102 protein-coding genes and 1 riboswitch (2 of these 103 running past the window's edge) are annotated in these 115343 nt (G+C 72.2%); of the genes, 31 read left to right on the top strand and 71 right to left on the bottom strand.

The window, feature by feature from the left end:
• On the bottom strand, positions 1-503 hold the 5' portion of the coding sequence (locus SROS_RS13960) for a signal peptidase II (protein WP_245564634.1). Its footprint begins 145 nt before the window's first position; the window shows 503 of its 648 coding nt (coding positions 1-503); the start codon lies at positions 501-503; its stop codon lies beyond the left edge, outside the window.
• Entirely contained in the window at positions 467-886 is a 420-nt protein-coding gene (locus tag SROS_RS13955) for a TraR/DksA family transcriptional regulator (protein WP_043651988.1), read from the bottom strand. Before SROS_RS13955 ends, SROS_RS13960 begins: the two co-directional genes overlap by 37 nt.
• 453 nt (positions 887-1339) lie before the next feature.
• Between SROS_RS13955 and ileS the strand changes: the two genes are divergently transcribed.
• Positions 1340-4504 carry an isoleucine--tRNA ligase gene (gene ileS / locus SROS_RS13950; protein ID WP_012889582.1) on the top strand — a complete coding sequence of 1055 codons (3165 nt, stop codon included), beginning with the start codon at positions 1340-1342 and terminating at the stop codon, positions 4502-4504.
• 469 nt (positions 4505-4973) lie between these two features.
• Here the strand turns inward: ileS and SROS_RS13945 are convergent, their stop codons facing one another.
• The 18 genes from SROS_RS13945 to mraZ form a co-directional block, all read right to left on the bottom strand.
• A complete protein-coding gene (locus SROS_RS13945; RefSeq protein ID WP_012889581.1) occupies positions 4974-6872 on the bottom strand; it encodes a hypothetical protein in 1899 nt (632 codons plus the stop codon).
• 42 nt (positions 6873-6914) lie between these two features.
• Positions 6915-7772 carry a DivIVA domain-containing protein gene (locus SROS_RS13940; RefSeq protein WP_012889580.1) on the bottom strand — a complete coding sequence of 286 codons (858 nt, stop codon included), beginning with the start codon at positions 7770-7772 and terminating at the stop codon, positions 6915-6917.
• A gap of 49 nt (positions 7773-7821) precedes the next feature.
• A complete protein-coding gene (locus SROS_RS13935; protein WP_012889579.1) occupies positions 7822-8109 on the bottom strand; it encodes a YggT family protein in 288 nt (95 codons plus the stop codon).
• 82 nt (positions 8110-8191) lie between these two features.
• A complete protein-coding gene (locus SROS_RS13930; RefSeq protein WP_012889578.1) occupies positions 8192-8695 on the bottom strand; it encodes a cell division protein SepF in 504 nt (167 codons plus the stop codon).
• 120 nt (positions 8696-8815) lie between these two features.
• Complete coding sequence (locus SROS_RS13925) at positions 8816-9520, bottom strand: YggS family pyridoxal phosphate-dependent enzyme (RefSeq protein WP_012889577.1); 705 nt, start codon at positions 9518-9520, stop codon at positions 8816-8818.
• A 90-nt stretch (positions 9521-9610) separates the two neighbouring features.
• Complete coding sequence (gene ftsZ, locus SROS_RS13920; RefSeq protein WP_012889576.1) at positions 9611-11017, bottom strand: cell division protein FtsZ; 1407 nt, start codon at positions 11015-11017, stop codon at positions 9611-9613.
• A 225-nt stretch (positions 11018-11242) separates the two neighbouring features.
• Positions 11243-11911 (bottom strand): cell division protein FtsQ/DivIB, encoded by a 669-nt coding sequence (locus SROS_RS13915; RefSeq protein WP_012889575.1) that lies wholly within the window; start codon positions 11909-11911, stop codon positions 11243-11245.
• A gap of 52 nt (positions 11912-11963) precedes the next feature.
• The gene (murC, locus tag SROS_RS13910; protein WP_012889574.1) at positions 11964-13370 is read right to left on the bottom strand and encodes a UDP-N-acetylmuramate--L-alanine ligase; all 1407 of its coding nucleotides are present in this window, start codon (positions 13368-13370) and stop codon (positions 11964-11966) included.
• Positions 13371-13505: 135 nt separating this feature from the next.
• Entirely contained in the window at positions 13506-14597 is a 1092-nt protein-coding gene (gene murG / locus SROS_RS13905) for an undecaprenyldiphospho-muramoylpentapeptide beta-N-acetylglucosaminyltransferase (RefSeq protein ID WP_012889572.1), read from the bottom strand.
• A 19-nt stretch (positions 14598-14616) separates the two neighbouring features.
• A complete protein-coding gene (gene ftsW, locus SROS_RS13900) occupies positions 14617-15942 on the bottom strand; it encodes a putative lipid II flippase FtsW (protein ID WP_012889571.1) in 1326 nt (441 codons plus the stop codon).
• Positions 15943-15997: 55 nt separating this feature from the next.
• Entirely contained in the window at positions 15998-17395 is a 1398-nt protein-coding gene (gene murD / locus SROS_RS13895) for a UDP-N-acetylmuramoyl-L-alanine--D-glutamate ligase (RefSeq protein ID WP_012889570.1), read from the bottom strand.
• A 40-nt stretch (positions 17396-17435) separates the two neighbouring features.
• Complete coding sequence (mraY, locus tag SROS_RS13890; protein ID WP_012889569.1) at positions 17436-18494, bottom strand: phospho-N-acetylmuramoyl-pentapeptide-transferase; 1059 nt, start codon at positions 18492-18494, stop codon at positions 17436-17438.
• Positions 18491-19888 carry a UDP-N-acetylmuramoyl-tripeptide--D-alanyl-D-alanine ligase gene (locus SROS_RS13885; protein ID WP_012889568.1) on the bottom strand — a complete coding sequence of 466 codons (1398 nt, stop codon included), beginning with the start codon at positions 19886-19888 and terminating at the stop codon, positions 18491-18493. Before SROS_RS13885 ends, mraY begins: the two co-directional genes overlap by 4 nt.
• Before the next feature lie 12 nt (positions 19889-19900).
• Positions 19901-21445 carry a UDP-N-acetylmuramoyl-L-alanyl-D-glutamate--2,6-diaminopimelate ligase gene (locus SROS_RS13880; RefSeq protein ID WP_012889567.1) on the bottom strand — a complete coding sequence of 515 codons (1545 nt, stop codon included), beginning with the start codon at positions 21443-21445 and terminating at the stop codon, positions 19901-19903.
• 40 nt (positions 21446-21485) lie between these two features.
• On the bottom strand, positions 21486-23237 hold the full coding sequence (locus tag SROS_RS13875; RefSeq protein ID WP_012889566.1) for a peptidoglycan D,D-transpeptidase FtsI family protein: 1752 nt from the start codon (positions 23235-23237) through the stop codon (positions 21486-21488).
• A 959-nt stretch (positions 23238-24196) separates the two neighbouring features.
• On the bottom strand, positions 24197-24709 hold the full coding sequence (gene ftsL, locus SROS_RS49520) for a cell division protein FtsL (RefSeq protein ID WP_148269078.1): 513 nt from the start codon (positions 24707-24709) through the stop codon (positions 24197-24199).
• Positions 24687-25679 (bottom strand): 16S rRNA (cytosine(1402)-N(4))-methyltransferase RsmH, encoded by a 993-nt coding sequence (rsmH, locus tag SROS_RS13865; protein ID WP_012889564.1) that lies wholly within the window; start codon positions 25677-25679, stop codon positions 24687-24689. The genes ftsL and rsmH overlap by 23 nt, the downstream gene beginning before the upstream one ends.
• Before the next feature lie 222 nt (positions 25680-25901).
• Positions 25902-26333: a division/cell wall cluster transcriptional repressor MraZ gene (mraZ, locus tag SROS_RS13860; RefSeq protein WP_012889563.1), complete on the bottom strand. Its 432-nt coding sequence runs from the start codon at positions 26331-26333 to the stop codon at positions 25902-25904.
• 495 nt (positions 26334-26828) lie between these two features.
• Here mraZ and SROS_RS13855 point away from each other — a divergent pair, with 495 nt between their 5' ends.
• From SROS_RS13855 to SROS_RS13845, 3 genes are read left to right on the top strand one after another with little or no spacing between them, the layout of a single operon-like run.
• On the top strand, positions 26829-27806 hold the full coding sequence (locus SROS_RS13855; protein WP_012889562.1) for an AAA family ATPase: 978 nt from the start codon (positions 26829-26831) through the stop codon (positions 27804-27806).
• A complete protein-coding gene (locus SROS_RS13850; protein WP_012889561.1) occupies positions 27803-29059 on the top strand; it encodes a DUF58 domain-containing protein in 1257 nt (418 codons plus the stop codon). Before SROS_RS13855 ends, SROS_RS13850 begins: the two co-directional genes overlap by 4 nt.
• Entirely contained in the window at positions 29056-31494 is a 2439-nt protein-coding gene (locus SROS_RS13845; protein WP_012889560.1) for a transglutaminase TgpA family protein, read from the top strand. Before SROS_RS13850 ends, SROS_RS13845 begins: the two co-directional genes overlap by 4 nt.
• 263 nt (positions 31495-31757) lie before the next feature.
• On the opposite strand, the gene SROS_RS13840 is transcribed toward SROS_RS13845, so the two are convergent.
• The 6 genes from SROS_RS13840 to SROS_RS13815 form a co-directional block, all read right to left on the bottom strand.
• The gene (locus SROS_RS13840; RefSeq protein ID WP_012889559.1) at positions 31758-32156 is read right to left on the bottom strand and encodes a DUF3040 domain-containing protein; all 399 of its coding nucleotides are present in this window, start codon (positions 32154-32156) and stop codon (positions 31758-31760) included.
• 147 nt (positions 32157-32303) lie between these two features.
• Positions 32304-33524 (bottom strand): DNA polymerase IV, encoded by a 1221-nt coding sequence (gene dinB, locus SROS_RS13835; protein ID WP_012889558.1) that lies wholly within the window; start codon positions 33522-33524, stop codon positions 32304-32306.
• 55 nt (positions 33525-33579) lie between these two features.
• On the bottom strand, positions 33580-34338 hold the full coding sequence (locus SROS_RS13830) for a methyltransferase domain-containing protein (RefSeq protein WP_012889557.1): 759 nt from the start codon (positions 34336-34338) through the stop codon (positions 33580-33582).
• A gap of 199 nt (positions 34339-34537) precedes the next feature.
• Positions 34538-34948: a transcription antitermination factor NusB gene (nusB, locus tag SROS_RS13825; RefSeq protein ID WP_012889556.1), complete on the bottom strand. Its 411-nt coding sequence runs from the start codon at positions 34946-34948 to the stop codon at positions 34538-34540.
• Positions 34948-35508: an elongation factor P gene (gene efp, locus SROS_RS13820; RefSeq protein WP_012889555.1), complete on the bottom strand. Its 561-nt coding sequence runs from the start codon at positions 35506-35508 to the stop codon at positions 34948-34950. Before efp ends, nusB begins: the two co-directional genes overlap by 1 nt.
• A 25-nt stretch (positions 35509-35533) precedes the next feature.
• The gene (locus SROS_RS13815) at positions 35534-36601 is read right to left on the bottom strand and encodes a M24 family metallopeptidase (protein WP_043655543.1); all 1068 of its coding nucleotides are present in this window, start codon (positions 36599-36601) and stop codon (positions 35534-35536) included.
• Positions 36602-36708: 107 nt separating this feature from the next.
• Between SROS_RS13815 and SROS_RS13810 the strand changes: the two genes are divergently transcribed.
• Positions 36709-38580: a glycoside hydrolase family 9 protein gene (locus tag SROS_RS13810; protein WP_012889553.1), complete on the top strand. Its 1872-nt coding sequence runs from the start codon at positions 36709-36711 to the stop codon at positions 38578-38580.
• A gap of 193 nt (positions 38581-38773) precedes the next feature.
• Here SROS_RS13810 and SROS_RS13805 read toward each other — a convergent pair whose 3' ends face one another.
• The 3 genes from SROS_RS13805 to SROS_RS13800 form a co-directional block, all read right to left on the bottom strand.
• The gene (locus tag SROS_RS13805) at positions 38774-40069 is read right to left on the bottom strand and encodes a dicarboxylate/amino acid:cation symporter (protein WP_148269076.1); all 1296 of its coding nucleotides are present in this window, start codon (positions 40067-40069) and stop codon (positions 38774-38776) included.
• A 76-nt stretch (positions 40070-40145) separates the two neighbouring features.
• On the bottom strand, positions 40146-40244 hold the full coding sequence (locus SROS_RS54205; protein ID WP_012889551.1) for a putative leader peptide: 99 nt from the start codon (positions 40242-40244) through the stop codon (positions 40146-40148).
• A gap of 143 nt (positions 40245-40387) precedes the next feature.
• A complete protein-coding gene (locus tag SROS_RS13800; protein WP_012889550.1) occupies positions 40388-41428 on the bottom strand; it encodes an LLM class F420-dependent oxidoreductase in 1041 nt (346 codons plus the stop codon).
• A 176-nt stretch (positions 41429-41604) separates the two neighbouring features.
• On the opposite strand from SROS_RS13800, the gene SROS_RS13795 reads away from it, so the two are divergent.
• Positions 41605-42504: an endonuclease/exonuclease/phosphatase family protein gene (locus tag SROS_RS13795; protein WP_012889549.1), complete on the top strand. Its 900-nt coding sequence runs from the start codon at positions 41605-41607 to the stop codon at positions 42502-42504.
• A gap of 64 nt (positions 42505-42568) precedes the next feature.
• Here the strand turns inward: SROS_RS13795 and SROS_RS13790 are convergent, their stop codons facing one another.
• From SROS_RS13790 to SROS_RS13775, 4 genes are read right to left on the bottom strand one after another with little or no spacing between them, the layout of a single operon-like run.
• Positions 42569-43150 carry a nucleotidyltransferase family protein gene (locus SROS_RS13790; RefSeq protein ID WP_012889548.1) on the bottom strand — a complete coding sequence of 194 codons (582 nt, stop codon included), beginning with the start codon at positions 43148-43150 and terminating at the stop codon, positions 42569-42571.
• Positions 43147-44253, bottom strand: coding sequence for an XdhC family protein (locus SROS_RS13785; protein ID WP_012889547.1), 1107 nt, complete (start codon positions 44251-44253; stop codon positions 43147-43149). The genes SROS_RS13790 and SROS_RS13785 overlap by 4 nt, the downstream gene beginning before the upstream one ends.
• Positions 44246-45415: a vWA domain-containing protein gene (locus tag SROS_RS13780; RefSeq protein ID WP_012889546.1), complete on the bottom strand. Its 1170-nt coding sequence runs from the start codon at positions 45413-45415 to the stop codon at positions 44246-44248. Before SROS_RS13780 ends, SROS_RS13785 begins: the two co-directional genes overlap by 8 nt.
• The gene (locus tag SROS_RS13775; protein WP_148269074.1) at positions 45399-46295 is read right to left on the bottom strand and encodes an AAA family ATPase; all 897 of its coding nucleotides are present in this window, start codon (positions 46293-46295) and stop codon (positions 45399-45401) included. The genes SROS_RS13780 and SROS_RS13775 overlap by 17 nt, the downstream gene beginning before the upstream one ends.
• Positions 46296-46344: 49 nt before the next feature.
• On the opposite strand from SROS_RS13775, the gene SROS_RS13770 reads away from it, so the two are divergent.
• Positions 46345-47685: a TrkH family potassium uptake protein gene (locus tag SROS_RS13770; RefSeq protein ID WP_012889544.1), complete on the top strand. Its 1341-nt coding sequence runs from the start codon at positions 46345-46347 to the stop codon at positions 47683-47685.
• Positions 47678-48346 carry a potassium channel family protein gene (locus SROS_RS13765; RefSeq protein ID WP_012889543.1) on the top strand — a complete coding sequence of 223 codons (669 nt, stop codon included), beginning with the start codon at positions 47678-47680 and terminating at the stop codon, positions 48344-48346. The genes SROS_RS13770 and SROS_RS13765 overlap by 8 nt, the downstream gene beginning before the upstream one ends.
• Before the next feature lie 17 nt (positions 48347-48363).
• Here SROS_RS13765 and SROS_RS13760 read toward each other — a convergent pair whose 3' ends face one another.
• Positions 48364-48825 (bottom strand): hypothetical protein, encoded by a 462-nt coding sequence (locus SROS_RS13760; protein WP_012889542.1) that lies wholly within the window; start codon positions 48823-48825, stop codon positions 48364-48366.
• 98 nt (positions 48826-48923) lie between these two features.
• Here SROS_RS13760 and SROS_RS13755 point away from each other — a divergent pair, with 98 nt between their 5' ends.
• Complete coding sequence (locus tag SROS_RS13755) at positions 48924-49610, top strand: response regulator transcription factor (RefSeq protein ID WP_012889541.1); 687 nt, start codon at positions 48924-48926, stop codon at positions 49608-49610.
• 9 nt (positions 49611-49619) lie between these two features.
• Positions 49620-50759: a sensor histidine kinase gene (locus tag SROS_RS13750; RefSeq protein ID WP_245564632.1), complete on the top strand. Its 1140-nt coding sequence runs from the start codon at positions 49620-49622 to the stop codon at positions 50757-50759.
• Positions 50760-51254: 495 nt separating this feature from the next.
• Here the strand turns inward: SROS_RS13750 and SROS_RS13745 are convergent, their stop codons facing one another.
• The 8 genes from SROS_RS13745 to rpe form a co-directional block, all read right to left on the bottom strand.
• On the bottom strand, positions 51255-51713 hold the full coding sequence (locus tag SROS_RS13745) for a PH domain-containing protein (RefSeq protein ID WP_012889540.1): 459 nt from the start codon (positions 51711-51713) through the stop codon (positions 51255-51257).
• Positions 51714-51941: 228 nt separating this feature from the next.
• Complete coding sequence (gene ribH, locus SROS_RS13740) at positions 51942-52412, bottom strand: 6,7-dimethyl-8-ribityllumazine synthase (RefSeq protein WP_012889539.1); 471 nt, start codon at positions 52410-52412, stop codon at positions 51942-51944.
• A gap of 55 nt (positions 52413-52467) precedes the next feature.
• Positions 52468-53682, bottom strand: coding sequence for a bifunctional 3,4-dihydroxy-2-butanone-4-phosphate synthase/GTP cyclohydrolase II (locus SROS_RS13735; RefSeq protein WP_012889538.1), 1215 nt, complete (start codon positions 53680-53682; stop codon positions 52468-52470).
• Entirely contained in the window at positions 53679-54341 is a 663-nt protein-coding gene (locus SROS_RS13730; protein WP_012889537.1) for a nicotinamide mononucleotide transporter family protein, read from the bottom strand. Before SROS_RS13730 ends, SROS_RS13735 begins: the two co-directional genes overlap by 4 nt.
• The gene (locus SROS_RS13725; protein WP_012889536.1) at positions 54338-54946 is read right to left on the bottom strand and encodes a riboflavin synthase; all 609 of its coding nucleotides are present in this window, start codon (positions 54944-54946) and stop codon (positions 54338-54340) included. The genes SROS_RS13730 and SROS_RS13725 overlap by 4 nt, the downstream gene beginning before the upstream one ends.
• Positions 54947-56113, bottom strand: a complete 1167-nt coding sequence (ribD, locus tag SROS_RS13720; RefSeq protein ID WP_012889535.1) for a bifunctional diaminohydroxyphosphoribosylaminopyrimidine deaminase/5-amino-6-(5-phosphoribosylamino)uracil reductase RibD — start codon at positions 56111-56113, stop codon at positions 54947-54949.
• A 103-nt stretch (positions 56114-56216) separates the two neighbouring features.
• Positions 56217-56347, bottom strand: a riboswitch (FMN riboswitch).
• Positions 56348-56785: 438 nt separating this feature from the next.
• Entirely contained in the window at positions 56786-57613 is an 828-nt protein-coding gene (locus SROS_RS13715) for an oxygenase MpaB family protein (protein WP_043651980.1), read from the bottom strand.
• A gap of 187 nt (positions 57614-57800) precedes the next feature.
• Positions 57801-58457, bottom strand: a complete 657-nt coding sequence (gene rpe / locus SROS_RS13710; protein ID WP_012889533.1) for a ribulose-phosphate 3-epimerase — start codon at positions 58455-58457, stop codon at positions 57801-57803.
• Positions 58458-58783: 326 nt separating this feature from the next.
• Between rpe and SROS_RS13705 the strand changes: the two genes are divergently transcribed.
• From SROS_RS13705 to SROS_RS13695, 3 genes are read left to right on the top strand one after another with little or no spacing between them, the layout of a single operon-like run.
• Entirely contained in the window at positions 58784-60493 is a 1710-nt protein-coding gene (locus SROS_RS13705) for an outer membrane protein assembly factor BamB family protein (RefSeq protein ID WP_012889532.1), read from the top strand.
• Entirely contained in the window at positions 60490-61302 is an 813-nt protein-coding gene (locus tag SROS_RS13700; protein WP_012889531.1) for a hypothetical protein, read from the top strand. Before SROS_RS13705 ends, SROS_RS13700 begins: the two co-directional genes overlap by 4 nt.
• Positions 61296-63860 carry an outer membrane protein assembly factor BamB family protein gene (locus SROS_RS13695; RefSeq protein ID WP_012889530.1) on the top strand — a complete coding sequence of 855 codons (2565 nt, stop codon included), beginning with the start codon at positions 61296-61298 and terminating at the stop codon, positions 63858-63860. Before SROS_RS13700 ends, SROS_RS13695 begins: the two co-directional genes overlap by 7 nt.
• Here SROS_RS13695 and SROS_RS13690 read toward each other — a convergent pair.
• From SROS_RS13690 to pyrR, 23 genes are all read right to left on the bottom strand, one after another.
• Entirely contained in the window at positions 63846-65393 is a 1548-nt protein-coding gene (locus SROS_RS13690) for an RsmB/NOP family class I SAM-dependent RNA methyltransferase (RefSeq protein WP_012889529.1), read from the bottom strand. The genes SROS_RS13695 and SROS_RS13690 overlap by 15 nt on opposite strands.
• Positions 65394-65398: 5 nt before the next feature.
• Positions 65399-66328: a methionyl-tRNA formyltransferase gene (gene fmt / locus SROS_RS13685; protein WP_012889528.1), complete on the bottom strand. Its 930-nt coding sequence runs from the start codon at positions 66326-66328 to the stop codon at positions 65399-65401.
• Positions 66329-66333: 5 nt separating this feature from the next.
• Positions 66334-66882, bottom strand: coding sequence for a peptide deformylase (def, locus tag SROS_RS13680; RefSeq protein WP_012889527.1), 549 nt, complete (start codon positions 66880-66882; stop codon positions 66334-66336).
• A gap of 186 nt (positions 66883-67068) precedes the next feature.
• On the bottom strand, positions 67069-68451 hold the full coding sequence (locus SROS_RS13675; RefSeq protein WP_012889526.1) for a hypothetical protein: 1383 nt from the start codon (positions 68449-68451) through the stop codon (positions 67069-67071).
• A gap of 39 nt (positions 68452-68490) precedes the next feature.
• A complete protein-coding gene (locus SROS_RS13670) occupies positions 68491-70134 on the bottom strand; it encodes a hypothetical protein (protein WP_043651977.1) in 1644 nt (547 codons plus the stop codon).
• A gap of 49 nt (positions 70135-70183) precedes the next feature.
• Entirely contained in the window at positions 70184-72271 is a 2088-nt protein-coding gene (locus SROS_RS13665) for a primosomal protein N' (protein WP_012889524.1), read from the bottom strand.
• 275 nt (positions 72272-72546) lie between these two features.
• On the bottom strand, positions 72547-73776 hold the full coding sequence (locus SROS_RS13660; protein WP_052316933.1) for a LuxR C-terminal-related transcriptional regulator: 1230 nt from the start codon (positions 73774-73776) through the stop codon (positions 72547-72549).
• Positions 73777-73843: 67 nt separating this feature from the next.
• Complete coding sequence (locus SROS_RS13655) at positions 73844-76174, bottom strand: ATP-binding protein (protein ID WP_012889522.1); 2331 nt, start codon at positions 76172-76174, stop codon at positions 73844-73846.
• Positions 76175-76321: 147 nt separating this feature from the next.
• Entirely contained in the window at positions 76322-77509 is a 1188-nt protein-coding gene (gene metK, locus SROS_RS13650; RefSeq protein WP_012889521.1) for a methionine adenosyltransferase, read from the bottom strand.
• Positions 77510-77653: 144 nt separating this feature from the next.
• Entirely contained in the window at positions 77654-78229 is a 576-nt protein-coding gene (locus tag SROS_RS13645; RefSeq protein ID WP_169369298.1) for a TPM domain-containing protein, read from the bottom strand.
• Between the two features lie 114 nt (positions 78230-78343).
• Positions 78344-78712 (bottom strand): hypothetical protein, encoded by a 369-nt coding sequence (locus tag SROS_RS13640; protein ID WP_012889519.1) that lies wholly within the window; start codon positions 78710-78712, stop codon positions 78344-78346.
• Positions 78713-78791: 79 nt separating this feature from the next.
• Complete coding sequence (coaBC, locus tag SROS_RS13635) at positions 78792-80033, bottom strand: bifunctional phosphopantothenoylcysteine decarboxylase/phosphopantothenate--cysteine ligase CoaBC (RefSeq protein WP_012889518.1); 1242 nt, start codon at positions 80031-80033, stop codon at positions 78792-78794.
• A 179-nt stretch (positions 80034-80212) separates the two neighbouring features.
• On the bottom strand, positions 80213-80476 hold the full coding sequence (gene rpoZ / locus SROS_RS13630; protein WP_012889517.1) for a DNA-directed RNA polymerase subunit omega: 264 nt from the start codon (positions 80474-80476) through the stop codon (positions 80213-80215).
• Between the two features lie 13 nt (positions 80477-80489).
• Positions 80490-81104 carry a guanylate kinase gene (gene gmk / locus SROS_RS13625; RefSeq protein ID WP_043655522.1) on the bottom strand — a complete coding sequence of 205 codons (615 nt, stop codon included), beginning with the start codon at positions 81102-81104 and terminating at the stop codon, positions 80490-80492.
• A 152-nt stretch (positions 81105-81256) separates the two neighbouring features.
• Positions 81257-81580: an integration host factor, actinobacterial type gene (gene mihF, locus SROS_RS13620; RefSeq protein WP_012889515.1), complete on the bottom strand. Its 324-nt coding sequence runs from the start codon at positions 81578-81580 to the stop codon at positions 81257-81259.
• A gap of 186 nt (positions 81581-81766) precedes the next feature.
• Positions 81767-82480 carry an orotidine-5'-phosphate decarboxylase gene (gene pyrF / locus SROS_RS13615; protein WP_012889514.1) on the bottom strand — a complete coding sequence of 238 codons (714 nt, stop codon included), beginning with the start codon at positions 82478-82480 and terminating at the stop codon, positions 81767-81769.
• Positions 82477-83451, bottom strand: a complete 975-nt coding sequence (locus tag SROS_RS13610) for a dihydroorotate dehydrogenase (protein ID WP_012889513.1) — start codon at positions 83449-83451, stop codon at positions 82477-82479. Before SROS_RS13610 ends, pyrF begins: the two co-directional genes overlap by 4 nt.
• Positions 83441-84316 (bottom strand): dihydroorotate dehydrogenase electron transfer subunit, encoded by an 876-nt coding sequence (locus SROS_RS13605; protein ID WP_012889512.1) that lies wholly within the window; start codon positions 84314-84316, stop codon positions 83441-83443. The genes SROS_RS13610 and SROS_RS13605 overlap by 11 nt, the downstream gene beginning before the upstream one ends.
• A gap of 104 nt (positions 84317-84420) precedes the next feature.
• On the bottom strand, positions 84421-87714 hold the full coding sequence (gene carB / locus SROS_RS13600; RefSeq protein ID WP_012889511.1) for a carbamoyl-phosphate synthase large subunit: 3294 nt from the start codon (positions 87712-87714) through the stop codon (positions 84421-84423).
• Positions 87707-88909, bottom strand: coding sequence for a glutamine-hydrolyzing carbamoyl-phosphate synthase small subunit (carA, locus tag SROS_RS13595; RefSeq protein ID WP_012889510.1), 1203 nt, complete (start codon positions 88907-88909; stop codon positions 87707-87709). The genes carB and carA overlap by 8 nt, the downstream gene beginning before the upstream one ends.
• 127 nt (positions 88910-89036) lie before the next feature.
• Complete coding sequence (locus SROS_RS13590) at positions 89037-90332, bottom strand: dihydroorotase (protein WP_012889509.1); 1296 nt, start codon at positions 90330-90332, stop codon at positions 89037-89039.
• Positions 90329-91261, bottom strand: a complete 933-nt coding sequence (locus tag SROS_RS13585) for an aspartate carbamoyltransferase catalytic subunit (protein WP_012889508.1) — start codon at positions 91259-91261, stop codon at positions 90329-90331. Before SROS_RS13585 ends, SROS_RS13590 begins: the two co-directional genes overlap by 4 nt.
• Complete coding sequence (gene pyrR, locus SROS_RS13580) at positions 91258-91827, bottom strand: bifunctional pyr operon transcriptional regulator/uracil phosphoribosyltransferase PyrR (protein ID WP_245564630.1); 570 nt, start codon at positions 91825-91827, stop codon at positions 91258-91260. The genes SROS_RS13585 and pyrR overlap by 4 nt, the downstream gene beginning before the upstream one ends.
• A gap of 265 nt (positions 91828-92092) precedes the next feature.
• Between pyrR and SROS_RS13575 the strand changes: the two genes are divergently transcribed.
• The 10 genes from SROS_RS13575 to SROS_RS13530 all read left to right on the top strand — a co-directional run bounded on the left by SROS_RS13575 (position 92093) and on the right by SROS_RS13530 (position 102985).
• The gene (locus tag SROS_RS13575) at positions 92093-93013 is read left to right on the top strand and encodes a F0F1 ATP synthase subunit gamma (RefSeq protein ID WP_012889506.1); all 921 of its coding nucleotides are present in this window, start codon (positions 92093-92095) and stop codon (positions 93011-93013) included.
• A 106-nt stretch (positions 93014-93119) separates the two neighbouring features.
• Positions 93120-93392: a DUF3040 domain-containing protein gene (locus SROS_RS13570; RefSeq protein ID WP_012889505.1), complete on the top strand. Its 273-nt coding sequence runs from the start codon at positions 93120-93122 to the stop codon at positions 93390-93392.
• A 269-nt stretch (positions 93393-93661) separates the two neighbouring features.
• The gene (locus SROS_RS13565) at positions 93662-95038 is read left to right on the top strand and encodes an amino acid permease (RefSeq protein WP_245564629.1); all 1377 of its coding nucleotides are present in this window, start codon (positions 93662-93664) and stop codon (positions 95036-95038) included.
• A 22-nt stretch (positions 95039-95060) separates the two neighbouring features.
• A complete protein-coding gene (locus SROS_RS13560; RefSeq protein ID WP_012889503.1) occupies positions 95061-96305 on the top strand; it encodes an arginine deiminase in 1245 nt (414 codons plus the stop codon).
• A 27-nt stretch (positions 96306-96332) separates the two neighbouring features.
• Positions 96333-97337, top strand: coding sequence for an ornithine carbamoyltransferase (gene argF / locus SROS_RS13555; RefSeq protein ID WP_012889502.1), 1005 nt, complete (start codon positions 96333-96335; stop codon positions 97335-97337).
• Positions 97338-97505: 168 nt separating this feature from the next.
• Entirely contained in the window at positions 97506-98441 is a 936-nt protein-coding gene (gene arcC / locus SROS_RS13550; RefSeq protein ID WP_012889501.1) for a carbamate kinase, read from the top strand.
• Between the two features lie 99 nt (positions 98442-98540).
• A complete protein-coding gene (locus SROS_RS13545; RefSeq protein WP_012889500.1) occupies positions 98541-99965 on the top strand; it encodes an amino acid permease in 1425 nt (474 codons plus the stop codon).
• A complete protein-coding gene (locus tag SROS_RS13540; protein WP_012889499.1) occupies positions 99962-100870 on the top strand; it encodes a universal stress protein in 909 nt (302 codons plus the stop codon). The genes SROS_RS13545 and SROS_RS13540 overlap by 4 nt, the downstream gene beginning before the upstream one ends.
• Positions 100871-101141: 271 nt before the next feature.
• Entirely contained in the window at positions 101142-101636 is a 495-nt protein-coding gene (bldD, locus tag SROS_RS13535) for a transcriptional regulator BldD (protein ID WP_012889498.1), read from the top strand.
• Positions 101637-101854: 218 nt separating this feature from the next.
• On the top strand, positions 101855-102985 hold the full coding sequence (locus tag SROS_RS13530; RefSeq protein ID WP_012889497.1) for a PP2C family protein-serine/threonine phosphatase: 1131 nt from the start codon (positions 101855-101857) through the stop codon (positions 102983-102985).
• A gap of 243 nt (positions 102986-103228) precedes the next feature.
• Here SROS_RS13530 and SROS_RS13525 read toward each other — a convergent pair whose 3' ends face one another.
• Positions 103229-103675, bottom strand: a complete 447-nt coding sequence (locus SROS_RS13525) for an SAV_6107 family HEPN domain-containing protein (protein ID WP_012889496.1) — start codon at positions 103673-103675, stop codon at positions 103229-103231.
• Between the two features lie 322 nt (positions 103676-103997).
• The gene (locus tag SROS_RS13520) at positions 103998-104792 is read right to left on the bottom strand and encodes a L,D-transpeptidase family protein (RefSeq protein WP_012889495.1); all 795 of its coding nucleotides are present in this window, start codon (positions 104790-104792) and stop codon (positions 103998-104000) included.
• A 119-nt stretch (positions 104793-104911) separates the two neighbouring features.
• On the opposite strand from SROS_RS13520, the gene SROS_RS13515 reads away from it, so the two are divergent.
• From SROS_RS13515 to SROS_RS13505, 3 genes are all read left to right on the top strand, one after another.
• Positions 104912-105391 (top strand): YbaK/EbsC family protein, encoded by a 480-nt coding sequence (locus SROS_RS13515; RefSeq protein ID WP_012889494.1) that lies wholly within the window; start codon positions 104912-104914, stop codon positions 105389-105391.
• A 64-nt stretch (positions 105392-105455) separates the two neighbouring features.
• Positions 105456-105803, top strand: coding sequence for an arsenate reductase family protein (locus SROS_RS13510; RefSeq protein ID WP_012889493.1), 348 nt, complete (start codon positions 105456-105458; stop codon positions 105801-105803).
• 221 nt (positions 105804-106024) lie between these two features.
• Positions 106025-106642 (top strand): GNAT family N-acetyltransferase, encoded by a 618-nt coding sequence (locus SROS_RS13505; RefSeq protein WP_012889492.1) that lies wholly within the window; start codon positions 106025-106027, stop codon positions 106640-106642.
• A gap of 57 nt (positions 106643-106699) precedes the next feature.
• Here SROS_RS13505 and metF read toward each other — a convergent pair whose 3' ends face one another.
• Positions 106700-107632: a methylenetetrahydrofolate reductase [NAD(P)H] gene (metF, locus tag SROS_RS13500; protein WP_012889491.1), complete on the bottom strand. Its 933-nt coding sequence runs from the start codon at positions 107630-107632 to the stop codon at positions 106700-106702.
• A gap of 107 nt (positions 107633-107739) precedes the next feature.
• On the opposite strand from metF, the gene SROS_RS13495 reads away from it, so the two are divergent.
• Positions 107740-108807, top strand: coding sequence for a polyprenyl synthetase family protein (locus SROS_RS13495; protein ID WP_012889490.1), 1068 nt, complete (start codon positions 107740-107742; stop codon positions 108805-108807).
• Positions 108808-109022: 215 nt separating this feature from the next.
• On the opposite strand, the gene thiE is transcribed toward SROS_RS13495, so the two are convergent.
• Genes thiE through SROS_RS13480 form a run of 3 tightly spaced genes read right to left on the bottom strand, consistent with a single transcriptional unit; the run spans position 109023 to position 111239 of the window.
• Positions 109023-109664 (bottom strand): thiamine phosphate synthase, encoded by a 642-nt coding sequence (gene thiE, locus SROS_RS13490; protein ID WP_012889489.1) that lies wholly within the window; start codon positions 109662-109664, stop codon positions 109023-109025.
• Positions 109642-110016: an Rv2175c family DNA-binding protein gene (locus tag SROS_RS13485; RefSeq protein WP_012889488.1), complete on the bottom strand. Its 375-nt coding sequence runs from the start codon at positions 110014-110016 to the stop codon at positions 109642-109644. Before SROS_RS13485 ends, thiE begins: the two co-directional genes overlap by 23 nt.
• Before the next feature lie 50 nt (positions 110017-110066).
• Positions 110067-111239 carry an NAD(P)/FAD-dependent oxidoreductase gene (locus tag SROS_RS13480; RefSeq protein ID WP_012889487.1) on the bottom strand — a complete coding sequence of 391 codons (1173 nt, stop codon included), beginning with the start codon at positions 111237-111239 and terminating at the stop codon, positions 110067-110069.
• A gap of 331 nt (positions 111240-111570) precedes the next feature.
• On the opposite strand from SROS_RS13480, the gene thiO reads away from it, so the two are divergent.
• The 4 genes from thiO to pknB all read left to right on the top strand — a co-directional run.
• Positions 111571-112689: a glycine oxidase ThiO gene (gene thiO, locus SROS_RS13475; RefSeq protein ID WP_012889486.1), complete on the top strand. Its 1119-nt coding sequence runs from the start codon at positions 111571-111573 to the stop codon at positions 112687-112689.
• Complete coding sequence (gene thiS / locus SROS_RS13470; protein ID WP_012889485.1) at positions 112689-112889, top strand: sulfur carrier protein ThiS; 201 nt, start codon at positions 112689-112691, stop codon at positions 112887-112889. Before thiO ends, thiS begins: the two co-directional genes overlap by 1 nt.
• Before the next feature lie 5 nt (positions 112890-112894).
• Positions 112895-113653 carry a thiazole synthase gene (locus tag SROS_RS13465; protein WP_012889484.1) on the top strand — a complete coding sequence of 253 codons (759 nt, stop codon included), beginning with the start codon at positions 112895-112897 and terminating at the stop codon, positions 113651-113653.
• Positions 113654-113729: 76 nt separating this feature from the next.
• Positions 113730-115343, top strand: partial view of a Stk1 family PASTA domain-containing Ser/Thr kinase gene (gene pknB, locus SROS_RS13460; RefSeq protein ID WP_012889483.1) — the 5' portion only. 315 nt of this gene lie beyond the right edge of the window; 1614 of the gene's 1929 nt are visible here — the first part of the coding sequence; its start codon is at positions 113730-113732; the stop codon falls past the right edge of the window.

Raw genomic sequence — 115343 nt, 5'->3', positions numbered from 1 at the left:
ATGAAGTCGACGACGTGCCCCTGGAAGGGCGAGGGCCGGCCGAAGCCCGAGGGCCAGCGCAGGAGCCGGTCGGTCAGGTTGCCGAGCGCCCCGCCGAGCATCAGCCCCAGCGTGATGGCCCAGGGCAGGCTGCGCAGGTGCCGCGCGGTGCGCAGGATGGCGATCACCACGCCGGCCGCGACGAACGTGAAGACGATCGTCATGCCGGTGCCGATGCTGAACGCCGCCCCGGAGTTGAAGATCACCCGGAACTGGAGCAGGCCGGGGATGACGACGAGCGGCTCCCTGCCCTCAAGGGTCCTCAGCACGACCGTCTTCGTGATCAGGTCAAGAATGTAAACAATCGGTACAATCGTCGCGAGCACGGCGATCCGCCGCACTCCGGACGGGGCGACCGGAGCCACCCCGTCAACGGTGTCGCCGGTCAGCGGGGCGACCGGAGCCGCCCCGTCGACGGTGTCGCCGGTCAGCGGCGCTCCTCCCGCTGCTTGCAGGCCACGCACAGCGTCGCCCTCGGGAACGCCTGAAGACGTTCCTTGCCGATCGGCTTGTGGCACGATTCGCACACTCCGTAGGTTCCCGCGTCGATCCGGGCGATCGCCCGCTCGTTCTGCGCGACCAGGTCGCGCGAATTCAGGGTAAGGGCGATCTCGCGTTCCCGTTCATAGGTGCGGGCCCCGGCGTCCGCCTGGTCGTCTCCCGCACCGTCCGTAACATCGCTCGACGCGATCTCGGTCTCGGCCTTGGCGATCTCCTGGTTCAGCTCCGCGATCTCCGTGGCCAGCCGCTTGCGGACTTCCGCCAGCTCCGTGGCCGACCAGGTGACGACGGTACCGTCCTGTGACGGCGCCACAGCGCCCTCGTCTGCGCGTACAGTCGCGGCCATGTCGGCCTCCTTGCTCGATCGGACCGTAACCAATGCGGTAAACGGTGCGGGCAGCTTAGGTCTCCCATAACAGAACGGCAAACGACCCGCCGTGATGTTTACCACTCCCGTAACATCCGGCCCCTTCCTCCCGATTCCCTCGTCCCTCCGATATCGGGAAGCTTTGAGCAGGCCAGTGCGTTATCGTTTGAGCCTGCAAGGCGTTGATGGGGACAATCACCTCCGCTCCCCCTCGCACGAGCGACCCGGGGACGGTGTGAGCCCGGGGCGAGGACCGGAGGGAAAATCACCCCGGAGCCGCCGGAAGAACAGCCGCCTCGGCCCAGTAGACCCGGCAGCAGACCGAAGGAAGAGGGCCTTCCCATGTGAAGGTCAAGGAGGGTGGTACCGCGGGGCCCGAGGGTCTCGTCCCTCCACGCCACTGCCAGCACCAGCGTGGAGGTCCCGCCCGTCATGTCCGCCTATTTCCGCTCTCTTCCCGCGCAGGTCGATCTACCCGCGCTCGAACATGAGGTGCTCGACCGCTGGCGTGACGGAAAGGTCTTCGAGCGCTCGGTCGAGCAGAACACCGACGGTCCCAACTGGGTCTTCTACGAGGGCCCGCCCACCGCCAACGGCATGCCCGGCGTCCACCACGTCGAGGCCCGGGTGTTCAAGGACGTCTTCCCCCGCTACAAGTCGATGCAGGGCTACAACGTGCCCCGCAAGGCCGGCTGGGACTGCCACGGCCTGCCGGTCGAGGTCGCCGTCGAGAAGGAACTCGGCCTGTCCGGCAAGAAGGACATCGAGGAGTACGGCGTCGCCGAGTTCAACGCCAGGTGCCGCGAGTCGGTGCTGCGGCACGTGGACGCCTTCGAAGAGATGACCGAGCGGATGGGCTACTGGATCGACCTGTCCCAGGCCTACCGCACGATGGACCCGAGCTACGTGGAGTCCGTCTGGTGGTCGCTCAAGGTCGTCTTCGACAAGGACCTGCTGTTCCGCGACTTCCGGATCACCCCCTACTGCCCGCGCTGCGGCACCGGCCTGTCCGACCACGAGCTGGGCCAGCCCGGCGGCTACGAGACCGTCTCCAGCCCGTCGGTCTACGTCCGCATGCCCGCCACGTCGGGCCCGCTGGCCGACCTCGGCGCCTCGCTGCTGATCTGGACCACCACCCCGTGGACGCTGGTCTCCAACACCGCCGTGGCCGTGCACCCCGACGTGACCTACGTCGCGGCCCGCCCCGCCGGGTCCGACGAGGTGCTGGTGGTCGCCGAGCCGCTGCTGGTCTCCGCGCTGGGCGAGGGCGCCGAGGTGCTGGCCTCCTTCCAGGGCGCCGACCTGGAGCACACCACCTACTCCCGCCCCTTCGAGCTGGTCGACATCCCCGGCGCGCACTACGTGGTGCTCGGCTACTACGTCACCACCGAGGACGGCACCGGCCTGGTCCACCAGGCCCCCGCCTTCGGCGCCGACGACCTGACGACCTGCAAGCGGTACGGCCTGCCGGTGGTCAACCCCATCGGCCCCGACGGGCGCTTCCTCGACAGCGTCCCCCAGGTCGGCGGGCAGTTCTTCAAGGACGCCGACGAGGACCTCACCGAGGACCTCAGGGCGCGCGGCCTGCTCTACCGGGGCGGCCACTTCGAGCACAGCTACCCGCACTGCTGGCGCTGCCACACCGCCCTGCTCTACTACGCGCTCCCCGCCTGGTACATCCGCACCACGGCGATCAAGGAGCAGCTCCTCGCCGAGAACGAGCAGACCAACTGGTACCCCGAGACGATCAAGTGGGGCCGCTTCGGCGAGTGGCTGCGCAACAACGTCGACTGGTCGCTGTCCCGGTCGCGTTACTGGGGCACGCCGCTGCCGCTGTGGGTCTGCTCCGCCGACGAGTCGCACATCACCTGCGTCGGCTCGCTGGAGGAGCTGAGCCGGCTCTCCGGCCAGGACGTGTCCGCCCTCGACCCGCACCGTCCCTACGTGGACGACATCACGCTGCCCTGCCCCACCTGCGGGGCCGAGGCGCGCCGGGTGCCGGACGTGATCGACGCCTGGTACGACTCGGGGTCGATGCCGTTCGCCCAGTGGGGCGCGCCGTACCAGAACGCGGACATGCTGGAGAAGGCCTACCCGGCGCAGTTCATCTGCGAGGCCACCGACCAGACGCGCGGCTGGTTCTACTCGCTGATGGCGGTCGGCACGCTGGTCTTCGGCAGGTCCTCGTACGAGAACGTGCTCTGCCTCGGCCTGATCCTCGCCGAGGACGGCCGCAAGATGAGCAAGCACCTGGGCAACGTGCTGCAGCCGATCCCGCTGATGGACCAGCACGGCGCCGACGCGCTGCGCTGGTACATGGCCTGCGCCGGCTCGCCGTGGGCGGCCCGCCGGGTCGGGCACGGCGCCCTGGAGGAGATCGTCCGCAAGGTCCTGCTGACCTACTGGAACACCGCGTCGTTCTTCACCCTCTACGCCAACGCCGAATCGTGGTCGCCGTCCAGGCTCTCCGAGGCCCCCCCGCACGCCGAGCGCCCGCTGATCGACCGCTGGGTGCTGGCCGAGCTGCACCGGACGGTGGCCGAGGTCACCGCGTCGATGGACGAGTTCGACACCGCCCGGGTCGGGCGGCGGCTGGCGGAGTTCCTCGACGACCTGTCCAACTGGTACGTGCGGCGCTCCCGCCGCCGCTTCTGGTCCGGTGACGCCTCGGCGTTCGCCACGCTGTACGAGTGCCTGGAGACCGTCACCCGGCTGATGTCACCGGTGGTGCCGTTCATCACCGACTACGTCTGGGACGTGCTGCGCGCCACCGAGGCCCCCTCCTCCGTTCACCTGGCCGCCTGGCCCTCGGTGACCGAGGAGCTGCTGGACCCCGCGCTGTCGGAGCAGATGGCGCTGGTCCGCCGCCTGGTGGAGCTGGGCCGCTCGGCCCGCGCCTCCAGCGGGGTCAAGACCCGCCAGCCGCTCGGCCGGGCACTGGTCGGCGCCCGCGGCTGGGCCGCGCTCTCCCCCGAGCTGCGCGATCTGATCGCCGACGAGCTCAACGTCCAGGGTCTGGAGGACCTGTCGGGCATCGAGGCCGACCTGGTCTCCTTCACCGTCAAGCCCAACTTCCGGGCGCTGGGCAAGAGGTTCGGCTCGCAGACCAAGCTGGTCGCCGCGGCCGTCGCCGCCGCCGACGCCGGGGAGCTCGCACGCGCCCTCCGCTCGGGTTCGGCGGTCGCGGTGGACGCCGGCGAGCTGGGCACGGTGGAGCTGAGCGGCGAGGAGGTGATCGTCACCGAGCAGCCGAAGTCCGGGTGGGCGGTGGAGACCGGGGCCGTCGACACCGGCACCGGCGAGACGGTCGCCCTCGACCTGACCATCACCGACGAGCTGCGCCGCTCCGGGCTGGTCCGCGACGTCATCCGCCTGCTCCAGGACGCCCGCAAGTCGACCGGCCTGTCCATCTCCGACCGGATCGACGTGTGGTGGTCCACCACCGACGCCGACCTGGCCGAGGCTCTGCGCACCCAGGGTGGCACGGTGGCCGGCGAGGTCCTCGCCGTCTCCCTCAGCGAGGGCTCCGGAGGCGACCTCCCGGCCCACCACGACGCCGACCTCGACCTGACCTTCCAGCTCCGCCGTACCGTCTGAGCCCCCTGGCCGGTGCCGCCCCACGGGGAGCGGCACCGGCCATCGGGAGGCGGACATCGCAAAGGGCTCCGGGGATCTTCCCCGGAGCCCTTTGCGATGCGCCGGCAGGGGTCTCCCCGCGCCCTTTCCCCGGTACGGCCGACGGGGTCCCTGCCCCGCGCCCTTTCCCGGTGCAGCTGACAGGGCCCGTGTCCCGTGGCCTTTTCCGCTGCGGCCGGCGGAGCCCGTGCCCGGTGAACCTTCCGATGAGTTCAAGGGGTCTGCGCCCCGCGGCCTCTTCCACTGCGGCCGGCGGGATCCGTACCCCATGAATCTTCCGCTGCGGCCGGCGGGGTCCGTGCCCCAGGAGCCTTCCGATGAGTTTAGGGGATCTGCGCCCCGCGGCCTCTTCCGATGCGGCCGGCGGGGCCCATGCCCGGTGAACCTTCCGATGGGTTCAGGGGCCCATGCCCTGTGATCCGGCGAGGGGCTAGCCCTGGTCGCGGCAGACCGAGCAGCTGCTCAGGCCGGCCTCCTCGGCCTCGGCCCGGGTCATGGTCTCGATGCCGCTGCCGTCCGTGCCCTTGATGAGCGGGCAGGCGGAGCTGTGGAAGCGGCGGGTGCCGACGATGACCTTGACCGCTCCGGAGCCGCCGAGGGCGGGCTCCGGGCTGTCCTTGACGGCGGGGATGCCGTGGGGGGCGGTGTCTCCGTCGTCCGCGCCGGATGCCTCTTCCGGCGCCGTCTCCGGCACCGCCTCAGGGGCCTTCTCCCCGGCCGCCGGGACCTGCGGCTCCGCCGGCTCGGAGGGGCTGTCCGGCTCCGCGGAGGCGGACCGGTCGGCGGCCTTCCGCGCCGCCGGGGAGGGCTCCTCGGGAGCCTCCTGCGCGGCGGAGGCGGACGTGGCGGGGCTGCCGGGCCCGGCCGTGCCCTCGGCCCCGGAAGGCTCGGGATCGGCCTTGGAGGACTCGGAGGACGCGGGATCGGCCTTGGAAGGCTCGGGATCGGCCTTGGAAGGCTCGGAGGACGCGGGATCGGACGCGGAGGACGCGACAGGAGCCTCGCCCCTGACCGGGCTCCCGGCACCGGCGGGCGCGGAGGACGTGGCCGGACTCCCGGCGGCGGGCGCGGAGGGTGCGGCAGGAGCCTCGCCACCTACCGGGGTGCCGGCACCGGCGGGCCGGGAGCCGGCCGGGGCGCCGCCCCGGGGCTCGGACCCGCCTTCGGACTCTGCGGATTCCTCCACCTCGGAGGGCGCGGACCCGCCGGAAGGCAGGGACCGGGAGGGGATGATCGAGGTCTCGGCCCCGGTGGGGTCGGGCTCCGCCGGGCCGCCGGCTTCGGCGGGGGCCTCCGCCCCGGTGGAGGCGGGCGTGACGGGCTCCGGCTCGGCCGGGGTGCCGTCCTCCGGTTCGGAGGGTGCGGAAGACTTGGAGGGCTCGGAGGGCTCGGGTTCTGCCGGGGTCTCCGGCTGGGCGGCGGCCGACGCGACCATGTCCCGGCTGAACCAGCTGGTGGCCTCGGCGTCGGCGGACGTCTCCGGCTCGGGCTCCGGGGACTGGATCGGGAAGGTCCGGGCGGCGGTCTCCGCGGCGCGGAGCGGCGGGCTCGCCGGTTCCTGCGGCCGTGCCTGCTCCCGGGGAGCCGCCGGGCCCTGGATGTAGGGGCGGGTCACCGGAGCCGCGGCCTCCTGCGGGGTGGCCGTGGTGACGGGCCCGTACGGCGGGCTGAAGCGGGCGGTGGGCTCGTGGACGTCCGGCCCGCGGGTGTCGCCGGAGGGGCCGGGCTCCGGGGAGGGGGCCGGGTGCGCGACCGGTTTCTGAGCGCCGATGGGGGCGTCCTGCGGCTGGATCCCGCCGGTGAACTCGGGCAGGCACGTGGTGCAGGGCGTGAAGCCCTCCTCGCGCGCCTCCTCGTGAGTGAGCTCCTCATGATCCCTGCCGGCCAGCTGCCGACAGCCGGCGACGTGATACCGCTTGCGCCCGGGGATCACCAGGACGATCGCCTCGGCGTCCAGCAGGCCCTGCCTCGCGGCGGGAGCCGGCCCGGCCACCGGGCGCGGCCGGGGCTGAGACGCGACGGTCGCCGCCGGCGGCATGCCGTGCGGCGCCCTCGGGTGCGGAGCCGAGGGGACGCGCTGATCCGGCCTCATGTGCGGCGCGGGCATCGGCCCGGCCGGAACCGGTCCCTCGGGAGGGAGCGGAGCCGCCCCGGCGCGCCCGCCGGGGAACAGCTCGTGGCGGCGCAACAGCGCCCCGATCACCAGGAAGACCGCGGACAGAACGCTGACCGCGATCGACCACATGACCAGAAATGGCTTGGCCAGCACGAACCCCGCGATGAGCAGGACGATGGCGGTGACCACCAAGCCGGCGCTGATAAGGATCACAGAGGGACTCCCGGATACGGGTCAGAGGGATGACCCGACACCCTAGCGGCGGTCGTTGTGCGGACCGTCAACGCCCTGGAAGGCGCCCGAATGCTGCGACGGCTCACCACCGAACGGGTTGGGGGCACCCTGAATGGTCGGCTGTCCACCCTGAGCCACGGCGTGGGACATGGCCGGAGGGCCGCCCACGATCGGGAATCCGCCACTGCCCTCGGCAGCCACGGTCAGCTCGGCGAGCTGGTTCTCAAGATACAGCTTCAGACGGCTGCGGTACTCCCGCTCGAAGCTGCGCAGCTCCTCGACCTTGCGCTCAAGCTCGTCGCGGGTCTGCACCAGCGAACCCATGGCCTGGCGGTGCCGCTCCTGCGCGTCGCGTTCCAGCGTCTCAGCGCGGGCGCGGGCGTCACCGATGACCTGCTCGGCCTGGCGACGCGCCTTGCCGAGGATGTCGTCGGCCTCGCGGCGGGCCCGGGTCACCGTCTCGTCCGCCTCCCGGCGGGCATCGGCGATCGCCTGGTCGGCCGTCTGCTGGGCCAGCGCGAGCACGCGGGCGGCGGTGTCCATGTTGTCCTCGGCCGGGGGCATTCCCATGCCGACGGGAACAGGCTGCTGGTGCTGCACCGGCTCGGGGGCACGCATCGGCTCCGGCTGCGGCATCATCATCTCGGGCTTGGGCTCGGCCACGGGGGCGGGCGCCATGGCCATTCCCATTCCGCCGGGCACCTTGCCCCGCAGGCACTCCGCCAGCTTGGCGCGGAGCTCCTCGTTCTCTTGGATGAGACGGTCCAGCTCGGACTCGACCTCATCAAGGAAGGCGTCTACCTCTTCCTCGTCATAGCCCGGCCTGAGCCGGGTCGTACTGAATTGCTTGTTCCGCACATCAGCGGGCGTCAGCGGCATTTCGGTCTCCTTGGCGCGCTTGGAGTCTGTCCGGAGGGACGGTACCCGATCAACGAAGCGCGGACACGAGTTGGATCAAGACCAAGACCACAATGAACAGCACTGTGAAGCTTAGGTCAAAGGCCACCGTACCCAACCGGAGTGGTGGAATGAAACGGCGGAGGAACTTGAGAGGTGGGTCGGTCACCGTGTATACGGCTTCCGCCAGAACCAGGACGACCCCCGTGGGGCGCCACTGACGTGCGAACGCCTGCACCGTCTCAAAGATCATTCTGCCGATCAGCAGAACCAGGTAGAGGGACAGGATGACGACCAAGATCTCGCTAACGATCCCCACGGTCCGCCCCCGCCTCCACGCTGTTCCGCCGTCCCCGGTCTTGTCGGGACCTGTCCGGCCGGTCACTGTTCATGGTGGAACTCTAGCTCTGGTTGAAGAACCCGCGTTCCGCGATTCGGGCCTTGTCCTCGGCGGTCACCTCGACATTGGCAGGGGACAACAGGAACACCTTGTTCGTAACACGTTCAATGCTGCCGTGTAGGCCAAAGACAAGACCTGCCGCGAAATCGACAAGTCGCTTGGCGTCACTGTCAACCATTTCGGTCAGATTCATGATGACCGGGGTGCCGTCACGGAAGTGCTCACCAATTGTCCGCGCCTCGTTGTAGGTGCGGGGATGAAGCGTCGTGATACGCGCCAGATCGGTCGTGCGGCGCTCTATGACAGCCGTTGCGGGCCTCGGAGCGGGCACGCCTGGGTCAGTGTCGTCCTCGCGGTCCTGGACCGTGCCAGGCCGCTCCTCGCCGCCCCTCCGCGAGTCGTCGAAGTCGTCGTACTCGTCGTCGGAATAGCTGTCGTACCTCTCGTAGCGGTCGTCCTCCACAAGACCGAGGTAGACCGCCATCTTGCGCATCGCGCTGGCCATCGCTACTTCTTCCTCCGCCTTACTGCGATTTCCCTGGGGCGGTAGCCGCACCCCCTTGGAGCTCACCACCGATCGACCTCTATCTGGATACGCGGACGCCAAGGTCCACTTGAAGGGACATTACCTGACTAAGGGCTTCCTGCGACCGAGCAACGCCGTACCGACCCGCAGGTGTGTCGCGCCATTCGCAATGGCCTCGGACATATCACCGCTCATACCTGCGGAGATGACGTCGGCTCCGGGGTGGGCATCCCGCATGACCTGCGCGATCTCCCGGAGCCTGGCGAAGGCCCTGCCGGGCTCCTCCCCCAGCGGCGCCACCGCCATCACCCCGCCCAGCCGGATCCCGGGGGCGACGGCCAGTGCCTCCGCCAGCGCGGCCACGTCCGCCGGCCGCGCCCCGCCCCGCCCGGGATCGCCGTCCAGGGCGACCTGCACCAGGCAGGTGATCTCCCGTCCCGCCCTGACCGCCTCCTGGCTGAGGGCGGTCACCAGACGCGGGCGGTCCACCGAGTGGACGACGTCGGCGTAACCGGCCACGGAGCGGGCCTTGTTGGTCTGCAACTGGCCGATGAAGTGCCAGGTGAGGTCCAGGCCCGCACATTCGCGCACCTTGACCGAAGCCTCCTGGTCACGGTTCTCCCCCACGTCCGTCACCCCCAGCGCGGCCAGTAGCCGCACGTCGGAGGCCGGGTAGGTCTTGCTCACCGCGATGAGCGTCAGCTCCTCGCGGGCACGGCCGGCGGCCCGGCAGGCTTCGGCGATGCTCGCCTCAACCTCGGCCAGACCGGCCGCGATCTCATCACGTCGTGTTGTTTCCGTCACTTCTCCGCCGTTCAAATACCGACAAACCGGCGGAATCCATTCTCCCTGTCACAGCTGAGTGATCCGTCGACCACCCAGCCGTGAGCAATGTCACTTCAGGAAGTCGGGGACGTCGAGCTCCTCTTCCTGCTCCTCGAAGATCACCGGCCGCCTCCGGGCGGGGTCGGAGACCCTGGCGGAGATGGGGGTGGGCTGCGAGGGCTCCGGCGCCGGGCGCGGGATCGACACCGGCGGCGCCGGAGCCTCCTCCGCGCGGGGCGGCTCGGCCTGCTCCGCCGGGATGTGCACCGGCGGGGCGGGCTGGACCGGGTGGATCTGCTGGACCGGCTGCGGAGCCGGCGGGATCGGCGTCTCCACCACCGGGGCGGGTGCCGGCGGGCCGGCGACCGGCCGGACCTGCGCCTGCTCGACCCTGGGCTCGGGCCGGGGCTCGGCCTTCACCGTGGGCGTCACCGGACGGACCGGCGCGGTCACCGAGGGGGCGGGAGCCGGGCGCGAGGCCGGCTGCTGGCGGGCGGCCGGCTGCGGCACGACGGTCTTGACCTCCGCGGCGGGCTCGTCGAACCCGGCCGCGATCACGGTGACGCGCACCTCGTCGCCGAGGGCGTCGTCGATGACCGTACCGAAGATGATGTTGGCATCCGGCGCCGCGGCGTTGGAGACCAGCTGGGCCGCTTCGTTGATCTCGAACAGGCCGAGGTCGGACCCGCCGGCGATCGAGAGCAGGACGCCGTGGGCGCCGTCGATGCTGGCCTCCAGCAGCGGGCTGGAGACGGCCATCTCGGCGGCGGCGACCGACCGGTCGTCGCCGCGCGCGTGGCCGATGCCCATGAGCGCCGAACCGGCTCCGGACATGACCGACTTCACATCGGCGAAGTCGAGGTTGATCAGACCAGGCGTGGTGATGAGGTCGGTGATGCCCTGGACGCCGGAGAGCAGCACCTGGTCGGCCGCCTTGAAGGCGTCCAGCACGCTCACCTGCCGGTCGGAGATCGACAGCAGCCGGTCGTTCGGGATCACGATGAGGGTGTCGACCTCCTCGCGCAGGGTCTCTATGCCCGCCTCGGCCTGCATCGCCCTGCGCCGGCCCTCGAAGCTGAAGGGCCGGGTGACCACGCCGATGGTCAGCGCGCCCAGCGAGCGCGCGATGTTGGCCACCACCGGAGCACCGCCGGTGCCCGTGCCACCGCCCTCTCCGGCGGTGACGAACACCATGTCGGCGCCCTTGATGACCTCTTCGATCTCCTCGCGGTGGTCCTCGGCCGCCTTGCGCCCGACTTCGGGGTTGGCCCCCGCGCCGAGGCCGCGGGTGAGTTCGCGCCCGACATCAAGCTTGACGTCGGCGTCACTCATCAGCAGCGCCTGAGCGTCGGTATTGATGGCGATGAACTCGACGCCCTTGAGTCCCTCCTCGATCATCCGGTTGACGGCGTTGACTCCGCCTCCGCCGATTCCTACAACCTTGATGACCGCGAGGTAGTTCTGCGGTGCTGCCACGACGAGGGGCCTTTCCGCTCGTTGACTTGCAATTTCATGCGGCACGGGGCCCGTGCCGTCGTTTCCAAAACCCTCACCCTCAAGTTGAGATTTAGATTTATGTCAACCTGAGGAGTGATACGGACAGTAGGAGTTACGCTCCAGGTGGGTCAACTAACCGCGCCGCAAGCGCGTCCGGCGTGTCGCGGGCCGTCCTTTTCCGGGACCGCGCGCGACCTGCCGGGGTCACTTCACCGTCACGACGTCGGGCGAGCTCACGTCATAGGTGTCGGCGGGACGTTTCAGCAGCGTGACGAGGATGCCGGCCTTGGCGGCCGGACGGTCCCGGCCGCCCCACACGACCTCGCGGCCGTCCTTGAGACGCATCGAGACGGTCTCGGGCGAGGGTGCGAGCACTTCCGAGAGCCGCCGGGCCAGATCTTCGGGCAGCGCCTGTATGACGGTCAGCGCCGCGGCGGTCGCCGGGTCGCCGGGCTGGGGACGGTCGACGCGCAGCAGCGGGAGCGACGGGGGCGCGACGTCCTTGATCTCGGTCATCACGCCGTGCCGGTCCATGAGCGCGAACTTGGGGCCGACCGCCACCACCGCCAGCGGCTCGCGTTCCACGATCTCCACCATCAGCGTGCCCGGCCAGCCGCGGCTGACCCGCACCGACTCGATCTGCCGGATCCTGCCGATCCGCTGCTCGACCTCGTCCACGTCCACGATGGCCAGGGGCCTGCCCTCGGGCACCCCCGTCGCCTGCTGGATCTGCTGGGCGGGGATGCCGAGGTTGCCCACCACCCGGATGTCCCGGACGCCGAGCACCGACGAGAAGAACACCAGCCAGGCGGCGGTGCCCACCACTCCCACGGTGAGCAGGGCCAGGAAGGCCGACCTCCACACCCCGTTCATCGTCTCCCCCCGTCCGGCGGCTCGGGCGCCGGTGACCGTCCCCTCCCGCGGGTCACCGGGCGGCCAGCTCCGCCACGATGCGGGGGCCCAGTTCGGTCACGTCGCCCGCCCCCATGGTGAGCACGATGTCGCCGGGCCTGGCCCGGCCGGCCACCAGGGCGGGGACCGCCTCCCGCTGCGGCGCGTAGGTGACCCGCTCCGGCGGGAGCGGCACCTTGCCCGCCACCAGGGCCCCGGAGACGCCCGGCTCCGGGTCCTCACGGGCACCGTAGACGTCCAGCACGATGGCCTCGTCGGCCAGGCCCAGGGCGACGCCGAACTCGTCGGCGAAGAACCTGGTGCGCGAGTAGAGGTGCGGCTGGAAGACCGCGATGACCCTGCCGGAGCCGGAGAAGGACGCCACCACGTCCCGCGCCGCGCGCAGGTCGGCGGCGAGCTCGGTCGGATGGTGGGCGTAGCTGTCGAAGACCGCCACCCCCCCGGCCTCGCCCTTGGCCTCGAAACGACGCTTGGCGCCGGTGAAGGCGGCCAGGCCGTCGCGTATCTCGTCGAAGGACACGCCCAGCTCCATCGCCACGGCGATGACCGCGGTGGCGTTGAGCGCGTTGTGGCGGCCGGGGACGGCCAGCCTGACCTCCCCGCGGCCCTCGACCGCGAAGGAGATGCCCAGGCCGTCGGGGAGGATCCCGCTCACCCGGAAGTCGGCGCCCTCGGCCTCGCCGTAGGTGACCACCTTCAGGCCGCGCGCGCGGGCGATCGGGACCAGGGCCGCGGAGCCCGGGTCGTCGGCGCAGATCACCATCGACTTCCCGACCCGTTCGACGAACCGCGCGAAACTGTCGTAGACCGCGCGCGGGTCACCGTAGTTGTCCAGATGGTCCGGCTCCACGTTGGTCACCACGGCGATCTCCGGGGCCAGCATGAGGAAGGAGCCGTCGCTCTCGTCGGCCTCGGCCACGAACACCTCGCCCGCGCCCTCGTCGGCGCCCAGGCCGGTGGTCACGAGCTGGCCGCCGACGCAGTAGGACGGGTCGGCGCCGCACTTCTGCAGCGCCACCGTGAGCATCGAGGTCGTGGTGGTCTTGCCGTGGGTCCCGGCCAGGGCGACCCCGGTACGGCCCGCCATGACCGAGGCCAGCGCGGCGGCCCTGGGGATCACCCGCAGCCCCTGGCGGAGCGCCTCGCCCAGCTCGGGGTTGGAGTCGCGGATCGCGGTGGAGACCACGACGGTGTCGACGTTCTTGATGTTCGAGGCGGCGTGGCCGATGTGGACCCTGCCGCCCAGCTCCCGCAGCTCGGTCACCATGTCCGAGCCGCGCGCGTCGCTGCCGGAGACCGGCACGCCGCGCTTGAGCAGGATGCGCGCGATGCCGGACATCCCGGCACCGCCTATCCCGATGAAGTGGACGCGCCCGAGCTCCTCGGCCGCGACCGGATCCACCAACTTGACCAGGCTCATCGGTCGCTCACCACTCCTCGCTAGCCACGCGGACGGTCTCGTTCCCCGGCCGGCCGGGGCGCGCACCGCGCCGGTCCCGTTCCGCGCTCATCGATCGCTCATCGCTCCTCGTCGGCCGCATGCCCGGCTTCCGGCTCATCGGCCCCTGCCCTCCGCCGCGATCTGCAGCACCCTGCGGGCGAGCGTCACGTCGGCGTCTTTCCGCCCCATCCTGGAGGCGGCCTCCGACATGGTGACCACGCGCTCGGGGTCGGACAGGATGGGGAGCACGTTCTGGATGATCCACTCCGGTGTCAGGTCGGCGTCGTCGACCATGAGGCCGCCACCGGCCTGCACGATCGGCTCGGCGTTGAGCCGCTGCTCGCCGTTGCCGTGCGGGAGCGGGATGTAGGCGGCGGGCAGGCCCACCGCGGTCAGCTCGGCACAGGTCATGGCGCCGCTGCGGCACAGGGCGAAGTCGGCCGCGGCGTAGGCCAGGTCCATCCGGTCGACGTACTGCAGCACGACGTACTGCGGGTCGCCGGGCGGCGGCTCCTCCTCCAGCGTGTTCTTCGGGCCGATGACGTGCAGCACCTGCACTCCGGCCCGGCGCAGCACCGGGGCGGCGGCCAGGGCCGCCTGGTTGAGCGACCGCGCGCCCTGGGAACCGCCGGTGACCAGCAGCGTGGGCAGGTCGGCCTCCAGGCCGAACCAGGAGCGCGCCTTGTCGCCCACGGAGAGGCGGTCCAGCCCGACGATCTCGCGCCGGAGCGGGATGCCCACGTGTTCGGCGCGGGGCAGCGGCGTGTTCTGGTGGCCGGTGAACACGTGGTCGGTCAGCCGCGCGCCCAGCCGGTTGGCCAGGCCGGGCCTCGGGTTGGCCTCGTGCACCACGATCGGCACGCCGCGCCGCCGCGCCGCCAGGTAGGCGGGGGTCGCCACGTAGCCGCCGAATCCGACCAGCACGTCGGCCTGGACGCGGTCCATGATGCCCGCGGCCGCGTTGATGGCGCCCGCCAGCCGGCCGGGCACGCTCAGGAGCTGGGGCGTGATCGCCCGCGGCAGCGGCACCGCCGGCACGAGCTGCAGCTCGTAGCCCCGGGCCGGGACCAGTCGCGTCTCCAGGCCGCGCTCCGTGCCGAGGCAGGTGATCCCGATGTTCGGATCAAGCCGGCGGAGCGCGTCGGCCAGGGCCAACGCCGGTTCGATATGACCGGCCGTCCCGCCGCCGGCGAGGACCACCCTCATGTCGGTCCTTTCACTTCACTCATCGTCTTCCGCGGACCGGCCGTCGTTTCCGCGCCGGGCCGCCCAGTCGCTCATCGTCTTGCGTGGCCGGCCGTCGTCGCCGGGCCAGACCACCCAGGCCAAGCCAGCTTAGGCCCCGCGCCACCGGTCCGGGGCCACGTGCCGCCAGAGCCTCGCGCGCCCCGGGCTCCTGTTTGGCGAAGGCGAGCAGCATCCCCAGCGCTGCCAGGGTCGGCAGCAGCGCGGATCCGCCGTAGGAGATCAGGGGCAACGGGATGCCGGTGATGGGCAGCACACCGATGACCGCGCCGATGTTGACGATCGCCTGACCGACGATCCAGGCGATCGCGGCGACCGAGGCGAGCCGGACGAACGGGTCCCTGACCCGGGTGGCCACCCGCAGGCCCGCGTAGCCGAGCAGGCCGAACAGGGCCACCACGACCAGCGTGCCCATCAGGCCGAGCTCCTCACCCAGGATGGAGAAGATGAAGTCGCTCTCGGCGTGCGGGGTCCAGTTCCACTTCTGCCGGCTGGCCCCCAGTCCGAGCCCGAACCAGCCTCCGCTGCCCATCCCGATCTGGCCCTGCACGAGCTGGTAGCCCGCGTCCTGCGCGTTGCCCCACGGGTCGAGCCACCCCTTGATCCGCGCCGAGCGGTAGCCCTCGATGGTGATCATCGTGACGGTGGCCAGCACCATGACCGACAGGATGCCGCCGAACAGTTTCAGCGGCGCGCCCACGACCCACAGCAGGGCCAGGAAGATCATCATCAGGACCAGGGTGGTCCCGAGGTCTCTTCCCAGCATCACCAGGACGGCCATGATCGCCAGGCCCGGCATGAGGGGGATCAGCAGCCTGCGCCACTCGATCTGCCCGGCGCGGGCCCCCTTCGCCAGCAGATCGGCCCCCCACAGCACCAGCGCGAGCTTGGCCGGCTCCGACGGCTGGATGGTGAGCTCGCCGATGTAGATCCAGCGCTGCGCGCCCTGCTCCGCCGAGCCGATGAACATGACCAGGATCAGCCCCAGCGCGGCGAAGACCATCAGCGGGTAACCCGCCTGCCGGAAGAACCTGAGGGGCAGCCGGGCGCAGATCCACATCAGGAACAGCCCCAGGGCCATCGAGATGAACTGCCGGCCGAAGAGCGCGAACGCCGACTGCCGCGTCTGGAGCGCGTGGATGCTCGACGCGGACAGGACCATCATCAGTCCCAGGGCCATCAGCAGCGCGCTGACGCCCAGCAGCAGGTGGTAGGAGAAGAGAGGGCGCGCCAGCAGCTCCCGCACGCGCACCAGCCGGCCCCTGAAGGAGCCGGCGTCCGGCGGCCGGTCGCTCACGGCTGTCATCCGTCACTCCGCCCCGCCGGCCGGGCAGGGGTCCCCGGATCCCGCAAGCGCGCTCTCATGCGTCCCCGGCACCGCCCTGGGAGCCGTCCAGACGCTCCAGCACGGCCCGGGCGAAGGCCTTCCCCCGGGCCCCGTAGCCGGGGAACATGTCCAGCGAGGCCCCCGCCGGGGCCAGCAGCACGGTGTCCCCGGGGGCGGCGAGCCTCGCGGCTTCGATGACGACACGGTCCATGACCCCAGTGTCTTGCCCGGCCACCTCCACCACCGGGACATTCGCGGCGTGTCGCGCCAGAGCCTGCCGGATCCGCTCGCGATCGGCGCCCAGCAGCACCGCGCCGCGCAGCCGGGGCGCGGCCCGCCGTACCAGATCGTCCACGTCGGCGCCCTTGAGCTGCCCGCCGGCGATCCAGACGATCGAGGGGTAGGCGGCGAGCGAGGCGGCGGCGGCGTGCGGGTTGGTGGCCTTGGAGTCGTCGACGTAGTCGACCTCGCCGACCCGCGCGACCCGCGCCATCCGGTGCGGGTCGGGGACGAAGTCCAGCAGGCCCTGCCGTACGGCCTCCGCGGGCACCCCGTAGGAGCGGGCCATGGCGGCGGCGGCGAGCGCGTTGGCCACGTTGTGCGGTGCGAACGGCCGGATGTCGTCGAAGGAGGCGAGCTCCTCGGCGTGGCGCGCCGGGTCGGCCACGAACGCCCGGTCCACCAGCAGGTCTTCGACCACGCCGACCTGGCCGGGCGCCGGCACGCCGAGGGTGAAGCCGACGCTGCGCGCGCCCGTGCCCCCGTCGTACGGCGCCGCCAGGCGGGCCGACCACTCGTCGTCGGCGTTGTGGACGACCGTCCCGGCCCGGGTGAAGATCTCCCCCTTGACCCGGGCGTACTCCTCCAGGGAGCCGTGCCAGTCGAGATGGTCGGGGGCGACGTTGAGCACGGCCGCGGTGTGCGGGGCGAGGCTGGGCGAGCGGTGGAGCTGGAAGCTGGACAGCTCCACGGCCAGCACGTCGGCGGGGCCGGTGACGGCCTCCACGACGGGGGTGCCGACGTTGCCGACCGCGAGCGCCGCGTGCCCGGCCGCGGTGAGCATCGAGGTGAGCATCCGGACCACGGTGGTCTTGCCGTTGGTGCCGGTCAGCGCCAGCCACGGCGCGGCGCCCGCCGGGCGGAGCCGCCAGGCCAGCTCGACCTCGCCGATCACCTCCACCCCGGCCTCGGCCGCCGCGACCAGCAGCGGATGGTGCGGCGGCCAGCCGGTGGCGACGATGAGGGAGGTGCCGGCGGGCGGCTCGACCGGCTCGCCGAAGCGGACCTCGACGCCGATCCCGGCCAGCTCCGCGGCGGTCGCCCTGGCCCGCTCCCCGTCCCGGCCCTCCAGGACGACCACCTTCTCGCCCCGGGCGGCCATGGCGCGGGCGACGGCCGTGCCGGAGACTCCCAGACCCGCGACGCAGATCACCGGGCCACCTCCGCCGGCCGCACGGCCGCAGACACCGCGCTCACGACTTGGGCATCCATTCGACGTAGAACAGTCCGAGACCGGCGGCGGCGCAGAGGCCGGCGATGAGCCAGAAGCGGACCACGATCGTCGTCTCCGCCCAGCCGGACAGCTCGAAGTGGTGCTGGAGCGGGGCCATTCTGAAGACGCGTTTGCCGGTCATCTTGAAGAAGCCGACCTGGATGATCACCGACATGGTGATGAGCACGCACATCCCCGCCAGGATGATCAGCAGGAGCTGGGTGCGGGTGGTGATGGCCAGACCGGCGAGCACGCCGCCCAGGGCCAGGGAGCCGGTGTCACCCATGAAGATCTTGGCGGGAGGGGCGTTCCACCACAGGAAGCCGACCAGCGCGCCGAGCACGGCGGCGGCGACCACGGCCAGGTCCAGCGGGTCGCGGACCCAGTAGCAGTTGGGGCCGAGCTGGGTGGTGCAGTTGTTGCGGAGCTGCCAGTTGCCGATCAGGACGTAGGAGGCCAGCACCACGCCGGTGGCGCCGCTGGCGAGGCCGTCGAGCCCGTCGGTGAGGTTCACCGCGTTGGAGAAGCCCACGATCATGATGAGCACCCAGATCGTGAACCCGATGATGCCGACCGACGGGCCGAAGTCCCGCAGGAACGACAGCCGGGTCTCGGCCGGGGTGATCAGGTAGGCGTTCGGGAAACGGGTGACCAGGACCGCGAAGACCGCGCCGACGACGAGCTGGCCCAGGGCCTTGGCGCCGCTGCGCAGGCCGAGGCTGCGCTGCTTGTAGATCTTGATGAAGTCGTCGAGGAAGCCGACCGCGCCGAGGCCCGTCATCAGGAACAGCACCAGGACCGCGGAGACGGTGGGCAGGGACTGGCTGTACAGGTGGGCGCAGGCGAATCCGAGCAGCGCCGCGATCACGATCACGGTGCCGCCCATGGTGGGGGTGCCGCGCTTGTCGTGGTGGCCGGAGGGGCCCTCCTCCCGGATGCTCTGGCCGTAGCCGCGCTGCGAGAACAGGCGGATCGCCAGGGGGGTGCCGAACGACGACAGCAGCAGGCCGACCGCCGCCGCGATGAGGATCTCCATCATCGGCGATCACCTCCCACCAGTGCCGCCGCCACGCGCTCCAGGCCGGCCGCGCGCGGCCCCTTGACCAGCACCACGTCGCCGGGGACCAGGAGCGCCGACAGCGCGGCGGCCGCCTCCTGCGCGTCGGCGACGTGCGTGACCCGGGTGGCGGACGGGACGCCGTCCACGGCGGCTCCGGCACCGGCCAGGACCGGGCCGGCGTCGGGCCCGACGACGAACAGGCCCTCCAGGCCCGCCCCCGCCGCCATTCGGCCCACGCCCTCGTTCAGGGCCGCGCTCTCCTCGCCCAGCTCGCGCAGGGCGGCGATGACCGCGAAGCGGCGGCGGCCGCCCGCGAGCGCGTCGAGGGCGCCGAAGGCGGCGCGCATGGAGTCGGGGTTGGCGTTGTAGGCGTCGTTGATCACGGTGACGCCGTCCGCCCTGTCGGTGACCTCCATCCGCCAGCGGCTGCGGGGCTCGGCCTCCGACAGCTCCTCGGCGATGGTGGCGACCGGCAGGCCGAGCTCGTAGGCGGCCGCCGCGGCGGCGAGCGCGTTCTCCACGGCGTGCTCGCCGTACAGGCGGAGCACGACCGGGGCGGCCCCGGACGGGGTGCGCAGCGTGAAGGCGGCGCGGCCCCGGTCGTCGAGGGTCACCCCCTCCGCCCGCACCGCGGCGCTCTCGGCGCGGCCGTACCAGGCGACCCTGGCGTCGGTGCGCCGGGCCATCGCGGCCACCAGCGGGTCGTCGGCGTTCAGCACGGCCACGCCGTCGGCGGGCAGCGCCTCGACCAGCTCGCCCTTGGCCTTGGCTATCGCGTCCTTGCCGCCGAAGACGCCCAGGTGGGCGGTGCCGACGTTGAGGACCACCCCGATCCTGGGCGGGGCGATGCGGGCCAGGTGGCTGATGTGGCCGGCGTCCCTGGCGCTGAGCTCCAGGACCAGGTAGCGGGTGTCCTCGCCGGCCTTCAGCACCGTGAGCGGGTGGCCGATCTCGTTGTTGAACGACTCGACCGGGGCGATCGTCGGACCGATCCTGGCGGTGAGGCGGGCCAGCAGGTCCTTGGTGCTGGTCTTGCCCGCCGATCCGGTCACTCCGATGACCGTGGTCGACGGCAGATCGGCGCAGACCGCGGTGGCCAGGTCGGCCAGGGCGGTCACGGTGTCGCCGACGACGACCGCGGGAGCGTCCACGGGCCTGGACGCCAGCACGGCGACGGCCCCGGCCTCGACGGCCTGGGCGGCGAAGTCGTGCCCGTCGACCCGGTCTCCCCTGATCGCGACGAACAGCGACCCCGGCTCGACGGCACGGGAGTCGATGACGACCGGACCGCGCACGACCGCGCGGGGATCGGCCATGCCCGCGAGGGCACCCGAGGTGATCTCGGCGATCCTGGCCAGCGGCAACGGGATCATGATGCGTCTTACCTACTCTCCATACGTGCTTCGGCGCCCGGTCCGGTTCCGCCTTCTGACGATCGCGTCGGCCACCACTTGCCTGTCGTCGAACGGGAGGACCTCGTCCCCGACATACTGGCCCTGCTCGTGGCCCTTGCCGGCCACGACGACGACGTCGCCGAAGCCCGCCCGGCTGATCGCCAGGTCGATGGCCGCGGCCCGGTCCGGCTCAATGATCACATGTGCGCGCTCATCATGAGACACGCCGAGGGCTCCATTCATCATCTCGGCGAGAATCCGCAGCGGATCCTCCGAGCGAGGGTTGTCACTGGTGAGAATGGCCACATCCGCCAGCCTGGCGGCGGCCTCCCCCATCATCGGGCGTTTGCCCCGGTCACGGTCGCCGCCGCAGCCCAGCACCACGGTCAGCCTCCCGGTGGTGACCTCGCGCAGCGAGCGCAGCACCGACTCCACCGCGCCGGGCTTGTGCGAGTAGTCGACGATGGCCTGGAAGTCCTCGCCGCCGGGCACCCGCTCCATCCGGCCGGGCACCCCGGCCAGCGTGCCGACACCCGCCACCGCGGCACGCAGCGGCACCCCGGCCTCCACGAGGGAGACGATCGCGCCCAGCGCGTTGGCGACGTTGAACGGGCCGGGCAGGGCCACCGTCGCGTCCTCCTCGACACCGCCGGGGCCGACCACGCGGAAGGAGCTGCCGTCGGCGCCCAGACGCACGTCTGCGGCCCGCCAGTCGGCTTCGAGGGCGCCCTCGGCGGAGAAGGTGGTCATCGGGATCTTGCTCAGCCCGAGGAGCTCGCGCCCGTGGGCGTCGTCGATGTTGACCACGCCGGCGCGGCTCATCTCGGGGGTGAACAGCCGGGCCTTCGTCGCGAAGTAGTCGTCGAGGTCCTTGTGGAAGTCCAGGTGGTCCTGGGAGAGGTTGGTGAACAGCGCGACGTCGTAGAACACCGCGTCGACGCGGCCCAGTGCCAGCGCGTGGCTGGAGACCTCCATCGCGGCGGCCGTGACGCCGTGCTCGCGCATGAGGGCGAACAGGCCCTGCAGGTCGCTGGCCTCCGGCGTGGTCAGTTTGGGGGTGAAGCGCAGCTCGCCGGCGTGGATCTCCACGCCGCCGATCAGCCCGGCCTTGTGCCCGGCGGCTCGCAGCCCGGCCTCCAGCAGGAAGGTGGTGGTGGACTTGCCGCTGGTGCCGGTGACGCCGATGACCATCACGTCCGCCGCGGGCCTGCCGTACACCCAGGCGGAGACCTGGCCGAGCACGCGGCGCGGGTCCGGCACGACGAGGACCGGCAGGCCGGTCGCGACCGCGGCAGCCCTGCCCTCCTCGTCGGTCAGGATGGCGCTGGCTCCGGCGGCGAGTGCCTGCGCGGAGAAGCCGGCGCCGTGGGACGTGGCCCCCGGCAGCGCGACGTAGAGATCTCCGCGCTGGACCTGGCGCGAATCGATGGTGATCCCGGACACCGCGGCCAGCGGCGCTCGTGACGTGCCTGAGGGCGCGCCGAGCAGGCTCGCCAGCCCCGAGAGCGGACGGGGTGGACTGGTTGACGGTCGCATGGACAACGGGGGACGCACGGCGAGAGCGTACCTTCCCTCATCACTCCCCGGCGCGTATCCGCACCGAGGCGGCCGTCGTGCCGGTGGGTGGGATCTTCTTGCTCTTCAACGCGAACGTCATCACTTTCTTGAAGACCGGGGCGGCGATCTCCCCGCCGTAGTAGCCCTTGTGCGGGTCTTGAATGACCGCCAGGACGACCAGGCGGGGCTTGTCCGCCGGGGCGAAACCAACAAATGTCGAGGTGTAGCCGCAGTAACCCTGGCACTTGGGGTCATAGCGCATCGCGGTGCCGGTCTTGCCCGCCACCCGGTAACCGTCGATGGCGGCGAGGTTGCCGGTGCCCTCGTCGCTCACGGCCGCCTCCAGCATCCCGGACACCTCCCTGGCCGTGCGCTCGCTGATCACCCGGGTCTGCTTGCCCGGCGGGGACGGCACGAAGGCCCGGTTCTCGGCGGTGGTGCCGGCCACGATCTGCGGGGTGACGCGCACCCCGCCGTTGGCGATGGTCTGGTAGACGCTCGCCGTCTGCAGGGCGGTCACCGACACGCCCTGCCCGTAGGCGATCGTGCAGCGCTGGCTGCCCGACCACTTCTTCCACTCCGGAAGGAGCCCGGCCTCCTCGCCGAGCAGGCCGGTGCCGGGCTTGGCGCCGAACCCGAAGCGCTCCAGCATCGCGTGCAGCTTCTCGTCGCCGACCCGCTGCGAGGCGAGGATCGTGCCGACGTTGCTGGAGGTCGCGACCACGCCGGAGAAGGTCAGGCGCTCCACGGGGTGCGGATGGGAGTCGCGCAGCACCCGGTCGGCGCATCTGATGTTGTCGGGGACCTTGAACACGGTCTCCGGCCGCACGGCTCCCGACTCCAGGGCGGCCGCCGCGGTGATGACCTTGTTGGTGCTGCCCGGCTCGAACACGTCCGTCACCGACCGGTTGACCCAGTCTTCGGGGGCGGTCTTCTCCCAGTTCTTCAGGTCGAGCTCGGGCGCGTTGGCCATGGCGACCACCTGCCCGGTCGGCACGTCGATCACGATGGCGCTGCCGGTGCGGGCGCCGGTGGCCTTGACCTGGTCGGTGATCGCCTTCTGCGCCGCCCACTGGATGTCGCGTTCGATGGTCAGCCGCACGTCCCTGCCCTCCACGGGCGTCTTCAGCGTGCTGCGGGTCATCGGGATGCGCTGCCCCTCACGCCCCGTCTCGATGAACTGCTCGCCGTCGCGACCGGCGAGCAGCCCGTTGTAGGTGTTCTCCAGCCCGCTCAGGCCCGTGCCGTCGTCGCCGACGAACCCCAGCAGGGTGCCCGCCAGGTCACCGCCGGGGTAGTCGCGCCGGTAGCGGTGCTTGCTGCCGACACCCTTGAGCTTGGGCTTCTGCGTCATGATCCGCTGGGCGACGGACGGCTCGACGGCGGCGGCCACCTGCTGGTAGCGGCTGGTGGTGTTGCCGAGCTTGGCCGCGATCTGCTCCTTGGGCTGGTTCAGCTCCGCGGCCAAGACCGTGGCCACCCGGTCGCGGTCGGCCGGCGCGACCTCCGACGGGTCGACGAAGATCTCGCGCGCCTCCAGGGTCAGCGCGAGCTCGTGCCCGTTGACGTCGGTGATCGAACCGCGCCGCGCGGTCAGCTTCTCGCCCCGCACCCGCTGCTCGGCCGCCTCCGCCGCGTACACCTTGGAGTCGAGGCCCTGGAGCTGCACCAGCCGCCCGGCGAAGACGGACAGCACGAAGGTCATCGCGATGAGGCCGACGTTGATCCGCCTGCCGGGGTTACCCAGGCGCAGTACGGCGGGCGGGCGCATCGGCGGGCGGGGCGGCCTGCCGCCCCGGCCCGGCGTGCGGCCGGGATCGGCCGTCTGCCCCTCCCCGCGCCCCGCGCCGGGGCGGATCCGTCCCGGAGAGGCCTGCGGCGCCTCCGGACGCGGGGAACTGCGCGGCCTGCGCGGCGTCTCCTGTCCCGGCGGCCTGCCCGACCTGCCGGCTCCCTCGGGGCGCGCGGACCTGCCGGGCCTGCCCGCTCCGGGGGGCCCGCTGGGCCTGCCGGACCCGTCGGGGCGCGCCTTGCCCGCGCCCTGCGGACCGCCCGGCCTGCCGGACCCGTCCGAGCGCGCCCTGCCGCCACCCTGCGGACCACCGGCACTGTCCGGGCGCGCCCTGCCGCCGCCCTGCGGACCGCCGGCGCCGTCCGGGCGTGCCCTGCCGCCGCCCTGCGGACCGCCGGCGCCGTCCGGGCGTGCCCTGCCCGCGCCCGGGGTGCCGGGCCTGCCCGCCCCCGGCCTGGCCGGCCCGTCGGAACGCGCCTTGCCCGCGCCCTGCGGACCACCTGGCCTGCCGGACCCGTCCGAGCGCGCCTTGCCCGCACCCGGTGGACCGCCCGGCCTGCCGGACCCGTCCGAGCGCGCCCTGCCGCCGCCCTGCGGACCGCCGGCACTGTCCGGGCGTGCTCTGCCCGCGCCCTGCGGACCGCCGGCGCCATCGGGACGCGCCTTGCCCGTGCCCGGAGCGCCGGATCTGCCCTGCCCTTCGGAACCGCCCGGCCTGCCGGGAGAGGCGGGCTTACCGGGGCCGTCGGCCCGTTCGGACCCGCCCGAGCCCTCCGGCCGGGAGGGCCTGCCGGAGGAGCCCGGCCTGCCCGTCACATCCGGACCGCCCGGCCTGCCGGTACGGCCGGGCCCTCCCGGGGCCCGGCGGCCGGAGCCTCCGGCGGGTCCGCCGCCGGAACCACCACGGCCGGGGCCGGGGCCCCGGCCGCCCGTCTCCTTCACCGGCCCGTGCCCGGCACTCGCTCCTGCCCGGCGGGCGTCTGGCCGTCGCTCGCGGCCCGGCTGTTGGCGGAGCGGTCGGGGGTGATGACGTTGGCCTCGTCCCAGTCGGGTCCCTGCCCCTGCTTGGCGGAGCTGTCGGAGAGCGCGCCGGGCATCTCCAGGCGCATGTTGGCGTTCTTCAGCTCCTCCTTCTTCTGGCGGAGCTGGTCGTTGGCGCTACGGAGCTCGTTGACCTTGTAGGAGTCCTGGGCGAGGACGATGTTCAGCAGCAGCAGGCTGATCAGGCCACCGCAGAGCAGGCCGACCACGAGCAGCATGAAGGGAGCGCGCGGCGCGCGTCCCGGCCGGGCCGCGGGTGCCGCGGGCGCCGCGGCGGGATCGGCGACGGGCGCGGTCCTGACCGGCCTGGTCCTGCGTACCTGCGGCGTCGCGCGGGGCGCGCGCGCAGGACGTCCGCCGCGGCTCGGCGCGGTGCGGACGACCGACTCACTCCTTGTCAACTGCCTCACGGATCCTCTCTGCAGCCCGGCATCGGGCTGAGGCCGCCCGCGGGTTGCGGGCCACCTCCTCTTCGCTCGGAAGCTCGGCTCCCCTGGTCAGGAGGGCGAACCGCGGCTGGTGAGCCGGCAGCGGGACGGGCAGCCCCGGTGGGCCGGTCTCCCTGGTTCGCGCCGCGAGGACCTGCTTGGTCAGCCGGTCCTCAAGGGAGTGGTAGGCGAGCACGACCACGCGCCCGCCGAGCGTCAGTGCGTCCAGCGCGGCGGGGAGCGCGCGTTCCAGTGCTGTCAACTCCGCGTTCACCTCGATCCGCAGCGCCTGAAAAGTCCTTTTTGCGGGGTTTCCCCCGGTCCGTCGGGTAGCAGCCGGGATTGCCGTGCGGACAATCTCCGCCAGCCGCTTGGTAGACGTTATGGCCTCGTTGCCCCGTTCCTTGATGATTAGGCGCGCGACACGCGGGGCGAATCGCTCTTCGCCGTAATCCCGGAGAATCCGGATGAGTTCGGCGGCCGAGTAGGTGTTGACGACGATCTCGGCGGTGAGCTCCTGGTCACGGTCCATCCGCATGTCCAGAGGCGCGTCGTAGGAGTAGGCGAAACCGCGCTCGGCCTCGTCGAGCTGGGGCGAGGAGACACCCAGGTCGAACAGGACGGCGTCGACACGGGGACGGCCGGCCTCCGCCAGCACCTCGGTCAGCTCGTCGGAGACCGCGCGGACCAGCGTGGTCCGCTCCGCGTACGGCGCCAGCCGGGCCGTGGAGCGCTCGATCGCGGTGGGATCGCGGTCGATCCCGATCAGGTGCAGCGAGGGGTGGGCGGCCAGCAGCGCCTCGGCATGGCCGCCGAGGCCGAGGTTGGCGTCGACGACGACGGGGGCGGGGCCCGCGAGCGCCGGGGCCAGGAGCTCGAGCACACGTTCGAGCATCACGGGCACATGGCCGCCCGGAGCATGCAGATCATGCATATCGTTTTCGGCGCGCATGAAGCGCAACCCCCCTCTCGCCGCCGCGCTCACGGATGCGCGGCGGACGTTCATCGGTGTCTTTACTGGCCCCCACCCCCGGGCCGTCCGGCCAGGTCCCCATCCGCATCCGTATGTCCGCCTGTCACCTGACACCGGGGAAGGTGCATCAGCTGACGTGCATCGTGGTTGCGGGTGGAGACCTCGCCGAACGACGTTTTCACCGATGAGTCGACCGTGGAGTCACAGAATCCCTGGCAGCACCTCCTCCGACAGATCGGCAAAAGCCTGCTCTTGGTCGGCCAGATAGGTGTCCCAGGCGTGAGCGTCCCAGATCTCCAGCCGTGTGTTGGCCCCGATGACCGTGCAGTCACGGCGCAGGCTGGCGTATTCGCGCAGAGCCTGCGGGATGGTGACCCGGCCTTGTTTGTCGGCGACCTCGTCAGATGCGCTGGCGAAGAAGACACGGCTGTAGTCGCGGACCGCCTTGGCGGTCACCGGCGCGGTGCGCAGAGCCTCGGTAATGCGCTGGAACTCCTCTACGGGAAAAACGTAGAGGCAGCGCTCCTGGCCTTTGGTGATCACCAGACCCTCCGCCAGCTCCTCACGGTACTTCGCCGGCAGGAACAGCCGTCCCTTGTCATCGAGACGCGGGTGATGAGTGCCGAGGAACATCGGCCCCACCTCCCGTGCCTAGCGGAGCGCGTGGCGCTGTAGCCCCTGCTCTCCACTGCGCACCACCATACTCCACTTCTCTCCACCGTCAACTGATTCCGCACGTCTTCACGGCCCGTTCCGGCGACGTTTTCCCAGGTCAACGAGGGTGGAGCGGAGTGGAGGGGGTGGAGCGTCCCGTACGGGTCGCGGGCGTGTCGACAACGGGGCCGATGGCCGGGCGATTCCGGAATCGACGGATCGGCGGCGACGGCGGGAGGAAAGTGGAGCACTCCGCTGACTTGTCACGAGATCGGCACACCTACCGCACCTGAACGCCATGATCAGCGCGCACACTATGGCTGTTCACCCGGAATCAGCCTTAATGCCCACATAGAAGTCGCCCAGGAACCCACGGCGCCGTAGTGTCGGTACTCACAATGGAAAAAGGGGCCGCAAAGGTCCCGAAAACACGAACCCCCCGGCGCGAAACCGCCGCACCTTCATGGAGGCCTGGTGGCAGTAACCCATGACGTCTCACCTCGGCTCGATGATCTGGTCGTCACGGCGCACCGGATCCGCCAGGCGATCGAGTCGGTGATCGAAGGCAAGGGCGACGTCATCCGCCTGACCTTGACCGTTCTGCTCGCCGAGGGCCATCTCCTCATCGAGGATGTGCCCGGAGTCGGCAAGACCATGCTCGCCAAGGCGCTGGCACGATCCATCGACTGCCCCGTCCGCCGGATCCAGTTCACCCCCGACCTGCTGCCCAGCGACATCACCGGGGTGAGCGCCTACAACCAGCAGACCAGGGAGTTCGAGTTCAAACCCGGCCCGGTGTTCGCCAACATCGTGGTGGGCGACGAGATCAACCGGGCCTCGCCCAAGACCCAGTCGGCGCTGCTGGAGTGCATGGAGGAGCACCAGGTGACCGTCGACGGCACGACCTACCGGCTGGACTCCCCGTTCATGGTGATCGCCACCCAGAACCCCATCGAGATGGAGGGCACCTATCCCCTCCCCGAGGCCCAGCGCGACCGTTTCACCGCCCGGATCGCGATGGGCTACCCCGAGCCCACGGCCGAGCTGGAGATGCTCGACGTGCACGGCGCCGCCTCCCCGCTGGACAAGCTCGAACCGGTGGCGACCACCGCCGAGGTCCAGGCGCTGATCGAGGCGGTGCGCGCGGTCTACGTCTCGCAGTCGATCAAGAAGTACGCCATCGACCTGGTGACCGCCACCCGCCAGACCCCCGAACTGCGGCTCGGCGCCTCCCCGCGCTCGACCCTGCAGCTGGTCCGGGCGGCCCGGGCGCACGCGGCGCTCGCCGGACGCGACTACGTCATCCCCGACGACCTGCAGGATCTGTGCCTGCCCGTCCTCGCCCATCGGCTGCTGCCCAGCGTCGAGGCCCAGGGCCAGCGCCGCATGCCCGAACAGGTGATGGCCGACCTGGTCCGCCGGGTTCCCGTGCCCGAGGCACAGGCCAAGTGACGTCAGGCCTCAAGGCGCTCACCGCCCGCGGCCGGTCGTTCCTCGCATCCGGCGCCGCGGCGCTGCTGTGCGCCTTCATCCTCGGGGAGCACGACCTGCTCAGGATCGGGGTGCTGATCGTCTCCCTGCCGCTGCTGGCGGCGATGGTGGTGGCCCGCACCCGCTACCGGCTGAGCTGCGCGCGCCGCCTGGACCCGCCCAGGGCCGAGGTGGGCAGCGAGGCCACCGTGACGCTGCGGCTGGAGAACGTCACCCGGCTACCGACCGGCCTGCTGATGATCGAGGACACCGTCCCCTACGCGCTGGGGGCACGGCCCAGGTTCGTCCTGGACCGGGTGGAGTCACACGGCGTCCGGGAGATCGACTACCGGGTCCGGTCCGACCTGCGCGGCCGCTTCGGCATCGGCCCGCTCACCGTCCGGATCAGCGACCCGTTCGGCCTGGTCGAGCTGACCAGGTCGTTCAGCATCAGCGACACGCTCGTGGTGACGCCGCAGGTCGTGGCGCTGCCGCACGTCCGCCTGTCCGGCGAGTGGACGGGCGGGGGCGACAGCCGTACCAGGAGCGTCGCGGCCGCCGGCGACGACGACATCGCCCCGCGCGAGTACAGGCAGGGCGACGACCTGCGGCGGGTGCACTGGCGCTCGACCGCCAGGTACGGCGAGCTGATGGTGCGGCGCGAGGAGCAGCAGTGGCAGAGCCGGGGCGCGCTGCTGCTGGACACCCGCCGGTACGCGCACCGGGGTGAGGGGCCCCGCTCGTCGTTCGAGGTGGCGGTCTCGGCCGCGGCCTCCATCGGCGTGCACCTGGCCCGCGAGGGACTCGGCCTGCGCCTGGTCACCGACCAGGGCGCCGAGCACCTCACCGACACCGGGCTGAGCTGGTCGCTGCTGGACACCCTCGCCGTGGCGCGGACAAGCTCGTCGCGCTCGCTGGAGTACGGCATAGGCGCGCTGCGCCAGGGCGGCGGCGACGGCCTGATCGTGGCGGTGCTCGGCGGCATCGACGTGGAGCAGGCGCAGTCGCTGGCCCGGCTGAGGCACGGCAACGTGACCGGCGTGGCCGTGATGCTGGACGTGGCGGGCTGGGAGCGGCCCGAGCTCGGCGAGAACGAGGACTACCAGGCCGCGCGGGCGATTCTCGCCGGGACGGGCTGGCGCATCGTGCGGCTGCCCGCGGGCGCCTCGATCGCGAGCGTGTGGCCGGACGCCGCGCAACGCGGGCGATTCGCATTCAGTAGGGACGGCTCATGAGACTTCCCCTGGCGTCGGGAGCGGCCACGGGAGCGGTCGCGATCGCGCTCTATCCCCTGTTCCAGGGCGGTGCCTGGTTCTGGACATGCCTGGGGGCCATCCTGGTCGTCACCGGGATCGGCATGCTGGGCAGCCGCTACACCCTGCCGAACTGGCTGGTGCCGCCGGCCCAGCTCGTCGCGGTGTGGATCTACCTGACGGCGGTGTTCACCGGCGACAAGGCGTGGATCGGCCTCCTGCCCACCAAGGAGTCGGTCATCGGGCTGGCGAAGCTGCTGGGCACCGGCTTCGCCGACATCCAGCGGTTCGCCGCCCCCGTCCCGTCCGGGACCGGCATCACCCTGCTGACCTGTGGCGGCGTCGGCCTGATCGCGATCCTCGTCGACCTGCTGGCCTCCCGGCTGCGCCGGGCCGCGCTCACCGGGCTGCCGCTGCTGGCGCTGTTCACCGTTCCGGCCGCGGTGGCCTCCGAGCCGATCATGTGGCCGATGTTCATCATCGCCGCCCTGGGCTACCTGGGGCTGCTGGCCGCCGACGGGCGGGAGCGGATCACCCACTGGGGCAGGGCGGTGCTGGTGCGCCGGGCCCCGTCCTTCGTGGCCCCGAAGCCCGCCTCCGACGCCGGGACCCTGCGGCTGTCGGGCAAGCGCATCGGATTCGCCGCGATCGCGCTGGCCATCCTGCTGCCCGCGCTGCTGCCCACCCTGGAGCCGAACCCGCTGTTCGGTTTCGGCGTGGGCAACGGCAAGGGCAGGGGCGGCAACTCGATCAGCATCCCGAACCCGATAGTCAACCTGCGGGGCCAGCTCTCGCTGCCGAACAACTCCACCGTCCTGACCTACACCGGCAGCGACAGCTTCCCGCGCTACCTGCGGCTGTACGCGCTGGACATCTTCGACGGCGAGCAGTGGACGATGAAGGGGCCGCAGGGGCATCCCGAGGACCGGATCTCCGAGGGACCGATGCCGCCGGCCCCCGGCCAGAGTCCGAGCATGCCCGTCACGCAGGCGACCCTCAAGATCAAGGTGAGCGACCAGTTCAGGGAGCCGCTGAAGTTCCTGCCGCTGCCCTACCCCGCCGGCCGGGTCCGCATCGAGGGAGACTGGCGGCCAGACCGGGACACGCTCATGGTGTTCTCCACTCTGGACACCGCCGGAGGGCTGTCCTACGAGGTCGTCACCAACGAGCCCCAGCCCACGGCGGAGACGCTCAAGGCGGCGCCGCCGGCTCCCCCCGAGATCAACGAGCGCTACCTGCAGCTGCCGGAGAACCTGCCCCCGGAGATCAGGGATCTGGCCAGGCAGGTGACGGAGCGGGACGCCAGCCGCTACGAGCAGGCGATCCAGCTCCAGGAGTTCTTCACCAAGGACGGCGGGTTCACCTACAGCCTGGCCACCCAGGGGCACAACGGGCCCGCGCTGACGGAGTTCCTGCTCCGCGCCCGGACCGGGTACTGCGAGCAGTTCGCCGCCTCGATGGCGGTGCTGGCGCGGATCCTGGGCATCCCCGCCCGCGTCGCCATCGGCTACACCGGCGGCAGCAACGCCTCCGGCGAGTGGCAGGTGCGCACGCACGACTCGCACGCCTGGCCCGAGCTCTACTTCGAGGGCACGGGATGGCTCCGCTTCGAGCCCACCCCGACCGGCGGCGCGGGGCAGGGCAGCGCGACGGTGCCGCTCTACACCCGGCCGGAGATCGTGACGACCGGCGGCGGCGAGCCGGCGGCGACCCCGACCTCGAACTCCACCGACGCGGACCTCCCCAACCAGTCGGCCGGCAACCGCCGCGACCTGATGCCCGACCGCGACTTCGGCGGGGTGCCGGTCGCGGTGGACGAGGGCGTGCCGGTCGCGCTGCAGGTCGGCCTCGGGGCCGTGGTCGTGCTGCTGATCGCGCTGATCCCCGGGCTGCTCCGCTGGGAGCTGCGCGCCCGCCGGCGGCGCTCCTACTCCCGCGCGACGGAGGACCCGCCCCCGCACGAGGAGGCGGTCACCGCGGAGCCCACCGGGATCGTGGTGGTCAGGACAGACCGGCGGGAGGCCGCGGTGGTCGCGGCCTGGGCGGAGCTCGACGACGCGCTGTACGACTACGGCATGTCCCGGCAGCCGAGCGAGAGCCCCCGGGCGCTGGCCCGGCGGCTCACCGAGCAGTACGAGTTCGACGCGGAGACCTCGGCCTCGATGGCCAGGATCGCCACGGCGGTGGAGCGGATGCTCTTCGCCCGGACCCCCGGAGACCTCGGCTCGCTGCCCGGGGATCTCCGCCGGGTACGGCGGGCGCTGGCGGCCACCGTGACGCGGGGCAGGCGGATCCGCGCGACGCTGCTGCCGCCTTCGACGCTCCTGCGGGCGCGACGCCTGGGGACGCGGATGCTGGACGGCTTCGACCGGCTGGAGAACCTCAGGCTCCGCCGGCCTGCCCGGAGGGACGCCTGAGCACCGGACGCGCAGGAAGACGGGCCTGACGGTCCACGTGGGCCGCCCCCCTCAGGGGGGCGGCCCGTAGCCGTCGGAGAGAGCGGCCCGGCGGCGTCCGGGGCGATGAGTGGCCGTGGCCACGGAGCCCGGCCCTCTGGAGCGCGGGCATGCGAGGACCGGTGATCCGGCGCCCGGCCCGCGGGGACCCGTACGTCCGGACCTTTCACCCGCCGCGGTCGCCCCGAGGGCGCCTCACCGCGGCGGGGTCCGCGGGCAGAGCCCTAGTGCTCGTCGTGACGACGGCGCCAGCGCTCTTCCATCCGTTCCATGAAGCTCTGCCGGGAGCCGCCACGGCGCCCGGCCTTGCCTGGCTGCCCGGGCCGCGCGGCCGCGCTGGCCTCGCCGAACCCGTTCATCCGCTTCCAGCTTGACAGACCCCACAAACACGCGGCGAGCATGACCACGAAACCGCCGACGCCGAGCGGGATGTTGTTGATCACGACGCCGACCATCAACAGGACGATGCCCAGGATGAAGCCGATGGAGGCCTTCACCAGGCGACGCTTGTAGTGGCTGCGTGGATCACTGATCCTTACGGTATTGGCCCACTTCGGGTCCTCAGCGTAGAGGGCCTGCTCGATCTGGTCGAGCAAGCGCTGCTCGTGATCAGAGAGCGGCACGGCGCCTCCCAAGGACAGCCCCAGGACGGGGAAGACGGTGACGGACGACACGGGGTGTCCGAACCTCGCGGTCGGTTATCCCCAGAATACGAGGCTGTAGACGTAGACGAAAGAAAACGTCCAACGTAGTCCAAACCGGAGGCGACGTCATGGAGCCATTCCATCAAACGGCGGACGGACAAGCGACGCCGGGAGCACCACATCGCGGCCGAATCTCCGGGCCGCCCTGTCCATCGCCTGTTCGGCTTCCCGCCAGCCCGTCTCGCGCTCTCCGAGGCCGAGCTGCCTGGTCGCCTCCCCGGCCGGGCTGAGGTTCTCCACCCGCACCCCGACCAGGCGGAGCCGGTCTCTGTCCAGGCCCGCGGCGGCGTAGAGGTCGCAGGCGGTCGCGTAGAGGGTCTGGGCGACGTCGGTGGGCTCCCTGAGGGTCCGGGAGCGGGAGATCGTACTGAAGTCGGCACGGCGGAGCTTGACACTGACCGTGCGGCCGACGTGGCCGCCCTCCCTGAGCCTGGCGGCGACCCGCTCGGAGAGGCGGAGCAGCTCTACGCGGATCTTCACCGGATCGCCGATGTCTGTGGCGAATGTCTCTTCGGCCCCGATGCTCTTGTCGGGCGCGTGCGGGGTGACCGGGCGCTCGTCGCGGCCCCAGGCGAGCGCGGCCAGATGGGCGCCGGCGGCCTGGCCGAGCTGGCGCTGCAGGGTGGCGACCGGGACCCCGGCGAGATCTCCGACGGTCCTGATGCCCAACCGCACCAGGGACTGCTCCGTACGCTCCCCTACGCCCCACAGAGCCCCTACCGGGAGCGGGTGGAGGAAATCCACCACCCTGCCAGCCGGGACGACCAGGAGGCCGTCAGGCTTGCAGTGCTGCGAGGCGAGTTTGGCCACGAATTTACTGTTTGCCACCCCGACCGAGCAGGTGATCCCGTGCTTGCGCACGACCTGCTCGCGGATCATCGCGGCGATCGCGGCCGGCGGTCCGAGGCGCTTGCGCGCCCCACCGACGTCGAGGAACGCCTCGTCGGAGGCGATCGGCTCCACCTCGGGGGTGAACGTGTGGAAGATCTCCATTACTCCCCGGGAGACCTCGGCGTACTTTCCGCGGCTCGGCGGGATGATCACGGCCTGGGGGCAGAGGCGGCGGGCCCGCGTCATGGGCATGGCCGAGTGCACCCCGAATCTCCTGGCCTCGTAGGTGGCGCTGAGCACCACGCCACGCGCGCCGGGCGCGCCGATGACGACGGGCGTGCCCCTGAGCTCCGGACGCTCGCGCAGCTCGACGCTGGCGTAGAAGGCGTCCATGTCGACGTGCAGGATCGGGCAGCCGGTGTCGTCGGCGCCCAGGTCCGACCCCGGGCGCGGCATCTGCTGTTTCCTCGACACGAGGCCATCCTATGGGAACGCATGTTCGACGCAAGCCTCACCGGCGGCCGAGGACGTGCAACTGGGTGGCGATGTCCCGGAGCACCGGGTGGGCGGCCGCCGCCTGCTCCAGGGCGACCAGGGCACGCGCGGCGCCCGGCTCGCCGTCGAGCAGCCGGCTGGGCACCAGGTCGGCGAAGACGCGCACGCCGTGGACCTCGCCGGGGACGAAGCCGGTGGCGGCGAGGAGCTGCGACAGGGCCTCCCGGGTGAAGCGCCGCGGCGTGGGGTCGCGATCGCCCCAGCGGCCCTCGGGGTCCTCCAGAACCTGGCGGGCCTCGTCGAAGCGGCCGGCGACCGAGCGGTGCAGCGCGGCGGCGAGCGGGTTGGCGGCCAGAACGCTGATCGCGCCGCCCTCGCGCAGCAGACCGGCCATGGCCGTCAGCGCGCTGACCGGGTCCTCCACGTACTCCAGCACGCTGTGGCAGAGCACCAGGTCGGCGCCGTCGGTGGGGAGCAGCTCGCCCAGGTCGGCGGCGTCGCCCTGCAGCGCCCGCACGCCCACCCCCGCCTCCGCGGCACGGCGTTCGAGCGCGGCCAGCGAGTCGGGGCTGGGGTCGACGACCGTGACGGCATGCCCGAGCTCGGCCAGCGGTACGGCGAAGCCGCCCGTGCCGCCCCCGGCGTCGACGATGTCGAGGCGGGCCCGGCCGGTCGCGGAGACCCTGTCGGCCAGCACGGCCCGCAGGACGTCCCAGACGACGGCGGTGCGGACCGCCGGGGTGCCTGACTGCCTCGAGATGCCTACGGCATGCAACTTCGGATCGCCTCCTACTTCGGTGACGAGCCCAGCCTACGCCGGACGGCCCCCGGGCCGGGCCGGGGGTGATCCGTACCCGGACGCGGCCGGGCACGGACGCGCCGGGGAGGGCGGGGGGAGGGAGACGGAAAGGGGGCGCGACGCCGGGCAGGCCCAGGCCGCGGGAGACCGGAGACCCGGTCCCCCGCGAGACGCGCTACAGCGTCAGGGACGGCTTGAGCTGCTTGAAGCGGGCCATCAGGCCGTTGACGAACTGCGGCGACTCGTCGGTCGACAGTTCGGAGGCCAGGCTGACCCACTCGCTGATGACGACGCCCTCGGGGACGTCGGGCATCCACAGCAGCTCGTAGGTGCCGCCGCGCAGCAGGTTGCGGTCGACCGCGGGCATGCGGTCGAGCGTCCACCCCTCGGCGTAGGTGGTGATCAGTTCGTCGATGCGCGCCCGGTGGCGGCAAACGCCCTCGACGATCGTCGCGGTGTACTCGTTGACGGGCGGCTCCGCCCGCTCCAGGCGCTCGGCGAGAACGCTGAGCGGGTCCTGGCTGCGCGCCTCCGCCTCGAACAGGATGTCCAGCGCGCGCCTGCGCGCCTTACCCCGTGCCGACATCAGGCCCGGCCGAGGTAATCGCCGGTGCGGGTGTCGACCTTGACCTTCTCGCCGGTCGTGATGAACAGCGGCACCTTGATCTCGGCGCCGGTCTCCAGCTTGGCGGGCTTGGTGCCGCCGGTGGAGCGGTCGCCCTGGAGGCCGGGCTCGGTCTCGGCGATGATCAGCTCGACCGCCGCGGGCAGGTCGATGTAGAGCACGTTGCCCTCGTTGATCGCTACCGTGGCCAGCATGTTCTCCAGCAGGTAGTTGGCGGCGTCGCCGACCGCGGTCCGGGAGACGTGGAGCATGTCGTAGGTCTCGGTGTCCATGAAGACGAAGTCGTCGCCGTCCATGTAGGAGAACTGCATCTCGCGCTTGTCGACGTTGGCCACCTCGACCTTGACGCCGGCGTTGAAGGTCTTGTCGACGACCTTGCCCGACATGACGTTCTTCAGCTTGGTGCGGACGAACGCACCACCCTTGCCGGGCTTGACGTGCTGGAACTCCACAACCGTCCAGAGCTCACCGCCGTCGAGCTTGAGCACCAGGCCGTTCTTGAGGTCGTTCGTCGTCGCCACTAGTTTCTCCTGCGTACGGCCGCTCTTAAAGGACAAGCAGCTCTTTGGTCGTCCGTGTGAGAAGTTCCGGTCCGTCATCACGCGTCACGAGCGTGTCCTCGATGCGGACGCCGCCCCTGCCCGGTAGGTAAACTCCAGGCTCAACGGTGACCGGAACTCGATCCTCTAGTCTAGCGTGCTCATGGTCGGGCTCTGGCTTCAGCGGAGACAGGAACGGCACCTCGTGAATCTCCAGCCCGACACCGTGACCGAGGCCGTGGCCGAAGTAGTCTCCGTACCCCGCCTGCGCGATCACCTCGCGGGCGGCGGCGTCCACCTCGTGGGGGGCGGCGCCGGGCCGTACGGCATGGCGGCCGGCGCGCTGGGCTGCGCGGACCAGGTCGTACAGCTCGCGCTGCCACGAGGCGGGCTCGCCGATCGCCACCGTCCGGGTCATGTCGGCATGGTAGCCCTCGTGCAGCGCCCCGAAGTCCATCGTGACCAGATCGCCCCGCTCCAGCGGCCGGCCCGAGGGCGAGTGGTGCGGGATCGAGCCGTTGGGACCGCTCGCCACGATCGAGTCGAAGGCGGGCTTCTCGGCGCCCAGCTCGATCATCCGGGACTCCAGCGCCCTGGCGATGTCCCTCTCGGTCACCCCGGGCCGCAACATGGGCAGCACGTCGGCGAAGGCCTGGTCGGTGATCGCGCACGCGTCGCGGAGGAGGTCGATCTCGGCCTCGTCCTTGACCCGGCGCACCGACTCCACCAATCCGGACAGGCGCAGCAGGTCCTCGCCCAGCCGGAAGTAGTCGGCGACGGGCATGTGGTGGGCCTCGACGGCGACCCTGTCGGCCATCACCACCAGGCATCCGGCGACGTCACGCTCCTCGACCACCTCGATGTCGGAGCAGGAGCGCCGCGCGGTCTCGGCGTAGCGGGAGTCGGTGGCCAGCGTGGCACGGGCGTCGGCCCGGACGAGCACCGCCGCGTTGGAGCTGGCCAGGCCGGTCAGGTAGCGCACGTTGACGCCGCGGGTGACCAGGATCGCGTCCGCCTCGTGAGCGGGGAGCAGTGCCGCGAGGCTCTCGCGGCGCCGAGCATGGGTGACGGTCATGTTCCGCATGCTATTGACCGCCGCTCTTGACCCCCCTCCCAGGTGTCGCTACCTTCCCGACAAAGGTTAGGAAGGTTTCCTAACTTCCCCCCGCACCAGGAGCGCCGATGCGACGCATTCTCGCCGCCGTAGCCCTCTCCGCACTCGTGACGGCCGGGAGCCCCGCCCTGGCCGAGAGCACCACCGGGTTCATCCGGGTCGACCAGGTCGGATTCGCCCCCTCCGAGACCAAACGGGCCTACCTGATGACGACGGGCCCGGCCGCCGCGGCCCCCTTCACCGTCGTCGACCACCGGGGCAGGGAGGTGCTGCGCGGCAGGGCCGGCGCGGACCTCGGCCCCTGGAACGCCAAGTACGGTCACGTCTACGCCGTCGACCTCAGCGGGCTCCGCGTCCCGGGCAGGTACCGGATCAGGACCGCCGCGGCCGCCCCGGCCGAGTTCCGGGTCGCCCCCGCGGCGCAGTTCGCCGGCCCCGCCTCCAAGGTCGTCACGTTCTTCGGCGCCCAGCGCGACGGCGCCGACGTGGTCCCCGGCGAGCTCGGACGCAGGCCCTCCCACCTCAACGACCGCCGGGCCGCCGTCTACGAGTGGCCGGCCTTCACCGGCCCCGACACCGACCAGATCAAGGGCGGGCTCACCGCCCTCGGCACCACCGTCGACGTCGAGGGCGGCTGGTTCGACGCGGGCGACTACCTCAAGTTCACCCACATCCTGGCCTACGTCGACACGCTGCTCTGGGCGGCCAGGCGCGACGCCGGGCCCGTGGTGGACCCCCGGCTCCGGGCCGAGGCGGCGCACGGCCTGAAGTGGCTGGACAAGATGTGGGACGAGCGCTCCAGGACCCTCTACATCCAGGTCGGCATCGGCGCGGGCGACGCGGAGGGCACGTTCGCCGGCGACCACGACCTCTGGCGCCTGCCCGAGGCCGACGACGGGGACACCGGCCAGGGGCGGCAGTTCATCCGCAACCGCCCGGTCTTCCGCGCGGCCCCGCCCGGCGAGCCGATCAGCCCCAACCTCGCGGGCCGTACGGCCGCCGCCTTCGCCCTGGCCTCCCAGGTGGAGCCCGACCGGTACCGGGCCCAGCGGCTGCTGGACAAGGCCGCCTCGATCTACGCGCTGGCCAGGACCGAGAACGTGGGCAGGCTGACCACCTCGCTGCCGTGGGCGTTCTATCCGGAGAGCGTGTGGCGCGACGACATGGAGCTCGGCGGGGCCGAGATGGCACTGGCCGCCCAGCGGCTGGAGGATCCTCGCGCGGGGGAATGGCTCCGGCAGGCCGCGCACTGGGCCGGGCAGTACCTGGAGCACGAGGCCGGGGGCGACACGCTCAACCTCTACGACGTCAGCGCCCTCGGCCACGCCGACCTGGTCCGCGCGCTGCGCGCCGCCGGGGCCGGCGACCTCGCGGTGGACGAGTCACACCTGCTCGGCGACCTGAAGGCGCAGCTGGAGATCGGCGCCGGGCGCGCCGCCAAGGACCCGTTCGGGGCCGGCGCGGTGTACGACGGCTTCGACGCGGTGCCGCACGCCTTCGGCCTGGCCGCCACCTCCCGGCTGTACCGGGCGGTGAGCGGTGACCGCTCCTACGACGCCTTCGGCACCCGGCAGCGCAACTGGACCTTCGGCGCCAACGCCTGGGGCGTGTCGTTCATGGTCGGCGCGGGCGAGAACTTCGAGCGCTGCCCGCACCACCAGATCGCCAACCTCAAGGGCCGCGTCGACGGCCGCCGCCCCCTCGCCACCGGCGCGGTCGTGAACGGGCCCAACAGCGAGGACCTGTTCTCCGGCGGCCTGGGCGAGCACTTCGAGGAGATGAGGCGCTGCCCGGGCGACGGCGTGGACCGCTACGAGGAGTTCACCGGGCGCGGCTCCCGCTACGTCGACGACGTCCGCTCCTGGCAGGCCTCGGAGCCCGCCGACGACTTCGCGGCGATCGCGCTGTACGCGCTCACGCTGATGTCGAAGGACCGCTGACCCGCTGCCTGTGCGGCACGGCCGGGCTCCCCCTGTCACCGGGACCGGCGGGGGCCCGCCGGGCCGTGCCGGACACGGAAGTACGGCCCGCCACCCCCGTTCGGGGGTGGCGGGCCGTACGTGATCGGACCGTCAGGCGGTCACGGCCCCGGGCTCTGGCACCTGACCGCCCTCTCGACGGGAACCCGGACCGTCAGGCGGTCGCGGGCTCGGGGACCCTGACCGCCCTCTCGGCGGGAGCGTCGTCGAGGGGCTGGGGCGGGGCGTTGAAGACCGCCTCGTCGAGACGGCCCTCGGTCCTGCCGACCAGCACCGGGACGACCATCTGGCCGGCCACGTTGGTGGCGGTGCGGATCATGTCCAGGATCGGGTCGACGGCCAGCAGCAGGCCGACGCCCTCAAGGGGCAGGCCGAGCGTGCTCAGGGTGAGGGTGAGCATCACGATCGCGCCGGTGAGGCCGGCGGTGGCGGCGGAGCCGACCACGGAGACGAAGGCGATCAGCAGGTACTGGCCGACCCCGAGCGGGATGTGGAACACCTGGGCCACGAAGATCGCGGCGAGGGCCGGGTAGATCGCGGCGCAGCCGTCCATCTTGGTGGTCGCGCCGAACGGCACCGCGAAGGAGGCGTAGTCGCGGTCCACGCCCAGGCGCTCGGTGGTGACGCGCTGGGTGAGGGGCATGGTCCCGACCGAGGAGCGGGAGACGAAGGCCAGCTCGATGGCGGGCCAGGCGTTGCGGTAGAAGGTGATCGGGCTGACCTTGCCGACGAAGGCGAGCAGCAGCGGGTAGCTCACCAGGAGCACCAGGAGGCATCCGATGTAGACGCCCGCGCTGAGCTTGGCGAGCGGGGCGAGCAGGTCCCAGCCGTAGCTGGCCACGGACTTGCCGATGAGACCGGCCGTGCCGATCGGGGCCAGCCGGATGACCCACCACAGGGCCTTCTGGACCAGTTCGAGGACCGAGCGGCTGAAGCCGAGGAACGGCTCGGCCTTGTCCCCGACGGCCAGGGCGGCTGCACCGAGGACGGCTCCCAGGAAGACGATCTGGAGGACGTTGAGCTCGGTGAAGGCCGTGACGATGTTGGTGGGGATGATGCCGGTCAGGAAGTCGACCCAGGTTCCGGCGCCTTCCAGGTCCACGGCCTTGGCGCCCTCGGTGGCGATGGTGACGCCCTGGCCGGGGTTGAGGACCAGTCCGAGGCCGATGCCGAAGGCCACGGCGATCAGCGAGGTGACCAGGAACCACAGCAGCGTCTTGCCCGCGAGCCTGGCGGCCCCGTTGACGTTGCGCAGGTTGGCCACGCTGACGACGACCGCGGTGAAGACCAGCGGCGGGACCGCGAGCTTGAGGAGCTGGACGAAGATCTTGCCGACCTCGGTCAGGGTGGCGGTGAGCCAGGTGACGTCACCGGCGCGGGCGATGAAGCCGAGGGCGACGCCGACCACCAGGCCCAGCAGCAATTGCAGGGAGAAAGAGAACCTCTTCATGAACGGAACTCCGAAAAAGGGCATGCCGGAGCGGACACGGGCATGCGGGGTGAGGATTGGGGAGCGGGAGCGTTGCTCAGCGACAGAGCTGGCTGCTGAGACGGCACAGGTCGACGTGCAGCCGCTCGACGAGCCACACGATCACCGGGAAGAACCTCACGGCGAGGTAGAACATCCTCACAAAGTATCTATATTCCGATTTCACATGTGATGTAGGTCACAGTGCGGACCGGGAGACCGCGGGCGGGCGGCGGCAAGGGGCCGGAAAAAGGGAGAAGGGGCCCCGGCCGGAGCCGGGACCCCCTCCACCCGGAGGCGTCAGGAGGCGAGCTCCCTGACCCTCTCGATGAGCCGGATGCGCTCGTCGTGGGTACGGCCCAGCGGGGCGACGTTGACGGTCGTGACCCCCGACTCCCTCATCGCCTGGAGGCGCTCGCGGACGTGGCCCTCGGAGCCGATCAGGGACATCTTCTCCAGCAGCTCCTGCGGGACGAGCGCGGCGGCCTCGTCCTTCTTGCCGTCGAGGTAGAGGTTCTGGATCTGCTCGGCCTCCTTCTCGTAGCCGTACCGGCGGGCGAGGTCGTTGTAGAAGTTCTTGCCCTTGGCGCCCATACCGCCGATGTAGAGGGCGGCCATCGGGCGGCCCAGCTCCAGCCAGTCCGCCACGTCGTCGCCGATGGCCAGCGCCGCCTGGGCGATGACGTCCAGCTCGCCCAGGGACGGGTCGCGCCGGGCCTTGCCCGCGGCCAGCGAGGCGCCCCAGACGTCGGCGGCCTTCTCCGGCATGTAGAAGATCGGCTCCCAGCCCTCGGCCAGTTCCGCGGAGAGCTCGACGTTCTTGGGGCCGATGGCGGCGATCACGATGGGGATGCGGTCGCGGACCGGGTGGTTGATGATCTTCAGGGGCTTGCCCAGGCCGGTACCCTGGCCCGCGGGGAGCGGCACCGTGTAGTGCTTGCCCTCGTAGGTCAGGCGCTCGCGCTTCCAGACCTGGCGGCAGATCTCGACGACCTCGCGGGTGCGGCCCAGCGGAGCGGTGTACGGCACGCCGTGGAAGCCCTCGACGACCTGCGGGCCCGAGGCGCCCAGGCCGAGGGTGAAGCGGCCGTCGGAGACGTAGTCCATTCCGGCGGCGGTCATGGCCAGCAGGGTGGGCGTACGGGAGTAGATCGGCAGGATGCCGGAGGCGATCTGCAGACGCTCGGTCTTGGCCGCGATGTAGCCCATCTGGCTGACCGCGTCGAAGCTGTAGGCCTCGGCGACGAAGACGATGTCGAGACCGGCCTTCTCGTAGTCGGCCAGTTCGGCCACGGTTTCCTTGAAGCCCCCCGAGTAGTTCAGGGCCATACCGATACGCATCCTGAGATCGTCCTTCCGCGCGCCCACGAAACCGAATGATGTTCCGTTGTCTCCGGTGCAAAGGCTATCGACTCACCGCCGAAGCACCAAGCCCCCGCGTCCAGGCCACGGGGCCGGTAGCGTACGCATTTCGGGGCAGGGGAAAGCCCTCCGGGGACGGGCGGACGAGGAGCGGCGTGCTGAGACGGTCGATCATCGCGGTGGCGGGAGTGCTGGCCCTGGTTCTCGGCGGCCACCGGCTCATACCGGAACTGGGCGGGTTCACGCCCGTGCTGGAGAGCCTGCTGCCCTGGCTCGGCGCCGCCGTTCCTGTGCTGCTGGTCGCCGCGCTGTTCACCCGCTCGTGGCAGGTGATCGTCGCGGCGCTGGTCCCGGCGGCCGTATGGGGGGTCATGTTCGGTCCCGCGCTGCTGCGCTCCCCGCCGGGCGGGCCGAGCGACCTGTCGGTGGCCACCGTCAACGTGGGGGTGACCAACGCCGCCTCGGGCCGGGCCGTACGGGCCGTGTCGAAGGGCCGGGACCTGGTCGCCGCGCAGGAGCTGACCCCCGGCGGCCCGGCGGCCAAGGCGCTCGGCGAGCGCTTCCCGCACCGCTACCAGGTCAGCACGGTCGGCCTGTGGAGCCGCTTCCCGATCGTCGAGGCCCGCAAGGTGGACATCGGCCTCGACTGGGTGCGGGCGTTGCGGGCCGTGGTCAGGACGCCCAAGGGGAAGCTGACCGTCTACGTCATGCACCTGGCCTCGGCCCGCCCCGGCAAGACGGCCCAGCGCGACGAGACCCTCGCGCACGCCCGCAAGATCGTCGACAGGGACGAGAGCGAGCACCTGCTCCTGCTCGGCGACCTCAACACCGCCACCACCGACCGCAAGCGCTCCGGCCTGGTGCCCCCGCTGTCGGACGCCCAGCAGGAGGCCGGCACCGGCTTCGGCTTCACCTGGCCGTCGTCCTTCCCGATCACCCGTCCCGACCACATCCTCTACCGCGGCCTCACCGCGACCGCCGCCGGCGTCGAGCCGGCCGCCGGCAGCGACCACCGCGCCGCCTTCGCCTCGCTGCGCATGGGAGAGGGCTCCTGACCGCGCCGCGCCGCCTCGCCCGCGCGGCGCGGGCGGCGGCGCCCGGGAGGGCCTGCCCGCGGCCTCAGCGCATCCGCAGCGCGGACAGATCCGCTGGGGTGTCGATGTCGGCGGGATCGCCGGTGTCGTCGCAGGGCACCGTGACGACCAGCTCGGGGTGGGCCCGGAGGAACGGCCGGGCGCCGACGTCACCGGTCGCGAGCGCGGCGACCTCCTCGAAGTGCTCCCTGGCGATCAGCACGGGGTTCCTCGGCGCCCCGCCGTAGGTGGCGACGGCGACCGAGGCGCCCTCGCGCGCGGCCCGGATCAGCCGCTCCACCGCCCGCGGGCCGATGAACGGCTGGTCCACCAGGGCGATCACCACGTGCCGCGCGTCGCCGGGGAGCGCGCCGAGGCCGGTGCGCAGCGAGGAGCCCATCCCGGACCTCCACCGCGGATTCCGTACGGCCACCGCCCCGCGCACCTGCGCGACGGCGGCCCCCAGCACGACGACCACGGGATGGCAGCCGCCGTCGTGGAGCAGCCGGACGCCCCGGTCCACCAGCCGCTCGCCGCGGAACTCCACCAGCGCCTTCGGCGTGCCGAGCCGCGAGCCCGAACCGGCCGCCAGCAGCAGCCCCGCGGTGCCCGCCCCCCGCGTGGTCACGACTGGGCCCCGTCGCCGTGGATCCGGCCGGAGCCGTCGGTGAGGGGCTGTCCCGAACCGCCCCAGCGGAGCTGGATCAGCTCGGCGGCGATGGAGACCGCGGTCTCCTCCGGGGTCCGCGCCCCCAGGTCCAGCCCGATCGGGGAGCGGAGCCGCTTCAGCTCGGCCTCCCCCAGGCCCGCCTCACGGAGCCGTGCCAGCCGGTCCTCGTGGGTACGGCGCGAGCCCATCGCCCCGACGTAGCCCGCCGGGGTGCGCAGGGCCACCTCCAGCAGCGGGACGTCGAACCGCGGGTCGTGGGTGAGCACGCAGATCGCGGTCCGCTCGTCCACGGTGATCGAGGTCAGGTAGTCGTGCGGCCACTTGACGATCACCTCGTCGGCCTCGGGGAAGCGCCTGGCCGTGGTGAAGACCGGACGGGCGTCGCACACGACCACGTGGTAGCCGAGGAACTTGCCGATCCTGGCCACCGCGGCGGCGAAGTCGATCGCGCCGAAGACCAGCATCCGGGGCGGCGGGGCGAAGGAGTGCACGAAGACCGACAGCTCGTCGAGCCGCCGCTCCCCGCGTGAGCCGTACCGCCGGACCCCGGTGAGCCCCTGCGCGAGCATGCCCCGCACGTCGTCGTCCACCGCCTCGTCCAGCCGCGCCACGCCCAGCGAGCCGGAGGAGCGGTCCGGCCAGATCACCCTGCGGGCGCCGATCGCGCCCGGCCCGGACAGCACGGTCGCCACCGCCACCGGCTCGCGCTCCCGCACCGACCCGGCGATCGCCCCCAGCTCGGGGAACGTCTCGCGCGACACCGGCTCGACGAACACGTCCAGGATGCCGCCGCAGGTCAGGCCGACCGAGAAGGCGTCGTCGTCGCTCACGCCGTACCGCTGCAGGACCGGCGTGCCGGCGGCGGCCACCTCCCGGGCCAGCTCGTAGACGGCCCCCTCGACGCAGCCGCCCGAGACGCTTCCCTCGGCCTCCTCCCCGAGCACGGCCATGGACGCGCCCGGCGGGCGGGGCGCGCTGCGGAAGGTCTCCACCACGGTGGCCAGGCCGAACGTCTGCCCGGACTCCCACCACCGCACGATCTGCGACAGCACGTCACGCATGCGCCCCTCCCAGCAATCCGGCCAGTTCCTCGAAGGCGGCCAGGCTGTGCCCGGCCACGAAGTCGTCGATGTGGGGCAGGGCGGCGCGCATCCCGGCGGTGAGCGGCTGGTAGCCCCGCTGTCCCTTGTGGGGGTTGACCCAGATCACCCGGTGCGCCATCCGGGACAGCCGGGCCATCTCCGCGCCGAGCAGCGAGACGTCGCCGCGCTCCCACCCGTCGGAGGCGATCACCACCACCGCGCCCCTGGCGTCGTTCAGCGACAGGAGCCTCTTGAGCTCCTCACCCAGCCGGGTGCCGCCGCTCCAGTCGGGGATGGACCGGGAGACGGCGTCCATCGCGGTGGCCGGGTCGCGGTGGCGCAGCTCGGCGGTGAGCCGGGTGAGCCGGGTGCCCGCGCTGAACACCTCGGTGGCCCGGGGCTCGCATCTGACCAGCGCGTGGGCGAGCCGGAGCAGCGTGTCGGCATAGGGGGTCATGGAGCCGCTGACGTCCACCAGCAACACGACCCTGCGGGGCCTGGTCCGGTGCGCGCGGTAGCGGAGCCGGGCGGTCTCGCCGCCGCGCCGCAGGGTCTCGCGGATCGTCGCCCTGCTGTCGAGCCGTCCCCGGTGCGCCGGCCGCAACCGCCGCGACCTGCGCTGCTCGCGCCCCACCCGGAACACCGCGAGCAGCCGGCGCACCTCCGCCAGCTCCGCCCCCGTCATCTTGGCCACGTCCCGGTTGCGCAGCACCTCCGCCTCGCTCGCACTGGCCACCGGGGCGGGACCGTCGTCGCCGCCGGGGGCGCCGGACAGGGCGGCGGTGTGCCGGGTGACGGTGATCGCGGCCGGCCTGGCACGGCCCGCCCGCAGCCCGCCGAAGTAGGCGTGGAAGACCCTGTCGTAACGCGGCAGGTCGTCGGCCGAGGCGCACAGGGTGAACCGGCCCGCCCAGTAGACGTCGCGCGGCTCGGCGGCGTCCAGGTGCGACAGCGCGCGCAGCAGGCCCTGGGTCCTCTCGTGGTCGGCGGGGACCCCCGCCGCGCGCAGCGTCCTGGCGAACCCGGTCATGACGGCGACCAGGTCCCCCGCCGTCCCCTGGCCGGGCGGACCGTCCTCCCTCCGGCCGGGCCGGTCGGAACCATCCCCCGCCCGGTCAGGGCCCTCAGCCTCGGAGATCACCGAAGACCCCGTTCCCGAGCACGGTCTCGTGGTCCTCGCGGTGCTTGAGCAAGGCGCCCAGCGTGGCCGCGGCCAGGTCGGGGTCCAGCTCGCGGGCGCCGAGAGTCAGCAGGGCCTCGGTCCAGTCGATGGTCTCGGCGACCCCGGGCGGCTTGACCAGCCCCGCCTCGCGGAGCCGTCCGGCCGCCCTGGCGACCTGCTCGGCGAGGGTCGCGGAGCAGGCGGGCAGGCGCCGCAGCAGGATCGCCACCTCCCGGTCGAAGGAGGGGTGCTCCAGCCAGTGGTAGAGGCAGCGCCGCTTCAGCGCGTCGTGCACCTCGCGGGTGCGGTTGGAGGTCAGCACGACCACCGGCGGCCGCTCGGCCCGGATCGTGCCGAGCTCCGGGATGGAGATCGCGAAGTCCGAGAGCACCTCCAGCAGGATCGCCTCGAACTCCACGTCGGCCCGGTCGATCTCGTCGATGAGCAGCACGCTGGGCTGGGTCTCCACCGCCTTGAGCAGCGGCCGCGCAATCAGGAACCGCCGGTCGTAGACCTCCCCCTCCAGCCGGGCCGCGTCGGTGACCCCACCGGCCTCGGCCGCCTTGAGGTGCAGGAGCTGGCGGGCGAAGTCCCAGTCGTAGAGCACCTGCGGCCCGTCGAGCCCCTCGTAGCACTGCAGCCGGATCAGCGGCGCCCCCAGCACCGTGGCCAGCGTCCTGGCCAGCTCGGTCTTGCCGACCCCGGCCTCGCCTTCGAGCAGCAGCGGGCGGCCCATCCGCAGCGCGAGGAACGCCACCGTGGCCAGCCCTTCGTCCGCGAGATAGGCCTCCCGGTCGAGCAGCTCCGCCAGCTCTCCGGGCGATCCCACGTCCGACGCCTCGATTGTCCGCCTCAGCACCACCTCAGGCTACGCCCGCAGGTTCGACTTAAGCGTATTCTCACCGTCTGTGAAGAACCTGGTCCGGCAGATCAACACGCCTTCGAGAGTCGTCGTGGCCGCCTTCCTCGCGGTGGTCCTCAGCGGCACGGCGTTGCTGTCGCTGCCCATCGCGGTCGAGGCGGGCCGGGAGGCGTCGTTGACCTCCGCCCTGTTCACCGCGACCTCGGCGGTGTGCGTCACCGGGCTCGCCGTGCAGGACACGGCGGCGCACTGGACGTTCTTCGGCGAGATGGTGATCCTGGTGCTGATGCAGATCGGCGGCTTCGGGATCATGTCGCTCGCCTCGATCCTCGCGGTGGTCGTCTCCGGCAGGCTCGGCCTGCGCGCCCGGCTCAACACCCAGGCCGAGACCAAGACCCTGGGGCCGGGCGACGTGCGCCGGGTGCTCGTGGGCGTCGCCAAGGTCACGCTGGCGGTGGAGACGCTGATCGCCGTGGCGCTCACCGCCCGTTTCGTCATCGGGTACGGCGAGCCGTTCGGCCGCGCCGCCTACCACGGCGTCTTCCACGCGGTCTCGGCGTTCACCAACGCCGGGTTCGCGCTCTGGCCGGACAGCATCATGCGGTTCGTCACCGACCCGTGGGTCTGCCTCCCGCTGGCGCTGGGGGTGGTCGCCGGAGGCCTCGGCTTCCCTGTCTACGCCGTGCTCCGGCAGAACTGGCGCCATCCGGCGCGCTGGTCGCTGCACGCGAAGATCACTCTGGGAATGACCGCCATCCTGCTGTTCGGCGGGGCGACGGCCATCACCGTCACCGAGTGGAACAACCCCGGCACGCTGGGGCCCCTCTCCCCCGGCCTGCGCATCCTGGCCGGGTTCTTCCACAGCGCCATGACCCGAAGCGGCGGCCTGAACTCCGTCGACATCTCCCAGATGAACGAGAACAGCTGGCTGATCAGCGACGTGCTGATGTTCATCGGCGCGGGCAGCGCGAGCACCGGCGGCGGCATCAAGGTGACGACGTTCGCGCTGCTCGCCTACGTCATCCTGGCCGAGCTGCGCGGCGAGCCGGACGTCACGGCCGGGCGCCGCCGCATCCCCGAGCAGCTCCAGCGGCAGACGCTGACCATCGCCCTGCTCAGCGTGGCCTCGGTCGCCACCGGCACATTCGTCATGATGATGGTCACCCCGTTCAAGCTGGACCGCGTACTGTTCGAGGTGGTCTCCGCGTTCGGCACGGTCGGCCTGTCCACGGGGATCACGCCTGACGTCGGCACCAGCGGGCATCTGGTCCTGACGGCCCTGATGTTCATCGGCCGGCTCGGCCCGGTGACCCTCGGTGCCGCGCTGGCGCTGCACATCCAGACCCGTCGGTTCCGCTATCCGGAGGAGCGTCCCCTCGTTGGTTGACAAGAAGAACCGCGGCGACGCGGTCGTGGTGATCGGACTGGGCCGGTTCGGCGGCGCGCTGGCGGTGGAGCTGGTGGGACGCGACATCGAGGTGCTGGGGGTCGACAACGACCCCAAGAACGTCCAGGAGCTGTCCGGGCAGCTCACCCATGTGGTCTGCGCCGACTCCACCGACCCGGACGCGCTCACGCAGCTGGGAGCCGCCGAGTTCGGCCGGGCCGTGGTCGGCATCGGCACCGACATCGAGGCGAGCATCCTGACCACCTCCATCCTCGCCGACCTCGGCGTGCCCGACATCTGGGCCAAGTCGATCAGCCTCCAGCACAGCCGGATCCTGGAGCGGGTCGGCGCCCACCACGTGGTGCAGCCCGAGCACGACATGGGCGAGCGGGTCGCGCACCTGGTCACCGGCCGGATGCTCGACTACGTGGAGGTCGACGAGGATTACGCGCTGGTCAAGACCAAAGCCCCCCGCTGGGCCGCGGGCAGGACGCTGGGCGAGCTGGGCATCCGCAAGAAGTACGGGGTAACCGTGGTCGGGATCAAGAAATCCGGCGGCAGGTTCACCTACGCCACCTCCGAGACGGTCATCGACGGCGGCGACACCCTGCTGGTCGCGGGCGACACCGACAAGACCGAACGGTTCGCCGAGGAGACCTGAGGCCGGGCGGGAAGGTCTCACTCGGAAGTGCTGGAAGAGGTGGAGCGGGTCGTCGCGGCGGGTGCCCCCGCCAGGCAGGTGACGCGGACCGTCGTCCGGTCGCCGCCGGACGCGAACTGGACCGAGACGGCCGGCGCGGGCCCCCGCTCGACCCTGCCGACGCCGTACCCCTGGGCCGGGCTCCAGGACAGCAGGACGGCCCGATCGGCGTCGCAGGCGGTGACGACGGACCCCTCACCGTAGGAGAACTCCCTGGTCGCCGCTCCGGGCCAGGGCGAGGCGGGACGGGCGGGCTGGGCGAGCGCGGGGCTGCCGGTCGCGCTGACCAGGGTGCGCTCGACCTCGCTCAGCGTCATGGGCCGGACGTCCTGGCCGGTGATGTGGACACCGATCAGCGACACCGCCCAGGTGCTGGCGACCGTGGTGAGGGTGGCCGCGGCAAGCCACCCGCCCAGCCCGAGCAGGGTGTGCCTGTTCACTGAACAAACGTCTCATCAGCCCTGCTAACACCCCGCCAAGCAGGCCTCACGACGTGGTTAACGCAGCCGGCCGATTAGGGAAAGGTTAGCGTGAAGACGTGGCACAGTTGCTCCTCGTCGAGGACGACGCCCAGGTCAGATCCGCGCTGACCCGCGCGCTCACCGAACGCGGGCATGCCGTCGCGTCCGCTTCCGCGGGCATGCCGGGGCTGACGCGGGCGGTGGCGGACCGGCCCGACCTGGTCGTGCTCGATCTGGGCCTGCCCGACCTCGACGGCTGCGAGGTGCTGCGCATGCTGCGGGCCGTCAGCGCCGTCCCGGTCATCGTGGCGACCGCGCGCGACGACGAGCCGGAGATCGTCCGGGCGCTGGACGCCGGGGCCGACGACTACGTCGTCAAGCCGTTCAGCGCGGCCCACCTGGACGCCCGGATCCGGGCCGTGCTGCGCCGCGGCCGGGACGCCGACGAAGGGACGGCGCCCGTGGTGGTCGGCGGCCTCCACATCGAGCCGGCGGCGCGCGAGGCCACGCTCGACGGCACTCCCCTGGGCCTGACGCCCAAGGAGTTCGACCTGCTGCACTATCTCGCGGTCCGCCCCGGCCAGGTCGTCTCCAAGCGGGAGCTGCTCACCGAGGTGTGGCGGATGGCGTACGGCGGTGCGGACAAGACCGTCGACGTGCACCTGTCCTGGCTGCGCCGCAAGCTCGGCGAGAGCGCCCAGCGGCCGCACTACCTGCAGACCGTCCACGGCGTCGGCGTCAAACTCGTCGATCCGGGTCCATGAGGCCGGACGATGAGACGGCGCCTGGCCCTGCTCGCGGTGGCGACCACCTCGCTGGTCCTCGTGGCGTTCCTCGTGCCGCTGGCCATGCTGGTCAGCACGGTCGCCGCCGAGCGGGCCACGGCCGGCGCCACCGCCAAGGCGCAGTCGCTGGCCGCCGTGGTGGCCCTGGGCGACCGCGACAGCCTCGACGCCACCCTGCGGCAGGTCAACGGATCCGCCGACACCCCGATCACGGTCTTCCTGCCGGATCGCACGTCGCTCGGCGCCCCGGCCTCCTGGGATCCCGCGGTCGAGCTGGCCTCGCGCGGGCGCAGCATCACCATGGAGACCCCGGCCGGCCGGGAGATCCTGGTGGCCGTCCAGGGCGGGGCCGGCGGCACCTCGGTCATCCGTACGTTCGTCGGCACCGAGCGGCTCCGGGAGGGGGTCGGGCGGGCATGGTCCGTGCTGGGCCTGATCGGGCTGGCGCTGCTCGCCGTCGGGATCGTCGTCGCCGACCGGCTCGCCCGCTCCCTGATCCAGCCGGTCAGGCAGGTCGCCGGCCTCTCCCGCCAGCTGGCCCGCGGAGACCTGGACGCGAGAGTGGAGCCGGCGGGCCCGCCGGAGATCCGTGACGTCGGCGCCGCCCTCAACCATCTGGCCACGCGCATCCGCGAGCTGCTCACCCGCGAGCGCGAGGCGGTCGCCGATCTCTCCCACCAGCTCCGCACCCCCGTCACGGCGCTGCGGCTGGAGGCCGAGACCCTGCGGGACAAGGACGAGGCCGCGCGGGTGGGAGAGGCCGTCGACACCCTCGAACGCATGGTCACCCAGGTGATCCGGGAGGCCCGGCGGTTCGGCCGCGACGGCGTGGCGCGCTGCGACGCCACCGAGGTGATCACCGATCGGGTCACCTTCTGGTCGGCGCTCGCCGAGGACCAGGACCGGCCGGTGGGGCTCCGCCTGCCCGGCATCCCGCTCCCCGTCGGGGTCAGCGCGCAGGACCTGGCCGCCTGTGCCGACCTGCTGCTGGAGAACGTGTTCGCCAACACGCCCGATGGCACGCCCTTCACCGTCGAGCTGGCGCCCCGGCCGGGCGGCGGCGCCCTGCTGGTGATCACCGATGAGGGCCCCGGGTTCCCTATCCGGCCTCGGTCGACCGCGGGATGAGCGGCAGGTCCTCCACCGGTCTGGGGCTCGACATCGCACGCCGTACGGCGGAGGGCTCCGGCGGCCGGCTGCGGGCCGGTCCGGCCCCGTCGGGAGGGGCCGAGATCACCCTCGAACTCGGTCCGGCCCCGTCTTAACGATTCGTTAGGAACACCGCAGCGTTTTGCTATCCGGCCCCCTGGCAGCCTGGAGGGGTCATCGCACTCCCGACATCGCGGGACGCCACCGGGCTCCGGAGCCCGGGACGGCCGGCGGCGGTGACACGGCTGCCTCACGGAAGGTCTCCGCGGCGGTGGAGTGAAGATCGTCGGCCGGAGGGCCGGCAGCCGGGGAGACGGCAGCCGGGACGCCCATGACCAGGAGGACCACAGCCGGAGCGGCGAGAACGGAACCTACCGATCGACTGAGATCACGTCGCATGGGCCGGCCCCCTGCCCGTTCCGGGTGGGGGGCACGGTCGTGCCCGCGGGGTCCGGCGGCCCGCCGGAGGAGGGGCTAGCGGGTCTCCTCGGCCTCGCCGCGCTCCCGGATGAGTGCGGCGAGCTCGCCCACCTGCCGCACGGTCCGGTCCTTCTCCGACCCCTGCAGTCCCATGGCCCCGATCGTCGCCCCGTCGGTGAAGTCGATCTTCGCCCAGGGCTCGCTCTGGGTCAGGGTGACCCCCAGCACCTCCGGCCACTCGTAGCGGTGCACCCGCAGCGGGTTGACCACGGTGATCCCCCGCTCGTCGGCCTCGACCCGGCAGCGCCCCAGCAGGTGCAGCACTCCGGCGATCAGCCCGCCGAGCACGACCATGGCGACCTTGTCGACCACGGTGAACGGCGGCGGCAGGAAGATCGCCATCAGCAGCGCCCCCAGCATGATCGCCGCGGCGAAGCCGTACGCCACGATCCGTCCCATCTTCGGCCGCCACACCACGGGAAGCTCAGGCGGAGGGACGCTCTCGGGGCTCACTTGAAGATCACAATCCTTCGGGAAAACCGCCGGTCATAACCGGTGTGACTGCCGACACAGTGCCGAATGAAATTTACCGCACGGCCCCGCCGGCCATGACTCCGCACGGAGGGTCCGCGGATCCTCCCTTTTCCTTCGCCGCCCGCGCCCGCCGCGGAGCGGGGCGGGCGTCGCGCGACGCGGCCGGCGGGGCAGGAGGCCTCCGGCCCGCCGCGGGCGCGCTCCCGCCTATTTCCGCAGGTCTCTCAGGAGCAGGGCGGTCTCCAGGGCCGCCACGGTCGCCTCGTACCCCTTGTCCTCGTGGCTGCCCGGCAGACCGGAGCGGTCGACGGCCTGGTCGAGGGAGTCGCACGTCAGCACGCCGTTGCCGACCGGGGTCTCCTCGTCGAGGGCGACCCGCGTCAGGCCGGAGGTCACCGAGTCGCAGACGTATTCGAAGTGGGCGGTCCCGCCCCGGATCACCGCCCCCAGGGCGACGACCGCGTCGTACCGCCGGGCCAGGGCCTGGGCCACGACCGGGATCTCCAGGGTCCCGGCCACGCGGACCACGGTCACGGTGGCGCCGCTGTCCTCGCCGGCCTGTACGGCCCGGGCCACGAGCTGGTCGGTGATCTTCTCGTGCCAGCGGGCGGCCACGACGCCGACGGTCAGCCCGCCGGCGTCGACGGCCGAGATCCTCGGGCGTCCGGCGCCGCTCATGCGGGCCCCCCGCCCAGCGGCCCTGAGTGCGCCCCCGCGGGCGCGTCCCGCCTGATCATGCCTTCTCCTCCTGGATGTCGTGGCCGAGGCGCTCGCGCTTGGCCGTCAGGTATTTCTCGTTGTAGGGGTTCATCGCCACCGGCATCGGCTCGCGGCCGAGCACCTTGATGCCGTACCCGTCCATACCCCGTAGCTTGGCCGGGTTGTTGGTCAGCAGCCGGACCGACTTGACGCCCAGGTCGGCGAGGATCTGCCCGGCGTTGGAGAACTCCCGGGCGTCCACCGGCAGCCCGAGCTCCAGGTTCGCGTCCACGGTGTCCCGGCCGTCGTCCTGCAGGCTGTAGGCCTTGAGCTTGGCCAGCAGGCCGATCCCGCGCCCCTCGTGCCCGCGCAGGTAGACGACCACGCCCCGGCCCTCGGCGGCGATCTCGGACATCGCGTGGTCGAGCTGCACTCCGCAGTCGCACCGCAGCGACCCGAGCACGTCCCCGGTCAGGCACTCGGAGTGCGCGCGGACCAGGATGTTCTCGCCGTCCTCGATGTCGCCGTAGACCAGGGCCATGTGCTCGCCGCCGTCCAGCGCGCTCGCGTAGCCGTACGCGCGCCACATGCCGTGCCTGTTCGGCAGGCGCGTCTCGGCGACCCGGGTCACCATCCGCTCGCTGCGCCGCCTGAACTCCACGAGCTGCTCGATCGAGACCAGCGCCAGGTCGTGCTCGTCGCAGAACTCGCGCAGCTCCGGCAGTCTCTTCATGGTCCCGTCGTCGTTGACGACCTCGGCGAGCGCGCCCGCCTGGCTCAGCCCGGCGAGCCTGGCCAGGTCGACGGCCGCCTCGGTGTGGCCGCGCCGGACCAGCACGCCGCCCTCGCGGTAGCGGAGCGGGAACACGTGGCCGGGCCGTACCAGCTCGAACGGCTCGGTGGCCGAGTCGCACAGGGTGCGGATGGTCTTGGCCCGGTCCGAGGCGGAGATGCCGGTGCTCACCCCGTCGCGGGCGTCCACGCTGATCGTGTAGGCGGTGCGGAGGCGTTCCCGGTTGTCGTTGACCATCAGCGGCAGGCCGAGCCGGTCGAGGTCCTCGCCGCGCATCGACACGCAGATCACGCCGCTGGTGTGCCGGATGGTGAAGGCCAGCAGCGCCGGCGTGGCCTTCGCCGCGGCGAAGATGATGTCCCCTTCGTTCTCGCGGTTCTCGTCGTCGACGACCACCACGGGCTTGCCTTCGCGAATGTCGGCGATCGCCCTCTCGATCGGGTCCAGCTTGATCACACCGCCTCCTTGGGAACGAGTACGGTCCTCGACCGGTACTCCTTTAGCCAGTTGAAGAATCCGACCAGGACGAGCACGAAGAACACTCCGTACACCGCCCCGGAGACGACCAGTCCCGAGCTGAAGGCCAGCGGCACGCCGACCAGGTCCACCGCGATCCAGATCAGCCAGAAGTCGACCAGCGCCTGGCCCTGGGCCCAGGTGGCGACCGCGCTGCCGACGAAGATGTAGGAGTCGGCGAGCACCAGGAGATATCCCTCGGGCGGCGGGACGAAAGCGCCCCAGGAGAGCTTGGTGACGAAGAAGATCACACCGACCGCGAGCGTGCCCAGGAGCATGACCCCGACCAGCGCCAGCCGTTCGAGGGTGGTCGCGGGGCGTACGGCCAGCCCCCGGCCGTCCTGGGTGCCGCGCGTCCAGCGCCACCAGCCGTAGACGGCCAAGGCACCGAACATGATCTGCTTGAGCGCGTTGCCCGTGATGTGTGCGTTGACCGAGGCGATGAGCAGCAGCACCGAGGCGGTGAGCTGGACCGGCCAGGTCCAGATCGACTTGCGGATGGCCAGCAGAACGGTGGCCAGGGCGGCCACGTTTCCGACCAGGTCCGTCCAGAGGACCTTCGTGCCGAAGACCTCGAATCCCGCCTCGGCCCAGTTCACGACCTGCCCCCGAGGCCGTACGCGCCGACGAGCTTCTCCACGTGCTTGGCGATCACGTCCACCTCGAGGTTCACCGGGTCACCCGGCTGCTTGGCGCCGAGGGTGGTGAGCTGCAGGGTGGTCGGGATCAGGCTGACGGCGAACCCGCTGCCGTCCACGCCGACCACGGTCAGGCTGACGCCGTCCACCGCGATCGAGCCCTTCTCGACCACGTAGCGGTTCAGCTCGGCCGGGAGGGAGAACCGGACGACCTCCCAGTGCTCGTCGGGCTCGCGCGACAGCAGCACGCCCGTCCCGTCCACGTGGCCCTGCACGATGTGGCCGCCCAGCCGCTGGTCGGCGCGGACCGCGCGCTCCAGGTTGGCCCGGGAGCCGGGCCGCAGCGCCCCGAGGCAGCTGCGGTCAAGGGTCTCCTTCATCACGTCGGCGGTGAACACCTCCCCGTCCACCTCCACCACGGTCAGGCAGACGCCGTTGACGGCGATGGAGTCGCCGTGCCCGGCGTCGGCGGTGACGACCTTGCCCCGGATCGACATCCGGGCCGCGTCCCGCAGGGGCTCGATCGCGGCGATCTCGCCCAGTTCCTCAACGATTCCGGTGAACATTCACAGCTCCTTCAGGGGTACCGGCCGGGCGGTCAGACGCAGGTCCGGCCCGATGGGGGTGACATCCTCGAACTCCAGGCGGTGGGTCTCGGCGATCGTGGCGGCGCCCGCCGGGCCGAGCGCGGCGGCCCCCTCCCCCAGCAGCGCCGGGGCGAGGTAACCGACGACCCGGTCGATCAGGCCCTCCTTCAGGAAGGAGCCCGCGAGGGTGGGCCCGCCTTCCAGCAGCACACCGACGATCTGGCGGCGGTGCAGCTCGGCCAGGAGCCCCGCCAGGTCGAGCCCGTACGGCCGCCGCCGCGCCAGCCGTACCACCTCGGCCCCGGCCGCGAGCGCGTCGGCGTCGGCGTCGTCGGCGACCGCGACCAGCGTGGGCGCCCGGCCGTCCAGGACGCGGGCGGTGAGCGGGGTGCGGGCGTCGCTGTCGACGACCACGCGGAGCGGCGGCCTCGTGGCGGGAGCGCCCTGCGCCAGCGGGCGGGCGGTGGCGGCCCCGTCCGGGAGGCCGGAGTCCACGCCGGCGGGGGCGCCGTCCGCGGCCGGGCGGCGGACGGTGAGGCGGGCGTCGTCGGCGAGGACGGTGCCGATGCCCGCGATGATCGCGTCGGCCTCGCCGCGCAGGCGGTGCACGTCGGCGCGGGACTCCGGCGAGGTGATCCACTGGCTGGTGCCGTCCGCGGCGGCCGAACGGCCGTCCAGCGTGGCGGCGTACTTCCAGGTGACGTGCGGCCGGCCGAGCCGGACGGAGGTCAGCCACTCGGCGTTGCCGCGCCCGGCCTCCTCTGCGAGCACGCCGGTCGTGACGGCGACGCCGTGCCGGGTGAGCCGGTCGGCGCCGCCGGCGGCCGCGGGGTTGGGGTCGCGCACCGCGACGACGACGCGGGCGATCCCGGCCTCCAGCAGGGCGAGCGCGCAGGGCCCGGTGCGGCCGGTGTGGTCGCAGGGTTCGAGGGTGACGTAGGCGGTGCCGCCCCTGGCGCGCTCTCCGGCGGCGCGCAGCGCGACCACCTCGGCGTGCGGGCCACCGGCGTAGGCGTGGAAGCCCTCCCCCACGACCTGTCCGGCGGCGTCGAGGACGACGCATCCGACGACGGGGTTGGGGCTGGTGGTGCCGCGTCCGCGCGCGGCGAGCTCGATCGCCCGGCGCATGTGCGCCTGATCAGTCACCCGGGTCTCCTACTCGCCAGTAGCTTGCTCTGCCACGGCGGGCCCCGGGGGATAACAGGTGCATGCACCCAGTCAGCGGAGGGTGCCTGGGGGCACTCTCCGCTCGCGCGCTTCCTCCCATCCGGACTTTAACCGTCGGTCCCGGAATTTCACCGGGTCAACCGGTCGATGGCTTCGACCGGGTCGCGGACTGTAACCGCCGGTTCGGATTTTCACCGACCCCGGAGCACGCTGCTTGCCTTTCGGGTCGCTCGTCCTGTCGGACTCGCTCCCCGTACCTCAGTGTGCCATGCCCGACAAAGGGCCTGAACACCCCTATATTATGTTGACCAAGCGAGCGCTTGGTCAACACCGCCTCGGCGGGCGGGCGACGCTCACCGCCACGAACAGCACCGAACGGGCCGGAAGGATTCCCGTTCGGGAGCATTCAGTGGCGGGCGGGCACGTCAGTAGTGCCCGAAGCCCCCGGCCCAGCGCCCCGCCCCCTGTTCAGGCAGCCCTCTCCGGCCTGTTCAGGCAGCCCTCTCCACCCTGTTCAGGCAGCCCTCTCCGGGCAACGGGAACAGCCCGGAGCACCCCTCCCGCCGGCACCGGCCGGACCGGGCGGCGGCCGGGCCGTCCTCCGCGCGACCGGAGGAGGCGGCCGTCAGGGGAAGCAGGCCGCCTGCCCGGCTACGCGGCCCGCTCGGCCGTCACCCGCCGCGCCCTGCGGGCGTCCGGGGCGTATCTGACCGGGGCGGGCACCAGCCCGATCCCGGCGTGCAGGCCCTTCAACGTGGCCGTCGCCCACAGGTCGCCGAGCGGCGTGGCGGGCAGGCCGTACAGCCTCCGGGCCCAGCGCGGCAGGGTCGCGAAGGCCAGCACGGTGAGCATCGGGATGACCGGCTTGAGCGGGAGGAGATAGGTGGGGAGCGGCGCGCCCAGGGACTGGCTGAACGACTGGCGCAGCGGGTGGGGCACCTCGGGGGCGAAGTAGAGGCCGGGACGGGCGCCCTGGACGTAGTCGCGCATCTCGCCGACCGAGCCGGGCACGTCGTCCGGGCGGAGGCCGACGACCTCCGCGGCGCGGCGCCACTCGTCCACGAACCGGTCGGCGTCCTCGTCGCTCAGGCGCACCCCCGCCCGGCGGGCGACCGACAGGTAGGAGTCGACCTCGCCGACGTGGACCCACAGCAGCGCGCCGGGGTCGTCGAGACGGAACCGCTCACCGGTGTCGGGGTCGAGCGCGGTGAGCCGGGAGTGGATCTTCCTGACCCGGGCGCCCGCCTCGGCGACCTCGGCGCTCGTGCCGTAGGTGCGCACGCGGACGAACTCGGTGGTGCGCAGGAACCGGGACCACGCCTCGGACGGGTCCATGAGCGCGGAGTTCTGCGCCACCCCGCGCATGGCCCGGGGGTGCAGCCCCTGCATCAGCAGTGCCCTGAACCCCCCGACCAGCAGGATCGGCTCTCCCATCACCCGCCAGGTCACCGAGCCCGGCCCGAACAGTCCGTGATCCATGGACCACCTCCCTTGCAAGTGAGTGCTTACCCCATCCGGCCGGAGTGACTCCTGCCACAACCATGACATCACCGGGACGGCGCCGTGGCGGATCCGGGGTACTGTCGCCCCGGTCTCGCGGCGCGTTCACTTGAGCGCGGCCGCACCCCGGGCGGGGTACGGCCGCGGCGGGAGGTCCGGGCGGGGCTCAGGCCTTCTCTGCGCGGGCCCGCAGGGCGTCCACCGCGCGGGCCGGGTCTTCGGCACCGTAGACGGCGTTGCCCGCCACGAACACGTCGGCACCGGCTTCGGCGCAGCGCTCGATGGTCTGGTCCGACACACCGCCGTCCACCTGGAGCCAGACCTGGCCCCCGTGCTTGTCGATCAGGGCGCGGGCCCGGCGGATCTTGGGCAGCACCACGTCGAGGAACTTCTGCCCGCCGAACCCGGGCTCGACGGTCATCAGCAGCAGCATGTCGATCTCGCCCAGCAGGTCTTCGTACGGCTCGACCGGGGTGGCCGGGTTCAGCGCGAAGCCGGAGCGGGCTCCTGCGGCGCGGATCTGGCGCAGGGTGCGGACCGGGGCCTTGGAGGCCTCGGCGTGGATGGTCACGCTGCCCGCCCCGGCCTCGGCGTACGCCGGGGCCCAGCGGTCCGGGTCCTCGATCATGAGATGGCAGTCGAGCGGCGTCGAGGTGGCCCTGAGCAGGGACTCGACGACCGGCAGACCGAGTGTCAGGTTGGGCACGAAGTGGTTGTCCATGACATCCACATGCAGCCAGTCGGCGTTGGGGACCGCCGCGGCCGCCTCGGCGAGGCGGGCGAAGTCGGCGGACAGGATGCTGGGCGAGATCTGTACGGCCATGATGCGGCCGAGTCTATTGCGCGGCCCCCGGCCGCCCGTCATCGACGGGCCGCCCCGGGCCACCCCACCCCGGGCCGCCCCGGACGAGACAGCCCCGCCCGGCGCGGACCCACCGGCGGGACGGAGCCCGATCTGACCACCGCACTCCCCCAGCCGGGCGTCGAACCGGAGTGGTCCCACGTCTCGTCGACGGTCGCTCCCCCTGCCGGACAGCCGGGCGGATCGACCGGCGCGGGATCGTTATCCAACGGAGAGGCAACAGGGCGTACCCGGGCTGTGTCTCCTTGTTACAACGGGGCTAACCACTCTGCGCACAGGATGTGTCCATGGCCTCTCGCGCGTCCCGCCGGTCCGCGATCGCCTGGCGGGCGATCGTCCTCGCGTCGCTCCTCGCCGTGCTGGGCGGTGCCCGGCCGCTCTCACCGCCGTCCTTCCACGTGCCCGTCCCCTCCGCGGCCTCGCTGGAGGCCCAGGGCAGGTCCGTCAAGGTCTGGCAGACGCCCGTCGACCCCGAGACCGGCCTGCTCCTGACCGGGGACGTCGCCCTCGTCGAGCAGGAGCGGCGGCTCCTGGGCCTGGACGCGCGCACCGGGGCCACGCGCTGGGTCTCCTCCCTCGAGGATCCCGGCCTCATATGGGCGGGCGGCCGCTTCGTGCTCTCCGAGAAGCGGGTCGAGAGCCAGGAGGAGACCTACTCCCTCCTCACCGTTCTGGACGCGCGCAGCGGCGTCTCCCTCTGGACGGCGGTCTCCGGATTCCCCTCGGACGGTCCCTGGCGCCCCTACTTCTCCCTCATCGGGATGACGGCCCGGCACGCCCTCGTCAGCCTCCCCGCCCTCCGGAGCATCAGGGCGCTCGACCTGGCCGACGGCGGCGTCGCCTGGGAGACGGCGCTGCCCGGGGAGTGCAAGGCCCTGCCCGTCCCGGAGGAGTCCGACGACGACCCGGACGTCCACGAGGCGGCGGACGACCAGGTCGCCGTCATGCTCATGCGCTGCGGCGGCCGTACCCACCTGCTGGGACTGGCCTCCGGCGACGGCGAGCTCCGCTGGGACTGGCCGGTCACCGACCGGGACGTGACGGACCTCTCCCTCCGGGATGGTGTCACGGCCCTGCAGACCCCCCACTCCCTCACGCTCGTCTCCGCCGAGGGCACGGTCCTCTACGACTACGCGGCGGCCGACATCTGCGAGGGCCGCTGCCACCTGAAGGTCCTGGGCGACGCGGTGGTGGTCGCCCGAGGCGGCGGCGACGACACGGAGGACGACACGGCGACCGTGGTCGAGATGACCGACCGCAGGACAGGACGGCACGTCTGGACGCGCACGTTCGAGGGCTCCTCCGGCTACGGGCTCCAGACCGCGGGCGACCGGCTCTACATGGAGCACAGGCTCCCCCCTCCCCTGGAACACCTGGTCCTGGACCTCCTGGACCCCGCGACCGGCCGGACCGTCCTCACCACGGCCGACCCGATGACGGACGACGACGGCGCAACCGTGGTGGTGGACCGGTACGGGAGCCTCTTCTACGCCCTCTCCGGGGCCGGCGAGAAGCCCGTCCTGACGGCCTTCCGGCTCCTGCCCGGTCCCGGCGATCCGAGCTGGGCGGCCCGCGGCGGCGTCCCGGTGTCGGCGTGGCCGGACGCGTGCGCGCTGCTCCCCGGCGGACCGGGGATCCGCGCCGGGCGTCCGGCCCCCGCCGAGCTCTCCCTGCCGGGCTCCGTCACGTGCGAGCTCAGGCCGGCGTCCTCCGGACCGGGCCCCGTGGTGAAGGTGTCGATCCTCTGGGTGCACCCGTCCGTCGGAGAGGCCAGAGAGGCGACGGGGAACAAGGGGCTGAGGGAGCCCTCCGGATGGATCGCGTCCGTCGCCGACGAGGCGCTCTTCCTCGACGACACCCTCACCGACGCGGCGCTGATCCGGGCCGGGCCGATCCTCGTGACCGTCGAGGCGCTCGGAGACCCGGCCCTGACCAGGCGGTCGGTGACGGCGGTGGCGGAGAACCTGCGCACAGGACCCTGGGGAGGCGGCCGATGACGACCGGGACGGCTCCGCCGCCGACGCAGGAGAGCGACGGCGGGGCGGAGCCGGGAAGGATCATCCGGGCACGCAGGTGGATCGTGACGGCCGTGGCCGGGGCGCTGGCGACGCTGGTGAGCACGGTGATCCTCGGCGCCTGGCCCTGGCTGCTCGACCGGTGGGCCGACCTCAGGGGACAGCCGCACCTCATCACGACGGCCTACGCGGAGGAGGTCAGGGTCGGAGAGACCGTGGCGTTCCGGCGGCCGCTCCCCCTCGGCCCGGGACGGACCCTGCTGCCGCCCGGCAGCCGGGACAAGGACGTCCTCGACCTGCTCCGGCGGGAGAAGGCCGCCCGGACGCACGGCATGACCGTCACCGTCGTGCTGAGAAGCACCCGGCGCGAGACGATCCGGATCCTCGACGTCCGCCCGCGCATCCTCCAGACCGCCCCCTCCTGGAACGGCGCCTGCATGTTCTTCCCCGCGCAGGGAGACGCGCCCGTCTACGAGGTCGCCGCCAACCTCGACGACCTGCGCCCCGGCAAGGGACGCAAGGGGGGCTTCCTGAAGAAGAACCTCGACCTGGTGGAAGGGGAGAGGGCCACCGTCGAGATCTCCGCCACCGCCGCGAAGCGGTACTACCTGTGGGACGTCCAGGTGGACTACCTCTACGGCGACTCGCCCGAGGTCCGGCACGTCTACGTCAGGGATCCGGCCGGAGAGGAGTTCCGGCTGACCGGCGAGGCGAGGAGATACCGGGAGTACTACTCCCCTCCCCCGTTCTCCAACGACTACCGGCGCGTCACCGGGGAGAAGACATGCTGACAGCCGGCCGGGCCGCCCGCTGGGGCGCCGCGCTCCTGCTGCTCGTCGCCGTCGCCCCCTGGCCCTCCTCGCGTCCCTCCGTCCCCCGGATCACCGGCTTCGCCGAAGACTGGCGGGTGGAGCTGCCCGAGGCCCCGCAGGGCTCCGGCCAGGCTCTGGTCGGCGACGCGGTCGTGATGCGGACCGGTGACCTGCTGACGGCCCGCGACGCCGCGACCGGGGCCGAACGCTGGAGCCACCGGACCACCGGCGGCTGGATCTCCGGCTGGGCGGCCCCCCTGCCGGCGCTGGTCGTCGACATGGCGCGGCCGGACCGGACCGAGCCCACGCACAGCGTCATCGGGCTGTCCGCCAGGACCGGCCGGGTGCTGTGGCGCAGGACCGGGCTCGCCGCCGCGGGCATCTGGCGCGCGCCGTACGGCGGCGCCGCCCCGACCGGCGTGGTCGTCACCCGACGCGCGCCGTTCACGCTGGTGGGGACGGCCGCCGGCACCGGCGCCGACCTGTGGACGGTGCCGCTGCGCTGCGCGGACGCCGGCCGCGCCATCGAGGAGTCGGCCTCCGACGGGCGCGGTGCCGTGGTGCTCTACCGGTGCGGCCGCCGATCCCACCTCCTCGCCCTGGACACCGTGACCGGGACCCGCCGGTGGAGCACGCCGATCACCGCGACCGCCACCCGCCTCACCCTCGATCAGGGAACGGTCACGGTCCACCACCGCAACGCCCTGTCCGTCTTCGACGACCGGGACGGCAGGCTCCTCACCCGCCTCGACGGCTGCTGGAACGGCTGTACGGCGCAGCGCGCCGGCGGGCGCATGCTGCTGTCACACGAGACCGGGAGCGGAGGGGTGCTGGAGGCCGTCTCCCTGCCCGGCCTCACTCCGCTCTGGCGCCGCGCCCTGCCCACGCCCCGGGCGCTGGGCCAGCCGGAGGCCCCCTACCAGAGTGGCTGGACGAGCGGCGGGATCTACTTCGCCGTCCCCAGGCCCGTGCGGGACGGCGCCCCGGCCCGCGTGCACGCCGTCGACCCGGCCACGGGGACCACCAGGGAGTTCAGGCTCCCCGATTTCGGCCTGCCCTTCGCGAGGGCCGGGAACCGGGTCTTCACCGTGCAGCAGATCGCGCCGCCGTCGCGTGCCCCCCGGTTCCGGGTCACCGCCTTCCGCTCGGCCTCTCCGGACCCGTGGGGGGAGACCCCGCCCGGGGCGGACAGGACACGGTGGCCCGATGCCTGTGAGGTGCTGCGGCGGCTGCGCCCGGCGAGCAGGCTGACGCGTCTGTGGAATCCGGTGACGTGCCAGGCGACGAGTGCCGAGGGGCACCGTCTCACCCTCCGCGTCCGGTGGCAGGCGCCGGACCGGGCCTCCGCCGCTCTTCTGTTCGCGAGGATACGGGAGGCCGGCGGCGGGATCACGGTCCCCGACGTCGCGGACGCGGCCTTCTCCGCCGGCCCGCGCTCGGAGATACTGATCTTCCTGTCCGGCCGGACGATCATCGATGTGCGGTCGGCGTACCTGCCCGTCGTGGCGGAGCTGCCCGCCCTGGCCCGGAAGGTCGCGAGCCTGCTGCCCGTCACGACGGCGTCGCGGGGGCCGGGCGAGGAGGTCGCCGCGCCCCCGCCCTCCCTTCCGGTGCCGCTCCCGGCCACCGCGGAGGCCATGGCCGTCCCCACCGGCCCCTCGGCGGTCCTGGCCGGATACCGGAACGGGAACACGACCGTCCTGATCGATCCCGGGACGGGACGGCCCGCGCCTGCGCGGCACCCGTTCACCGCGTTCTCCCCCGGCGGCCGCTGGGCGGCCGGGGTCAGCCCGGACTACATCAAGGGCCGGGACTACGCCTACGTGCTCGACCGGACCACCGGAAAGGTCGGGAAGCTGCCCGGCTTCGAGCATCCGCGCTGGCTGGGGGACCCCGTCTGGTCTCCGGGAGGCGACCTGCTCCTCACCGTGTGGGAGAGGGCGGACGAGGACGAGGACGGGGACGACAAGGTGTCGGTCGGGTTCGTCGTGCACTCACCCCGCGACGGCACCACCGGGTTCGTGCGCGTCGGCGACCCGCGCGCCGGCGGCAGCCACTACCAGTGGAACCGCGACGGCACCGGCGTCGCCACGGAACTCGCGATCGACTTCGCGGGGGACGGGACGTACGGCGCCGACGGGGAGGCCGACCTCCGGACCGTCGGCCGTTTCGACCTCCGGGGCAGGCCGGTGGAGGGTCCCGCGGCCCCCGGCCGCATGAGCGGGCTCGACGATTGGTACTCCCCCTCCCGCAACCGTTACGCGGTGGTCTGTCCCGGGCGGACCACCGACGTCTGCGTCCACGACGCCGGATCCGGCGCGCTGATCGCCCAGGTCGACCAGGCCGTCGGCCATCTTGTCTCCTGGTACGACGACGACGCCTTCGTGCTCAGGCGCCGGACCGGCGCCTCCCTCTCGATCACGGTCGTCGACCTGCTCCGCGGCCCGGTCGCGGACATCGCGCGATCCTCCGACGGCCGGGACGGCGACCTCAGGCTGTTCTTCGCCCGCCGCCCGGGAGGGTCAGCGCCGGCGTAGCAGTGCCAGGAACATCCCGTCGGTGCCGTGGCGGTGGGGCCAGAACTGGGCGTGGGGGCCCTCGCCCAGGCCGGCCACCTCCGGGAGGTAGGCACGGGCGTCGAGCGTCTCCACGTCGTCACGGCCGCGTAGGACGTCGCCGACCACGGTGGCGGTCTCGGCCAGGTGGGGCGAGCAGGTGACGTAGGCGACGACTCCCCCGGGGCGGACGGCCTCCAGGGCCGAGGTGAGCAGCTCGCGCTGGAGCCTGCCCAGATCCGGGAGGCTGCGGGGATCGCGCCGCCATCGGGCCTCCGGGCGGCGGCGCAGGGCGCCCAGGCCGGTGCAGGGGGCGTCGACCATGACCCGGTCGAAGACCCCCGGACGCCAGGCGGGGGCCGTGCCGTCGGCGGTGATCACCGCGGCCTCGCGGGTGGTCTGCCGGACCAGGCGGGCGCGGTGGTACTGGAGCTCGGCGGCCAGGAGGTTGGCCCCTCCGGGGAAACCGACGGGGCCGGGAGACCCGCCGGACGCGCCGTCCGGGAGGCCGGCTCCGCCGCCGTGGACGGCGATGGCGTCCAGGAGCCCGGCCTTGCCGCCGGGGCCCGCGCACAGGTCGAGCCAGCGGGTGTCGCCACCGGCCACCGGGACGCGGGTCAGCGCCAGGGCGACGAGCTGGCTGGCCTCGTCCTGCACGGCGGCGCGCGCCTCGGCCACGGCGCGGATGGAACCGGGGTCGCCCTCGGTCAGGTAGGCCGCGTAGGGGGAGTATTCGGCCCGCTGGGCACCGGAGGCGAGAAGCTCGTCGACCGACGCGCGGCCGGGCCGGGCGACCAGGGTGACACGGGGCCGCTCGTTGTCGGCGGCCAGCAGGGCGGCGGTCTCGTCGAAGTCGCCGCCCACGGCGTCGCGCATCGCGGTGACGATCCACCGGGGATGGCTGTGCGCCACGGCCAGGTAGCCGACCGGGTCCTCACCAGCGTCGGGGGCCACGATCGGCAGCCACTGCTCCAGGGAACGGCCGGCGACCTTGCGCAGCACGGCGTTGGCGTATTTCGACGCGCCGGTGCCCACCCGCAGCCGTACCAGGTCGACGGTCGTGCCCACCGCGGCGTGCGGGGGGACCCGGGTCTTGAGCAGCTGGTGCACGCCCAGGCGGATGGCGTCGAGCAGCGGCGGGTCCAGGTCCTCGGGGGCCCGGTCGCTGCACGCGGCGATGACCTCGTCGTAGGTGCCGAGGCCGCGCAGCGTGCCGTAGGCCAGCTCGGTGGCCAGGCCCGCGTCCCGCCCGGACAGGCGGCGCTCGCGCAGCAGCGCGGGCATCAGGAGGTTGGCGTAGGCGTCCCGCTCGTCCACGGCGCGCAGCAGGTCGTAGGCGGCGTTGCGGGCCTCGTCGCGGACCGGCTTGGGCGGACGGCCGCCCTTGCCGCCGCTCCTGCCGCCGCCGGAGCCCCGGCCGCCGGGCGCGCCGCCCGTCTGGCCGCCGCGTGAACGGCCTCCGGACCCACGCCCGCCACCGCGCGGAGCGTCTCCGCCGTTCCCCCGATTACTCATGATCCCTAGCCCAGCCGATCTTCGTCTGCGGGCCGCACACCGCGGGCCCACTCCCCCGCGCCCATCAGGCGCTTGCCCTGCGGCTGCACCTCACCCAGCTCGACCGGGTGGGTGGCCGTGCCGACCAGGACGGAGTTCTTGGACGCCGCGATCCGCCCGGGGTCCAGGGCCGGAGCGTCGGGCGCCGGCCGTACCGGGCCGAGCTTGACCCGCTGGCCGCGGAACTCCGTCCACGCGCCCGGCGCGGGCGTGCAGGCGCGGATGAGGCGGTCCACCCGCATGGCGGGCGCGGACCAGTCGACCCTGGCGTCGTCCACGCCGATCTTCGGTGCGAGGCTCACTCCTTCGGCGGGCTGGGGCACGGCCTCCAGCTTGCCGTCCTCGATCCCGTCCAGGGTCGCCACCAGCAGTCCGGCGCCGGACTCGGCGAGCCGGGCGAGCAGGTCGCCGCTGCTGTCGGCGGGCCGGACCTCCTCGGTGACCACACCGTAGACCGGGCCGGCGTCCAGCTCCCTGACGATCCGGAAGGTGGCCGCGCCGGTGATCTGGTCGCCGTGCAGCACGGCGTGCTGCACCGGGGCGGCGCCGCGCCAGGCGGGCAGCAGCGAGAAGTGCAGGTTGACCCAGCCGTGACGCGGGATGTCCAGGGCGGACTGCGGCAGGAGGGCTCCGTAGGCCACCACCGGGCAGCAGTCCGGGTCGATCCGCCGGAGCCGCTCCAGGAAGTCGGGGTCTCCCGCCTTCGGCGGCCTGAGGACCTCGATGCCCGCCTCCTCCGCCAGCTCGGCGACGGGGCTCGGGTGGACCTTGCGGCCCCGGCCCGACTGGGCGTCCGGCCGGGTGACGACGGCGACGACGTCATGGCGCGGCGAGTCGAGCAGGGCCCGCAGCGAGGGCAGGGCGGTGTCCGGGGTTCCGGCGAAGACCAGGCGCAAGGTTGTTACAGAGCCTTCCCGTGGGTGGCGTGCGGGGAGAACTTGAACGCGGGGGCCGACAGACCGCTCCACTCGGCCTCGCGGATCTCCTTCATGGCGAGCTTGCGCTGCTTGAGGTCCATCCGGTCGATGAACAGCACCCCGTCCAGGTGGTCGGTCTCGTGCTGGAAGCAGCGGGCCATCAGGTCGGTGCCCTCAAGGGTGACGGGCTCGCCGTGCATGTTGAGGCCCTTCGCCACGGCCCGGATCGCCCGGGGCGTGGGGAAGGACAGGCCGGGGAAGGACAGGCAGCCCTCCTCGCCCTCCTCGTCCTTCTCCTCGGAGAGGTCGAGGTTGGGATTGATCAGATGCCCGAGCTGCTCGTCCACGTAGTAGGTGAAGACCCGGAGCCCGACCCCGATCTGCGGCGCGGCGAGGCCGGCCCCGGGGGCGTCCATCATCGTGTCGGTCAGGTCCTTGACGAGCTTGCGCAGCTCCTTGTCGAAGTCCTTCACCGGCTCCGCGGGGGTGCGCAGCACAGGGTCGCCGAAAAGGCGGATCGACTGAATGGCCAACAGGGCTCTCCTCACACTTTTCGGGGATTCCCACAGTCTAAGGGCCGTGGGGAGTGTCCCTCGGATCTTCCGCTCGCACACGGCTCACCGGCGTGGTCCCCTGCCGTCCGGCGGCCACGCCGCCGCGCCGGCGGCACCGGGCTCCCCGCCCCGGCCGGCCCCGGCGATCCCCTTGCGGAACGGGCCTCAGCGCGAACGTGCCTTCATGGCCGCCTTCCGCGCGGCCTTGCCCACCGCCGCGTCGCTGTGGTGGGCGCCCAGCAGGTCCAGCACGGCGATCGTGTCGGGATGGTCGACCGAGGTCATCTCCTCGACGACGCGGACCAGGTCCTCACCGGGTTCGAGCATGTCGAACTCGCACATCACCTCGGGGGCGTTGCCGAGGTGGATCAGCGAGGCGAGCGTGTCGACCGCGATCCAGGTGCTGTCGGCGGGCGTCAGGGCGGGTGCCGGCAGGTCGCGGATGTGCAGCCAGGAGGCGGCGTAGCGCCACATGGCGGGCTCGCTGAGGGCCTCCCGCAGCGGGACCTCGGCCTCGGGGCCGAGCTCCTCCAGGATCGTGCCCACGGTGCCGCGCTGGCCGGCCGTACCGGATGCGGCGATCTTGACCAGCTCGCGGGCGGCGGCCTCCGGGGAGCGGGACTCCAGCCACACGGTGACGGCGCTGGGGGCGGCGGAGCGCTTCATGATCGCCTCGACCAGCTCGGCCGCGCCGAGGTCGGCGAAGACCGCGACCTCGGCCCCGGTGGGCGCGTCGTGGCCCTCGCGCAGCAGGTCCTGGCGGACCGCCCACATGCCCAGCGGGGTCAGCCGGGGCCAGCCCGCCCCGGACAGCTCGATGAGCCCGCAGTAGCCCAGCAGCGAGAGAGCGCCCTGCAGCTCGCCCGGGAGCGCGACGGCCAGCGCCCGCATCTCGGCGGGACGGGCCTCGCAGGCCACCTCGTGCGACTGGAGGATGCCCTTGACCAGGGTGGCGGGAGACAGGCCGTCGCTCACGGCGTACATCGTGGCGAGCATCTCGGCGAGGTGGTCGTCCACCACCGAGGACCCGGTCAGGCTGTCGTCCGCGCGGTCCAGGACGTCCATGACCACGCCGTCCCAGAACCCCAGCAGCGCCGCGGAGGGCAGCTCGGCGGAGAGCGCCAGCGGGCCGGCCGTCGCCACGCCCCGGGAGATGCGGACCATGCCGGTGTTGACCGCGACCACCCAGAGCAGGTGCAGCCGCGCGGGGTTGGGCACTCCGAGCTCGGCGCAGGGCAGGAACGGGTCGGGCAGCAGGCCCTCGGGGGTCACCTCGCGGGTGCCGGTCCACGCCGCCAGCCGCTGGGCGTCCAGCACCAGGGGGACGCGGAGCACGGCGGCCGCGAGCTCGTCGTCGGCGGAGAGCACGACCGGCGGGAAGCTCAGCACCTCGGTGCCGCAGCCCGCGCAGTCGCAGTCCTTGTCGTCGGGAGAGGTCGCGTCGAGCACGGCCGCGCGTGCCTCACGGGACCCCGATCCCAGCTCGTCGACCAGCCTGCGCAGTTCGCCGAGATCGAAGACGTTGCCGGTGTTCCCGCTCTTTGCCACCCGTGAAACTTACTGCACTGGAGCCACACGGGTGTACGGCTAACCGATAGCCCGCGACCGTGCTTTGAAGGCGGCCTTGCGGGCGGCCTTGGCCACGTTCTGGTCGTTCAGGGAGCGGCCCAGCAGCTCAAGGACCTCGACGACCTCAGGATGGTCCACCCGCCACATCTCCTCGATCACATGGGCCGGCGGGCCGGATGCGGCCATGTTCTCGGCGAACGTCTCCGGGTCGTCCTCGGCGGCGGAGATGGCCAGGGCGAGCATGTCCACGCTCATCCAGAGCACCTCCTCCTGGGAGAGCGCCGGGGCGGCCAGGCCCCGCGTGGAGAGCCAGTGGATGGCGTGCGGGCGGAGCTCGGTCTCGTCGAGGAAGCGGCGGACCGCGGGCTCGGCGTCCGGGCCGAGCCGGTCCACGATCGTGACGGCGATGCCCCGGACGACCGACGGCGCGCCGGAGGCGGCGCCCAGCAGCTCGGTGGCGGCCTGCTGCGGGGTCCTGCTCCGCAGCCAGCCCTCGATGTCGGCCTCGGCCATCTCGGTGGGCATCCCGGACAGCAGCCCCTCGATGAGCTCGGGAGCGTCGGCGGCGGTCAGGTCGGCCGCCTCGGGCGCCTCGATGCCCAGGTCGGTGTAGTGCTCCCGCAGGCCCCAGACGGCCAGCGCGGTCAGCTCCAGGGTCTCCTCGCTCCGCTCGGCGATCCCGCAGTAGGCCAGCCCGCGCACGGCCTCGGCGACGTCGACCTCCCCGTCGTCGAGCAGCCCGATCTCCTCGAGGTACTCCATGACGAGGGGGATCGGCACCGGCGCCTGCAGCCGGTAGAGCATGTCACACAGGCCGTAGAGCTCCTCGTCGAGGGAGAGGTCGCCGGTCACGGCCCCGCCGGTCTCCTTCTCCACGAGGAACTCCACCACCGCGGCCCACGTGTCGAGCGGGTCGAAGTCCTCGCCGTCGAAGATGGCGGTGCCCTCGACCTCGACCAGGCCGGTGTGCACCGCCAGCTCCCACAGGAGGCCGGGGGCGGCCACCGCGAGCTGGGCGGTCGCCTCGGCCGCGTCGCGGACCCGCAGGCGTCCCTTGACCGTCGGCGTGCGGCCTCCGGCCAGCATCCACTGGACCAGCCGCCGGGCGTCGGTGACCAGGGGCACCCGCAGGGCGCTCTCGGCGAGCATCTCGCGGGGGGCCAGCCGTGCCGGGGGCAGGGGGGAGCATCCCGGGCAGTCGCAGAACTCGGCGGCGGGCTCCTCCGCCGCCGACACCGAGACGTCGCCCTCCTCCAGCGAGTCGGCGCCCATCGCGCTGAACAGGCTCTTGGCCATGCCGAACTTCGAGGTGTCGGCCAGCGCGATCGGCATCTCGGGCTCGATGCGGTCCAGGAGGGCCCGCATGCGGGCGGCCATCTTGCCGCCGATCTCCTCGGTCGCGAGCAGGAAGTCGACCAGGGTGCGGGCGGCGGCAACGGTCTCGGGGGCACTTTCCGGCGGGGCGATGACCTTGCGCGGATAGATGTTGAGCAGCAGTTCCTCGAAAGTGACCGGGGTGAAATCACCCAGCTCGTTCACGTCCAGATAATCGCTCGCGTAGTCGCAGAGCAGCCGCACCTCGTCCACGTCAACGTCCAGGCCGCACGCGCGCCCCCACGCACGTAGATCGTCTACGGCCTGATTTACCCATTCGATCGACACAGGGGAAAATTAACGGCTTACTGTCAGCACCGCGAATCGGGGAAACAACTCAAATCACATCGAGAGGGTCAATGCATACCCTGACCACCTCGGGAGCCTTGCGCGCCGACCGGACCCCGACGGCCCCCTTCAACGCGGCGGCCAGCGCCGGTCCCGCCCCTCTCGGAACCCGCAGCATGGCACGTTCCCGCACCTGGTCACCCCTGGGCGAGTCGACCGGGACGGGCCCGAGAACCTGCGCCCCCTCCGGCAGGACCACCTCCCCGAGCATTTCCCTGACCGCCGCGGGGGAGCCGGTCAGCGTGGCCATCCTTACCGCCGGGGGGAAACCTAGTTCTGTCCTGTCGGCCAGTTCCCGTTCGGCGTGGGTGACCGGATCCCAGCGCAGCAGCGCCTGCACGGCGAGCACCGAGGAGTCGGCCAGCACGACCAGCTCGGCCCGGGGCCGCAGCAGCGCCGCGGCGTTCATCCAGCGGCGGAGCGTCTCCTCGGCGACCCGCAGGTCCGGCCGGCCCAGCAGCGCCCAGCCGTCCAGCAGCACGGCCGCCGCGTAACCGCCCTCGGCCACCGGCTCGGCCCCCGGGGTGGCCACCACCAGTGCGCGGGCGGCGCCCACCGTGGCGAGCACGCCGTCCTTGCCCGAGGTCCTGACCTGGACCGAGGGGAAGGCCCGCCCCAGCTCCTCGGCCGTACGGCGGGCGCCGACCACCTGCGCCCGCACCCGGACGCCGCCGCAGGCGGCGCAGCGCCACTGCCCCGCGATCCGGCCGCACCAGCGGCAGTAGGGGGCGGCGTGGCCGCCGCGCAGCGCGAGCGGCCCGCTGCAGTGCCCGCAGCGGGCCGGGGCCCGGCAGTTCTGGCAGGCCAGCGCGGGCAGGTATCCCCGCCGGGGGACCTGCACCAGCACCGGGCCGGCCGTGAGCCCGGTCCGCAGCGCGCGCCAGGCGAGGCTGGGCAGCCGGGCCGCCCTCGCCGCCTCGTCCCTGGCCAGCTCGGAGTCCTCCCCGGCCGGCCGGACCCTCGGGGCCCTGGTCCTGACCGTCTCGCGCGTGGCGGCGATGGTGCCGGCCCAGCCGGTGGCGACGAGCCGGGTGGCCTCGGCCGTACGGGCATAGCCTCCGATGAGCAGGCCGGCACGGCTCTGGTGGGCCCGGAGCGCGAGGATCTCCCGGGTGTGCGGGTACGGCGCGAGCCGCTCGGCGTGCAGGTCGTCGCCGTCGTCCCAGACCACCGCCAGCCCGAGGTCCCGCACCGGCGCGAACGCCGCCCCCCGGGTGCCGACGACGGCGCGCGCCTGTCCCCGGAGCACCCGCAGCCACCGGCGGTAGCGCTCGGCGGGCCCCAGGTCGGCGGTGAGCGCCACGTGCGCGCCGGGCTCCAGGGCGGCGCTCAGCGCCGCGTCGGCCAGCGTCACGTCCTTGCCGTCGGGGAGCACCACGAGCGCGCCCCTGCCGCCGCGGAGGGTCTCCCGGACGGCCACCGCGACCGCCGTGGCCCACTGCGGCCCGCCCTCCCCCGTCCCGGGCAGCGCGGTCCACACCGAGCGCGGGGAGAGCCCCCCGGCGAGGGCCGCCAGGAACGACTCCCCGTCCGGGTAGTCGGCCCAGGGGCCCGGTCCGGCCTCCCGCGCCGGCTCGGGGCCGTCCGGCGGCTCGGCGTCCGGGGGCGGGGGGACCGCCTCGGCCTCCACCTTGGCGTGGCGGGGCGGGACGGCCAGGCGCAGGACGTCGGCCAGGGTTCCGGCGTAGCGGTCGGCCACGGCGCGGGCCAGCGCGACGATCTCCGGGGTCAGCACCGGCTCGGGCGAGACGACCTTCTCCAGCCGGGCCAGCTTGCCCTCGTGCTCGCTGGCCTCCAGCCGCTCCAGCAGGAAGCCGTCGACGAGTTTCCCCGCGAAGCGGACCCGGACCCGGACGCCCGGCACCGCGTCGGCGTCCGCCGCGGCCGGGACGATGTAGTCGAACGGCCGGTCCAGGTGCGGCAGCGGGGTGTCCACGGCCACCCGCGCGACCGGCAGCACGGCGGCCGGCTCCGGCACCCCCTTGGCCGGCTTGGCGGGAACGGGCGCGGGCCGCTCACGTACGGCGTCGAGCGGCAGCAGGGCGCCGTCGTCTGGTGAGGGGCTGGCGTGGGTCACCCACTTGTCCTACCAGATCCCGGGGGCGGTGAAGGCGGCCGCCCGGCGGCACGCGACCGCCCGGGGAATGCGGCCCGCCGGGACCGCGCCCGGCGCGGGAAGCGATCGGCCAGTGGGTCACGCCCGACACGGAGAACACCCCGGCGATACATCAGGCGGAAGGGGACCCCTCCCTCAACACCGTCTGACTGCTGCGGAACGCCGGAGCGCACGGTGCCCCACTGGCCGCGTCCATCATGACCTCCGTCACCGGTATCCCGCATCGGGCGATGTGCCTATGGAGGTGCCTGACCGTCGTTTTCGGCCACCCAGGCGGCCACCTGGGTGCGCGAGGCGAGGCCGCCCTTGGCGAGGATGTTGCGGACGTGCGCGTCCACGGTGCGCTTGGCGATGTCCAGCCGGACGGCGATCATCGGGTTCGACAGCCCCTCGGTGATCAGCTCGGCCACCTGGAGCTCCCGGGCGCTCAGCGTGCCGGTGACCGCCCGCGCGACCCGGCCGGGCTGGTGGGTGCGGAGGGACCGCCCAGCGCCCCGCAGCGGCTCCTGTACGGCCGGCCGCCACCGGCCCCCGGACGGTTCCAGCCCGACCTCCCGGTAGGCCTCCAGCATCCTGTGGCGGCCTTCCGCGTCGCGGAGCACCACCGACCGCTCGACCAGGCCGGCCAGGACCGGCGCCACCCGGTCCGGCCCGAGTCCGGCGCCGCAGGCCCGCTCGGCGGCGGCCAGGTCGAAGGGGCCGGGCAGCGCCGACAGCAGTGCCCACAGCCTGCGCTGCTCGTCGTCGCAGAGCCGGTGGCTCCACTGGACGGCCGCCCGCAGGTCGCGGTGGCGTGGCAGCACGCTCCTGCTGACCCCGGTCAGCAGCGTGAGACGGTGGCGCAGCCGCTCCAGCAGGTCCCGGGCCGAGAGGGAGCGCATCCGGGTGGCGGCGAGCTCGATCGCCAGCGGCAGCCCGTCCAGCCTGGCGCAGATCTCGGCGACCACCGGCGAGACGGCCGGCGTCAGGGCGAAGCCGGGGTCGGCGGCCACGGCCCGGTCCTCGAACAGCCGCACGGCCGACGGCAGCGGCAGCGGCGCCAGTCCCAGCACCCGCTCCCCCGGCAGGCCCAGCGGCTGGCGGCTGGTGGCCACCACCACGATCCTCGACGCCCTGCCGAGCAGGGCCTCCACCAGTCCGGTCACCTCGCCGAGGAGATGCTCACAGGTGTCGAGCACGACGAGCAGCCGCCTGTCGCCCAGCGCCGAGGCGATCTCCGGCGGCGAGAGCGCGCCGCCCGCCTCCAGCGTCTCGGCGACGGCGGCCGCCGGATCGGCCGCACCCGACAGCTCGACCCGCCAGACCCCGCCGGTGAAGCCACGGCGCAGGGTGTCGGCCAGGCGCAGGGCGGTGCGGGTCTTGCCCACCCCCGCGGGGCCGGTGAGGGTCAGGAGCCTGGTGCCGGCGAGGTGCTGCAGGCCCTCGGCCAGTTCCTCGGCCCGTCCCACGAAACTGGACAGGTCCACGGGCAGATTCCCCGGCCGCCTCGCCATTTTCGCCCCCCGTGTCCGCCGAAACGCTACCAGGCGGTATTCACGCGTTCTCCGGAGCCGCGGAGCTCCCCCGGCGCCGCCGGGTCGCCCAGGCCGCGACCTGGGTGCGCGCCGAGAAGCCGAGCTTGGCCAGGATGTGCTCGACGTGGGAGTCGACGGTCCGCTGCACGACCATCAGCCGGTGGGCGATCTGCCGGTTGGTCAGCCCCTCGGCGACCAGTTCGGCGACCTCCCGCTCCCTGCGGGTGAGCGGCGCCCAGCCCGAGTCGCGGCGTACGGCGGCGCCCCCGGCGGCCCCCTCCTCGCCGAGCGCGTAGGCGATCGCCCCCTCCAGGCCGAGCGCGGCCCCCTCGCGGGCCGCCTGGTCGAAGTCCCGGCGCGACAGGCTCCGCCTGACCAGCTCGGTGCAGCGAGCGCTGTCCTCGACCATCAGGGGGTAGTCCCGCAGGCCCTTGTCCCGCCAGCCGGTCCGGGCCGCGCTGAGCAGCCGCCCCGCCCTGGCCGGCTCGCCCCGGTCCACCGCGGCGGCGGCCAGCAGCTCCAGGCAGAGCACGATCGCCATGGCGTCGGAGAAGTGCCTCTTCACCTGTAGCGAGTCGCGCGCGTACGAGGCCGCCCGCTCCGCGTCGCCCTCGGCCATGGCGACCAGCCCCAGCCCGTAGTCGGCGTAGGCGCGCGCCCACACGTTCCCCTGCTCCTCGCAGAGCCGCCGGCAGCGCAGGAAGACCTCCCTGGAGGCCGCGGTCTCGCCGCGCCAGATCAGGCTCAGGCCCAGCTCGACCATCGACGGCAGGAACACCTCGGGGAGTCGCGCGCCGGGGCCGAGCCGGTCCACCACGGCGCGCAGCCGGGCCTCCCCGCCGCGCAGGTCGCCCTCGATGACGGCCAGCGTGCCGCTCAGCTTGAGCTGCAGGAGCCGGACCATGTCGCCGCCGGACGGGGAACGGCGCCTGCACCGTTCCAGCAGCAGCCGCGCCTCGCCCAGATGCCCCCGGGCGATGGCGATGTAGGCCAGTATGAGCGTCGCCCACGACCACGACTCGGTCCCGGGCGGGCAGCGGGCGAGCAGCCGCTCCAGGTGGTGGTGGCCCTCCCGGAGCATCCCGCAGGCGATCCAGAGGTACCACAGCGTCGAGGCCATGTTCAGGCCCGTCTCGTGCTCGGCCGGGTCCTCGGCGCACAGGTCGAGGGCCGCGCGGATGTTGGGCCAGTCGCGCCGGATCCGCCCCCACAGCTCCACCTGGTCGGCCTCCGGGCCGGCCGCCCGTCCCCGGTGCGCCAGTTCGAGGTAGTGGCGCAGGTGGCGCCGGCGCAGCCACTCGCGTTCCCCGCTCTCCAGCAGCCTGGCGGCGCCGTACTCCCGGATGATGTCCAGCAGCCGGTAGACCGTGCCCTCGCCCCGTCTGACCGGGATCACGATGGACTTGTCCACCAGGCCGAGCAGGGCGGGCAGGATCCGCTCGGCGGGCAGCGCCCCGTCGGCGCAGACGCCCTCGGCCGCGGCGGCGTCGAAGGTCGAGACGAAGACCGGCAGCCGCGACCAGAGCAACCGCTCGTCGTCGGTGCACAGCTCGTGGCTCCATTCGACGGTCGCGCCGACGGTCGGGTGCCGCCTGCCCGCCGTGAGGCCCGACAGCAGCCAGAGCCTGTCGTCGAGCAGGCCGAGGATGCGGCCGATCGGGAGCGTGCGCATCCGGACGGCGACCAGCTCGATGGCCAGGGGGATGCCGTCGAGCCTGGCGCAGATCTCGGCGACCTGGGCGGCGTTCTCGGCGGTGAGCGCGTAGTCCGGGTCGACGGCGGTGACGCGCTCCAGGAAGAGCGCGACCGAGTCGCAGCGGGCGAGCACGGCCACGGACTCCACCGCGCGCGGGCCGGGCAGGGGCATCGGCGCGAGCGCCACGATGTGCTCGCCGGGCACGCCGAGCGACTGCCTGCTGGTGGCCAGGATCCGCAGTTCGGGACTGCTCTCCAGGAGGGTCTGCGCCAGCCGCGCGCAGGCGTCCACGAGATGCTCGCAGGTGTCCAGGAGCAGCAGGGTCTGCCGGTCGCGGAGATGGTCGGCCAGCGCCTCGACGTCCGGGCGGTCCGACGGGTCCGCCAGGTCCAGCGCCTGGGCCACGGCCTCCTCCAGGTGACCGGGATCGCTCACCCCGGCCAGTTCCACGAACCGGACGCCGTCGGAGAAGGCCCTGCGCACCCCGGACGCGGCCTCGACGGCCACCCTGGACTTGCCGATGCCCGCGCCCCCGGTGACGGTGACCAGCCTGGAGCCCTGGAGCAGGCGCCTGACCTGGCGGACCTCCTCCTTGCGCCCCACGAAGCTCGTGGCCTCCACCGGTAGTTCGCCCGTCCCCGACCGCCCGCTCACATCTCTCCCTAAAGATCTTGAAAAGAAGAAGCTACACAGGGATCGACGTCTCAGGGTCGCGGGTGGTGGTCAGGGCCCGGCGGGACGGGCTGCCCGCAGACGCGACAGCCCCCGTGGGAGGTCCCACGGGGGCTGCGGTGGAGCGGGTCAGAGACCGGCGGCGGCGCGCAGGGCCTCGGCGCGGTCGGTGGCCTCCCAGGAGAACTCCGAGCGGCCGAAGTGACCGTAGGCGGAGGTCGCCGAGTAGATCGGGCGCAGCAGGTCGAGGTCGCGGATGATCGCGGCCGGGCGCAGGTCGAAGACCTGGAGCACGGCCTGCTGGATCTTGTCGATCTCGACCTTCTCGGTGCCGAAGGTCTCGACGAACACGCCGACCGGGTGCGCCTTGCCGATGGCGTAGGCGACCTGGACCTCGGCGCGGTCGGACAGACCGGCGGCCACGATGTTCTTGGCGACCCAGCGCATGGCGTAGGCGGCCGAGCGGTCCACCTTGGACGGGTCCTTGCCGGAGAAGGCGCCGCCGCCGTGGCGGGCCATGCCGCCGTAGGTGTCGACGATGATCTTGCGGCCGGTCAGCCCGGCGTCGCCCATCGGGCCGCCGATCTCGAAACGGCCGGTCGGGTTGACCAGCAGGCGGTAGCCCTCGGTGGCGATCTCCAGGCCGGCGAGCACCGGGTCGACCACGTGCTCCTTGATGTCCGGCGCGAGCATCTCCTTGAGGTCGATCTCGGCGGCGTGCTGGGTGGAGACCACCACGGTGTCGAGGCGGACCGGGCGGTCACCGTCGTATTCGATGGTGACCTGGGTCTTGCCGTCGGGGCGGAGGTAGGGCACGGTGCCGTCCTTGCGGACCTGCGACAGGCGCTCGGCCAGGCGGTGCGCGAGCTGGATCGGCAGCGGCATCAGCTCGGGGGTCTCGCGGCAGGCGTAGCCGAACATCAGGCCCTGGTCGCCCGCGCCCTGGCGGTCGAGCTCGTCGACGCCCTCGCCCTCACGGGCCTCGTAGGCGTCGTCGACACCCTGGGCGATGTCGGGCGACTGCGCGCCGATGGACACCGACACGCCACAGGAGGCTCCGTCGAAGCCCTTGTGGGAGGCGTCGTAACCGATCTCGAGGATCTTCTCCCGGATGAGACCGGGGATGTCGACGTAGGTCTCCGTCGTCACCTCTCCGGCGACGTGGACCTGACCGGTGGTGATCAGCGTCTCGACCGCGACACGGCTCTTGGGGTCACCCTTGAGCATGGCGTCGAGAATCGCGTCACTGATCTGGTCGGCGATCTTGTCCGGGTGGCCCTCGGTGACCGACTCGGAGGTGAACAGGCGACGGGACAAGTCAGTGGCTCCTCATGCAGCGGCTGCTGGCGTCTGGGGGCTCTGGCGTCGACACGACACCAGTAGCGCTGAGCCGAAGTCTAGCCGTACCCGGAGCAGCGTCGCGAAACCATCTCGCGTCCAACTTCGGCGCGTCGCGCCGATTCACCCCCACAACCGGTCGGGAATCTGTACGGCCGGCCCGCGGCGAAGGCCGTGAGCTGGGCCGTTCCACGCCGAGACGGTGCCCGCGGAGGCCAGCACCGCGTCGTATTCCCTGGCCGCGACGATCGGCGCGCCCGCCCAGTCGGAGTGCCGCAGCTCGGGCTCGATCGCGGTCGCGGCCACCGAGTCGAGCTGCGCGCCCGACAGCGGGAAGGCCGGGTCGGCGCAGACGGCGTAGCGGCCCTCCCCGGTGGCGACGGCCAGCAGCAGGTCGAGCCGGCCCAGGCCGCTGAGCCGGGCCGTCCCGGCGGCCCAGTCGGTCGCGCCCATGCCGGAGAAGCTCCGGACGTAGACGACGTACAGGCGGACGCCGTGGCGGACCCGCAGTCTCGCGATGGCCGCCTCGACCTCTGCCTGGCGGCCGCCGAGCACGCCCGCCCGGTCGGTCACCGGCCCGGAGACCGCGACCGGCGGTTCCGGGACGGCGGCCGGCGGATCGGCGTGTGCCGCGGCCCCCCACGGGGAGAGCGACAGCGTCAGGATCAGCACGGCCAGAACGCGAACGATGTGCGGCATCCGCAGCCCCCGCAGCCGGGCCGGCCCCGGAGCCATCCCCTCGGCCGGCGCATCCCCAGGTGACCCGCGCGATCTCCGGACGACCCACCTGCACACGTGTTTCACACTAGGAGGTCACAGGTCGGGCAGCGGATCGGGGGGCAGCGTCTCGGGCGCGAACACCTCCGCGTCGGCGGCGCAGACCACCGCCGCGTACTCCTCGTCGATCTCGAACACCATGTCGCCGAGCTCGATGGCCGCGCCCGCGGAGAACTCCACCGGGCCGAGCCGCGTCCGGCGCGCGTGGGTGGCGTAGACCGAGGTCGGCGCGTCCTGGTCGAAGAACTTGGTGGACAGCACGGAGATCGAGCGGTCGGTCACCACGATCAGGAAGGTCGCCATCCCCGGCGAGCCGACCGACAGCGCGGGCAGGACGTAGCGCATGTCCTCCCCGGGAGGGAGCAGGGCGCGGCAGCGGGCCCTGACGACGGCGGGGACCGGCATGGTCAATTCCCTTCATGCTGCAACGTCGCAGGTCACTCCGGACGCAGTATCCGCCGTACGGGGAGGTCCGGCAAGCGGATCAGGGCAGCCGCCGGGCGACGAGATCCCAGACCGCGTCGGCGAGGTCCTCCTTGGGACCGCGCGGGATCTCCACCTGCTCGCCGTCGGCGGCCAGGACCACCGCCGCGTTGTCCGGCGTGCCGAAGGCGAGGTTGTCGCCCACCTGGTTGACGACGAGCAGATCGCAGCCCTTGCGGGCCAGCTTGGCCCGCCCGTTGGCCAGGACGTCGTCGGTCTCGGCCGCGAACCCGACGATCACCGACGGGTACGGCTTGAGCCCCTCGCGGCGGCGGTCGCCCAACTCGGCGAGAATGTCAGGATTTTTCACCAGATGGATGGGCTCGGGCTCGGCGGAGGTCTTCTTGATCTTCGAACCGCTCTGCGCCGAGGGCCGGAAGTCGGCGACGGCGGCGGCCATGACCACGGCGTCGGCGCCCTCCATCGCCTCCAGCACGGCGGCGCGCAGCTCGACGGCCGACTCCACCCGGACCACCGTGACCCCGGCGGGGTCGGGCAGGGCGACGTTCGCGGCCACCAGGACCACCTCGGCGCCGCGGGCGACGGCCGTACGGGCCAGGGCGTAGCCCTGCAGGCCCGAGGAGCGGTTGCCGATGAAGCGGACCGGGTCGATGGCTTCGCGGGTGCCCCCGGCGGAGATCACCAGACGGCGGCCGGCCAGGTCGGCGGGGCGCCCGGTCAGGACCCTGCGGCAGACCTCGAAGATCTCCTTGGGGTCGGGCAGCCGGCCGCGGCCGGTGTCGGCGCCGGTCAGGCGGCCCACGGCGGGGTCGATGACGATCGCGCCGCGCTCGCGGAGCGTGGCCACGTTGGCCCGGGTCGCGGGGTGCTCCCACATCTCGGTGTGCATCGCGGGGGCGAACACCACCGGGCACCGCGCGGTGAGCAGGGTGTTGGTGAGCAGGTCTCCGGCCAGCCCGTGGGCGGCCTTGGCGAGCACGTCGGCGGTGGCGGGAGCGACGACCACCAGGTCGGCGCCCTGTCCGATCCGGACATGGGGCACCTCGTGCACGGACTCCCAGACGTCGGCCGTCACCGGGTTGCCGGACAGGGCCGCCCAGGTCGGCTCGCCGACGAAGCGGAGCGCCTCCCGGGTCGGGACGACGCGGACGTCGTGACCGGACTCGGTGAGGAGGCGGAGCAGCTCGCAGGCCTTGTAGGCGGCGATGCCCGCGCTCACGCCGAGGACGACGGCGGGTTTACGGATCCGGTCCGGTCCGGGCGCGCGGCCGCGGTCCGTCACGTCGGGACCGGGCCCCTGGCTCCGGTCGTGCCCGTCGGCCTCGGCCGCCGGAGGCCGGTGGCCGTCGGCGGCGTCCTGCCCGGCGGGCTGGAGGCCGTGGTCTCGATCACCGCCCGGTGCCGCCCGTCCGGCGGGCCGGTTCACCGTCACACCCTCGCCAGGCGTCCGCATCGGTGGGACTAGCCCTCGATCGGCTCGGAGGTGAGCAGGCCCTCGCTGACCTCGCGCAGCGCGATGGACAGCGGCTTCTCCTGGGCGTGGGTCTCCACCAGCGGGCCGACGTACTCCAGCAGGCCCTCGCCGAGCTGGGAGTAGTAGGCGTTGATCTGGCGCGCGCGCTTCGAGCCGAAGATCACGAGGCTGTACTTGCTGTCGACGATGTCGAGGAGCGCGTCGATCGACGGGTTGGTGATGCCTTCGGAATAGGCGGCGTTCGTTGCCACGTTGTGATTTCCCCTAGCTAGGTGAACGACCGGGGCTCGAAGCCTCGGGAGCATCAGCCAGTAAGGCTATCAGCCGATGACATACATCCTGGACGGACGTGTTCACAAGAGTCAGGTCGAATTCCTGCTCCGCGGCCATCTCGATCCGGCCCGCCGCCAGGCGCCGGGCGATGACGTCCTCGGGTTCGGTTCCCCTGCCGCGCAGGCGCTTCTCCAGCTCCTCCCAGGTGGGCGGGGCCAGGAAGACCAGCACCGCCTCGGGCATGCTCGCCCGGACCTGGCGCGCGCCCTGGAGGTCGATCTCCAGCAGCGTGGGCACTCCGGCGGCGAGCTTCTCCAGCACCGGGCCGCGCGGCGTGCCGTACCTGTTGCCGGCGAACTCGGCCCACTCCAGCAGCTCGCCGGAGGCGGCCAGGCGGTCGAACTCGTCGTCGTCGGCGAAGAAGTACTCCACCCCGTGGGTCTCCCCCGGCCGGGGCTTCCTGGTGGTCACCGAGACCGACAGCCACACCTGGGGGTGTGCCCGCCGAAGCTCGGCGACGACCGTGGACTTGCCGACGCCTGACGGTCCTGAGAGGACCGTCAGGCGGTTGCCGGTCGGCCCGGCGGAGGCTCGCGCCGCCACCAGGCCTGCGACCGGGGAGGTGAAGTCACCGGACCCGCTCTCAGCGGTTTCCTCCGGGACCCGACTCTCGCCGGGCCACGACGTTCCGGTCACTCCAAACCCCCCGTGATGCCGTTCCCGCGGATGCGGGTGAGCGTGTTCTTACTGAACCGAGACTAGCTCTCGGCACCGCCGAACTCACGCTCGAGCGAAGCTCGCTGGTTGGCGCCGAGACCCCGCACGCGGCGGGACTCTGCGATGCCAAGCCGCTCCATCAGCTGCTTGGCGCGGACCTTGCCCACGCCGGGGAGCGACTCCAGAAGGGCCGACACCTTCATCTTGCCGATGACGTCGTCGGCCTGCCCGTCTTTGAGCACCTCAGCCAGAGAGATCGCGCCGTGCTTCAGGCGATTCTTAACCTCGGCACGCTCTCGGCGGGCCTTGGCAGCCTTCTCTAGGGCTGCGGCGCGCTGCTCAGGGGTAAGGGGAGGAAGAGCCACGCCGGGTCACCTCGAATTTCCTGTGGATGTACTCGGACGGGAAGGGAAACTAGCTGGTCATGACGCTTCAAGCAACGTCAAGCCCAGTTTCTTCCCTTAGAAAATCTACTTCGTCACTTTGTGTAGCCGAAAAGTTGCCGAGCGTCGACGAAACTGCGCTCAGCGCCGTGTTTCCCGCGACTTGGATCACACCGCGCGTCCGCTGCCGGCGAGGGTCCGCCGGAGCGCCGCGGCGATCCCCGCGGCGGCGGCTCCGGGGTCGGCCGAGCCGGTGATCGGGCGGCCGATGACCAGAAGATCGGCCCCGTCGGCGAGCGCCTGCTCAGGAGTCGCTACTCTTGCCTGATCCTGACTCGCGGCGCCGACGGGGCGGACGCCGGGAGTGATCAGGGTGATGTCCGGCCCGACCTCTGCCCGCACCGTGGCGACCTCACGCGGCGAGCACACGAGGGCCTGGGCGCCCGCGCCGACGGCCACGACCGCCAGACGGCGCACGGCGTCATCGGAGGGACCCGCGACACCGATCCGCTCCAGATCGGCCTCGGAGAGCGACGTGAGCACCGTCACGGCCGCGATCTGGGTGTTGGGCAGGGCCTCCACCGCCGCCTGGATCATCGCGGGGCCACCGGCCGCGTGGACGGTCAGGATGGCGGGCTTGAGCCGCGCCACGGCCTTGGCCGCGCCGGCGACGGTGTTCGGGATGTCGTGGAGCTTCAGGTCCAGGAACACCTGCACGCCGCTCGCCCCGCGCACCGAGGCGATCACCTCGGGTCCGTAACGGAGGTAGAGTTCGAGTCCGACCTTGACCGTGCTGACGTGGGGCGTCACCAGGCTCGCCCAGTGGGCCGCGGTCTCCAGGTCGGGTGCGTCCAGGGCGACGGCGATGGGTGCGGGCGTCACAGGGAACTCTCCTCTAGGTCTGTCCGGTGCCGGGTGGGCGCCCCCGGCGGGCGATGGGCCAGCCCGACCGCGTCGGCCAGCCGGTGGAACCCCCGGGCCGCCAGGAGCTCCTCCAGCTCGCGCAGGATGCGCAGGCAGGCGTAGGGGTCATGGAACAGCGCGGTGCCGACGGCGACGACACAGGCCCCGGCGAGGATGAGCTCGAAGGCGTCCCTGCCGGTCAGCACGCCGCCCATGCCGATGATGGGCACGCTGGGCAGCGCGGCGTGGACCTGCCACACGCAGCGTACGGCCAGCGGCCGGATGGCCGGTCCGGACAGCCCGCCGGTGACCGCCGCCAGCGACGGGCGCATGGCTTCGGTGTCGATGCTCATGCCGAGCGGGTTGTTGATCATCGAGAGCGCGTCCGCGCCGCCGTCCACGCACGCGCGGGCGACGCTCACGACGTCCATCACGTCCGGGGAGAGCTTGGCCACCACGGGCACGTCGTAGCGCATCACCGAGCGCACCGAGGCGACCACCTCGGCCGAGGCGGCCCCGTCGCGGGCGAAGACGCGCCCCCGGTCCTCGATGTTGGGACAGGACAGGTTGACCTCCACGGCGCTCACCCCGGGGGCGTCGGTGAGCCTGCGGGCCAGCGCGGTGTACTCGGCCACGGTGCCGCCGCCGATGGAGACCACGGTCCTGACGTTCCGCTGGGCCAGCCAGGGCAGCTCGCGCTCCAGGAAGGCGTCCACGCCCGGCCCCTGCAGGCCGATGGCGTTGAGCATGCCCGAGGGCGTCTCGGCCATCCTGGGGGTCGGACGGCCCGCTCTGGGGGCCATCGTGATCGACCGCGTGGTCAGCGCGCCGATCCGGCCCAGGTCGAAGAACTGGGCGAGCTCGGAGCCCGACGCCGCGCACCCCGCGGCCGTGATGATCGGGTTGACCAGTTCCACGTGCCCCAGGTACGTCCGCATGTCAACCGACATTCCGCGATCCCCCACCGGGCGCTCCGAGCGCGTCGAACGGGATCGTTCCCACATCGTCGAAGCGGACGCGCTCGCCCCGGAAGACCGGACCTTCGACGCACGAGCGCACCATCCGGGTCACGCCGTCGTCGCCGATGACGGGCAGCACGCACGTCATGCAGACGCCGATCCCGCACGCCATCCGCTCCTCCACGGCCACCTGGACCGGGATGTCGAACTCGACCGCCACGGCGGTGACGCCGCGCAGCATCGGCATCGGGCCGCAGGCGTAGACCACGTCGGCCCGGACGTCGGCGATCACGCCGGGCAGCACGTCGGTGACCCGGCCGCGCAGGCCCAGGGAGCCGTCCTCGGTGGTCAGCGTGGTCGTCTCCCCCATCCTGCGGGCGCGCAGCGCGCCGAACACCCGGTCGGCGGAGGCCGCGCCCAGCACGAAGTCGACGCGGCAGCCGCGCTGCTGGAGCGCGTCGGCCACGGCGAACAGCGTCGCCGAGCCGTACTCGCCGCCCACCAGGACGCAGGTCACCGGGTCGCGCGGCAGCGGGAACGGGCGGCCGAGCGGCCCGACCAGGTCCAGCGTGTCGCGGGCGCGGCGCTCGGCCAGCCAGGCCGTGCCGGGACCGCGCACGGTGAAGACGAACTCCACCGTGCCGCTGTAGTCGGGCTTGACGTCGTGGATGGAGAAGGCACGGCGCGTCAGCGTCGACGTCTGCGCCCCGCCGACGGCCACCGCGACGAAGTGGCCGGGCCGGAACCGCTCGGCGATGCCGGGTGCGACCACGGTCAGCGCATGATAGGCGTCGACCCGGCGCGTCGTCAGCACCGTGCCCGTCACCTGTACCGGAGTAACAGGCGTCTCCCTCACCTCCGCCTGGGGCGCGTCAGCCCCGCAGCCGCCGTGCCTATGGTCGCGTCCGGCTCCTCACTCGCTCCGCGGACGGCTCGTTCTTCGCCGGCCACCGCACTCGCTCATCCCCTCAGCTGCTCCGCGTGCTCCTGGAGCGACCGTACGCCGATGTCGCCGCGGACGATGGCCTGGATGCCCTGGACGGCCGCGGCGAGCCCCTGGACGGTCGTGATGCAGGGGATGCCCCGCAGCACGGCGGCGGTGCGGATCTCGTAGCCGTCCAGCCGCGGCCCGGACTGGCCGGGGCTGCCGAAGGGCGTGTTCACGATGAGATCCACCTCACCATCCAGGATGCGCCGGCCGATGGTCGGCTCACCCTCGGGACCGGTTCCGTCGCTCTGCTTTCGCACGATCTTGGCATGGACGCCGTTACGGCGCAGCACCTCGGCCGTTCCCTCGGTGGCCAGAATCTCGAAACCGAGGTCCGCGAGCGCCTTGACCGGGAAGATCATCGCACGCTTGTCCCGGTTCGCCACCGAGACGAACGCCCGCCCGCCGGTCGGCAGCGAGCCGTAGGCGGCGGCCTGCGACTTGGCGTAGGCCGTGCCGAAGAACCGGTCGATGCCCATGACCTCGCCGGTGGAGCGCATCTCCGGGCCCAGCACGGTGTCCACGCCGCGGAAGCGGTTGAACGGCAGCACCGCCTCCTTGACCGCGATGGGCGCGTCCAGCGGCATGGTGCCGCCGTCGCCCTCGGCCGGGAGCATGCCCTCGGCGCGCAGCTCGGCCACCGTGGCGCCCATCATCACGCGGGCCGCCGCCTTGGCCAGCGGCACCGCCGTGGCCTTGGAGACGAACGGCACCGTACGGCTGGCACGCGGGTTGGCCTCCAGCACGTAGAGGATGTTGGCCGACATGGCGTACTGCACGTTGAGCAGGCCGCGCACGCCCACGCCGCGGGCGATCTCCTCGGTGGCGGCGCGGATGCGCTTGATGTCGTGGCTGCCGAGCGTCATCGGGGGCAGCGAGCACGCCGAGTCGCCGGAGTGGATGCCGGCCTCCTCGATGTGCTCCATCACGCCGCCGAGGTAGAGCTCCTCGCCGTCGAACAGCGCGTCCACGTCGATCTCGACGGCCTCGTCGAGGAACTTGTCCACCAGCACCGGGTGGTCGCTGGCCGCGCCGGCCTTGGACATGTAGGTCGTCAGCGTCTCGTCGTCGTAGACGATGGCCATGCCGGCGCCGCCGAGGACGTAGGAGGGCCGGACCAGGACCGGGTAGCCGATCTCCCCGGCGATCGCCAGGGCCTCGTCCACGGTGACCGCGGTGCCGTGCTTGGGCGCGGGCAGCCCGGCCTCGGCCAGGACGCGGCCGAACGCGCCGCGCTCCTCGGCGAGGTGGATCGACTCCGGCGAGGTGCCGACGATCGGGACCCCGGCGTCCTTGAGCGCCTGGGCCAGGCCGAGCGGGGTCTGGCCGCCGAGCTGGACGATGACGCCCGCGACCGGGCCGGTCTGCTGCTCGGCGTGGACGACCTCCAGGACGTCCTCCAGGGTGAGCGGCTCGAAGTAGAGCCGGTCGGAGGTGTCGTAGTCGGTGGAGACCGTCTCGGGGTTGCAGTTGACCATGACGGTCTCGTAGCCGGCCGCCGACAGCTCGAAGGAGGCGTGCACGCAGGCGTAGTCGAACTCGATGCCCTGGCCGATCCGGTTCGGCCCCGAGCCGAGGATGAGGACCTTGGGGCGCTCGCCGTACGGGACCTCGGTCTCCTCGTCGTAGGTGGAGTAGAGGTAGGGCGTGCGCGCGGCGAACTCGGCGGCGCAGGTGTCGACGGTGTTGTAGACCGGCCGGACGCCGAGCGCGTGGCGCAGGTCGCGGACCCGGGGCTCGGTCATGTCGCGGAGCTCGGCGATCTGCAGGTCGCTGAAGCCGTACCGCTTGACCTTCGTCAGCACCTCGGCGGTGAGCTGGGGGACCTGGCGCAGCTCGGCGGCGACCTCGTCGATCGCCTGGAGCTGGTCCAGGAACCACGGGTCCACCGCGGTGGCCTCGAACAGCTCGGCGGGCGTGGCCCCGGCGCGGATGGCCTGCTGCATGGTGAACAGCCGGCCGTCGTGCGGCGTGCGGCAGGCCTTCAGGAGGTCGTTCTTGTCGCCCGGCTCGCCCGCCCAGGTGAAGACGGCGCCCTTCTTCTCCAGCGAGCGCAGCGCCTTCTGCAGGGCCTCGGGGAAGGACCGGCCGATGGCCATGGCCTCGCCGACCGACTTCATGTGGGTCGTCAGGGTCTGGTCGGCCCCGGGGAACTTGTCGAAGGCGAAGCGGGGCACCTTGACCACGATGTAGTCGAGCGAGGGCTCGAACGACGCCGGGGTCTCCTTGGTGATGTCGTTGGGGATCTCGTCCAGGGTGTAGCCGATGGCCAGCTTGGCGGCGATCTTCGCGATCGGGAAGCCGGTGGCCTTCGAGGCGAGCGCGCTGGAGCGGGAGACGCGCGGGTTCATCTCGATGACGACCATGCGGCCGGTGGCCGGGTCGACGGCGAACTGGATGTTGCAGCCGCCGGTGTCCACGCCGACCTCGCGGATGACCGCGATGGCGACGTCGCGCATGTTCTGGTACTCGCGGTCGGTGAGCGTCAGGGCGGGGGCCACGGTGACGCTGTCGCCGGTGTGCACGCCCATCGGGTCGATGTTCTCGATGGAGCAGACGATGACGACGTTGTCGGCCTTGTCGCGCATGACCTCCAGCTCGTACTCCTTCCAGCCGAGGATGGACTCCTCCAGGAGCACCTCGGTGGTCGGCGAGGCGTCGAGGCCCGCTCCGGCGATGCGGCGCAGGCCCTCATCGTCGTGGGCGAAGCCGGAGCCGACGCCGCCCATGGTGAAGGAGGGGCGCACGACCAGCGGGTAGCCCAGCTCGCCGGCGGCCGTCAGGCACTCGTCCAGGGTGTGGCAGACGAACGAGCGGGCCGAGTCGGCGTTGAGGCCGCGCTCCCGCGCGACCTTGGCCACGATGCCCTTGAACAGCTCGCGGTTCTCGCCCGCCTGGATGGCGTCCACGTCGGCGCCGATCAGCTCGACGTCGTATTTGGCCAGGACGCCGGCCTCGTGCAGGGCGATCGCGGTGTTCAGCGCGGTCTGGCCGCCGAGGGTGGGCAGCAGCGCGTCGGGACGCTCCTTGGCGATGATCTTCTCGACCATGTCCGGGGTGATCGGCTCGACGTAGGTGGCGTCGGCGAACTCGGGGTCCGTCATGATCGTCGCCGGGTTGCTGTTGACGAGGATCACGCGGAAGCCCTCGGCGCGCAGCACGCGGCAGGCCTGGGTGCCCGAGTAGTCGAACTCGCAGGCCTGCCCGATCACGATGGGCCCGGAGCCGATCACCATGACCGACTGGATGTCCGTGCGCTTAGGCACCCTTGCTTCCCTCCGTGTCGGCGCCCGGCTCCTCGCCCGCGCCATGTCCCCTGACGGCTTCCGCGCCCGTGGTCACGCTCACTCGTCCCCCGGCCGATTCCATCAGCGCGCAGAAGTCGTCGAACAGGCCGGCGGAGTCGTGCGGACCGGCCGCGGCCTCGGGGTGGTACTGGACGCTGAAGGCGGGCCGGTCGAGCAGCCGCAGTCCCTCGACGCAGTCGTCGTTGAGGTTGACGTGGCTGACCTCCGCCGGGCCGTACGGCGTGTCGAAGCTCCCCTCCAAGGGGGCCTGCACGGCGAAGCCGTGGTTGTGCGCGGAGATCTCCACCTTGCCGGTGCGCCGGTCCTGGACCGGCTGGTTGACCCCGCGGTGGCCGTAGCGGAGCTTGTAGGTGCCCAGGCCGAGGGCCCGGCCGAAGATCTGGTTGCCGAAGCAGATGCCGAAGAACGGCGTGCCGGAGTCGAGGACCCCGCGCAGCGCCTCGACCGGCCCGTCGGCGGTGGCCGGGTCGCCGGGGCCGTTGGAGAAGAACACCCCGTCCGGGTTGACCGCGAGGATGTCCTCGGCCGTGCTGGAGGCCGGCAGGACGTGCACCTCGCAGCCGCGCTCGGCCATCCGGTGCGGGGTCATCGCCTTGATGCCGAGGTCGACGGCCGCCACGGTGAAGCGCTTGGCGCCGATCGCCGGCACGACGTACGGCTCGGCGGTGGAGACCGCCTCGGCCAGGTCGGCGCCCTCCATCGCGGGGCTGCGCCGGACGCGCTCCAGGAGCTCCTCGACCGGGGCGAGGGCTGTGCCGGAGAAGACGCCCGCGCGCATGGCACCGCGCTCGCGCAGGTGGCGGGTGAGGGCGCGGGTGCCGGCGATGGCGATGCCGACGACGCCCTGCTCCCTGAGGTAGTCGTCGAGGGAGCGGTTGGCGCGCCAGTTGGAGGAGACGCGCGCGGGCTCGCGGACCACGTAGCCGGAGACCCAGACGCGCGAGGACTCGGGGTCCTCGTCGTTGACCCCGGTGTTGCCGATGTGCGGCGCGGTCATCGCGACGATCTGGCGGTGGTAGGAGGGGTCGGTGAGCGTCTCCTGGTAGCCGGTCATCCCGGTGTTGAAGACCATCTCACCGAAGGTCTCCCCCTCGGCGCCGTAGGGAATCCCATGGAAGACACGTCCGTCTTCCAGCACTAGCACTGCGGTCACTCAAACACCCCGATCATCTCGGTCATTGCTCCGCAAAGTATGAAATATCCGGCGCCTCTGAGGGGCGCCCCTCCACGATGTGGGACGCCCGCCGCGCGGGCGGGCCGCCTGCGGCGGGCGCGGGCCGTCACGCGAGCTTTCCGTCCAGGACGGTCGGCCTGCCGCGCAGGAAGGTGGCCACGACCCGGCCCGGGAGGGTCCTGCCCTCATACGGGGTGTTGCGGCTCCTGGAGGCGTAGCCGGCCGGGTCCACCTCGGCGCGCACGGCGGCGTCGTAGAGGGTGATGTTGGCCGGCGCGCCGACCTCGATCGGCCGGCCGTGCTCCTGGAGTCGGCCGATCCTGGCCGGGGCGCAGGACATGCGCTCGGCCACGCCGGCCCAGTCGAGCAGCCCGGTCTCCACCATGGCCTCCTGGACCACCGACAGGGCCGTCTCCAGGCCGATCATGCCCATGGCCGCGGCGGCCCACTCGGTCTCCTTGTCCTCGACCGGGTGCGGGGCGTGGTCGGTGGCGACGCAGTCGATCGTGCCGTCGGCCAGGGCCTCGCGCAGCGCCTCCACGTCCGCGCGGGTGCGCAGCGGCGGGTTGACCTTGTAGATGGGGTTGTAGGAACCCACCGGGGAGTCCTCGACGAGATCGTCGGTGAGGAGCAGGTGGTGGGGGGTCACCTCGGCGGTGACGTTCCAGCCCTTCGACTTGGCCCAGCGGACGATCTCCACCGAGCCGGCGGTGGACAGGTGGCAGACGTGCAGGCGGGAGCCGACGTGCGCGGCGAGCAGGCAGTCGCGGGCGATGACCGCCTCCTCGGCGACCGCCGGCCAGCCGGTCAGGCCCAGCCTGCCGGAGACCGCGCCCTCGTTCATCTGCGCGTCCTTGGTCAGGCGCGGCTCCTGGGCATGCTGGGCGACCACGCCGTCGAAGGCCTTGACGTACTCCAGCGCGCGGCGCATGAGCACCGCGTCGGAGACGCACTTGCCGTCGTCGGAGAAGACCCGGACCCGCGCGGCGGAGTCGGCCATCGCGCCGAGCTCGGCCAGGCGCTCGCCCTGGAGGCCGACGGTGACGGCGCCGACCGGCCGCACGTCGCAGTGGCCGGCCTCCTGGCCCAGGCGCCAGACCTGCTCGACGACGCCGGCGGTGTCGGCCACCGGGTCGGTGTTGGCCATGGCGTGCACCGCGGTGTAACCGCCCAGGGCGGCGGCGCGGGTGCCGGTCTCGACGGTCTCGGCGTCCTCGCGGCCGGGCTCGCGCAGGTGGGTGTGGAGGTCCACCAGGCCGGGCAGGGCGATGAGGCCCCGGGCGTCGACCTCCACGTCGCCGGCCAGCCCCTGGCCGATCTCGGCGACGACCCCGTCGCGGATCAGGATGTCGGCGGGCTCGCCGCCGAGAATCTTCGCACCCTTGATGACGGTGGTGGTCACTGGATCTCTCCCCCGAGGTCGGCGCCGCCAAGCAGCAGGTACAGAACGGCCATGCGAGTGGTCACACCGTTGGCGACCTGCTCGACGATCGTCGAGCGCGGAGAGTCGGCCACCTCGGCCGCGATCTCCATTCCCCGGTTCATCGGACCGGGATGCATCACGATGGCCTCGTCGTGCATCTTCGCGACGCGGTCGCGGTCGAGACCGTAGCGGCGGCTGTACTCCCGCTCGGTGGGGAAGAACGCGGCGTTCATCCGCTCGCGCTGCACGCGCAGCATCATCACCACGTCCGACTTGGGCAGCACGGAGTCGAGGTCGTAGGAGACCTCGCACGGCCAGGAGTCCACGGTCACCGGCAGCAGCGTGGGCGGGGCGACCAGGGTCACCTCGGCGCCGAGCGTGTTCAGCAGCAGCACGTTGGAGCGGGCCACCCGGCTGTGCAGCACGTCGCCGACGATGGTGACCTTCCTGCCGTCCAGCGGGCCGAGGCGGCGGCGCATGGTGAAGGCGTCGAGCAGGGCCTGGGTGGGGTGCTCGTGGGTGCCGTCGCCGGCGTTGACGACGCTGCCGCGCACCCAGCCGGCCAGGCGGTGCGGCGCGCCGGAGGCGCCGTGCCGGATGACGACGGCGTCGGCGCCCATCGCCTCCAGGGTGAGCGCGGTGTCCTTGAGCGACTCGCCCTTGGAGACGCTGGAGCCCTTGGCGGAGAAGTTGATGACGTCCGCCGACAGGCGCTTGGCCGCCGCCTCGAAGGAGATCCTGGTCCGGGTGGAGTCCTCGAAGAAGAGGTTGACCACGGTACGGCCGCGCAGGGTGGGCAGCTTCTTGATGGAGCGTTCCGAGATCTTCGCCAGCTCGTCGGCGGTGTCCAGGATCAGCAGGGCGTCGTCACGGCTCAGGTCGGCCGCCGAGATCAGGTGCCGCTTCACTTGTCGTCTTCCTTCAGCAGCAGGACCGCGTCGCGGCCGTCGTTCTCCTCCAGGTAGACCTTGACGATCTCGGACTTGGAGGTCGGGAGGTTCTTGCCCACGTAGTCGGCGCGGATGGGCAGCTCGCGGTGGCCGCGGTCGACCAGGGCGGCGAGCTGGACGGCCTGCGGGCGGCCCAGGTCGTTGAGCGCGTCGAGCGCGGAGCGGACGGTGCGGCCGGAGTAGAGGACGTCGTCGACCAGGACGACGATCCTGCCGTCGATGCCGTCGGCCGGCAGCTCGGTGCGGCCCAGCGCGCGGGCGGGGCGCAGGCGGAGATCGTCGCGGTACATCGTCACGTCGAGGGATCCGACGGGGACCGAGCGGCCCTCGAACTGCTTGATGCAGGCGGCCAGGCGCCGGGCCAGATGGACGCCCCGCGTGGGGATCCCGAGGAGGACGATGTCCTCGGCGCCCTTGGTGCGCTCAAGGATCTCGTGGGAGATGCGGACCAGCGCGCGATTGATGTCGGGCCCCTCAAGGACCGCGCGTGCGCCACTGTGAGCATGCGAAATGGCCTCAGCCAAAGAAAACACCACCTTTCCCGCCTCACGGGACGGGTCTTAAAGGAAGTCAACGACTTCACGTTAGCAGCCGTCGGGCAGTGGGCCGGAATCGGCCCCTTACTTCCGTAACGGCATCAAACTATGACATAGCGCCATGCATAGTACTTAGAGCCGTACACACCTCATTAATTGGCAAACTCTCGCCTCCCCCGGCCGTGACGGCGGATCGCCGGGGGCAGGGCCAACCGTGACGGCATCCGTCCGGCAGCAGACCTCTGGGGAGAGCATGGGCGCCCAACTCCGCGCGATCCGCGCGCGCATCCGGTCCGTCACCTCGACGGCCAAGATCACCCGGGCGCAGGAGCTCATCGCCTCCTCCCGGATCCCCCAGGCACGCCAGCGCCTCGACTCCGCCAGGCCGTACGCCGCGGAGATCACCAGGGTGGCCTCCATCCTCATCAGCCACGGCACCCACATGGACCACGCGCTGCTCAACCGCAAGCCCGACACCTCGCGCGTGGCCGTGCTGCTGATGAGCAGCGACCGGGGCTTCTGCGGCGGCTTCAACAACGACGTGCTGCGCCGGGGGGACGCGCTGGCGGCGCTGCTGCGCGAACAGGACAAGGAGCCGGTGTTCTATCTCTCGGGCCGCAAGGCGGTGGACTTCTACCGCTTCCGGCACAGGAGGACCGAGCGGGAGTGGGTCGAGCTGTCGGGCCATCCCACCTACGAGGTCGCCGCCGAGATCGGCCAGACGCTGGTGGAGGCCTTCGACACGCCCACCCGGGAGGGCGGGGTGGGCGAGGTCCACGTCGTCTTCACCGAGTTCGTCTCCATGCTGACCCAGGAGACCCGCGTGCGCCGGATCCTGCCCCTGGAGATCGAGGAGCGGGAGATCGGCGGCGGGGCCGGGGGCGCCGCCGCCCCCCTTCCGCCGTACGAGTTCGAGCCGGCGCCGGGGGCCGTGCTCGACCTGCTGCTGCGGCAGTACGTCCGGGGCCGGATCTGGAGCATGCTGCTGGAGTCCAGCGCCTCCGAGCACGCCGCCCGCCGGCAGGCGATGATGTCGGCCACCGAGAACGCCCACGAGCTGATCGGCCAGCTCACCCGCCGGGCCAACTCCGCGCGGCAGGCCGAGATCACCACCGAGCTCACCGAGATCGTGAGCGGCGCGGACGCGCTGGCGCAAAAGGGGGGCGAGGAGTAGTCCCCGGGGGGACGGCGACGAAGATCTACCTCACCGGCTTGGCAAAACCGGACAAAGTGCTATTAAAATCCTTCGCGTCATCGTCAGCCACCGGGGGATCGAGAACATGGGCCTGTCCGCTCGCGAGAAGCGCACACTCGACGGGATCGCCGACCGGCTCTACGGGGAGGACCCACTCCTGGCGGAGTCCCTGTCGTCCTTCGCCAGCGGCGTGGTCACCGCGGAACTTCTGCCCCCGCGCCGCCGCGCGTCGGCCCTCGTCCTGCTCCCCGTCGCCCTGCTGGCCGCGATCATGGCGATCATGGCCCTGGTGCTCCCCCCGATCTCGGGCACGGAGGCCGACCCGGTCCCCGTCTCCCAGGTGCTGCCCCGCGGCTGACGCCGGCGCGTGCGGCGCGCCGGCCCAGGCCGGGCGGGACCGGCCAGGAACAGGCACGCCCGGCCCGGAAACGGGCGCGATCGACCTGGCAACAGGCGCGTGCGGGTGCCGTCTGCCCTGGTAGCGCGGGTTTCATCCTTTCTGCCCCTGGGGACCTCATTTGGTATTGCCACTAAATGTGGTCGATACGGGGGATATGTGCCGGGGGGCGCGAGATGGGGGATTCCTTTGGCGATCGTCCACGCGGACGCACCGCCGCCGAAGAAGGAGTGATCCGCGACGACGCGGCCGAGGCCATAGCGTCCGAACACGGCAAACTCGGCCTCCCCGCGGCGACGTCACTCGTCGTCGGCAACATCGTGGGCACGGGGGTGTTCCTGCTGCCCGCCTCCCTCGCCGCCTACGGCACGGTCAGCATCCTGGCGATGGCCCTGGTGTCGATCGGCGCCATCGCGCTCGCCGTCGTGTTCGGCAGGCTCGGCGCGCGGGTGCCCGCGGGCGGCGGGCCGTACGCCTACGCCAAGGACGCCTTCGGCGAGTTCCCCGGCTTCTGGAACGCCTGGTCGTTCTGGCTGACCGCCTGGATCGGCAACGCCGCGATCGCCGTCGTCTGGGTCAACTACGTCAACTACTTCCTGCACTGGGACTCCGCCGTCGCCCAGACCGCCCTGGCCTTCGTCGCCCTGTGGATCCCCGCGCTGATCAACCTGAGCGGCGTGCGGAACATCGGCGCCTTCACCCTCGTCACGACGGTGCTGAAGTTCATCCCGCTGATCTTCGTCGCGGTGGTCGGCCTGTTCTTCGTCCGGAGCGCCAACTTCGGCCCGTTCAACGCCACCGACGGCAACTGGATCGGCGCCGTGTCCACCGCCGGCGCGCTCGCGCTGTTCATCTACTCCGGCGTCGAGAGCGTCACCATCGTGGCGGAGAAGATCAAGAATCCGGCGCGCAACATCGGCAGGGCCAGCGTGTACGGCGTGCTGATCTGCGCCGCCATGTACATGCTCAGCACCGTCGCCATCTTCGGCACCGTCCCGCACGACGCCCTCGTCAACTCCCCCGCCCCGTTCGCCGACGCGATCAACAACATGTTCGGCGGCGGCATCGGCGGCGGCATCATGGCGGCCTGCGCGGTCGTCTCCGGAATCGGCGCCATCAACGGCTGGACCATGCTCGTGGCCGAGATGCCGATGGCCGCGGCCAGGGACGGCCTGTTCCCGGAGATCTTCACCAGGGAGAACCGCCGCGGCGCCCCGTGGGTGGGCATCGTCCTGGGCACCGCGCTGACCTCGCTGGTCGCGGTCTACAACTACTTCGGCACCACCGAGGGCTTCAACAAGATCTTGCTGATCGCCACCTTCACCACGGTCATCCCCTACTTCTTCTCCGCGTGCGCCCAGCTGTTCTGGCTGGTCACCGGGGCCAGAAAGGTCCGCGGAGCCCGCCTGGGCCGCGACCTGACCATCACCGCCGTGGCCATCCTGTTCGCCTTCTGGATGACCTACGGCGCCGGCATGGAGGCAGTCTTCATCGGCTTCCTGATGATGCTCGTGGGCATCCCGGTCTACATCTGGACCAAGGCGAAGCGTGGCGAGTACGGCACCAGGGAGGGAGCACCGGCCTCACCCCCCGGACGATCTCGTTAACAACGACGAAGGAAGAGAAGAAATGACCTTTCATGTCGACTCCGAGGTGGGCAGGCTCCACCGGGTCCTGCTGCACAAGCCCGAACTGGCACTCAAGCGGCTCACCCCCTCGAACAAGGACGAATTCCTCTTCGACGACGTGCTGTGGGTGCAACGGGCGGTGGAGGAGCACGAGCGGTTCCAGCAGGTGCTGCGCGAGCGCGGCATCACCGTCTACATGCTGGCCGACCTGCTGCGCGAGACGGTCGACATCCCCGAGGCCCGCAAACACATCCTGGACAGGACCTTCGACGAGCACTACTTCGGGCCGATGGCCATCGACGCCCTCCGCAACGTGTTCGACGCGATGGACTCCGCCGAACTCCAGCTCTACCTCACCGGCGGCATCACCAAGCGCGAACTGGTGGAGCGGGGCACCGACCCCAAGAGCCTGGCCTTCCACACCCTGGAGTACGACGACTTCATCCTGCCGCCGCTGCCCAACCACCTGTTCACCCGCGACACCTCCTGCTGGATCTACGACGGCGTCTCCATCAACGCGATGAAGAAGAAGGCCCGCCAGCGCGAGACCGTGAACTACGAGGCCGTCTACCGCTACCACCCGATGTTCGCCGCCGGCTACGACCGGCCCGGACAGGGCGGCTACAACGTCTGGATGCCGGGCCTGGCCGCGGCGCCGGCCACCATCGAGGGCGGCGACGTGCTGGTCATCGGCCGGGAGACGGTGCTGGTCGGGATGAGCGAGCGCACCCAGCCACAGGCGGTGGAGATGCTCGCGCGCAGCCTGTTCCACAAGGGCTCGGCGAAGAGGATCGTCGCGCTGAACATGCCGAAGGCCCGGGCGTTCATGCACCTGGACACGGTGATGACGAACGTGGACGTCGGCGTGTTCACCAAGTACGCCGGCCTGGGCATGCTGCCCTCCTACACGGTCGAACCCGGTGACACCGAGAAGGAACTCAAGATCACCGACCATCCCGCGGAGGACATGCACAAGGCCATCGCGCGGGCACTCGGCCTGGACGACATCAAGGTCCTCACCCCCACCCAGGACGTCTACGCCGCCGAGCGGGAGCAGTGGGACGACGGCTGCAACGTCCTGGCCGTCGAACCCGGCGTCGTCATCGCCTACGAGCGCAACACCACCACCAACAACTACCTGCGCGCCAACGGCATCGAGGTGATCACGACCCCGGGCAGCGAGCTCGGCCGGGGCCGGGGCGGGCCGCGCTGCATGAGCTGCCCGCTCGAACGCGACGGCATCTGACCCGCTTCATCGTCACGGGGGACATCCATGGCATTCAACCTGCGCAACCGCAGCTTCCTGAAGGAACTCGACCTCACCCCCGAGGAGTTCACGTTCCTCGTCAGGCTGTCGGCCGACCTCAAGGCAGCCAAGTACGCCGGCAACGAGGATCCCCGGCTCACGGGCAAGAACATCGCGCTGATCTTCGAGAAGACCTCCACCCGCACCCGCTGCGCGTTCGAGGTCGGCGCCCACGACCAGGGCGCCCACGTCACCTACCTCGACCCCAGCGGCTCCCAGATGGGCCACAAGGAGTCGGTCAAGGACACCGCGCGGGTGCTCGGCCGGATGTTCGACGCCATCGAGTACCGGGGCAGCAAGCAGGCCTACATCGAGGAGCTCGCCGCCTACTCCGGCGTCCCGGTCTGGAACGGCCTCACCGACGAGTGGCACCCGACGCAGATGCTCGCCGACATGCTCACCATGCAGGAGCACAGCGACAAACCCCTGCACGACGTCTCCTACGCCTACCTCGGCGACGCCCGCAACAACATGGGCCACTCGCTGCTGGTCACCGGCGCCATGCTCGGCATGGACGTGCGGATGGTGGCCCCCAAGGACCTCTGGCCCGACGAGAAGGCGGTCGTCAAGCCCGCCAGGGACCTCGCCAAGCGGACCGGCGCCACGGTCACCGTCACCGACGACGTGAACAAGGGCGTCAAGGGCGTGGACTTCCTCTACACCGACGTGTGGGTGTCCATGGGCGAGCCCAAGGAGGTGTGGGACGAGCGCATCAAGCTGCTCATGCCGTACCAGGTCAACGCGGCGGTGGTGAAGGCCACCGGCAACCCGGGGGTGAAGTTCATGCACTGCCTGCCGGCCTTCCACAACCGGGAGACCCGGGTCGGCGAGGACCTGTTCGAGAAGACCGGCCACGACGCGCTGGAGGTCACCGAGGAGGTCTTCGAGTCACCGCGCTCGATCGTCTTCGACCAGGCCGAGAACCGGCTCCACACCATCAAGGCCATCATGGTGGCCACCCTGGGGGACTGAGACCGTGCACGACACCGCCACACCACCAAGGCACCGGCCACCCCGGCCACCCCGGGGCACTGAGACCGCGCACGACACCGCCACACCATCAAGGCACCGGCCACCCCGGGGGACCGCGACCGCGCACGACACCGCCGCACCACCAAGACACCGGCGGGAGGACGGCAGATGCGCGTCCTGGTAGCCCTGGGGGGCAACGCGCTGCTGCGGCGGGGGCAGCGGCCCGACGCCGGCAGCCAGCAGGAGAACCTCCGTGACGCGGTCACGTCGCTGGCCTCGCTGGCCGAGCGGCACGAGCTGATCATCACGCACGGGAACGGCCCGCAGGTGGGCGTGCTGGCGCTGGAGAGCGCCAAGGACTCCAACCTGACCCGGCCCTACCCCCTCGACACGATCGTCGCCGAGACCCAGGGCATGATCGGCTACTGGATGCTCCAGGCGCTGCAGAACGCGCTGCCCGGACGGCAGGTCGCGGCGATGGTCACCCAGACGCTCGTCTCCGCGGTGGACCCCGCGTTCGACGACCCGACCAAGTTCGTCGGCGAGGTCTACGACCGGCAGGAGGCCGAGAAACTGGCCCGGGAGTACGGCTGGACGGTCAAGCCGGACGGGCAGTACTGGCGCAGGGTCGTCCCCTCCCCCACCCCGCAGCGGGTCGTGGAGACCCGGCTGATCCGCCGCCTGGTCCGCGACCACGTCCTGACGATCTGCGCGGGAGGCGGCGGCGTCCCGGTCATCCGCAACGAAAAGGGCCAGCTCCAGGGCGTCGAGGCGGTCATCGACAAGGACCTCACCGGGTCGGTGCTCGCCGAGGCCCTGGAGGCGGACGTCTTCATGATGCTGACCGACGTGCCGCGGGTGGCCAGGAACTTCGGCACCCCGCAGCAGGAGGACATCGCCCACACCACTCCCCACCAGCTGCGCGCGGAGGAGTTCCCCGCCGGTTCGATGGGGCCGAAGGTGGAGGCGGCCTGCCGTTTCGTGGAGACGACCGGCGACATGGCCGCCATCGGCAAGCTGGACGAGGCCGAGCAGATCCTGGAGGGGAAGGGGGGCACGATCGTCACCCCCAACGCCACCTGGCCGCTGGCCAGCACACTCTGACCCGAGGCCCGACCGCCGCGTTCCGGCGGGCAGGGCCCGGCCGCTCCTCCCGGCACGACGGATCACCACCACACAGGCACAGTCGAGGAGGAACGAGACATGGCTTCCGTGGCACATCGGCTGTTCCGCACCAAGTCCGCCGACGAGATCGTCGCCGAGGGCGGCCACGGCGAGGGCGGCGAGCTGCGCCGGACCATGACCCTGTGGCAGCTCACCCTCTTCAGCGTCGGAGCCACCCTCGGCACCGGCATCTTCGTCATCCTCGGCCAGGCCGTACCCAAGGCGGGCCCCGCGGTGGTGGCCGCGTTCGTGCTGGCGGCGATCACGGCCCTGTTCTCCGCCCTGTCCTACGCCGAGCTGGCCGGCACCATCCCCGTCTCCGGCTCGTCCTACTCCTACGCCTACGCGACCCTGGGCGAGCTCGTGGCGTGGGTGTGCGGCTGGTGCCTGATGCTGGAGTACGCCGTCTCGGTGGCGGCGGTGGCGGTCGGCTGGGGCGAATACCTCAACCACTTCCTCCAGGACCTGTTCGGCTGGCAGCTGCCGGACTCCATCACCCACTCCCCCGGCGACCAGGGCGGGGTGATCAACCTCACCGCGATCCTGATCGTCGTGCTCGCCACCTGGCTGCTGCTGCGCGGCGCCTCCGAGAGCGCCACCGCCAACGCGATCTTCGTGCTGATCAAGATCGCGGTGCTCGTCTTCTTCTGCGTGGTGGCCTTCACCGCCTTCAGCGCGGGCAACCTGACGCCGTTCGCCCCCATGGGCATCGCCGGCATCACCGCCGCCGCCTCGCAGGTCTTCTTCTCCTACATCGGCTTCGACGCGGCCTCCACCGCCGGCGAGGAGGCCAAGAACCCCAAACGCGACCTGCCCCTGGCGATCATCCTCTCCCTCGTCATCGTCACGATCGTCTACGTGGCGGTGGCGCTGGCCGCCGTCGGCGCCATGCCGTGGCAGCAGTTCGACCCGGACACCACCGAGGCCAGCCTCGCCCTGATCGCCGACCTTGCCACCGGCTCCACCTGGGCGGGCATCATCATCTCCTTCGGCGCGGTCATCGCCATCGCCAGCGTGGTCCTCACCGTGCTGTACGGCCAGACCCGCATCCTGTTCGCGATGTCGCGCGACGGCCTGATACCGAAGATCTTCGAGAAGGTGAACCCGCGCCGCCAGGTCCCGGTGGCCAACACGCTGATCGTGGCCGCGTTCGTCTCGGTGCTCGCCGGGTTCATCCCGCTGGGCCAGCTCGCCGAGGCCACCAGCATCGGCACCCTGTTCGCCTTCGCCATCGTCAACGTCGGTGTGCTGGTGCTCCGCCGAACCCGGCCCGACCTGCCGCGCAGCTTCAGGACACCGCTCTTCCCGATCACGCCGATCCTCGGTGTGATCTTCTGCATCATCGTGATGCTCGGGCTGGCGGGGGTCACCTGGCTGGCCTTCGCCATCTGGATCCTGGTCGGCCTGCTGGCCTACTTCCTGTACGGCTACCGCCACTCCCGTCTCAACCGGAGCGTCCGATGAAGATCGAGCATGTTCTCGCCGGGTTCATCCCCGAGTCGCGCGGCAAGGACGGGCTCTGGCTGGCCCTGCTGCTGGCCAGGCAGACCGGGGCACGGCTGACGGTCGCCCACGTGCACGCCCCCGCCTGGACCACGCCGGGGCCCGGCAAGATCGACGCCGAGTGGCAGGCGTACGTGGCCGAAGAGGCCACTCAGACCCTCGACCAGGCGCGGCGGCTGCTGGCGGACGTGGACGACGTGCCGATCGACTACGTCCTGCACGGCCACCGGGGCAGCGGGCGCGGCCTGGTGCAGCTCGTCGGCAGGAGCAAGGCCGACGTGGTGGTCATCGGCTCGGCCCCCGGAGGCAGCCGGGGCCGTATCCGCCTGGGCAGCACCGCCGACCAGCTCTTGCACGCCTCCCCCGTGCCCGTCGCCCTGGCGCCCCGGGGGTACGGCGAGGAGCATCCGCCCCGGATCCAGCGGCTGACCGTGGCCTACCGGCGCGCCCCCGCCTCCGGCGAGGCGGTACGGCAGGCCGCCGCGACGGCCCTGCAGATGGACGTGCCGCTGCGCCTGATCACCCTGGTGCTGAGCGGCGGGCGGCAGGCGCGGATAGAGGAGGAGATGCTCAACCGGCTGCGGGAGAGGGTCGCGGCCGACCTCAAGGCGGCCGCTCGCGGGCACCGGAGGGTGGAGGTGGAGGTGGCGGTGCTGGAGGGCAGGAACGTGGCGGCGGCGCTGGGCGGCACCGACTGCGAGGGTTCGATGCTGATCTGCGCCTCCAGCGAAACGGGGCCGTTGCGCCGGGTCTTCCTCGGCGACATCTCATCGAAGATCATACGCGCAGCGCCGTGCCCGGTGATGATGTTGCCCCGAAACCCACCGAAGAAGCCTGGATCCGGTGGCAAGCAGGGGAAACCTTGATGATTCACTATGCGGGGTAGGACAAGTGCGGCGTTTGCGGAGGACCACGTCGGATCGGATTCGACATCTTTTTTCCAATCAGCTTGACCTTAGGCGTCCACCGCTTTACCGTCACTGTCCGTAACCACACCTCGCGGCGTTATCGGGTAAACCCTGACGCTCCGGTCACCGAAGGTGCCTACCCCGGGCATCAACCCGGTGGTTGGGGCATATGTTGCGAGGGAGCACAATCAAGTGAAAGCAGTACATAAGAGAGCCGGGGGGCCACACCATGCCGTCTGAGTACGCCAAGTCGCTGGGTGCACGACTCCGCGCCATCCGCACCCAGCAGGGCCTGTCCCTGCACGGAGTCGAAGAGAAGTCCCGTGGACGCTGGAAGGCGGTTGTCGTCGGCTCCTACGAGCGCGGGGACCGCGCCGTGACAGTGCAGAAGCTTGCCGAGCTGGCCGACTTCTACGGAGTTCCGGTCTCGGAGTTGCTGCCGGGGGGCGCCGCCCCGAGCCCGCTCGGCCCGACACCGAAGCTTGTGATCGACCTTGAGCGTCTTGCCCAGCTCCCCAAGGAGAAGGCAGGCGCGCTCGCCCGCTACGCGGCCACGATCCAGAGCCAGCGTGGCGACTACAACGGCAAGGTGCTGTCCATCCGCCAGGAGGATCTCCGCTCCCTCGCCGTGATCTACGACAAGTCCCCCACCGAGCTCACCGAGGAGCTCATCAACTGGGGTGTCCTGGACCCCGAGGCACGACGCGCCGTCGAATCCTTCTGACGACCTGTCCGGTCGTGGGTGCGCCGGGACCCGGCGTGCCCACCCACCGGGAAAACTTGCCGTCTCGTTAGAACATCGCCTTCATCGCGCCACGGGCGACGGTCCCTGTGGTAGGAAAAGGCAAACATGGCATTTAACGAGATGTGGTGGACATGGCAGGGGGAGAGGATCGGCACGATCACTCTCAAAGACGCCCAAAAAGCCGTCTCGACGCCCTCATGGCGTCTCTGGGGTCGACCAAGACCCGCGCGTTCCTGAGGCTGCTGACCTCCGTCGGGGGGAGCAGGACCCAGGACACCCTGAAGCTCCTGCCTTTCATCGTCATGGCCCTCGTGGCCCTGATCGACTTCGGTTCCGGCCCGACGTCCGGCCTCCTGCCCCTGCTCGCCCTGGGCCCTGCCTTCGCCAGCGTGGCCTGCGGGCTGGCCAGGACCACGGTGGTCGGCGTGATCGCCCTGGCCCTGTGCGTCGCCCTGGGCCTCTACAACGACATTCTCTGGACGCCCCGCACCAACATCACCATGGTCGCCATCCTCGGCGTCACCGTGGCCAGCGTGCTGGCCAGCGCCGGGCGGCTCCGCCACGAGAGGCAGCTGGCCGACGTCCGCTCGGTGGCCGAGGCCGCCCAGCGCGTGCTGCTGCGGCCCGTGCCGCGCCGCGCGGGGCCGGGGATCGGCGTGGCCGTCTCCTACACCTCGGCCACCGCCGAGGCCAGGATCGGCGGTGACCTGTACGAGGTGGTGACCACCCCGCACGGGGTCCGGATCATCGTTGGAGACGTCCAGGGCAAGGGCCTGGAGGCCGTGGAGACCGCCGCGGTGGTCCTCGGCGCCTTCCGGGAGGCCGCGCACGACGAGGCCAAGCTCCAGGGAGTGGTGGCCCGGCTGGAGAACGCCCTGACCCGGGAGCTGTCCGGCGAGCAGTTCGTCACCGGCATCCTGGCCGAGATCACCGGCGGCACCTCGATCACCGTGATCAACTGCGGCCATCCGTCGCCCATGGTCCTCGGCGCCGACGGCGAGCACTGGTTCGCCGACCCCCCGGACGAGGCGCTCCCGCTGGGCATGGGCTCGCTGAAGGCCAGCGAGCCGGTGCCGCACCAGATCCCGTTCGAGCCGGGGGACCAGGTCCTCTTCTACACCGACGGGGTCATCGAGGCGCGCAACGGAACGGGTCAGTTCTATCCGCTCCCGGCCAGGGCGCACCTGCTGAACGGGGCCGACCCGCAGCTCGCGCTGGACGCCCTCCGCGCCGACCTGCTCCGCCACGTGGGCCGTCCGCTGGGCGACGACGCCGCCATGCTCCTGCTGCGCCACCGGGCCGCCCGCCCGGCCTCCTCGGCTGCCTGACCGGCCCCAGACGCCGCCGGGCGGGCCGGAACCGGCCCACGGCGGGCGGAGGCGCTGAAGGCCCCGTGGTACGGCGAGCCCGACCGGCGGGCGCCTGGCCGCGCCTCGGGCGGGCACACGGCCGACGGGCCGGGCCTCAGGGGACGCGGCCGACGGGCCGGACCTCGGGGCACACGGTCGGCGGGCCGGGCCTCGGGGGCGCGACCGGCGGGCGCCGACGCCCGGCCTCTCGGGTCAGTGCGCCTAGCCGGCGAGGGGGACGCGGCCGGGCAGCATGGGCTGGGTGGGCACGCCGAGCAGCCCCTCCACCGTGGTGACGAAGCGCTCCGCCTCGGAGATCAGCTCCTCGGCGTCCCGGGCCGACACCACGCGGGTCATCCCGGCCTCGGCGGAGGCCCGCTTGGTGGCGCTCACCTCGAAGTAGGGGGCCCAGTCGGCGAGCCGCGGCTCTGCCTCGGGCAGCAGCTCCCAGGCGCTGCGCAGCCGGCGCCTGCGGCCGTCCATGGGGCGCGGCCGTGCGGCCAGGACGGCGGCGGCCGCCCTGAGCGCCGCCAGGTGGGCGGCGACGTAACGGGTGGCGGGGGTCCGGGCGGCGGCCGCCTCTTCCAGGCAGTCACGCGCGTCGGTCAGGTGCGCCCGCACCGTGGGCGACAACCGGGGCCCGCCGGAATCGCTGAGCCGAGGGGTCATGTGCTTCAGCCTCCTAGGTCGCAAGCGGCTCCCGGCGACTTCGCCGGTGACGTCAACACTTGCAGACCCCACCGACAAATTCCCCGGGCGGCGGGACGAGGAGCTTCCCCTCTCCCCGTCCGCCTCGACCCGGCCCTGCCGTCTGCGACGACGGCGCGGGCACGATCGACCGCCCTGGACGTGATCCGCGAGTCCCACGTCATTACATCGAACATAAATTCGATCACTCGTAGTGTCAAGTAAAGCGACGAACAAAGGTTCGATCTCCCCGGAGACGGCAAGGCCCCGGGAGATCAGGATCTCCCGGGGCCTCGACCTGCGGCTATCGGACGAACTTGCCCCGCACGTGCACCGGGACGCTCTTGCCCAGCAGGCCGGGGAGCATCCCCGCCACGTTCATCGGCAGCCGGACGCAGCCGTGCGAGGCCGGGGCGAGCGGCACCGACAGAGCGCCGTGGAAGGCGATGCCGCCGTTGAAGAAGATCGGGTTGTAGAGCTGGCCGAGGTAGGACTTGTGCCAGCCGTTCCTGCGCCAGGTCGTCTTGTAGTCGCCCGTCGGCGTGCGGGCGTCGCCGCAGAAGCGCTGGACCTTGCCGTTCCAGTTCGCCGTCTCGCAGTACGGGATCCCGCTCCCGGAGGAGGTGTGGCTGATCAGCTTCACCTGCCCGGCGACGTAGAGGACCATCACCTGCTTGGCGAGGTTCATCTCGACCCGGGTCGGCTTGCCGTTGGGCACCAGCACCTTCGGCGTCCTCGGCGCCTCCAGGGCGTTCCAGGTCCTGCGCGCCACGGTGCTGGTCGGCGAGATGTCGTTGACCTTCTGGAAGGCCCAGACGGCGGCCTGGGTGGCCCCGCCGTACCGGCCGTCGATCTTGCCGGGCGCGTAGCCGAGCTCCTTCAGCCGGGTCTGAAGCACCTTGACCTCGGCGCCCTTGGCACCGATCTTGAGCGTCTTGCCGGGCGCGACGAACGCGGCGGCTCCGGCCTCCGCCGCGACGACCCGGGCCGCCGAGGGGGCGGCCTGGGCGTTCGCGACGCCGAGGGAGCCGAGCGAAGAGACGAGCACGGCCCCCGCTGTCATGAGCGCGGCCACTCCGAGCCGCCGGTCAACCCCCACGTAAAATCATCCCCTCGTGTCACCGATGTCCGAACCAAGGGACCATAGTGTACGAACCGCTTGTCTCCGCCAGAGGTGATGAAGCGGTAATCAATGGTCAATCTGTTTAGAGTGGCCGCGTGCCAGAAAAGTTGCATCCCAACATCGAGAAGGTCGCCGCGGTCCTGGGCGAGCACAACGTCGCCGGCGAGATCGTCGTCTTCGCCGAGGCCACCCCGACCGCCGCGACCGCGGCCGCGCAGCTCGGCTGCGAGGTCGGCGCCATCGCCAACAGCCTGGTCTTCGACGCCGACGGGGCTCCGCTCCTGGTGCTCACCAGCGGCGCCCACCGGGTGGACACCGGCCTGATCGCGGAGACCGTCGGCGCGGCCAAGGTGAAGCGGGCCACCCCGGAGTTCGTACGCACCGCCACCGGACAGGTCATCGGCGGCGTCGCCCCGATCGGCCACCCGGCCCCGCTCAGAACGCTGGTCGACACCTGGCTCGGCAGGTACGAGGTCGTCTGGGCCGCCGCGGGCCACCCGCACACGGTCTTCCCCACCAGTTTCGCCGAACTGGTCCGCATCACCGACGGCACCCCGGTGGAGGTGGAGCGTTGACCGGCTGGAGCGCGGGCGTCCCCCGGCGCGGCACCCCGCCCGCCGGTCCGGCGCGGGAGGACCGATGACCACCGTCTGGCACAACCCTCGCTGCTCCAAGAGCCGCGCGGCGCTGACGGCCCTCACCGACTCCGGCCGGGAGGTGACCGTCCGCCGCTACCTGGACGATCCGCCGACGCCCGCCGAGCTGTCGGAGGTCCTGGACCTGCTCGGCCTGGAGCCGTGGGACCTCACCCGGATGGGCGAGGATCGGGCCGGGGAGCTCGGCCTGGCTACGGCCGAGCGCGAGCGGGACCGGTGGATCGCGATCCTGGTCGCCAACCCCGTGCTGATCCAGCGCCCGATCGTGCTGACGGAGGACGGCCGCGCGGTGGTCGCCCGCGACCGGGAGGCGCTCAAGGACCTGCTGTAGTCCGGCTCGGCCACCCGCCGCGGCCCGGGTGCTCAAGGAGCCGCCGCCGTACGGGACGGAGAGGGCGGGCGGCGGGCCCGTCCCCTCCCCCGCGGCGGCCGGCCGCCCTCCCGTCTGTGCCCGCGGGTAAAAAGCGCTCCAGTGATTTATGAAAATTGCTAAACATCACTTACGCACCTTTCGACACCCCGGCCGATGTCTGCCCTGCTAGGGTGCGTGGCGTGATCGGACTGCGACGGGTCGGACCCGATGAGTTCACCACCCGGCTGGACGCGGTCCTGGAGATCTACATCGCGGCGATGGACCCGCCCGCCGACCAGCTCCCCGGCCGAAAGACGATCATGGGGAACCACGCCCTCCACCCGGGATTCACCTGCCTGTTCGCCGAACGCCCCGACGGGACGCCGGTGGGCCTCGCCTACGGCTTCCACGGGGTCCCCGGGCAGTGGTGGCACGACGTCGTCCACCGGGCCATCGCGGAGCGGAACGGCGAGGGCAGCGCGCGCGGCTGGCTCGGCGACGCCCTGGAACTCGCCGAGATCCACGTCCACCCCGACCACCACGGCAAGGGCATCGGCCGGGCGCTGGTCATGGGCATGTGCGCCGGCCGCCCGGAGCGCACCGCCGTCCTGTCCACCCGCGACCAGCCCACCGCGGCCCGGCACCTCTACCGCAGCGTCGGCTTCGTCGACCTGCTCACCCAGTTCGTCTTCCCCGGCGGCTACGAGCGCTACGCGATCCTCGGCGCCGTGCTCCCGCTGAAGGGGTGGGCCCGCCAGGGGGCCGCGGGCAGCGGCTCCGGGCCGCCCTCGACCGCTCCCTCGCACTCCGGCGGGTGACGTGCCCCGCCGATGGCATCGCGAGAGGGCCCGAGCCGGCCGGCACCGCCGGTCCCGCTAGGCGGTCAGCACGGCCTTCGCCGGCGCGACGTCGAGGGCCTGGTAGACCTCGCGGGTCGCGCTGGAGCGGTTGAAGGTGATGAAGTGGATTCCGGGCACGCCCTCGTCGAGCAGGGTCTGGCAGAGCTCGGCGGCGTGCTCGACCCCCAGCTGCCGCACGGCGGCCGGATCGTGGGCGACGGCCTCGAACCGCGCCGCCACCTCCGCGGGGAACGGCGCGCCGGACAGCTGCTCGGACCGGGCGATCGTGCTCATCTGCGTGACGGGCATGATGCCAGGGATGATCGGGGTGTCGCAGCCCCTGGCCGTCACCCGGTCGCGCAGCCGCAGGTAGTCGTCCGCCTGGAAGAACATCTGGGTGATCGCGTAGTCGGCGCCCGCACGGCACTTGCGGACGAAGTGCTCGGTGTCGGCCTCCACCGAGCCCGACCTGGGGTGCTTGTAGGGGAAGGCCGCCACGCCGACGCAGAAGTCGCCGGCCTGGCGGATCAGCCGGACCAGCTCGTCGGCGTAGAGCACGCCCTCGGGGTGGCGCACCCACTCTCCCGTCGGGTCGCCGGGCGGGTCGCCCCGCACGGCGAGGATGTTGCGCACGCCCGCGTCCGCGAAGCGGCCCACCAGGTGGCGCAGCTCGCGGATGGAGTGGTTGACGGCGGTGAAGTGGGCCACCGGGGTCAGCGTGGTCTCGTGGGCGAGCCGCTCCACGAGGCCGACCGTGCGGTCGCGGGTGCCGCCGCCGGCGCCGTAGGTGACCGACACGAAGGCCGGACGCAGCGCCTCCAGCTCCCGGATGGCACGCCAGAGCTGCCGCTCGCCCTCGTCGGTCTTCGGAGGGAAGAACTCGAAGGAGAACGACCGGCCACCGGCCGCGAGAAGCTCGCGGACGGTGGGCACGCGGTCGGGAAGGATTGACGGGCGACCCAGAGCCATATCCCTAGGGTACTGGCCGCCCGGCCGGCCGCCACAACCATGAGCAGGGGACGAAACACCCACCTCTACAGATAGGAGTCGTCGGTCTGGCCAGATAATGTCAGTGCATGACCACTTCCGCCGCCGCGCTCGATACCATCCGCTTCGAAGTGGATCGTTCTCTCAAAGAGTTCGTCGAGCGGCAGCTACCCCAGGTCAGCGCACCCGAGGTGGCCCCTCTCATCTCCGCCGCCGAGGAGTTCCTGGCGGGCGGCAAGCGTCTGCGACCGGCTTTCTGCTACTGGGGCTGGCGCGGCGCGGGCGGGGGCGACGATCCCGCGCTCTTCACCGCCGCCGCCTCGCTGGAGCTCCTCCAGGCCAGCGCCCTCGTGCACGACGACGTGATGGACGCCAGCGACCTGCGCCGGGGCATGCCGGCGGCGCACCGCAGGTTCCAGACGCTGCACGAGAAGGCGGGCTGGCACGGTTCGGCCGAGCAGTTCGGCGAGGGCGCGGCCATCCTGCTGGGCAACCTGATGCTCATCTGGTCCGGCGAGATGTGGCGCGGCAGCGGCCTGCCCCCCGCTTCGCTGGCGGCGGCCCAGCAGGTCCACGACCACATGCGCACCGAGCTGATGTGCGGCCAGTATCTGGACCTGCTGGAGCAGGCCCACGGCGAGAACACCTTCGACAGCGCGCTGCGGGTCGCCCTCTTCAAGAGCGGCAAATACTCGGTGGAGCAGCCGCTCCGGCTCGGCCTGGTGCTGGCCGCGCGGGGCCGCGCCCCGTGGATCGACCGGCTCTGCGAGGAGTACGGCCGGTCCGTGGGCATCGCCTTCCAGCTCCGCGACGACATCCTCGGGGTGTTCGGCGACCCGGCCGAGACCGGCAAGCCCGCCGGAGACGACCTGCGGGAGGGCAAGCGGACGATGCTCATCGCCCGCACGCTCTCCGTCGCCTCCCCCGCGCAGGCGGAGGCGGTGCGCGGCACGCTCGGCGACCCGGCGCTGGACGCGGCCGGGATCGACCGGCTCCGCCAGATCATCGCCGAGACCGGGGCGCTCGTCGCGTGCGAGGAGATGATCAAGAACTATCTGGAAGACGCCCTGACCTCGCTGGACGACGCCCCGATCACCGAGGAGGCCCGTGCGGCCCTGGCCCACCTGGCCGTGGCCGCGACCTCCCGCCGCACCTGACCCGGTCCGGGCGGCGGGCGCCCGGTCAGGCCCCGGGCCCGTCGGCTCAGGCCCCGGGCCCGTCGGCGGTGGACCGCCCCGCAAGGCACCCGCCCCGCAAGGCACCCGCCCCGCAAGGCACCCGCCCTGCAAGGCACCCGCCCCGGTCCGGCGCGCCCGGCCGGGGACGGCCATGAGCGCGCCCGGTCCGGGTCCGCCGTCGGGACCGCCGCCCCTCAGCCCGCGGCGGCCAGCCTCCGCTGGAACTCCTCGGCGGCCGCCTTCGGGTCGTCGGCCTCGGTTATCGCCCGCACGACCACGACCCGGCGCACGCCGTACGAGATGACCTCGTCCAGGTTTGCGAGGTCGATGCCGCCGATGCCGAACCAGGGCCGGTCGGTGCCCAGGGACGCGGCGTGCCGCAGCAGGCCGGGCCCCGGGGCGTGCCGCCCGGGTTTGGTGGGCGTCGGCCAGATCGGGCCGCAGCAGAAGTAGTCGACACCGGGCTCGACGGCCGCGGCGGACGCCTCCTCGTCGGCGTGAGTGGAACGCCCGATGAGGATGTCGTCGCCGAGCATGTCGCGCACCACCGGCACCGGCAGGTCGTCCTGGCCGAGGTGGAGCACGTCGGGACGGGCCGCGTAGGCGATGTCCGCCCGGTCGTTGACCGCCAGCAGCCTGCCGTGGCGGTCGCAGGCCGCGCGGAAGACCTCGAGGAGCTCAAGCTCCTCGCGCGCCTCCAGGCCCTTCTCGCGCAGCTGCACGATGTCGACCCCGCCCGCGAGCGCCGCGTCGAGGAAGTCGGCGAGATCTCCCCGGTCACGGCGCCCGTCGGTGCACAGGTAGAGGCGGGCGTCAGAAACCGAGGGCCTGGGCACGCCGCTTGACCTCGGTATGGCGGCCCGCGACGATCGCGTCCACCGGTGACCCCGGCAGGGTCTCGTCTGGGGTGAACAGCCACCGGAGTGACTCGACGTCGCTGTATCCGGCGTCGAGCAGCACGGTGAGCGTGCCCGGCAGTCCCTTGACGACGTCGTCGGTCCCGAGGAACGCGGCGGGGACCTGGGGCTCGCCGCCTCCCCGCCGGACTCCGATGAGCTTGCGGTCCTTGAGAAGTTGCTTGGCACGACCGGCACTGAGGTTGAGCCGCCTGGCCACCTCACTCAGGGTGAGCCACTCGCCCACCAGCTGGTCGGTTTCCCGGTCGATCTGCGCAACAGAAAGCGTCACGAATCCACCACTACCACATCGAGCCCTTCGCCAAACACCTGGCGGCGAGGTTACGCCGCCGTACAGTCGCGCAACGCTACCGCAGGGTCGGCCAGGCGATCGACGTCGAGACGCTGGCCGCGCTCGATGAGACGGCGTCCCTGGACCAGGTCGCGGGGGCGGTTGACGGCGAGGACGGCGGTGAGCCTGTGGTCTTCGGCCACCCAGCAGACCGCCCATTTGGCGTCGGTGGCCGGGTCCCCGCGCAGGACCAGGCTTTCGCCGTCGTGGTGCCCGGCGTACTGCACCATGTGCCCGAACTGCTCGGACCAGAAATAGGGCACCGGGTCGTAGACCGCGTCGTCGCCCAGCAGCGCGGCCACGGCCACGTCGGGGGCGCCCAGCGCGGTGTCCCAGTGCTCGACCCGCATGCGGCGGCCGTAGCGGCGCGACCACCAGGCCGCGCAGTCGCCCACGGCGACCACGTCCGGCAGCGAGGTGCGCAGGTGCTCGTCGGTGACGACCCCGTTCTCCAGTTCGAGGCCTGAGCCGGCCAGCCACTCGACCGAGGGCCGCACGCCGACGCCGGTGACGACCACGCCGGCCTCGACGGTGGACCCGTCGGCCAGGGTCAGCCCGCCCTGGTCGACGGAGGCGACCGCGGTGCCCAGGCGCAGGTCCACGCCCGCCTGGGCGTACCAGGAGACGGTGTGCGCGCCCACGGGACCGAGGGCGGCGCTCAGCGGGACGCCGGCGGCCTCGACGACGGTCACCTCGCAGCCCGCGCGGCGGGCGGCGGTGGCGACCTCCGCGCCGATCCAGCCCGCGCCGATGACGGCGACCTTCGTCCCCGAGGTGAGCAGGGCGCGCAGTTCGAGCGCGTCGTCGATGGTGCGCAGCACGTGCTGCGGGCCGTCGCCGCGCAGCCGGATCGGGCGCGCGCCGGTGGCGATGACCAGCCCGCCGTAGGCCAGCTCGCCCTCGGTGGTCTCCACCACGCCCTCGCGCAGCCCCTTGGCGGCCACGCCCGCGCGGAAGTCGACCTCCAGGGCGTCCAGGTCGGAGTCGACGACCGTGGAGTCGGTCTCGCCCAGCAGGACGCTCTTGGACAGCGGTGGACGGTCGTAGGGCCGGTGCGTCTCCTCGCCGATCAACGTGATCGTGCCGCCGAACCCGCGGGCCCGTAACGCCTCGACACTCCGCACGCCGGCCAGGCCGGCGCCTACCACCACGACATGATTCACAACTCACGAGCCTAAGCGGCCGGGCCGACCCGCTGCCAACGCGGTTTGATAACGAAAACGGTATTTAGCTCACACCGGGCGCGGTAAGCGTGTTGTGCCAGCCCTTAGGGTGGGAGGGACAAGACGCGCGGGAGCCCGGAACGCACCGGGCTGAGAGGAGGGCTGCGGAGCGACGAGGACCGCGGTGAGCCCGGTGACGTGCGAGGACGTCGCGCCACAGGCGCGAGCGAGCACGGCGCGGGGCCGACGGCGGGCCGAGCGCGGCCGCAAGCGGGCCCTCGACCGCCACGAACCTGATCCGGGTCATGCCGGCGAAGGGAGCGGAGCACGTATGGCGCACCGTTTCGACGTCCTCGTCATCGGCGGGGGCGTGGCCGGGCTTTCGGTGGCCTGGCGTACGGCCAGGCGGGGGCTGACGGTGGCGGTGGTCGATCCCGCCCCGGCCTCAGGGGCCTCGCACGCGGCGGCGGGCATGCTGGCGCCGGTCAGCGAGGTCACCTACACCGAGGAACCCCTCCTCCGGCTGGGCCTGGCCTCCCTGGCGAGGTGGCCGGCGTTCGCGGCCGAGCTCACCGCCGACAGCGGTCACGACCTCGACTACCGCACCGACGGCACGCTGGACGTCGCCTTCGGCGCCGACGACCTGGCGGTGCTGGACGACCTCGCCGCGTTCGTCGACAAGCTGGGACTGCCCGCCGAGCGGCTCACCGGCCGCGAGTGCCGCCGCCTGGAGCCGATGCTCGCGCCGTCGGTCCGCGGCGGCCTGCTGGCCGGCGCGGACGCGTGGGTGGACCCCAGGAGGGTCACCAGGGCCCTCCTGGCCGCCCTGGAGCGGCGGGGGGGCGCTCAGGTCCGGGCCAGGGTCACGGGGCTGGAGACGGCCGCAGGCGCGGTCACAGGCGTACGGCTGGCCGGCGGCGGGACCGTCGGTGCGGCGCGGGTGATCCTGGCAGCCGGGGCCTGGTCGGGCACGCTGGAGGGGCTGCCGCCCGAGGTCCTGCCGCCGGTGCGGCCGGTCAAGGGCCAGATCATGCGGCTGCGCTCCCCCGTGCCGGTCCTTCAGCGGTGCGTGCGGGGCGTCGTGCACGGTTCGCACGTCTACCTGGTGCCGCGCGGCGACGGGGAGCTGGTCGTCGGGGCCACCCAGGAGGAGATGGGCTTCGACACCCGGGTGACCGCCGGAGGGCTGTGGGAACTGCTGCGCGACGCTCGGGAGCTGGTCCCCGGCGTGACGGAGCTGGAGCTCGCCGACGTGGTCGCGGGCCTGCGCCCCGGCACCCCGGACAACCTGCCGCTGGTGGGGCCCACCGCCCTGCCGGGCCTGTCCCTGGCCACGGGACACCACCGGGGCGGGGTGCTGCTCGCCCCGCTCACCGCCGACCTCTGTTCCGGCGAGGCGGAGCCGGAACTGCTGGAGATCTGCTCACCACTCCGCTTCCAGGAGCACTGATGAAAGTGACCATCAACGGCACCGCGCACGAGCTGCCCGCCGGGGCCACCGTGACGCAGGCCGTACAGAGGCTGACCGGGACCAGGAGCGGCGTGGCCGTGGCGGTCAACGACGAGGTCGTCTCGCGGGGCTCGTGGGACTCCACCGCGCTCGTGGAGGCCGACCGGGTCGAGGTGCTCACCGCGGTGCAGGGGGGTTGAGGGACGTGGACGACGATCTGACCATCGGCGGGGAGAAGTTCTCCTCCCGCCTCATCATGGGCACCGGGGGCGCGCCCTCGCTGGAGGTCCTGGAGCAGGCGCTGGCCGTCTCGGGCACCGAGCTGACCACGGTCGCGATGCGGCGGCTGGACCCGTCCGCGCCGGGTTCCGTGCTCGACGTGCTGCGCAGGCGCGGCATCAAGGTCCTGCCGAACACCGCCGGCTGCTTCACCGCGGGGGAGGCCGTGCTGACCGCCAGGCTGGCCAGGGAGGCCCTGGAGACCAACTGGGTCAAGCTGGAGGTCATCTCCGACGAGCGGACCCTGCTGCCCGACCCGATCGAGACCTTCGACGCGGCCGAGCGGCTGGTCGCCGACGGGTTCGTGGTGCTGCCCTACATCGGCGACGACCCGGCCCTGGCGCGCCGGCTGGAGCAGGCGGGCTGCGCGGCGGTGATGCCGCTGGGCGCGCCGATCGGCTCGGGGCTGGGCATCCGCAACCCGCACAACATCGAACTCATCGTGGAGTCGGCGAAGGTGCCGGTGATCCTGGACGCCGGGATCGGCACGGCGAGTGACGCGACGCTGGCGATGGAGTTAGGTTGCGACGCGGTGCTGCTGGCCACGGCGGTGACCCGGGCGCAGCGGCCGGACCTGATGGCGCAGGCCATGCGCTCGGCGGTCGTCGCGGGCCGCCAGGCCCGGCTGGCGGGGCGGATCCCCCGGCGGCGCTACGCGGAGGCGTCGTCCCCTATGAATCCATAGGAAACAGTCAACTTCTCGGCATCGGTTTGGAACACCGGGACCCTGCGGGCGCCAAATCGCCCGTAAACTCAGCCGGGTGGACACGACGCTTACGGACCCCCTAGTCGGGAAACTCCTCGACGGGCGTTACCGCGTTGAGTCCCGGATCGCCCGGGGCGGCATGGCGACCGTCTATCTGGCTCTGGACATCCGGCTCGACCGCACGGTCGCCGTGAAGGTGATGCACCGCTCCCTCGCCGAGGACCCCGCGTTCGTGCGACGGTTCATCGGCGAGGCGAAGTCGGTGGCGAGCCTTTCGCACCCCAACGTGGTGCATGTCTTCGACCAGGGCACCGACGGAGACAACGTCTACCTGTCGATGGAGTACGTGCCGGGGCGCACCCTGCGCGACGTGCTCCGTGCCCGGGGCAGGCTGCCCGCCCGCGAGGCCCTAGAGGTCATGATCCCGGTGCTCGCCGCGCTGGGCGCCGCGCACCAGGCCGGGCTGGTCCACCGGGACGTCAAACCGGAGAACGTACTGCTCAGCGATGACGGCCGGGTCAAGGTGGTGGACTTCGGCCTGGCCCGCGCGATCGAGGCGACCAACCAGACGCGGACGGGCGTCATGATCGGCACCATCGGCTACATGTCGCCCGAGCAGGTGACCTCCGGTGCCACCGACGCCCGCAGCGACGTCTACTCGGCCGGGATCATGCTGTTCGAGCTCCTCACCGGCCGCCAGCCGTACGAGGGCGACACCCCGATGTCGGTGGCCTACCGGCACGTGCACGACACCGTGCCCGTGCCCTCGACGCTGCTGCCGGGCACCCCGCCACTGCTGGACACGCTGGTGGCGCAGGCGACGGCCCGCGACCCCGCGACCCGCCCGGCGGACGCCACCGCGCTGCTGGTCGCCGCGGTGGACGCGCACCGGATGCTGCCCAGGGAGAGCGGCCCGGTGCCGTCCGTCCCGGTCGGCCCGCCGCAGAGCCCGGACGCGGCGCCCCCGCCGGCCAACCAGACCCTGATCCAGCCCCGCGTCGAGCTGCTCACCAGCCCCGTCTCCGACGCCGCCGAGCGCGCCGCTCCCCGGGCGCGGCGGGGCTTCCGGCCCAACTGGTTCCTGATCGCGCTGGCCGTGGTGATGGTGGTCGCGGTCGGGGTGACCGGCTGGATGTTCTCCCAGACCACCACCGTCACGGTGCCCTCGCTGGTCGGCAAGAACATCACGATCGCCGAGGGCGAGGCCAGGAAGCTCGGCTTCCTGGTCGAGGTCGGCAAGGCGGAGAACGACGAGAAGGTGCCCAAGGGCAACGTGCTGCGGACCGACCCGGTGGCGGGCACCGAGACGGAGGGCAAGACCAAGCTGGTCATCATCGCCTCGGCGGGCCCCAAGCGGGTCGCCGTGCCCAACGTGGTGGGCCTCGACGAGAACAGCGCGCGGGCGAAGCTGGCCGAGGTCGGGCTGGTCGTCGACGACGTCAGGAAGCAGCCCAGCGAGACCGTGCCGCGAGGCCAGGTGATGCGGACCAGCCCCGCCGTGGGCAACCCGGTCCGGGAGGGCAGCAAGATCGACCTGGTCAAGAGCGCGGGCCTGGTCATGCCGGACATCAAGGGCATGCCCCGCGACCAGGCCGACGCCATGCTGCGCGCCGCGGGCTTCAACCCCCAGTTCGTCGAGCAGACCGACTCCGCCCAGCCCTGCACGGTC

The sequence above is a fragment of the Streptosporangium roseum DSM 43021 genome, from assembly GCF_000024865.1.
GTDB lineage: Bacteria > Actinomycetota > Actinomycetes > Streptosporangiales > Streptosporangiaceae > Streptosporangium > Streptosporangium roseum.
This window is presented reverse-complemented; position numbering and strand designations above follow the sequence as displayed.

Excerpts from the sequence above, each read along its gene's own strand:
- SROS_RS13915 (WP_012889575.1), bottom strand. The coding sequence starts at position 11,911 with ATGAACGGGGTGTGGAGGTCGGCCTTCCTGGCCCTGCTCACCGTGGGA.
- SROS_RS13690 (WP_012889529.1), bottom strand. The coding sequence starts at position 65,393 with ATGAGTAATCGGGGGAACGGCGGAGACGCTCCGCGCGGTGGCGGGCGT.
- SROS_RS54205 (WP_012889551.1), bottom strand. The coding sequence starts at position 40,244 with ATGTTCTACCTCGCCGTGAGGTTCTTCCCGGTGATCGTGTGGCTCGTC.
- SROS_RS13885 (WP_012889568.1), bottom strand. The coding sequence starts at position 19,888 with ATGATCCCGTTGCCGCTGGCCAGGATCGCCGAGATCACCTCGGGTGCC.
- murC (WP_012889574.1), bottom strand. The coding sequence starts at position 13,370 with ATGAGCCTGGTCAAGTTGGTGGATCCGGTCGCGGCCGAGGAGCTCGGG.
- bldD (WP_012889498.1), top strand. The coding sequence starts at position 101,142 with ATGCCGTCTGAGTACGCCAAGTCGCTGGGTGCACGACTCCGCGCCATC.
- SROS_RS13750 (WP_245564632.1), top strand. The coding sequence starts at position 49,620 with ATGAGACGGCGCCTGGCCCTGCTCGCGGTGGCGACCACCTCGCTGGTC.
- SROS_RS13495 (WP_012889490.1), top strand. The coding sequence starts at position 107,740 with ATGACCACTTCCGCCGCCGCGCTCGATACCATCCGCTTCGAAGTGGAT.
- SROS_RS13880 (WP_012889567.1), bottom strand. The coding sequence starts at position 21,445 with ATGCGACCGTCAACCAGTCCACCCCGTCCGCTCTCGGGGCTGGCGAGC.
- SROS_RS13810 (WP_012889553.1), top strand. The coding sequence starts at position 36,709 with ATGCGACGCATTCTCGCCGCCGTAGCCCTCTCCGCACTCGTGACGGCC.
- mraZ (WP_012889563.1), bottom strand. The coding sequence starts at position 26,333 with ATGTTCCTCGGCACTCATCACCCGCGTCTCGATGACAAGGGACGGCTG.
- dinB (WP_012889558.1), bottom strand. The coding sequence starts at position 33,524 with ATGCCGCGCCCGGGGTCGGACCTGGGCGCCGACGACACCGGCTGCCCG.
- SROS_RS13875 (WP_012889566.1), bottom strand. The coding sequence starts at position 23,237 with ATGCGCCCGCCCGCCGTACTGCGCCTGGGTAACCCCGGCAGGCGGATC.
- rsmH (WP_012889564.1), bottom strand. The coding sequence starts at position 25,679 with ATGCGCGCCGAAAACGATATGCATGATCTGCATGCTCCGGGCGGCCAT.
- SROS_RS13510 (WP_012889493.1), top strand. The coding sequence starts at position 105,456 with ATGACCACCGTCTGGCACAACCCTCGCTGCTCCAAGAGCCGCGCGGCG.
- SROS_RS13570 (WP_012889505.1), top strand. The coding sequence starts at position 93,120 with ATGGGCCTGTCCGCTCGCGAGAAGCGCACACTCGACGGGATCGCCGAC.
- thiS (WP_012889485.1), top strand. The coding sequence starts at position 112,689 with ATGAAAGTGACCATCAACGGCACCGCGCACGAGCTGCCCGCCGGGGCC.
- SROS_RS13940 (WP_012889580.1), bottom strand. The coding sequence starts at position 7,772 with ATGCCGCTGACGCCCGCTGATGTGCGGAACAAGCAATTCAGTACGACC.
- SROS_RS13805 (WP_148269076.1), bottom strand. The coding sequence starts at position 40,069 with ATGAAGAGGTTCTCTTTCTCCCTGCAATTGCTGCTGGGCCTGGTGGTC.
- SROS_RS13725 (WP_012889536.1), bottom strand. The coding sequence starts at position 54,946 with ATGTTCACCGGAATCGTTGAGGAACTGGGCGAGATCGCCGCGATCGAG.
- SROS_RS13545 (WP_012889500.1), top strand. The coding sequence starts at position 98,541 with ATGGCTTCCGTGGCACATCGGCTGTTCCGCACCAAGTCCGCCGACGAG.
- thiO (WP_012889486.1), top strand. The coding sequence starts at position 111,571 with ATGGCGCACCGTTTCGACGTCCTCGTCATCGGCGGGGGCGTGGCCGGG.
- ribH (WP_012889539.1), bottom strand. The coding sequence starts at position 52,412 with ATGAGCGGCGCCGGACGCCCGAGGATCTCGGCCGTCGACGCCGGCGGG.
- SROS_RS13705 (WP_012889532.1), top strand. The coding sequence starts at position 58,784 with ATGGCCTCTCGCGCGTCCCGCCGGTCCGCGATCGCCTGGCGGGCGATC.
- SROS_RS13575 (WP_012889506.1), top strand. The coding sequence starts at position 92,093 with ATGGGCGCCCAACTCCGCGCGATCCGCGCGCGCATCCGGTCCGTCACC.
- arcC (WP_012889501.1), top strand. The coding sequence starts at position 97,506 with ATGCGCGTCCTGGTAGCCCTGGGGGGCAACGCGCTGCTGCGGCGGGGG.
- rpe (WP_012889533.1), bottom strand. The coding sequence starts at position 58,457 with ATGGCCGTACAGATCTCGCCCAGCATCCTGTCCGCCGACTTCGCCCGC.
- SROS_RS13640 (WP_012889519.1), bottom strand. The coding sequence starts at position 78,712 with ATGCCGGTCCCCGCCGTCGTCAGGGCCCGCTGCCGCGCCCTGCTCCCT.
- SROS_RS13525 (WP_012889496.1), bottom strand. The coding sequence starts at position 103,675 with ATGACCCCTCGGCTCAGCGATTCCGGCGGGCCCCGGTTGTCGCCCACG.
- SROS_RS13715 (WP_043651980.1), bottom strand. The coding sequence starts at position 57,613 with ATGGATCACGGACTGTTCGGGCCGGGCTCGGTGACCTGGCGGGTGATG.
- SROS_RS13560 (WP_012889503.1), top strand. The coding sequence starts at position 95,061 with ATGACCTTTCATGTCGACTCCGAGGTGGGCAGGCTCCACCGGGTCCTG.
- SROS_RS13955 (WP_043651988.1), bottom strand. The coding sequence starts at position 886 with ATGGCCGCGACTGTACGCGCAGACGAGGGCGCTGTGGCGCCGTCACAG.
- SROS_RS13845 (WP_012889560.1), top strand. The coding sequence starts at position 29,056 with ATGAGACTTCCCCTGGCGTCGGGAGCGGCCACGGGAGCGGTCGCGATC.
- metF (WP_012889491.1), bottom strand. The coding sequence starts at position 107,632 with ATGGCTCTGGGTCGCCCGTCAATCCTTCCCGACCGCGTGCCCACCGTC.
- SROS_RS13610 (WP_012889513.1), bottom strand. The coding sequence starts at position 83,451 with ATGTCGGTTGACATGCGGACGTACCTGGGGCACGTGGAACTGGTCAAC.
- ftsW (WP_012889571.1), bottom strand. The coding sequence starts at position 15,942 with ATGACAGCCGTGAGCGACCGGCCGCCGGACGCCGGCTCCTTCAGGGGC.
- nusB (WP_012889556.1), bottom strand. The coding sequence starts at position 34,948 with ATGTCGGCACGGGGTAAGGCGCGCAGGCGCGCGCTGGACATCCTGTTC.
- argF (WP_012889502.1), top strand. The coding sequence starts at position 96,333 with ATGGCATTCAACCTGCGCAACCGCAGCTTCCTGAAGGAACTCGACCTC.
- SROS_RS13645 (WP_169369298.1), bottom strand. The coding sequence starts at position 78,229 with ATGCCGCACATCGTTCGCGTTCTGGCCGTGCTGATCCTGACGCTGTCG.
- SROS_RS13540 (WP_012889499.1), top strand. The coding sequence starts at position 99,962 with ATGAAGATCGAGCATGTTCTCGCCGGGTTCATCCCCGAGTCGCGCGGC.
- SROS_RS13530 (WP_012889497.1), top strand. The coding sequence starts at position 101,855 with ATGGCGTCTCTGGGGTCGACCAAGACCCGCGCGTTCCTGAGGCTGCTG.
- mraY (WP_012889569.1), bottom strand. The coding sequence starts at position 18,494 with ATGATGGAGATCCTCATCGCGGCGGCGGTCGGCCTGCTGCTGTCGTCG.
- SROS_RS13700 (WP_012889531.1), top strand. The coding sequence starts at position 60,490 with ATGACGACCGGGACGGCTCCGCCGCCGACGCAGGAGAGCGACGGCGGG.
- SROS_RS13815 (WP_043655543.1), bottom strand. The coding sequence starts at position 36,601 with ATGACCGTCACCCATGCTCGGCGCCGCGAGAGCCTCGCGGCACTGCTC.
- SROS_RS13785 (WP_012889547.1), bottom strand. The coding sequence starts at position 44,253 with ATGCGTGACGTGCTGTCGCAGATCGTGCGGTGGTGGGAGTCCGGGCAG.
- SROS_RS13800 (WP_012889550.1), bottom strand. The coding sequence starts at position 41,428 with ATGCGTATCGGTATGGCCCTGAACTACTCGGGGGGCTTCAAGGAAACC.
- SROS_RS13695 (WP_012889530.1), top strand. The coding sequence starts at position 61,296 with ATGCTGACAGCCGGCCGGGCCGCCCGCTGGGGCGCCGCGCTCCTGCTG.
- ileS (WP_012889582.1), top strand. The coding sequence starts at position 1,340 with ATGTCCGCCTATTTCCGCTCTCTTCCCGCGCAGGTCGATCTACCCGCG.
- murG (WP_012889572.1), bottom strand. The coding sequence starts at position 14,597 with ATGAGGGTGGTCCTCGCCGGCGGCGGGACGGCCGGTCATATCGAACCG.
- SROS_RS13930 (WP_012889578.1), bottom strand. The coding sequence starts at position 8,695 with ATGGCCAGCGCGATGCGCAAGATGGCGGTCTACCTCGGTCTTGTGGAG.